Below are 115,343 nucleotides of genomic sequence, written 5' to 3' on the forward strand. Positions count from 1 at the left end.
CTGCCTCGCGCCCCAGTTAAACATTATTTGTTGGCAATGACCATGCGGCGCGCGTCCTCGGCAATGACACGCATGGGCACGCCACGTTGTTGCAATTCCTTGTAGCGGTCCAGGCTGATAATGGCCATGTCGCGCACGCCGGCGTTGGCATCGTTCGTCCATTGCGTGATGAAAGGCTCGATGTTCGGGATCGACAGTTCCGGCTGCTGTTTCAGGCCAAACGTGAATTCATCCCAGTAATCGACGAGGATCACGGGCCGCTGCAGATAATAGGTCAGCGACTGTTCGTAGATGCCGACCGAATAGAGCTTGGTATCGGCCGTCAGTTCGGCCTGGATCTGCGGCAGCATGTCGGTGCCTGCGCGGTTCTGGCCATACAGTTCGGAGCCGGCCAGGATGCAGTGCGTGGCCAGGAAGCCGGCGCCGGCGATCGTCAGCACCGTCATGTCGCGGCGCAGCTGGCGCGCATGCAGCAAGGCCAGGGCGCCGCCGGCCAGGGCGAAGAAGCCGGCCGCCATCAGCCATGGCTGGTAGCCTTTCAATGCAATCAATGCTGCCGGATCGCGCGCGCTGGCCTTGCCGAAGGCGATCGGTCCGCCGATCAGGATGGCAGCGCCCAGCACGCACAGCAGGCCGGCGGCGAACAGGCGCTGGCGGCGCGACGCCGATTCCAGGTACAGCGCCACCAGCAAGGCCAGCGCCGGGAAGATGGGCACGATATAGCCGGGCAGCTTCGAGGTCGAATAGCTGAAGAAGAAGAAAATGAAGACGGCCCAGACCAGCAGCATCAAACGGGGCTGGAAGGCGCCTTCCTGACGCTGGAAGGCGGCGGCCAGGCTTTGCGGCAGCAGGCCTATCCATGGCAGGATGCCGGGGATGAGCAGCACGAGGAAGTAATACCAGGCGCCTTCGCGCTTGTGGCCCTTCATCAGGAAGCGCTGGAAATGCTCGTGGATGAAGAAGAAATGCGGCTGCTCCGGATTGCGCAGGGCGACCAGCACGAACCACGGCGTGGCGATGGCAAAGAACACCAGCAAGCCCTTGACCAGGTGCAGACGCGTCCAGATGCGCCAGTCGCGCGCACACAGCGAATACAGCACCAGCACGGCGCCCGGCAGCACGATGCCGATCAGGCCCTTGGCCAGCACGGCCAGCGCCATGGCGGCCCAGCAGGCCAGCATCCAGTTGCGCCGCTCCGTCGCCGTGGCGTCGTCGCGCTGGGCGATCAGCAGGCTGCCCAGGGTCAGGGTCATCATGCCCGACAGGCCCATGTCCAGCGAATTGATCTGGCCGGAAGCGAGCCAGAACAGGCTCGACGCCAGCACCAGGCCCGCATACAGGCCCACGCGCGGGCCGAAGACCTTCTTGCCCGCATAGGCCGTCATGCACACGCCGATGATGCCGCACAGGCCGGTCCACAGGCGCGCCTGCCACTCGCCCAGGCCGAAGGCGGCGAAGGTCAGCGCATTCATCCACGTTTGCAGCGGCGGTTTTTCAAAGTACTTGATGCCGTTCAGGCGTGTGGTGATCCAGTCGCCCGTGACGAACATCTCGCGCGCCATCTCGGCGTAGCGGCCCTCGTCGGGCGGCACCAGGGTGCGCACGCCCAGCGCATACAGGGTGACGACGATGAAGATGCCCAGCAGGGACCACATCAGCACCCGCGACGAGTGCAGTTCGTTGACATTGATTTTCATGCAGCCTTGCCTGCGGCCGGGGCCAGGATCAGTGCCAGGGTGACTTTGCGGCCCTCGCCCATGAGGATGTTGTAGGTGCGGCAGGCAGCCTGGCTATCCATGCATTCGACGCCGATGCGGCGCATGGTCAGCGCGGCCGTCAGCTTCGGGTGCACGAAGCGCTGGCGCTCGCCCGTGCCGAGGATGACCACGTCGGGCGCATCGGCCAGGATTTGCGCGAAATGCGCCTCGTTCAATTGTTCGAAACTGTCCACTTCCCACGCGCGCGGCGGCGTTTCCGGCATGACGATCAGGCTGTAGTTGTACGGCTGGGCATTGATCTCGACGCCGTTTTCGTCATAGCCGGTGACAGTCTGGTATTGTTGGGTGCTGCTGGCGTGGAGTTTCATGGCGATATCGGGGCTGGTCGTGTCGGTTGATCGGTACGCGCGCGGCCAAACTGGGTGCCGCGGCCAAGGGCGTAAGCATGCCATAAATGACAGAAAAGAGCGACTGAAAAGCAACATCCTTTCCAATTTGCAATGTTCGGCGCCACAGTGGCGCTGCATGCTGGCGCCATGGTAATGCTGCAAGATTAAGGGAAGATGAAGATGGCGCCCGCCCGATAGTCGTCCGGCTGCGCCGGCGTGGCAGAATCGGCGTCAAATGCTGCAGTTCGCCATGTTTAATTTGATAAAATGGCCTGTTTTCGGCGAGAATGGTTGTTTTCGCCTTGCAGTCTTTCGCATCGCAGTTTCACGGGTTCATAGTTCTGGCGCGGCGGCCACGCTGCAAGCTCAAGTCTCCGCGCCGCATCACGACAGGGATTTATTTTGCGACCGATTCAGAAATCGAATAAATTGGCGGACGTCTGCTACGACATCCGCGGCCCGGTCCTGGAAAAATCCAGGCAAATGGAAGAAGAAGGCCACAAGATCACCAAGCTCAATATCGGCAATCTGGCCGTATTCGGCTTCGATCCGCCCGACGAGATCGTGCGCGACATGATGCTCAATCTGCAGAACGCGGCCGGCTATACGGATTCGAAAGGCATGTTCGCGCCGCGCAAGGCCGTCATGCACTACACGCAGGGCAAGAATATCGCCGGCGTGACCATCGATGACATTTACCTGGGCAATGGCGCTTCCGAACTGATCGTCATGTCGATGAACGCCCTGCTCAACAGTGGCGACGAAGTGCTGGTGCCGGCGCCCGATTATCCGCTGTGGACGGCCGCCGTCAGCCTGTCGGGCGGCAATCCCGTGCATTATGTGTGCGACGAGCAGAACGAGTGGTATCCCGACATCGAGGACATGCGCCGCAAGATCACGCCGCAGACCAAGGCGATCGTCGTCATCAACCCGAACAATCCGACGGGCGCGCTGTATCCGGTTTCCGTGCTGCTGCAGATCGTCGAACTGGCGCGCCAGCACCAACTGATCATTTTCGCCGACGAGATCTACGACAAGGTGCTGTACGACGAAGCCGAGCACGTGTCGATCGCCTCGCTGGCCGACGACGTGCTGTTCATTACCATGAACGGCCTGTCGAAGAATTACCGCTCCTGCGGCTACCGTTCCGGCTGGATGGTGGTTTCGGGCGAAAAGCGCCACGCCAAAGATTACATCGAGGGCCTCAACATGCTGGCCTCGATGCGGCTATGCGCCAATGCGCCGGGGCAGTTTGCCATCCAGACGGCGCTAGGCGGCTACCAGAGCATACAAGACCTGGTGGGGCCCGGCGGGCGCCTGTTGAAACAGCGCGACCTGGCGCACAAGCTGCTGACCGATATCCCCGGCGTCACCTGTGTCAAGCCGAAGGCCGCGCTGTACATGTTCCCGCGCCTGGACCCGGAGATCTACCCGATCGCCGACGACCAGCAGTTTGCCTATGAATTACTGGCCGAAGCCAAGGTCCTGATCGTGCAGGGCACGGGGTTCAACTGGATCGCGCCCGACCATTTCCGCGTCGTCTTCCTGCCCAACTCCGATGACCTGACCGAGGCGATGGGGCGCATTGCGCGCTTCCTCGAAGGCTATCGCAAGCGTCACGGCCGGGGCTGAAAGCCAGCAGCAGCAATCTCGATCAACCTGGCGCCGCCCAAGGGGGCGCCACTTATGAGCAGTCAAGCACAACTATGAAATCCATCAAGATCGGCCTGCTGGGCCTGGGCAACGTCGGTTACGGCACGTTCAGCGTCCTGAAACGCAACCAGGAAGAAATCAAGCGCCGCGCGGGCCGCGGCATTGACGTCGTCGCCGTCGCCGTGCGCGACGTGGCGCGCGCCGAAGCGCTCGTCGCCGGCGGCTGCAAGGTCGTCAATGACCCTTACCTGATCGTCAACGATCCCGAGATCGACATCGTCGTCGAACTGATCGGCGGCTACGACCTGTCGAAAACCCTGGTGATGCAGGCCATCGCCAACGGCAAGCACGTGGTGACGGCCAACAAGGCGCTGCTGGCCGTGCACGGCAACGAAATCTTCGCCGCCGCCCAGGACAAGGGCGTGATGGTGGCCTTCGAGGCGGCCGTCGCCGGCGGCATCCCCATCATCAAGGCGCTGCGCGAAGGCTTGACGGCCAACCGCATCGAATGGATCGCCGGCATCATCAACGGCACCACCAATTTCATCCTGTCCGAGATGCGCGACAAGGGTCTCGATTTCGCCACCGTGCTGAAACAGGCGCAGGAACTCGGTTACGCGGAAGCCGACCCCACCTTCGACATCGAAGGCGTCGACGCCGCGCACAAGGCCACCATCATGTCGGCCATCGCTTTCGGCATTCCGGTGCAGTTCGACAAGGCCTACGTGGAAGGCATCAGCAACCTCAATGCCGTCGACATCCGCTACGCCGAGCAGCTGGGCTACCGCATCAAGCTGCTGGGCATCACCAAGCGCGCCACCGTCAATGGCGTGGAAGGCATCGAGCTGCGCGTGCATCCGACCCTGATCCCGGCCAAGCGCCTGATCGCCAACGTGGAAGGCGCGATGAACGCGGTGCTGGTGCATGGCGACGCCGTCGGCGCCAGCCTGTATTCGGGCCGCGGCGCCGGTGCCGAGCCGACCGCCTCGTCGGTGATCGCCGACCTGGTCGACATCACGCGCCTGGCCACGGCCGACCCGGAACACCGCGTGCCGCACCTGGCGTTCCAGCCGAACGCGATGACCAACATCGAAATCCTGCCGATGTCGGAAATCACCACCAGCTACTACCTGCGCATGCATGTGGCCGACCAGCCGGGAGTGCTGGCCGACCTGACGCGCATCCTGGCCGAACGCGGCATCTCGATCGACGCCATGCTGCAAAAAGAGCCGGCCGAGGGCGAGACGCATACGGACATCATCATGCTGACGCACCAGACGCAGGAAAAGAACGTCACGGCCGCCATCGAGAAGATGGAAGCGTTGAACAGCGTGGTGGGCACGGTCACCAAGATCCGCCTGGAAAACCTCAGCTGATCGTTGTCAGCGATCCATGCAAAACGGCGCCCGCGGGCGCCGTTTTTTTATGCGTAATGTCGTCGGATTACGCCGCCGTACCGACGGGGCCCACGTCCATGCCGTCATAGCTGGCCAGCTGGTTGTCCTGCGCAAATGCCATCAGTTCGCCATTGCGCGCATGCAGGCTGTCGACGCCGTGCACTTCGGCCTTTTCCACGTGCAGCACCCACACGGGCGGTGCCGCCGGATCGTCGAGTTCCGGCTGGTACAGTTCCACGGGGCGGTAGCCCTGCAGCGCCAGCAAGGTGGCGGCCTGTTCCAGCGGCTCGGACGTCGGGTTGGTGAAGTAATAGCCCCACAGCAGCGGCTGGGACAAATCCCACGGCGCGTTCTCGGCGATATTGGCAAACAGTTCGGTTACGTCGTCTTTGGTCATCATGGCAAGGTGCCTTCTTAAAATCTCAGGGCGCGATCTTAGCATCCATGCCGCCTGCACGCCATTCGCCCATAAAAAAACCGGCTGTGCAGCCGGTTTCTTATCCGCCATTACATCGGCAGGAGATTCATTCGCGCAAGCGTGAATTAGAACTTGTAACGCAGGCCGATCGACAGCAGGTCAGCTTTCACTTTGGAGCCATCTTCGTTTGCTACTTTGCCGAAGTTTTCGTATTCCGCAACAGCCGACAGGTTTTTATTGATGTTGTAAGCAGCACCGATACCAAACAGGGCGGAAGTTTTGTTTTTCGACACGCTCTCGCTGAAATTGAGTTCGCTGACGGTGGCTTTGGTGCGGTTCTGCGATACGCCAGCCTTGGCGAACAGCGAGAACTGTTCGTTCAGTGGCAGGGTGCCGGTGGCGGCGACGTAGAATGCATGGCTTTTCACTTCCATTTTTCCGCCGTCAAATTTCTCTGTCAGTTTGCCGAAGTCGACATAGCCAGCTTCCGCGCCGAAGTTTTGCGTAAAGTCATAGCCAGCGTAAGCTTTGTAGCCGGTGTCGCTTTTTTTGATCGAATCAAATTCGTCCGATGCTTTCAATTCGGAACGGCCGACGTTAACGCCGACGTAAGCGCCTTCAGCTTGGGCGAACAATGGGAATGCCAGGGCGGCGCCAACAACTACTGCAAACAATTGCTTTTTCATATTAATCCTAGATAATTAATGCGGAGAGACTGTCTCGCCGCTTAATGGGAACCGAATTGTATAGGGATGAATATGTTTATGTAAGGCAATTATTTAAAAAATATTACAAATAATGTACTTGTTGTTTTGATGCAACATTCAATATCGAAGACATATCTGTCTGGCGCCTCATGCGGCGCCGCTGAAATGCACGCTGACTTTCAAGCCGTGCCCATTGGTCGCCGTCGCCAGTTCCAGCCTGGCGCCATGCAGGGCGGCGATGTCGCGCACGATGGCCAGGCCCAGTCCCGCGCCGCCGGGGTTGCTCTCGAGCGCCGCGCCGACGCGGTAAAACGGCGTGAACACGCGTTCGCGCTCGGCCGGCGGGATGCCGGCGCCGCTGTCTTCCACTTCCAGCACCGTTTCGTTTCCATGACCGCCCGCGCGCACGCGCAGGATCACGCTGCCGCCCTGTGGCGTGTAGCGCAGGGCGTTGTCGACCAGGTTGGCGACCAGTTCATGCAGCAGCAGCGCCTGGCCATGCACGGGCGCCTCGTCGGGCGCTTCCAGCGACAGGTCGATATTTTTGGCGACGGCGGCCATGGCCATTTCCAGTCCCACCTGCTGCGCCACGTCGCGCAGCGCGACGGTGTCCATCGCCAGATTTTCGCCGCCATGCTCGATGCGCGCCAGGGTCAGCAGGCGGTTGGCCAGCAGCACGGTCGAATCGGTGGTGACGGCGATCGAGCGCACGATGTCGCGCAGGGCGGCGATGTCCGGCGGCGCGCCCGCCTGGCGGTCGCACTCGCGCATGGCCAGTTCGGCCTGGGTTTTCAGCACCGTCAACGGCGTGCGCAGCTGGTGCGAGGCGTCGGCGATGAAGCGGCGCTGGCTGGCGATCAGCTGCTGCAGGCGCGACATGGAACCGTTCATGGCGCTCACCAGCGGACGCATTTCCTTGTGCACCAGCGCGGGATCGACGTCGGACAGGTCGGACAGGGCGCGCGTCTCGACCTCCGTTTTCAGCCGCATCAGCGGCTGCAGCACCAGGCGCACGGCAAACCACACGAGGGCGCCCATCACCAGCACCATCGCCGCCTGCCAGATCAGGGTGTCGAACAGGATCTGGTTCGACAGGCCGCGCCGCGCATCCAGCGTTTCGGCCACCTGGATCAGGGCGATGCCGCGCATCGAGTCGTCGTACACGGGCTGCAGCAGGGCGGCGATGCGGATCGGTTTGCCGTGGTAGTCGGCGTGGTAGAAGCGCACCAGTGCCGGATAATTCTGCGAACGGGGCACGTTTTTCGGCACGGGCGGCAAGTCGCCGTAGCCCGACACCAGTTCGCCGTTGATGCCCGTGACCTTGTAGTAGATGCGGCCCAGGGTATCGGTCTCGAAGCTGTCGAGCGCCACATAGGGCACTTCGGCCACGACCTTGCCGTTGACGATGGAGACGCGCTCGGCCAGCGCCCGCGTCGACGCCAGCAAGGAGCGGTCGTAGGCCATGTCGGCCGCGTCGAGCGCGTTGCGGTAGACAAAAACGGCATCGAGCAGCACCAGCATCACCAGCGGGATGAGCAGCCAGCGCAGCAGCTGGCTGCGCAGGCTGCCCAGCGGCCGGCCCTGCGCCCAGCGCCGGCGCAGGCGCTCGAACAGGGGCCGGCTGGGGGCGCGCACGGTCATTTTGAGGCGGCGGGCGCCATCGCGCTGCGCGGCTGCAGCAGGTAGCCGATGCCGCGCAGAGTGGTGATGACGGCGCCGTCGGGCGAACCGCTTTCCACGCCGTTCTCGAGTTTTTTGCGCACGCGGTGGATATACAGTTCGATGGCGTCCAGGTTGGCGTCGTCGGCCAGCGCGAAGACTTCGTCGAACAGCTTTTCCTTCGAGACGGCGCGTCCCGAGCGCGTGATCAGCGCTTCGAGCACCGCGTGTTCGCGCGGCGTCAGGGGAAAAGGGGCGCCGGCATAGCTGAACATGCGCGTGACGGTGTCGAAACTGAGGGCGCCGCAGGTGTGCACGAGCGCTTCGTTGCCCTGGCTGCGGCGCAGCAGGGCTTTCACGCGCGCTTCCAGTTCGGCCAGTTCGAACGGCTTGGCCATGTAGTCGTCCGCGCCCAGGTTCAGGCCCTGCACCTTGTCATCGAGGCCGCCGCGCGCCGTGAGTATCATGACGGGAGTCTTGCCGCGCGTGCCGCCGCGCGCGCGCAGGCGGCGCAGCACGTCCAGGCCATCCATCTTCGGCAGGGAAAGGTCGAGCAGCACCAGGGAATATTCCTGCGTATGCAGCAGGGCGTCGGCATCGGCGCCGTTGTGGGCGGTCTCCACCGTCAGGTGCGCGTCGCGCAGGGCCTTTGCCAGCCAGTGCGACAGCTCCAGATGGTCTTCCACTAATAATATGCGCATGGTCTCCGCCATTCGTTTGAATTGGTGCAGTGTAAGCCTCTCGGCACGCCGCCGACAGGGGCCGCAATGAATTTGTTGGTATTGCCTGTGGCTGGCCGGCGACACCTGTCAGTCTGAAAGCGAATTGAAAGGATCACGATCATATAGTGTGATCCTGATTCATGAAATTGATCAGGCATATCACTAATAACTATATCTAAGGGAGACACTCTACATGAAGAAAACTGCATTCTCGCTGGCCGCCATGGCGGTACTCGCCGCCGCTGGCAGCGCCCACGCCCAGTCGAACGTCACCCTGTACGGCCGCCTGGACGCCGGCATCAGCAACACCAGCAACGCCGGTCCGAACAAAAGCTCGATGACGCAAGTCAGTTCGGGTGGCATGAACACCTCGCGCTGGGGCATCCTGGGCAGCGAAGATCTGGGCGGCGGCCTGAAAGCCGTCTTCAATCTGGAAGGCGGCATCCTGGTCGACACGGGCGCGGCCGACGGCGCGCTGTTCAAGCGCCAGGCCAACGTGGGCCTGGAAGGCGCATTTGGCCGCGTCGTGCTGGGACGCTCGTTCACCACCGTGTACGACTTCGTGCTGCCATTCGATCCGATGGCCTATGCGCCGTTCTATTCGTGGGCCACCTCGGCCAACGCGACGGGTCCGAGCAAGTATGGCATGACGACGGCCTTCGACAACATGGTCAAGTACTCGGGCAAGACGGGCGACTTCAGCTACGGCGCATCGTACGGCTTCGGCGAACAGTCGACGGGCAGCTCAGACAGCGCCAAGCTGTCGACGGCCGTTACCTACAAGACGGGTCCCGTCAGCCTGCTGGCCACGTATGAACAGGTGAACGGCAATGCCATCGCCGGCGGCGCGCGCGACAAGACCACCGTGTACCACCTGGGCGCCATGTACGACGACGGCCCGTGGAAAGTGCAGGCGGCGGCGCGCGACTACAAGCTCGATCCGGCAGCAGCCGGCAAGGCCGACGTGCGCGGCACTCTGTACTGGGGCGGCGTCAGCTACAAGACCACGCCGGTCATCACCCTGACGGGCGTGGTCTACTACCAGGACGTGAAAAACGTGGCGGCGAGCCTCAATGCCGATCCGATCATGTACGTGGCGCGCGTGCGTTATGCCCTGTCCAAGCGCACGGACCTGTACGTGGCCGGCGCCTATGCCAAGGCCAAGCACAACCAGCTGGTCAGCCTGTCGCGTGACGATGCCGGTTTCGGCGACACGCAGCGCGGCCTGATCGCCGGCATCCAGCACCGCTTCTAAGGCATGACGATGCCGCGCACCGCGTTCCTGTCGCTGCTGCTGTTGTCGGCGCTGCTGCCCGCGCCGGCAACAGCCGCCGCGCCTGAAGTCGATTGCGTGGTGCCGTCCAAACCGGGCGGCGCCATGGACCTGACCTGCAAGCTGGCGCAGAAAGGGCTGCTGCAGCCCGATCCGGCGGCGGCAGCGCCGTTCGCGTCCTCGGTGCGCATCAGCTATCTGCCCGGCGGCATCGGCGCGGTGGCGTGGCGTTCGATGGGCTCGCAGCGCCGGCGTGCCGAAGCCAACACCCTGGTGGTGTTTTCGGGCGGCTCGCTGCTGAACCTGGCGCAAGGCAAGTTTGGCAACGCCAAGACGGGCGACGTGCGCTGGGTGGCGGCGCTGGGCGCCGACTACGGCATGATCGCCGTGCGTAGCGACTCGCCCTACAAGACCCTGGCCGACCTGATCGCCGCGCTCAAGCGCCACCCCGACAAGGTGCTGATCGGCGTGTCCGGCACCATCGGCAGCCAGGACTGGCTGAAGATGGCGCTGGTGGCGCGCAAGGCCGGCATCGACCCGAAAGTGCTGCGCTTCGTGGCACTGGAAGGTGGCGGCGAAATATTTACGGCGATGCAGGCCGATTACGTGCAGGTGATGTCGGGCGACACCTCGGAAGCGACCCTGAATGCGGGCGACAGCCATGCGCGCGTGCTGGCGGTGCTGTCGGAAAAGCGCCTGCCCGGCGTGCTGGCCGGCGTACCGACGGCGCGCGAGCAGGGCATCGATGTGGTGTGGCCCATCATCCGCGGCGTGTGGATGGGGCCACAGGTGCCGGAAGCGGATTACCAGCGCTGGGTGGCCAGTTTTGAACGCGCCATGGCCACGCCGCAGTTTGCCCAGTGGCGCACGCAGGCGGGCATGTATCCGTTCGCGCTGACGGGAGACAAATTGACGCAGTACGTGAACCAGGCGGTCGAACGCTATTCCAGGCAGGCCGCCGAACTGGGCCTGATGCGCTGAAGCCAATAGCAAACCATACAACAATCACAGACGGAGACAAACCATGCAAACCAAGACCATACTCGCCATCGCCCTGGCAGCCGCTTTCGCGGGTACCACCGGCGCCGCCTTCGCCCAGGTGCCGGCAGGTTATCCGGCCGACTACCAGAAGATCATCGACGCGGCCAAGAAGGAAGGCAAGGTGGTGATCTACAGCGCCACCGACAGCAAGGCCGCCGCGCCCCTGATCAAGGATTTCAGCGCGCTGTATCCGGGCATCTCGGTCGAATACAACGACATGAATTCGACGGAAGTGTACAACCGCTTCATTTCCGAAGTGGCCGCCGGCGGCAATACGGCCGACGTGATGTGGTCGTCGGCGATGGACTTGCAGATGCGCCTGGCCTCCGACGGCTACGCCCTGAAATACAAGTCGGTCGAAGCGGCGAAGATCCCCGGCTGGGCCATGTGGGACGATCAGGCCTACGGCACCACGTTCGAGCCGGCCGCCATCGTCTACAACAAGCGTTTGCTCGATCCGAAGGAAGTGCCGAAGAATCACGACGACTTCGTCAAGCTGATCGCCACGCCGAAATTCAAGGACAAGGTCACCACCTACGATATCGAAAAGTCGGGTGTCGGCTTCATGTTCATGGCGCAGGATGCGAAGGAATATCCGCAGTTCCTGGCGCTGCAAAACGCGTTCGGCACGGCCAAGGTGCGCGTGCAGTCGTCGACGGGCACCATGATGGAGCGCATCTCGTCCGGTGAAAACCTGATCGGCTACAACGTGCTCGGCTCCTACGCCCTGGTGCGCGCCAAGACCGATCCGTCGATCGGCGTGGTGCTGCCCAAGGATTACACCTTGATCCTGTCGCGCGTGCAGTTCATCAACAAGAATGCGAAGAACGTCAACGCCAGCAAGCTGTGGCTCGATTACATCCTGTCGCACCGCGGCCAGACCATCATCGCCAACGGCGCCAAGCTGTTCGCCATCCGCGCCGACGTCACGGGCGAAACGACATCGGCGGAACTGATCAAGGAAATCGGCGCGGCCAACGTCAAGCCGATTCCCGTGCATCCGATCATCCTGCAATTTCTGGGACCTGCCAAGCGCATGGCGTTCCTGAAGCAGTGGAAAGAGACCGCCGGCAAGAAGTAAAAATAGCCAATGCCGTCTTGGCCGCCCGCGAGCCTGGCTTGCGGGCGCACGCCGCACCCTTCATTCATTGGATTCATCATGCAAACTGCTATCTTGCCGCTGCCTGCACGGTCGCGCTCTCCCTTGTCGCGCCTGAACTGGCCGCGCGGCGTGGTCGTGGCGATCACGCTGGTCGCCATCTTCCTGCCGCTGTTCCTGATTTTTTACCAGAGCTTTTTGAACGCGCCGTTTTTCATGCCCGTGCGCGAATTTGGCTTTGATTCCTACCGTTTCATCTTCGATGATCCCGATTTCGCCATGGCTTTCAAGAATGGCCTGATGCTGGCCTTCGGTCTGACCGTGATCGCCGTGCCGCTGGGCGGCATGCTGGCCTTTTTGATGGTGCGCACGGACCTGCCTGGCCGCGGCTGGGTGGCCCCGATGCTGCTGGTGCCGATCTTTGTGTCGCCGATGGTGATGGGCTTCGGCTACGTCGTCTCGATGGGGCCCGTGGGCTTCTATTCGATCTGGGCCAAGGAGCTGCTCGGCTTCGTGCCGTGGAATATTTATTCCTTCACCAGCATCGTCATCATCGCCGGCCTGACGCACGTGCCGCACGTCTACCTGTACGCTTCGTCGGCCCTGAAAAGCCTGGGTTCGGACGTCGAGGAAGCGGCCCGCGTGGCCGGCGCCTCGCCGATCCAGGTGATGCTCAACGTGTCGCTGCCGATGATCATGCCGGCGCTGGCGTATGCGGGCGTGCTGGTATTTTTCCTCGGCTTCGAGGTGTTCGGCCTGGTGCTGGTGCTCGGCGATCCGGAAGGCCACCTGGTGCTGCCGACCTATCTGTACAAACTGACGAACAAGCTCGGTACGCCGTCGTATCACCTGATGGCCGCCGTCGCCGTCTGCCTGGTGATGGTGACCATGCCGCTGGTGATGATACAGCGCTGGCTGCTCAAATCCGCCAACAAATATGTGTCGATCAAGGGCAAGGGCGCGCGCAGCAAGGCCATGCCGCTGGGCCGCTGGAAGTGGCTGGCGTTCGCTTTGCTGGCGGGCTGGCTGATCTTCACCATCATCCTGCCGTTGACGGGTATCGTGCTGCGCTCCTTCGTGCAGTATTGGGGCGAGGGCGTGCACCTGGCCGACGTCTTGACCTTGCAGCATTTCCGCGACATTTTCGACCAGCCGTCGCTGGTGCGCGGCATCGTCAACACCATACTGATCGGCGTCGTCGGCGGCGCGCTGGCCGTCGGCTGCTACAGCTTCATCGCGCTGGCGATGCACCGCAAGCAGGACGGCATCACGCGCCTGCTCGACTACAGCGTGCTGGTGCCGCGCGCCGTGCCGGGCCTCTTGGCCGGCCTGTCGTTCCTGTGGGTGTTCCTGTTCGTGCCGGCCTGGCTCGACGGCATCTTGAAAGGCATGGACAACGGCGTGGCCCTGTGGCTGAGCGGCCATGTGATTCCCGTGCTGCGCGAAGTGCGCTCGACGATTTTCGCCCTGTGGCTCGCGTATTCGGTGGTGTGGATGGCCTACGGCATGCGCCTCATTTCCACGGCGCTGCTGCAGGTGGGGCCGGAACTGGAAGAGGCGGCGCGCGCCGTCGGCGCCAGCCGCGGCCAGGTGACGCGCGACGTGACCCTGCCGCTGATCAAATACGGCTTGCTGGGCGCCTGGCTGATGGTGTTCCTGATCTTCGAGCGCGAATATTCGACGGGCGTGTACCTGCTCTCGCCGGGCACGGAAGTGATCGGCGCCATGCTGGTATCGCTGTGGGCAGGTGGCTCGACCGACCTGGTGGCGGCGCTGTCCTTCATCAATATCACCCTGGTGGCCATCGGCCTGGGCATCGCGCTGCGCTTCGGCGTGAAGTTGCATAACTAATTAGAAAATGAGACCACATCATGAATGAATTGACCGTCAATGAACTGCACCTGGACTATGGCACGGGCGCTGCCGCCAACCAGATACTGAAGGGTGTCTCGATGCACCTGCAAAAAGGCGAAGTGGTCGCCCTGCTGGGGCCTTCGGGCAGCGGCAAGACCACCTTGCTGCGCGCTGTGGCGGGACTGGAAAGCCCGAAGGCGGGCACGATACAGATCGGCGAGCGCAATGTCTTCGACGGCGCGCAGCATTTCGAGATGCCGGCCGAGCACCGCAACCTGGGCCTGGTGTTCCAGTCGTACGCGCTGTGGCCGCACAAGACCGTGTTCGACAACGTCGCCTATGGCCTCAAATTGCGCAAGATGGGCAGCACGGAGATCGCCGCGCGCATCAAGGAAGTGCTGACGCAGCTGGGCCTGGGGCACCTGGGCGAACGCTATCCGCATCAGCTGTCCGGCGGCCAGCAGCAGCGCGTGGCGATCGCCCGTGCGCTGGTGTACAACCCGCCCGTGATCCTGCTCGACGAACCGCTGTCGAACCTGGACGCCAAGCTGCGCGAAGAAGCGCGCGCCTTTCTGCGCGAGCTGATCGTGCGCCTGGGGCTGTCCGCGCTGATGGTGACGCATGACCAGGGCGAGGCGATGGCCATTTCCGACCGCATCCTGCTGCTCAATAACGGCAAGATCGAGCAGCAGGGCACGCCGCAAAGCATGTATGAAACGCCCGACACCCTGTTTACGGCCGAGTTCATGGGCAGCAACAACCGCCTGCCCGGCAAGGTGGTGCAGCGCGAGGGCAGCGCCGTGCGCCTGCTGGTCGACGGCGCCTCCATGCAGGGCGTGGCGCGCGGCGCCAACGTGGGCACGGAAGTGACGACGATGATACGCGTCGAAGAGGTGAAGATCAGCGCCACGCAGGTGGACAACGCCATCGAGCTGCCGCTCCTGACCTGCATGTACCTGGGCGACCGCTGGGAATGCCTGTTCGAGCGCGGCGGCGCCGAGAACATCAGCCTGCGCGCGTATTCGCGCCACAAGCTCGACGCGGGCAAGTACTGGCTGCACATGCCGGCCGATAAGCTCTGGGTGTTTTAACGGTGCCGTGGTGGCCGCGCTGGCGCGCCTTTGCTGCCGCGCTGGCCGCCGGGCTGGCGGGCGCCGCCATCTGCCTGTGGCTGCACACGCCGCTGCCGTGGATGATCGGCCCCCTGTTTGCCACGGCCGCCTTGCGCCTGGCAGGGCGCGAACTGGTCTGCCCCGTGCGCGTGCGCGAGGCGGGCCAGTGGGCCATCGGCACGGCCCTGGGCCTGTATTTCACGGCGCCCGTGCTGGCCGTCCTCATTCTCTATATGCCGTGGATCGCCGGCGCCGTGCTGTTCGCGCTGGCGCTGGGGGTATCCGGCGCCATGCTGCTGCGGCGCCTTTCCGGCGTCGACCAGGCCACCGCCTTCTTTGCCATGGCTGTCGGCGGTGCGTCCGAAATGGCGGTGCAGAGCGAGCGCCATGGCGCCGATGTGGGCAAGGTCGCCGCCGCGCACAGCTTGCGCATGATGCTGGTGGTGGCGACCATTCCCTTCGGCGTGCGCTACTGGGGCAGCCATGGTCTGGCCGCGGGGTATGAAAGCTTCGTGCCCGGCGCCGCACTGGTCGACTATGGCGGGCTGACGCTGCTGGTCGGCATCACGGTGCTGGCGGCCCTCGCCTTCAAGCGGGGCCAGTTGCCCAATGCCTGGGTCATCGGCCCGCTGCTGGCCGCGCTGCTGCTGACGGCGTGCGGCATCCATCTGACGCGCCTGCCCGAATGGATGATACGCTCGGGCCAGCTGTTCATCGGCATCGCCCTGGGCACGCGCTTGAGTCCCGCCTTCCTGCATGCCGCTCCCCGCTACCTGGCCGGCGTTGCCCTGTGCAGTGTCCTGATGCTGCTGCTGGCGGCCGCCTTCGGGCTGGGCTTGGCGCACTGGCTGGGCATCCACCCGGGCACGGCCATCCTGGCCACTTCGCCCGGCGGCATCGCGGAAATGTCGCTGACGGCCAAGACCCTGCAGTTGGGCGTGCCCATCGTCACGGCGTTCCACGTCGCGCGCATGGTGGTGCTGGTATTGCTGACGGGGCCGCTGTTCCGCCTGCTGAAGCGTCCTTAGTTCCGCACGACGATTTCCTGCACCTGCGGTTCGCGCTGGCGCATGAAGCGCACGATGGAGTCGACGGTGACGACGTCGATCTGGCGCGTCATGCGGCGCTCGAACGGGTGATCGTCGAAGGCGATATTGGCGCGGAACATGCGCGCGCCCAGGCGCGTGGCGGCGGGGATGCTCAGCGTTTGCGGCGCGTAGCTGGCGCTGCGCAGCCAGCCTTGCGCTTCGGCGCGCGTTTCGATCTTGCCAGGCTCGTTGCTGGCGGCGGCCAGGGTTTCCAGCACCCACTGGTTCGAGTTCTGGTACTTGGTGGAAAACGGGTAGGCCAGCATATTGTAGTGCGGCTCATGCAGGCGCTTGGGCGTGTTGCTGGTCAGCAGACGCGCCAGTTGCTGCTGCGTATCCTGGCCCGGGACCAGGATCAGGGTTTCATACATGAACACGTCATCCATGAAGAAATTGCCGAGTCCCTCGTTGTACAGTGACGATTGCGCCGTGCCGCATTCATTGAGTTCATGCACCACCAGCCAGCGGCCTTTCGGGTGGTCGCGCCAGGCCAGCGCCATGTGCGAATAGCGCAAATGGTACTTCGACAGGTCCTGGCCGGCACGCGCCACCAGCGCCACCTGCGCGCCCGAGGCGTCGAGCGCCTGCAGGGTCTTTTGCGCCAGGTCCATCGATTTCACGAGGGTGGTCGCATCCGTTTGCTTTTCCTCGCACGAGCGCCCCGCATGGGCGGTGCCGGCCAGGGCCAGGCTGAGAACAATGACGGTCAGGCGTTTCATGGGGTTCACGCTTTCGAATGGTGGAGGATGGCGTTGCCGGCCGCGTTCGGCACATAGGCGATGGCCTTGCCCGACAGCATCAGCATGTGGCCCGTCGAGACGGCCACTACCTTGACGGCCGTGCCGGCCGCCAGCGACAGGCCTTGCATGGCTTTCTGGCTCAGCTTGACGGAAGCCGTGGCGGCGGACGATGCGCCCGTGGCCGCGCTTTTGAGCACGAGCACGCTGCCGTCGGCCACGTCTTCCACCTTGTCGATGACGATTTCACCGGCGGCGGCCAGCACCGACATGGAGCCGACCAGCACGATGGCCGAGGCCATGCTGGCGTTGTCGGACGCGTTGGTGGTATCGGAGTTGGCCTGGGCCAGCGGCGCCATGGTGGCGGCGCACAGCAGGGTCATGGCGAGCAACTGTTTCATGGAATTTCCGTTCTTCATGGTGGTTACACTTTGGAATGGTGCAGCAGCGCCTTGCCCAGTTCGTTCGGGATGAAGGCGATGGCCTTGCCGGAAAGAACCAGCATGTGGCCGGTGGACAGCGCCACCACATTGACCACGGTGCCGGCCGCCAGCGACAGGCCCTTGGCCGCTTGCGTGCTCATCTGGATGGATGCGCCGCCCGCTTCGGAAGCGCCTTTCAGCACGATGACGATGCCTTCGCCCACCGTTTCCACGCTGGCAACGACGACCTGGCCGGAGGCGACCAGCATCGACATGGACCCGGCGACGACGATGGCGGAACCGTCGCTGAGGTTTTGCGAGCCTTTCGACAGGTTCTCCGAGGCGGCGGCGTGGACCAGGCCAGGGGTGGCCACGGAAAGCGTCAACAGCGACAGGGACAGGCAGAGGGGCAGCAGGCGTTTCATGTGTTTCTCCTTCAAGTGTGCCAAGTGGCAACGCCATCATTGTAGACTGTGGGCAATTGGTCAATGAAAACGCTACTCGTAGCGGGCAGGCATACCGCAGGTAGCGTATTGCGCTACTTTTTTGCTGCTGGAACCGATGCTATTTTTATAAAGGAAGTGCATGCCGCAAACCCACGCCCTGATCGAGGCCTTGAAACGCTTGTTGAAAGCGCGTTCCGTCACGTATGCCGAGCTGGCCCAGCGCATCGGCGTGTCCGAAGCCAGCGTCAAGCGGATGTTTTCGCAGAAGCAATTTACCCTGCAGCGGCTGGACCAGATCCTGGTGGCCATCGGCAGCGATTTCCAGCAGCTGGCGCTGGCCGTGCAGTCAGCCCAGGCCGCGCCCACCCTGATCACGGGCCTGACGTATGCGCAGGAAAAGGAAATCATCGAAGACACCCGGCTGTTCGTGGTGGCCGTCTCCGCCCTGAACCTGCTGCCGCTGGAACAGATCGTCGCCATCTACGACATCAGCGAAGCGCAAGCCGTGAAATACCTGCTGCGTCTCGACAAGATCGGTTTTCTGGAACTGCTGCCGAATAACCGGGTCAAATTGCTGGTGGCGCGCACGTTTGCGTGGATACCGAACGGTCCCATCCACACGTATTTCAAAAAGGAAGCCTATGGCGACTACCTGAATTCGCAATTCGATGGCGAAACGGAATTGCTGCGCCTGGTGAACGTGATGCTGTCGAAGAAATCCACGGCAGCCTTGCTGGAGCGCCTGAAGCAAGTGGCGGTGGAATTTTCGCAGCAGCACCAGGAAGACGCGCGTCTGCCTGGTGACGAGCGCCTGGCCATCAGCTTCATGCTGGCGGCACGTCCCTGGATGCCGCAGACGTTCAAGGCGCTGCTGCGGCAGTGAGCCGGCGAGTACCGCGCTCAGCGGCTAATGTTCCTGCTTGTCCGTACTGCCTTGTTCCTCTTTCATTTGCGTCAGCAGGCGCCACGCAAAAAAGCCCAGTACGGCCACGCCCAGCAGAAGCGCGGCCCACAGTGCGGCCAAGCGCCACGGCGCCCCGTCCTTGCTGACGCGCGGGGGGGCTTCAGCGCCGGCGTTGGTCTGGAGCGGGCCGGCGCTGGCCGTCTTGAGCGCCAGCAATTCGTCTGCCTTGAAGCCGGGCGCCACCTGCGACAGCGGCTGCGCGACGGCGGCGGCGTTGCTGTTGCCGAATGCCAGCTGGTAGGGCGGCTTGCCGCTGGCCAGGAAGACGACAGTGGCTGGTGTCCAGCCCAGGCGCAAGGCGGGCGCATTGCCGGTGGCGAGCGGGTGTTCCGTGGATGTCTGCAGCACCCATTCGCTGGTCTGCGTCACGGGCATGGCCAAGTCGCCCGAAATCCGTTCCTTGCCATCGAGGCTGATGCGGTAAAACGTCGTGCTCAGCAGGGGATCGAAATATGCGCCTTGCGCGGGACGCGCCTGCTGGCGCAGGTGCAGCCGGTGCCGGGGAACATAGCTGTTCTGGCGATACACGCCCAGGGTCACGGGCAGCACCGTATTGGTCTGCGTCAATTGCAGGGCGATGCTGTCGGCGGGAATGGCGAGGGGCGTGGCGTAGCGCCATTCATTGTCCTGCTTGCCGGGCGCACCTTGCAGCACGACGCTGGCGCGCGGCGCGGCGATGTCCGTTTCGCTGACGGCTTGCGCCGTGATCGCGGCAAAGGCCAGCGGTTCGCCCGCTTGCCAGCTCAGGCGCGCATAACGAAACGCGCGCGGCGCAAAGGCGATGCTGTCGTTGGCCAGGGTTTGCGTGTCGCTGTTGCTGAGCCAATTCAGGGTGGTGGTACCGATGGCGTCCCATTGCTTCAGGTCGTCGCTTACTTCCAGCAGCACTTGTGCACTGTAATTGTCCGTGCGGGCCGGCGGCGTGAAGCGCAGGGCGGCGATGCGCTTGTCTTGCCCTTGCTTGCCCAGGTCGAGGATCAGCGCCTGCAGCGCCGTCGTCGCCGCTGCCGTGCCGGCGCGCGTGCTGACTGACAGCAGCCGGCCATCGTCGGCCGTGCGGATATCGATGCCTTGCAAGCCATCGCCAGTTGCCGGCGCGCCCGTCACGGGGAAGATACGGGCTGGAATGTTCGTGCGCTGCGTGGCCGATTGCGCGGGCGGCGCGCCGATGGCATAGGCCAGGCGCTTGCCGTCGGCGTCGAACAGGCGCAGGTCGGCCAGACTGGCCGAGCTGGCGTGCAGGTAGACTTCCCTGGGCAACGATAGCTGGACGATGCCCGCGCCGGCCGGCACCTGGATGGGCATGCTCCAGCGATAGTCCTGCGGCCGGTCCTGGCCGGGCGCGGCCAGCGCGGCGCCCGCCACCAGCAGGCTGCAACAGATCAATATGGGTTTCATGCGGCTCCCGGATGCGGTTCGGCCGGCGCTGTCGCGGCAGCCTTGGGAAAAGGTGCCAGGTAGCCGATCAAGACCATCAGCAAGCCGACACCCACGAAAGAGATGATGCGTTCGATGCCGCCCACGTTCGACAGGTCGATCAGGAACAGTTTCAAGACAACCAGTCCCAGCAGCACGGCGCCCATACTCCATTGCTGGCGCCGCTGCTGGCGGGCCGCATGGCGCATCAGCAGCAGGGCCGTGACACTCCACACGAGCGACAGCATCGCTTGCACGAACTGCGAGGCCAGCATGGCGTCAAAGGTGTAGGGCACGCCGAGGTAGTGAGAGACCGTGCGCAGCAGCATCAGGTTGAACCAGCCATACAGCAAGCACGCGGCCACGACGGGCAAGCGCGCTTGCCACAGGGATGGCAGCGGGATCTGGCCGGCCGGGAATAAACGGTAGCTGGCAATGGCCAGCAGCACGGCAAAGCCCGTGCTCAGGTCCAGTGGATTGAGCAGCGGCAAGTAGGGCAGCGGTGCCATGGCGCCGTCGTCAAAGACGTTCCATGCGGCGATCAGCAGCAGCGACCACAGCGCGCCCAGCGGTATCAGGGTGCGCTGGTACCAGGCGGCAATCGGCGCCACCGGCCAGGCGTTTGCTCGGCAGCGGCGGATCAGCCAGGCCAGTACCAGCATCATGGCCCAGGCCGGCAAGTAGCGGGCCCAGGCAGGGCTGACGCTGTCTTCATGCTGGGCCAGCCAGGTGCTGACGTGCATGGCGCCCACGGGCCACAGCATCAGCCATGGCGCGGCCGTGCGCAGCGTGTGCAGCAGACGCTGCGCCCGCACATCGAGTGGCCAGCCCGCTTGCGGCCAGGCCCGCAGCAGGTATTCGCCGGCCGCCAGTGCGCAGGCCAGCGCCAGCCAGCTCAAGCCCGTCGGCAGATAGTCGCGCAGGTACAGCGCCAGCAGCAGCTTGGCGCTCCACAGGCCCAGGCCGAGCCAGGCGGCCACGGTCAACCAGCGCAGTTGCGGCCAATCGAGACGCCGGGCCAGGATGGCGAACACGGGCGTCGTAACGCACACGGCGATCAGGTACAGCGCCAGCCAGTGTTCGCCCGCGTGCGGCTGCATGGTCAGGTCGCCGTCGATCAGGCGCAGCAGCCAGCTGACGAGCGGCACGAGGATGGCGGCAAACCACAGCAAGCCGCTCCAGACCAGCAGCGGGCGCGCCACTAGCGCCAGCAGTTCGTCGCCGCCGCGCGCGCGCAGCGCAAGGAAACGGGCGCTGGCAAAGGCGCCGGCGCCCAGCAGCAGGGCGCTGAGGAAGGAGCCGCCGAACAGGCTGGCCGGATGCTGGTCCCAGGCCCAGCTGGCGCGGCTGAGCATGACCATGCCGGCCAGTACCTGCACGGCCAGCAGCAGCGCGCGCGGCGCATGCCATTGCTCGCGCCGTGCCAGTGCCGCCAGCAGGGCCGCCACTGCCAGCGCGCTGATCGTCAGCAGGTTCAGTTGCGTGGCGGCGTCCGTGCGCAGCAGGATCTCGTTCCAGATACCGCCCAGCAGCCAGACCGTGGCGGCCGTCAGGAACAGCACGGACATGCTGCTCATGAACTCCGGATGCAAGGGGCTGCCATGGCGGCGGAAATTGTAGGCCATCACCAGCGCGGCGGCGGCCAGCAGCGCGCAGCCGAGCCAGATGTTGGCCTGCAGGGCCAATGCCGTATTGAGTTGCTGCATGGCGATGAGGAAGGCAATCCACGCGGCTGCCTGCACCAGCAGGCCGAAGGCCCAGGCCAGGGTCTGGCGCTGGCGCAAGCCGACCCAGACGATGCCCGCGCCTTCCAGCGCCCAGGCGGCCGACGTCCAGCGGCCATCGAGGGCGAACGGGATGGCCAGCGTGCCGAAGACGATGCCCAGCGCGAGGAAGGCTTCGGCCAGCAGTTTGAAGCCGTTCCTGCGCCACAGGGCCACGGCCAGCCCCGTGTAGGTCAAACCGGCGGCCAGGGCGGAAAACGCCAGGCCAAATTTAAAATTCCAGACCAGGCTGTATTGCAGGCCCATGGCGGCCAGCGGCGTGCCGAACACGAGCGTGCCATCCACGTAGTGCTTGAGGCGCGGCGCCTGGCGTGCGCAGTAGGCGATCGCGATGCCGATATAGAACAGCACGAACAGGATCAAAAACAGTTGCGTCGACAGGTAGTTGTCCGGGGTGTAGCGCAGCAGGCCCCAGGTGGTGGCGACGACGAAGGTAAAGCCAAAGCTCAGCACATTCAGCACGCGCCAGGCGCGTTTCAGGGCGATGGCGAAGACGCCCGCATTGAGCAGCGCGTAATAGCTGAACAGGCCGATATGGTTGCCGCTGCCCGTCGACACGAGCAAGGGTACGGCAAAGCCGCCGACGATGCCGAAGACGGCCAGCCAGACGGCGTTTTGCAGCACGGCCAGCAAACACGTGAACGCCGTCAGCACGAACAGCACGGCAAACGCCAGGCCGGCCGGGAGCAGTTCATACAGGCGGAAGGCGCCGAACGTCACCAGCATCAATATCGCCAGCGCCGTGCCTTGCAGCGGCAAGCTGATGCCGGGACGTTTTAGGCGGATGCGCCAGGCCCAGGCCAGCAGGGCGATGTCGGCCAGCGCGATGCCGGCCAGGCGCAGTTCGATGGGCAGCGTGACCTGCGCCGACACGTATTTGAGCAGGAAGCTGACGCCGAGGAAGAGGATCAGCAAGCCCAGCTTGGCGACCAGGTTGCCGGTAAACAGCCAGTTCTTCGCCTTGGCAAACAGGCCATCCGGGCGCGCGATCCAGGACGGGGTATTCGGGGCGGCGGGGACGGGTTTGGCGGGAGCCGGCGCGGCGGGTGGCACCGGCTTGGGCGTCACGGGGGCGGCTGGCGCCGGCGCGGCCTTTGCCAGCTCGACCGGCTCGATCATGGCCGCTTGGGGCACCGGCGTCGGCACGGAAACAGGCACAGGCGCCGGCACAACACTCTCTACGGCGGGCGGGGCAAGTGGTGCTTGTGCCTGGCCTTCCAGCGCTTGCAGGCGCTGCTGGATGCCGCTGACTTCCTTGCGCAGGCGCGCCGTCAGCAGCTCCAGATCGGCCACCTTTCTGCGGTATTGCAATGCCAGCACGAAGGCGGTAATCAGCAAGCCTAGGATGAACAGCGTGATCAATCCAAACATGGAGTAGCTTTCCTGGAAGGGCAGGGCGAAGGCGCCCGAAGTATGCGCACATTACCTTATTATTAAGAGACTGGCGATTTCTGTTGCGTCATGGCAAGTGCCAGGGGCGGCATCAGGAAGACATGGCCAGCATGGCGTGGCAGGTTGTTTCCCGTATTGACGCCGAGCAATATGACGACATTCAGATTGTCGCGCGCAAGATAGTGCTGTATTTTAGCAATTCCTTAATTGCCGGTTCCCCATGCCATGAGTCAAAGCAGCCAGTTTTCCTTATTGTCGCAGCGCCGTTTCGGGCCCTTCTTCTGGACCCAGTTCTTTGGCGCCTTCAACGACAATCTGTTCAAGACGGCCCTGATGGTGATCCTCGCCTACGATGCGCTGAGCTGGACCACGCTCGACCCGTCCACCATCACGAATCTGATTCCCGGCCTGTTCATCCTGCCCTACGTCGTGTTTTCGGCCACGGCGGGCCAGCTGGCAGATAAATTCGAAAAGGCGGGCCTGGCCCGTTTCGTGAAATGGATGGAGCTGGCCATCATGGCCGTGGCCGCCGCCGGCTGGATGACGCACACGCTGTGGCTGCTGGTGGCGGCCGTCGTGGGCATGGGCGTGCATTCGACCCTGTTCGGCCCCGTCAAGTATGCGTATTTGCCGCAGCAGCTCAAACCCGAGGAATTGGTCGGCGGCAATGGCCTGATCGAGATGGGGACGTTTGTCGGCATCTTATTGGGTGAAATCCTCGGCGCCGTGCTGATCGTGCACAAGCCGCTGGGCGTGGAACTGGTGGCCGGCGCGACCATCGCCGTGGCCGTCTTCGGCCTGATCGCCAGCTACCGCGTGCCGCGCACGCCCGCGCCCGAGCCGGAGCTGAAGGTGAGTTTGAACTTCGTCGCCGAATCGTTGCGCAACCTGAATTTTTCGCGCAAGAACCGCCCCGTCTTCCTGGCCATGCTGGGCAACTCCTGGTTCTGGTTTTACGGCGCCCTGATCCTGGCCCAGTTCCCCGTGTATTCGAAGGATTTCCTGCATGGCGACCACAGCGTGTTCGTGCTGCTGCTGACCGTGTTTTCCGTCGGTATCGGCACGGGCTCCCTGCTGTGCGAGCGGCTGTCGGGCCACAAGATCGAGATCGGCCTGGTGCCGTTCGGCTCCATCGGCCTGTCGCTGTTCGGCATCGACCTGTATTTCGCCAGCAATGCGTATGCGAATACGCACATCGTCGACGCGCTGGCGTTTGTGGGCCAGGCGGGCGTGCCGCGCATTTTGATCGACATCGTCATGATCGGCGTGTTCGGCGGCTTCTTCATCGTGCCCCTGTTCGCCCTGATCCAGACGCGCTGCGACCCGAAACACATTTCGCGCACGATCGCCGGCATGAATATCCTGAACGCCCTGTTCATGGTGGCGGCCGCCGGCGTGGCCATCGTGCTGCTGGGACGAGGCTTCACCATACCCCAGCTGTTCCTCGTCACGGCGATTCTGAATGCGCTGGTGGCTGCCTACATCTTCTCGCTGGTGCCGGAATTCCTCATGCGCTTCCTGGCGTGGATACTCATCCAGACCGTGCACCGGGTCAAAGTCGTCGATGGCGAGCGCATCCCCGCGGAAGGCGCGGCCGTGCTGGTTTGCAACCACGTCAGCTATGTGGATGCCATCGTCATCATGGCGGCCAGCCCGCGTCCCATCCGCTTCGTCATGGACCACCGTATCTTCAAGATGCCGCTGATGGGCTGGATTTTCCGCACGGCCAAGGCGATTCCCATCGCGCCGGCCAAGGAAGATCCTTTCCTGATGGAAAAAGCCTTCATCGATATCGCGCAAGCGCTGCATCAAGGCGAACTGGTCTGCATCTTCCCCGAAGGCAAGTTGACCCGCACGGGCCAGATCAGCGAATTCAAGGGCGGCATCGCCAAGATCGTCGAGCGCAGCAAGGTACCCGTGATTCCGCTGGCGCTGCGCGGCTTGTGGGGCCATCTGTTGAGCCATCGCAACGGCCATTTGTTCGAGCGCGCCTTCAAGGCGGGCTTGCGCTCGCGTCTGTCGCTGGCCGTGGGCATGCCCGTGGCGCCCGAGGCCGCCACGCCGGAACTGCTGCAGCAAAAGGTGCAGGAATTGCGCGGCAAGTGGAAGTAAGCGCTATGGCGTTTGCGTAGCCGTCCCTTCCTGCCGCGCCAGGTGCGCGCGCAGCAGGGCGGTGATGGCGTCGAAATCCACGGGTTTCGTCAGGTGATGGTCGAAACCGGCTTGCTCCGTGCGTGCGCGCGCTTCGCCCTGGCCCCAGCCCGTCAAGGCGATCATCAGCACGTCGCGCCCGTGCGCGCGCTGGCGGATCTGGCGCGCCGCCTCGTAGCCATCCATGTCCGGCATGCCCAGATCCATCACCACCAGTTGCGGCCATATCCTGTCGACGGCCGCCAGCGCCTGCGCGCCGCCATACGCGACCTGGGCCGCATAGCCCTCGAGCTGGAACAGGCTTTGCAGGGAATCGGCCGCGTCGCGGTTGTCGTCCACCACCAGCACTGGCACGGGCTGGCCCGCGCCGGCGGGCGTGCCGCTTCTGGCGGCGGACGGCGTGGCGGGTGCGGGACCGCCGGCGCTGGCCGGCAGGGTGACGATGAAGCGGCTGCCACGTCCGGGGCCGTCGCTGTAGGCCTCGATGCTGCCGCCATGCATTTCGGCAAATTGGCGCGCCAGGCTGAGGCCGATGCCCAGGCCGCTGGTCATCTGGCCCGCCACCGTGCGTCCCTGTTCGAACATGGAAAAGATGCGCGCGATGGCGTCCGGGTCGATGCCGATGCCATTGTCTTCGATCATCACCTGCAACTGGCCCTGCGCCAGGCGCGCCGTAATGTGGATGAGCCCGCCGTCCGGCGTGAATTTCACGGCATTCGAGACGATATTGGCAAAGACCTGCACCACCCGGGCATAGTCGGCGTGCAATGTCACGGCATGCGGCGGTAGATCGACGGTGATGCGGATGTGCCGGCTGGTGGCCGCAGGCAGGCATAGTTCGATGACATGCTCGAGCACTTGCTGTAATTCAAATTCCTTGCGCTGCAGCAGGACCTTGCCGCTGCTGATGCGCGCCACGTCGAGCAAGTCGTCCACCAGCCGCGTCAGGTGCGTCACCTGGCGTTCGATCACGTCGCTCACCTTGCCGACCTGCGCCGATGCCGGAAACAGGTGCTTGAGCAGGGTTACCGACGACTTGATGGGCGCCAGCGGATTGCGCAGTTCATGGCCGAGGCTGGCAATGAATTCGTCCTTGCGCCGCTGCGTCTCGCGCAACTGGTACTGGCGCTGGCGCGCGCGCAGCATGGCGTGCGCCGAGGTGATCAGGGTCAGGATGTGCACGGGGCGTTCCAGCAGGGTCAGGTTGCCCAAGGTGGAAATAGCTTGCCGCACTGGCAGGGAATCGAGTCCCGCGTGCGTCAGCAGGATGATGGGCAAGTCGGACCAGTCCGGCTGCTGCCGGGCATAGGCGTCGAGCACGGTGTACACGCCAGCATGCAGCGCCTCTTCCACCGTCAGCACGCCGCCGGCGCCCAGCGCCAGCTGCTCGGCCAGTTCGCCGGGCGAGCGGCAGGCGTGGCTGGCGATGGCGCTGCCCGCCAATACCGTGCCGGCCAGGGCGGCATCCTGGCCGGCAGGCGCGTAGATCAGGATGCGCAGCTCCATGGTAGTCCTAAGGGAAAGGCGTGCCGCCGATGGTGGGCAAGCCCGACAGGATGCCATGAAAGCCGGCCAGGGCCGGGCCGATGCGGATGCCCTGCGGGCTGATCTCGAAACGGCGGATGGTGCGCTCGTGCGCGCTGTCGCGTTTCTTGAAGACGGAAATGGCTTGCCGCACCTCGCCTTCCGTTTCGTAGTAGCGCAGCATGATGACGCTGTCGGCCAGGTAGCTGGCGTCGGCCGCCGTCGTCATCGAGGTGCCCAGCATGTTTTGCTGCACGCCGACGAGCAGGGTGGCCACGCCGTGCTGGCTCAGGTAATTGAGCAGTTCATGCAGGTAGGTGCTCTGGAAGCGTTCATCGGGCACGGCATGCATGTAGCCATTCAGGCTATCGATGACGATCACCCTGGCGCCCCGCTGCGCCGCGTCGACCACGGCCTGGGCGAATTCGCCCGGTGTCATCTCGGCCGGATCGATCTGCTGTGCGCTCAGCAAACCCGTGTCGAGCGCCTCCTGCAGGCGCATGCCCACGCTGTCGGCCCGGTTCACGAGCTTGCTGCGCGCTTCCTCGAACAGGAACATGGCGCACGGTTCGCCGCGCGTTGTTGCCGCGTGTACGAATTGCGCCGCCAGGGTGGACTTGCCGCTGCCGGCGGGGCCGGAAAGGAGCGTGCTCATGCCTTCTTCCAGGCCGCCGCCTATCATGGCGTCGAGTTCGGGCACGCCGCTCGACAGGCGCCGATGGCCGCCATCGCGGCGTGTGTCGGCCGCCACCAGACGGGGATAGACGACCAGGCCGTCACGGGCGATCTTGTAGTCGTGCGTGCCGCTGCGAAACGCCACGCCCCGGTATTTCACCACCCGCACGCGGCGGCGGTCATTGCCATAGTCCTGGTTTTGCAGCTCCAGCGAGATCACGCAATGGGCCACGCTACGCACTTGCAAGCCGTCGTCCAGCGCGGAGCGGTCGTCGATCAGCACGGTGGTGCAGTGCCGGCTGGCCAGGTATTGTTTCAACGCTACGACCTGGCGCCGGTAGCGCAAGGGGTTTTCCGCCAGCAGCTGCAGTTCGGACAGCGAATCGAGCACGAGGCGGGCCGGACGGTGCTTTTCGATGGCGGCCAGGATACGCTGGTTGGTCGAGGCCAGTTCGATTTCCGACGGGTGGAAGATCGTGTACTGGCGCTCGGGGTCGAGTATATCGTCGCTGGGCGCCACTTCTTCGATGGCGATGCCGGCCAGGTCCCAGCCGTGCGACAGGGCCGCGGCGCGCAGCTCGATTTCGGATTCGGCCAGGGCGATATACAGCACGGGCGTGCCCTTGCGCGCCCCTTCGGCCAGAAACTGCAGCGCCAGGGTGGTCTTGCCTGTGCCTGGCACGCCTTCGAGCAGGTACAGGCGCTCGGACAGCAGGCCGCCCGTCAGTATGGTGTCGAGACCGGGGATGCCCGTCGACAGCAGTGGCGGCGCGTCCAGGCCGCCTGCGCCATCGTCTTGCGCCGTTCCTTGCGCCTGTGCTGTCGTCATCGCGTCCTCGCTTCGCCACGCTGTGGTCAATATATTAGCGCGTCCGCCGTGGCATGTCTTTTCGATACCATTGGTAAATAATCACGCCGCCATGCCAGCGGGGGCCGGCAGTGTTGCACACTTGTTGGCAGGTTCAGCAAAGAAATCTTGACCCTGCTAAAGTATTGATTCAATCCAACTCTCCCGCTTTGCCGTTTTGCCGCCGCCGGCCTGAATTTCCGATGGATCCTGCTGGTGCGCACCTGCTGTTGTTGTCGCCATTTAATTGCATCATTAGCAACAAAAAACGCTTAAAGGTTACTTTGTTTCAATTGTAACGCTGCTTGACGATTTTAGAATGATCGTTCATTCTTTGATCTGCGTTAATAAATTTAGTCATTTCTAACGACACTAGCCAGCTTCTTTTTCAGAAAGTCCAAGATGCAACCAACCTTTTCCCTGACGTCGCCGCGTACGAGCGGCGCTATTGCCGTTCTGTGCGCCACTGTAATCATGGCCGGCTGCAGTAAAAAACAGGAAGCACCTCACGCGCAGCAAGCGCCGCAGGTGGTCGTGTTTACTGTTAATCCGGCCGCGTTGCCGATGAGCGCCGAATTGCCCGGCCGCACGAATGCCTACCAGGTCGCCGATGTGCGCCCGCAAGTGGGCGGTTTGATCCAGAAGCGCCTGTTCGTCGAGGGGAGCGATGTGAAAGCGGGCACCGCCCTGTATCAGATCGATTCCGCTACTTACCAAGCCGCCGCCAATTCGGCCAAGGCCGCCCTGTCGAAAGCCAAGGCCAACCTGCTGACGGCCGGTCCGAAAGCATCGCGCTACAAGGAGCTGGTGGCCATCGAAGGCGTCAGCCGTCAAGAGTACGATGATGCCGTCGCCGCGTTCGAGCAAGCGAAGGCAGACGTCGAGTCCGCCACTGCGGCGCTGGAATCGGCGAACATCAACCTGCGCTACAGCACCGTGACGGCGCCGATCAGCGGCCGCACCAGCCGTTCGAGCGTGACGGCCGGCGCGCTGGTGACGGCAGGCCAGGCCGAAGCGCTGACCACCGTGCAGCAACTCGACCCGATCTATGTCGACGTAACCCAGTCGAGCACCGACCTGCTGCGCCTGAAGCGCCAGATGGCCGACGGCTCGCTGAAGAAAGTGGGCGAAGGCCAGGCCAAGGTCGACTTGATCCTGCCGGACGGCAGCAAGTACGGCGCATCGGGCAAGCTGCAGTTTGCCGGCGTGACGGTCGATCCGACCACCGGCAACGTGATCTTGCGCGCGCTGTTCCCGAACCCGAAAGGCGAATTGCTGCCAGGTATGTACGTGCGTGCGCAGCTGGAAACGGGCGTGGATGAGAAAGCCATTACCGTGCCGCAAGTGGGCGTGACGCGCAACCAGAAGGGCCAGGCCACGGCCCTGATCCTGAACAAGGAAAACAAGGTCGAGCAGCGCGTGCTGACCACCAGCGGCACCGTCGGCACCAACTGGCTGGTGACGTCCGGCCTGGCCGCAGGCGACCGCGTGATCGTGGAAGGCTTGCAAAAAGTCAAGCCAGGCGCGCCGGCCGTTGCCGTGCCGGCCAAGGCCGAAGCTGCTCCTGCGCCAGCGCCCGCCGCTGCCGCTTCTGCCGCCGCATCGGCTGCCAGCGCCCACTAATTCAGGAGAATATTAATGGCCCGTTTTTTCATTGACCGCCCGATTTTTGCCTGGGTGGTCGCGATCGTCATCATGCTTGCCGGCGTGATTTCGATCCTCAGCCTGCCGATCGCGCAGTACCCGAGCATCGCTCCGCCGTCGATTTCGATCAGCGGCTCCTACCCTGGCGCCTCCGCCAAGACCGTGGAAGATGCGGTCACCCAGGTCATCGAACAAAAGATGAAGGGTATCGACGGCTTGCGCTACATGTCTTCGTCGAGCGATGCGACTGGCGGCATCAGCATCACCTTGACGTTTACCAGCGGCACCAATCCCGACATCGCCCAGGTGCAGGTACAGAACAAGCTGCAGCTGGCCACGCCACTGCTGCCGACGGCTGTCACGCAACAGGGTCTTGTCGTGTCGAAAGCCACGAAGAACTTCCTGATGGTGTTCGGCTTCATTTCCGAAAACGGCAAGATGGACCAGACCGACTTGAGCGACTATGTGGCCGCCAACGTCGTCGATCCGCTGAGCCGTGTTGCCGGCGTGGGCGATGTAACCCTGTTCGGTTCGCAGTACGCCATGCGTATCTGGCTCGACCCGGCCAAGCTGCAAAGTTTTAACCTGACCCCGGCGGACGTGATCACGGCCGTGCAGGCGCAGAATGCGGAAGTGTCGGCCGGTGAATTGGGCGGCACGCCGTCCGTCAAGGGCCAGCAGCTGAACGCGACCGTGTCGGCGCAAAGCCGTTTGCAAACGGTGGAGCAGTTCGGCGCCATCTTGCTGAAAACCACGACCAACGGTGCCATGGTGTACCTGAAGGACGTGGCCAGCATGGAACTGGGCCGCGAGAACTACAACACCGTGGCCCGCTACAACGGCCATGCGGCCACCGGCGTGGCGATCAAGCTGGCGACGGGCGCCAACGCGCTCGATACGGCCAATGCGGCGAAAGCCATGCTGGGCAACCTGAGCAAGCAATTCCCTGAAGGCATGAGCTACCAGGTGGCGTTCGACACCACTCCGTTCGTGAAACTGTCCATCGAAGAAGTGGTGAAAACCCTGGTCGAAGCCGTCATCCTGGTGTTCCTGGTGATGTATTTGTTCCTGCAAAACTTCCGCGCCACCCTGATCCCGACCATGGCCGTGCCGGTCGTGCTGCTCGGTACCTTCGGCATCCTGAATGCGTTCGGCTATTCGATCAATACGCTCACCATGTTCGCCATGGTGCTGGCCATCGGCCTGCTGGTCGACGATGCGATCGTGGTGGTGGAAAACGTCGAGCGCGTGATGAGCGAAGAGGGCTTGTCGCCGCTGGAAGCGACGCGCAAGTCCATGACGCAGATCACGGGCGCGCTGGTCGGTATCGCCATGGTGCTGTCGGCCGTGTTCGTGCCGATGGCCTTCTTCGGCGGTTCGACGGGCGTGATTTACCGCCAGTTCTCGATCACGATCGTGTCGTCGATGGTGCTGTCCGTCGTCGTCGCGCTGGTGTTTACGCCAGCCTTGTGCGCCACCCTGTTGAAACCGGTCGAGAAGGGCCATCACGCGACGAACAAGGGTTTCTTCGGCTGGTTCAACCGCAGCTTCGACCGCAGCAGCAATAAATACCAGGGCTGGGTCGGCGCCATGATCACGCACCGTTTCCGCTCGATGCTGCTGTACGTGCTGCTGCTGGCTGGCCTGGTGTTCATCTTCATGCGCCTGCCGACCTCCTTCCTGCCGGAAGAAGACCAGGGCATCCTGTTTACGCAGATTCAATTGCCGACGGGCGCCACGCAAGAGCGCACCCTGAAAGTGATCGAACAGGTCGAAGACCACTTCATGAACAGCGAGAAAGACAACGTCGCTTCCGTGTTTGCCGTCGCCGGTTTCAGCTTCGGCGGTAACGGCCAGAATACGGGTATCGCCTTCGTGCGCCTGAAAGACTGGTCGCTGCGCAAGGACGTGGCGCAAAAAGCGCCGGCCGTGGCCGGTCGCGCCATGGGCAAGTTGTTGCAGATCAAGGATGCGATGGTATTTACCTTCGCTCCGCCTGCCGTGCTGGAACTGGGTAACGCCACCGGTTTCGACATGCAGCTGCAGGATATCGGCGGTGTCGGCCATGACGCCCTGATGGCGGCGCGTAACCAGTTGCTGGGCATGGCGTCGCAAAACCCGGCCATGGTGGGCGTGCGCCCGAACGGCCAGGAAGATACGCCGCAATACAAGATCGACATCGACCAGCAGAAAGCCACCGCGCTGGGCTTGCAGATATCGGAAATCAACCGCGTGCTGAGCGTGGGCTGGGGTAGCTCGTATGTGAACGACTTCCTCGACCGTGGCCGCGTGAAGAAAGTGTTCATGCAAGGCAATGCCGAATCGCGCATGCTGCCGGAAGACTTGAACAAGTGGTTCGTGCGCAACACGGCTGGCCAGATGGTGCCGTTCTCCGCCTTTGCCACCGGCAAGTGGATTTACGCGTCGCCACGCCTGGAACGCTACAACGGCTTGCCGTCGGTCGAGATCCTCGGTACGCCGGCGCCGGGCCAGAGCACGGGCGCCGCCATGAACGCGATGGAAGAGATGGTGGCGAAGTTGCCGCCTGGCATCGGCTTCAGCTGGACCGGCGTATCGCTGGAAGAGCGCGAATCCGGTTCGCAGACGCCGCAGCTGTACGCGCTGTCGCTGCTGATCGTCTTCCTGTGTCTGGCTGCGCTGTATGAAAGCTGGTCGATTCCATTCTCCGTGCTGCTGGTCGTGCCGCTGGGCGTGATCGGCGCCGTGCTCGGCACGTGGCTGTTCGGCCTGTCGAACGACGTGTACTTCCAGGTGGGCTTGCTCACGGTGGTGGGTCTGTCGGCGAAGAACGCGATTCTGATCGTGGAATTTGCCAAGGAAATGCAGGAATCGGGCATGTCGCTGCTGGACGCGACCTTGCATGCGGTGCGTCTGCGTCTGCGTCCGATTCTGATGACCTCGATTGCCTTCGGCCTGGGCGTGTTGCCGCTGGCCATTTCCAGCGGCGCCGGTTCCGGCAGCCAGAACGCCATCGGTATCGGCGTGCTGGGCGGTATGTTGACGGCCACGTTCCTCGGTATCTTCTTCGTGCCGGTGTTCTTCGTGCTGGTGCGCGGCTTCTTCTCGAAGCCGGACGCGCCCGCCACGCCGGCGACGCCTGGTTCGCCAGCCGTCACGCTTTCCAAGGATGCACATTAATATGAAAAAATCACTACTCTCCATGGCGGCGCTGGCCTTGTTGGCCGGTTGCAGCCTGGCTCCCACGTACGAGCGTCCGGCAGCGCCGGCGCCGACGGCGTGGCCGACGGGCCCTTCCTACAAGGCCGACACGGCCGCCGCCGACGCCAAGCCGGTGGCGGACGTCGCCTGGCGCGAGTTCTTTGCCGATGCGCGCCTGCGCCAGGTACTGGAACTGGCCCTGGCCAACAACCGCGACCTGCGCGTCTCGATCCTGAACATCGAGAAGGCGCGCGCCACGTACGGCATCGAACGCGCCGCCCTGATCCCGACCCTGTCGGCCTCGGGCGGCCAGTCGGCCACGCGCATTTCGAAAAACGCCAGCCCGACGGGCGAAGCGTCCATCAACCGCCAGTACACGGCGAACCTGGGCGTATCGGCCTACGAGCTGGACTTCTTCGGCCGCGTGCGCAGCCTGTCCGACAGCGCGCTGGAGCAATACCTGGGCACGGAAGAAGCACGCCGTGCGCAGCAGATCAGCCTGGTGGCCGAAGTGGCCAGCACCTATCTGAACCTGGTGGCCGACCAGCAGCGTCTGCGCGTGGCGCAGGACACCCTGAAGAGCCAGCAGTCGTCGTATGACCTGGCCGTGCGCCGCTTCAGCGCGGGCGCCACCTCGGGCCTGGACAAGTACGATACCCAGACCAGCGTCGAGTCGGCCCGTTCCGACGTGGCTGTCTACACGAGCCAGGTGGCGCTGGACCAGAACGCGCTGGTCTTGCTGGTGGGCGGCCCCGTGCCGGCCGACCTGCTGCCGCCAGCCGAGTTCGGCACCGTGACGGCGCTGACGGACATTCCGTCCGGCGTGCCGTCGGACGTGTTGCAACGCCGTCCCGACGTGCTGGCGGCGGAGCGCACCTTGCGCGCCGCCAACGCCAACATCGGCGCGGCGCGCGCGGCTTTCTTCCCGCGCATTTCGCTGACGGCCACGGCCGGTTCGGTCAGCGACAACCTGTCGGGCCTGTTCAAGGCGGGCAGCGGCACGTGGAGTTTCTTGCCGCAGATCAGCTTGCCGATCTTCGATGGCGGCGTGAACCGCGCCAACCTCGATATCGCCAAGGTGCAGCGTGAAATCTCCGTGGCGCAATACGAAAAGGCGATCCAGGTCGCCTTCCGCGAAGTGTCCGATGCGCTGGCCCAGCGCGGCACCATCGACGAGCGCCTGCAGTCGCAGGTCTCGCTGGTCGAGGCGTCGACGAAGAGCTACACCATCCACGATGCGCGCTACAAGCAGGGCGCCGAGTCCTACCTGAACGCCCTGGTGGCCCAGCGCGCGCTGTACACGGCGCAGCAAAGCCTGATCACGGCGCGCCTGGCCAAATCGACCAACCTGGTCACCTTGTACAAGGTGCTGGGCGGCGGTTGGCAGCCTGAGCAGACGGCCGTCGCGGCGGCTGGCGGCGCCCAATAATCACGGGGACGCCGACGCCGGCCTTGCCCGCAAGGGCAGGGCCGGCGCGCTACTGGAAAAGTCATGAACCAAGTTGAAAAGAAGCATCCGGATCCCGAGCGCGCCAACACGCGGCGCAAGCAGGTGCTCGACGCGGCCGAAAGCTGCTTCAGCCGCCGCGGTTTCCACGGCGCCAGCATGGCCGAGATATCGAAGGCGGCCGGCATGAGCGCGGGCCACATCTATAATTATTTTGACAGCAAGGATGCGATCATCGCCGCCTTCGTCATGCAGAATACGGAGCGCGTCTCCAATTTGATGCAGGACCTGGCGCAGCGCGAAGACCCGCTGCAGGCCGTGATCGACAATGCGGGCGAGCATGTGCTCGAAGCGCTGGACCCGACCACGTGGATGATGCCGCTGGAAATCTTTGCCGAAGCGTCGCGCAATCCGGCGATCGCGGAAATGCTGCAATGCTCGGACCGGCGTTCGCGCCAGTTATTTCTCTCCATCATCCGGGATGCGCGCATCAAGCGCGGCTTGCCGGCCGACGAGGAGATGTTGCAGGGGCGCCTCGATGCCCTGGTGGCGCTGTATCAGGGCTTGCCCGTGCGCTTCATTCACCATCCGGACGTGAAGGTCGAACCGCTGATCGCGGGCTTTCGCATCGTCCTGACGGCGCTGCTGCTGAGCGAATAGGGCGCTTGAGCGGGACATGCAAAAAAGTTTGCGCAGATCGACATGAATCGCGCGCAAAAGCATGGCAAAAACCTAAAAGCGTCTGCTATAATTCCCACCTCGTCGGGGCGTAGCGCAGCCTGGTAGCGTACATGCATGGGGTGCATGGGGTCGGAAGTTCGAATCTTCTCGCCCCGACCATTAGATTCAAGGAGTTACAGCGCAAGCTGTATAGAAACCCAGTACTGTTTATTATACGTTTGTATAATATAGGTGCTGGGTTTTTCCGTTTACAGAAGCGGACGCTGCGTTAGAGCTGCGCCAGGCCATGATTGACTCGACAGATATGTGCAGCAAGCAAGTAACGATAGATCTTACCTACGCCAAGAATGCTTTGTTCGTTCGTCAATCCGTTGCGGTCGCTTTTGGCGTGCCAATCGATACGGAAATAACTTGGGTCTTTCTTCAAGATATGCTCTGTAATGCCAGCGAGTGTGCATTACCTGCGCGGGTGTTAGTCTGTGGCCTGCCAAGTGCTAGCGGCGCGATTGGCGATGAGATTCGAATGCTCCGCACCTTTCTCCGCGCGCTTGCGACAACGCGAAGCATCGAAGTTCAGATTGTTTTGCACGATTAAACATGTGGCGCTCTGCCTCTGCTCTGGGGCGACAGTTGCCGTACGCCGTAGGGCTGACATCGGCCAGGAACAGTCATTCGCGTTGACGTGACAATACGTGACCTTTCTCGCTTGCTAAGTCGTTATGCTCATGGGCCGCTAGCGGCCAAAGACGGACGCCGATGAGCATATTTTTCGATTCACGGAGAGTCATATCAAAACACTTGCACGCGCCATAATTTTCGCCACACAATATATAAATAGTCGAGCCGGCGACGCCTTGGACGACGATGTCGCGGTACTCGAAGAGATTTCAGCGGAGTTGAAAAAAACTTCCGTCGAGGAAAAGAAATGCCTTATCCAAACCGCAAAAGAGCTCGGACTTGAATCTTGGCTGGATGAAATGGGCATTGATTAAGTGCGTAGAAAAAGATATTGGAAAGCTGCTGTTGGGCCGGGAGCGGACGTTGAACAGGCATGCGCTGCTGCTTGCCTGCCTTTACGGGCAAGAACACAATCGTCTTCAACGATTCTGAACGCAAGTCGATTCTGCGTCGAATTTTCCCGGGCTACTTTCAGCGACGCTAACGACTGCAAGAGCAGCCGCCCGATAGAATAGAGCTTGTTTAATTCAGGGCATGCAGTCGTCCATTTCTAAGTATGGAATCAATGACAGTGATGGCAACAAAGTGGAAGAACCAGGAGGTGCGAAGCTGTAATGGCCTTCTGTGCAGCAATGGTGATCTCTACGACGTGCACGCAACCAGAATGGCCAGGGTACGTGAAAAACGGGAACTTGGCGGTTGGCTCAATGTCGCGATTCTGGCGCAAGAAGAGTTGTATGGTGGACGGTACATGGTTAAGTGCGGAGAGGCTGCGGAACACGGCTCAATCGGCGTAGTCGTTTTGGAATCGCTGCAAAATCATGAACCTGTTTGGACGTTTGTTTCGGATCAATCCAATCCATTTGATCAAATAACAATCAAGGGCGGCTTGGTGTTGGTGCTGTCAACGTCAGGCGCCGTGTTACGGTTTGGTGCGCCAATGAGGGAGGCAAGGCTTCTGCTCCCGAGTACTTCGATCCATGGTTCTAACGACGAGCGCTTGTAAAGTGAGACGCTGCGCGTCCGCTATGCTTAGGTGATGCCTTTTAAGCAGCCTCCGGCCACAAGCGGTCAGTCGTGAACAGGGAGACAGATGGGCTTCATCAACAGATGTGAAGCGTCGCTACGATTATTTGGCGACGACCTCATTCCCGAAGAGGTGTGCCGTCTATTCGGCCATTTCCCTTCGCAGGCATGGATGGTAATCCCCCCCATTTTTAGAGCGCGTTAAAAGTAGAGCTTGAGCGGCCATGGCAAGCTTCTGTTTTGGCGTGATGGCGCCAGGTCCGATGTTGGGCCGGTCGTGATTGCAAGTCCACAGCCAGCGGGTTGCCAAATCCTCGATATCCTCGAGCGTTTCAAACAAATAATGGGCCAACCAGTCGTAACGCACCGTGCGGTTATGTCGCTGAAAAATGGATTGATCAGCGCTTCCCTCCGCTATTCTCCTCAAAGCATTTGCCGACAGGCACCCGGCGGCGTGCCGATGACGCGCTTAAAAGCACGACTGAACGCGGCTTGCGATGTATAGCCAAGGCGTCGGGCGACGACGTCGATGGACACGCTTTCGTGAGTGAGCAATTGTCTCGCAAGGCGCATTCTCAATTCCGTGGCATAGCGCAGGGGCGGCACCCCGATGGTGGTTTCAAAGCGTTGGGCGAAAACAGAGCGGGAGATATGGCACTCCGCAGCCAACTGCGCAACTGTCCATTCACGACCAGGCTGGCGGTGCAGCGCCAATATGGCGCGAGCAAGGCGCGGATCACGCAAGGCGGCCAGGAGACCGGAAGCGTTTTCACAACCGCATTCAATCCAGCCGCGCACGATCATTGCTGCAGCGACCTCCGCCAGGCGAGCCAGAATGCCTGCAAAGCCAATACGGCCGGCACAGATTTCACGCTTCATTGACTCAAGAACAGGCAGCAACCCGGGATAGCCTTGCGCTTGCGTGTCAGCCACCATGACAATTGGCATCAGCTTGCCGATCCCTTGCATCCCGCCGAGATCGAATTCCATGCAGCCGTAAAAAATAACGGCACTGGGCACGGGGTGCGTACTGGGACATGTGTCTACTCCGCTAACGGATTCACCCAGGGGCGCGACATCGAACTTTTCGATGTCCTGAAACGCAATACCCGCATCCGATAGAAGCTGATGTCTCCTGCCGTGAGGCATGAACACCGCGCTACCGGCGGACAGCTTATGCAACTCACCATCATCGGTACACAGGAAGGCAGTGCCAACAGCGAGGAAGTGGAAGTAGGCGTGGCCTGGCTTGTCTTCAAAGCCTATGCCGAAAGCTGGACCGGTCTGAATACGGCGGTACTGGACTCCACGCAGGCGCATGCCTGTCAATAGTTCATTGACGAGATTAGATAATGGAAAAATTTGATTTTGCTTGCTCATTTTAGGTGTTTCGATCAAAACATCCGGACTTGCCATCATAGATCATCCTGCATTTTACCTCTAGACTTTCGACTCCGATTGTTTTAGGGATTTCAGAGATGAACAACGATGTTTTTGCTACCGAGCAAACGCCCAACGCGAACGATGTGTCTGTTCCAGAGCCAGCGACAGCGGCATGGATGGCAGTGTTTTCACTGGCCATGGGGGTTTTCGGTTTACTGACGGCGGAGTACCTGCCAGCCAGTCTGCTGACCCCGATGGCCTTCGATCTTGGCGTATCGGAGGCACTAGCTGGTCAGGCAGTGACGGTGACGGCCGTAGTGGCCATGTTCGCCGGGCTGTCGGTGCCAGTTCTCACGCGTAATTTTGACCGGCGTATCGTCTTGTTGGCTTTCACGGTGCTGATGATCGCCTCCAACTTGCTGGTGGCGTTGTCCTCAAGCTTGACAGTATTATTGGTGATGCGCATTCTTCTGGGCGTCGCGTTAGGAGGTTTCTGGAGCATGGCGGCAGCCGTGGCCATGCGTCTGGTGCCGGCAAAGCTGGTGCCGCGAGCGCTATCCATCATATTCAGTGGCATCGCCGTCGGGACGGTCGTTTCCGTACCGCTGGGCAGTTACTTAGGGGGGATATATGGCTGGCGCAGTGCATTTATAGCAGCCGCGGCTGTCGGAGGGCTGACACTTTTGTTTCAATTGTTCACGCTGCCCCGTATGGCGCCGCGCACGATGACGCGTACCACATCGGTGCTGCGATTGCTCCGTCGCCCGGGGATCGGGATCGGGATGTTGGGCTGCGTACTGGCCCATACCGGGCAATATGCATTGTTCACCTATATTCGCCCCGCTCTTGAAAGCGTTGTCCATATAGATGTAAATGGTTTGTCTCTGATGCTCCTGGGTTTTGGTGTCGCCAACTTCGTTGGCACGCTGCTGGCCGGCTGGCTAATGGAGCGTAGCCTGCGTGCCACTTTAGTGCTCATGCCTGCGCTGGTGGGCTTGGCGGCATTCGGCATGATCCTGCTGCCAGTCCAAGGAACAGGCCTGATGTTTTTGGTCGCTCTGTGGGGCCTGGCGTTCGGCGGCGTACCTGTCGCCTGGTCCAACTGGGTAGCCCGTGCTGTCCCGGATCAAGCGGAGACAGCAGGCGGCATGGTCGTCGCTGCGGTGCAATCTTCAATAGCTGCCGGCGCTGCATTGGGTGGCATTATGTTCGGCTTTGGTGGAGTGACAGGCGTTTTCATGATTGCTGGCGTTGTGATGCTGTTCGCCGCTCTCGTTATCGCTTTAAAAGTTCGCGTGGAACTGCCGCAGCACGGTGCGACCGCTGCCCCGGTGCTGCACGGTTGAACGCAAGCCACATCCGAACTGTCCGCCGTCGCCATGCGGGCATGCATCATCTGCTATGCAGTTCATCCCTCCTTTCCACCTTCCTGTGCCCCGATTTTCGTCCCCTGTCGCTGTCATCAACCTGGCAGCACGGCTTTGACCTATGATTTGCTGGCACATGCACCATGATTATGTTTTCCTTCATCCCACAACCATGAGGTGTCCATGATTCGCTATGTCCTGCCTGCCCTGTTGTTCGCCAGCGCCCTGCCGGCGCATGCCCAAGCCCCTGTCAAGGAAACGCCGCTGATCGAGCGCACCAAGCTGTTCGGCAATCCCAGCAAGTCCGGCGGCAAGCTCAGCCCCGATGGACGTTGGCTGTCGTGGATCGCGCCGCGCGATGGCGTGCTCAATGTGTGGGTGGCGCCGGCCGGCGACCTGGCGCAGGCGCGGCCGCTGACGGAAGAAAAGGTGCGTCCCATCCGCGGCAGCTTCTGGTCGCCCGATTCGACAACCCTGCTGTTCATCCAGGACAAGGGCGGCGACGAGAATTTCCTGCTGTACGGCGTGAACGTGGCGACCGGCAAGCAGGTCAATTACACGCCGTTCGAGAAGACGCGCGTGCGCATCGTCCAGATCAGCAGCAAGGTCAAGGACCGGATTCTCGTCGGCATCAATAACCGCGATGCGCGCTGGCACGACGTGTACAGCCTGGACCTGGCCAGCGGCAAGCTGACCCTGGTGCAGCAGAACGATGGCTATGGCGGCTACCTGGCCGATGAATTGCTCAATCTGCGTATGGCCAGCAAGGCGCGCGCCGATGGCGGCATGCAGTATTTTCGCCTGACGGACGGCAAGGTCGAGAGCACGCCGCTGACCGAAGTGGGCCTGGAAGACTCGCAGACGACGGCGCCGCTGGCGTTTACGGTCGACGGCAAGACCTTGTACTGGACCGATTCGCGCGGCCGCAATACCTCGGCGCTGCTGGCGCAGGACGTGGCCAGCGGCAAGACCACGGTCATGGCGCAAGACCCGCGCGCCGACATCGCCGATGCGCTGTACGACACGCGCACGGGCCGGGTGCAGGCCTATACGGTCAATTACCTGCAGCAGGAATATCTGCCGTTGGCGGACGATCTGAAAGCCGACCTGGAGTTCCTGAAGAAAAATACCCGGGGCCAGTTCACGGTGACCTCGCGCACGGATGCCGACGATAAATGGCTGGTGAGTGTCGATGCCGTCACGGCGCCCCCATCGAGCTGGCTATACGAGCGCAAGACCAAAAAGCTCACGCGGCTGTACGTGACGCGTCCGGAACTGGAAGGCGCGCCGCTGGTGCCCATGTATCCGCAGCAAATCAAGGCGCGCGACGGCCTGAACCTCGTGTCTTACCTGACCCTGCCGCAGGCGTCGAAGGCGGGCGCCGGCGGCAAGGCCACGCAGGCGGTGCCGATGGTGCTGCTGGTGCACGGCGGACCGTGGGCGCGCGACACCTATGGCTATAACGGTTACCATCAGTGGCTGGCCAACCGCGGCTATGCCGTGCTGTCGGTGAACTTCCGCGGCTCGACGGGCTTCGGCAAGCAATTCATCTCGGCCGGCGACTTGCAGTGGGGCCGCAAGATGCATGACGATTTGCTCGATGCGGTGCAATGGGCGGTGAAAAGCGGCGTGACCAGCGCCGACAAGGTGGCCATCATGGGCGGCTCCTACGGCGGCTACGCCACCCTGGCCGGCATGGCGTTCACGCCGACGACGTTTGCCTGCGGCGTCGACATCGTCGGCCCGTCGAACCTGTTTACCTTGCTGCAAACCATCCCGCCGTACTGGGAAGCGGGCAAGCAGCAGTTCTACAAACGCATGGGCGACCCGACCACGGAAGAGGGCAAGGCGCTGCTCAAGGAACGCTCGCCGCTGAACTTTGCGCAGAATATCCAGCGCCCGCTGCTGATCGGCCAGGGAGCGAACGACCCGAGAGTCAACGTGGCTGAATCGGACCAGATCGTGGCGGCCATGGCGGCGAAGAATATTCCCGTCACCTATGTGCTGTTCCCCGATGAGGGCCATGGCTTTGCCCGGCCCGTCAACAACATCGCCTTCAATGCCGTGACGGAAAACTTCCTGGGGCAATGCCTGGCGGGCCGCGCCGAGCCGATCGGCGCCACCCTGAAGGCATCTACCGCGCAGGTCAAGCATGGCGCGGAGTTTGCGCCGGGCTTGCAGGAGGCGATGCGCTAAGAGCCTGTCCCAGGGGATGTATGCATCCGCTGGGACAGGTTCTAAGTCAGCGTCAGGTGTGGTGACGCTTCCATCTCCGCCACCACCTGCTGCAAGGTATCGCCAAAGCCGCCCCGTGCCCTGGCATGGCGGCGGGCGCTGGTGGTGACGCGCGGCGCGGCGCTCCAGGCGATGTGCGCGCCGCACGCTTGCAGCGCGGCCACCATGGCCACGTCTTCGCTGCAAGCCAGTGGCGCGAAGCCGCCGGCGCGCAGGTAGGCGCTGGCGCACACGCCGAAGTTGGCGCCATGGATGTGGCGGTGGCCGTCGGCATCGGTATAGGTGCGGCTGAAGTGGGCAAGCAGCGCCCCGGCGTTGTCGCCGTGCGGCGACCAGTCGTCCACGGCCACCGTGCCGCAGACGGCATCGGCATTCAGGCCCAGCTGTGTACTCAGCCACGATGGCGAGACGCGCGTATCCGCATCCGTGAAGGCCAGCCAGCGGGCACCGCGTTGCAGCAGCTCCTGCGCGCCCGCGGCGCGCGCGCTGCCCACGTTACGCACATTGACGGCGATACAGTCGAGGCGCCAGCGCAGGTCCGTCTGCATGGCGTGCGTCAGCACGATGCGTTGCGACTGGTCGCTGCAGGCGTCGAGCACGATGACGATGCACACCGCTTCTCCGGACAGTCGGGGGCAGGTGACGGCAAGGCGCAATGCCTCCAGGCAGGCATCCAGGCACGCTTCCTCGTCATGTACGGGCACCACGACGCCGATCATGCAAAGCCCTCGCGCTGCGCCACCGAGCGCGCATCGTTCGACCAGATCCCCAGCAGGAAGTCGGTCTCTTCGTGGCGCAGCACGCGGTGCAGGCCGGGCGCATCCTCGAACGCCGCATGCACGCGCACGGTCGAGATGATGCGTTGCGCGAATGGCGCGCGCCAGTGGCACAGGGCGATGCTGCCGCCCGGCGCCAGGCTGGCGATGCAGTGTTCGACCACGCGCGCCAGCTCTTCCGGCGACAGGTAATAGGCGATCTCGCTGAGGACGATCAAGTCAAACTTGTCGGCGCCGGGCAGGATGCGCGGCCAGTCCTGCGGCAGCCGGTGCTGCGCGAGGCTGACGTTGCCGCCGCCTCCGGCGTCGAGCAGCCGCTGCTGCGTGAGCCCCAGCGCTTCGGCCGAGAGGTCGGCCGCCAGCAGGCGCTCGCAGCGCCGTGCCAGCGCCAGTGTCAGCTCGCCATTGCCGCATCCCGGTTCATATGCGTGGCGGTAGCGTTGCTGCGGCAGGCTGGCCAGCAACAGGGCGCGCTTGCGCTCCTCGTACCAGCGCTGGCGCACCAGCCACGGGTCGGCATCCTGGCGATACAGTTGTTCGAAATAGCTGCGGCGCTGGTCGTCGGGCGTGGAAATGGCGCTCATAGAAAATACACCTCCCACGCGTGCAACAGGCGCTGCAAGGCGTCGCCTGCCACGATGGCGGGGCTGCCCGTCGACGGGTCATCCTGCATCTGGCTGGCGAAGCAACGCAGGGCGGCGCGTTTGCGCTGCAGGAGGGGGGCCGGCAATGGCAGCCGGCGCGCGCGGTGCCAGGGTACGCGCGCGTCGCCCGGCACGGCCCAGTGCCAGCCCCAGACGGGCATTTCCACCAGGGTGGCGCCGCTGGCCGAGCAGGCCGAAGCGCAGGCCCAGCCGCACGCTTCATGGTCCGGGTGGCCATCCAGGCGCCAGGTGGTGAAGACGATGTCGCCGGGCCGCAGCTGCGCTGCCAATGTGGCGCTCAGCTGCGGCGTCCTGCCGGCCACGCCGCCATCGGGCAGGTGCAGGCGCAGCCACGCGGGCAGCGCCAGTCCCAGTGCCTGCAGCGCTAGCGCCGATTCCTGCGGACGCACCTGGCGCAGGCGTTCCTGCGGCCAGAGTGGCGAGCCCGGGTGGCTGGCGTCGCCGTCGGTGACGGCGACGAACAGCAGTTCGCTGCCCTGCGCCGCCAGCAGTTGCAGCAAGCCGCCACAGGCGAGGATTTCATCGTCGGGATGGGGCGCGACGATGACGGCACGCGCCCCCGGCGGCACCAGGGCGTGGGCGCTGATTGCGGGTAGGTCGTTGAGCCCCGGCCAGGATTGCCACACCTGGTCCGGCGTGCCGCAACCTTCGATGCGGCGCGTATGCGTATCGGCAAGAGTCAGCATGTCATAGCGCCCACGGATGGTCTTCGGCGCCGGCGACGATACCGCCGAGCACGGCCTGATCGCGCTCGGCATGGCTCTGGCGCAGGAACACGGGCAGGTCGGCCGCCAATCGCGCGAAACGGGCGTCGCGGCACAGGGGCCCGGCGCCCAGCGCGCGCGTGGTCAGCAGCAGGGCCAGCGTGGCGGCATCTTCCACGGCCAGGCGCAGGCGCAGGGCCAGTCCCATGGCGTCGCGCTGCGGATGGGCGTCGATTTCCGCCGCGCCTTCGCGCAGCAGGGCGCCAGCGGCGCGCAGCGCACAGTCGATCTGGCCCAGCTGCGCCAGGCGCACGGCATCGGGGGCGGCGTGCTGCGCGCGTGCGTGCAGGTGGCTGGCGATGGCGCAGGCGGCGCCGTACCAGGCGGCCGCGATGCCGGCGCCGCCATGCCAGAAGCCAGGACGGGCCAGATATGCGCCCGGCGCGCCCACGGGAAAGGCGCGCGCGGCGGAAAAGGTCACGTCGACGCTGGCGCAGGCGGCCATGCCGACGGCTTGCCAGCCCTGGTCCGTGACGTGCACGCCCGGCTGCGACAGGGCTATCGAGGCCAGGCAAGCCTGGCCGTCCTCATTCCAGCAGCTGACCAAGGCATGGCTGAGGCCATGTGCACCGGAGCACCAGGCCTTGCGTCCATCGAGCACATAGCGGCCATCGGCCGCCTGCTGCAATTGCACGCGCGCGCCCGGCATTTCCGCGCACCATACGCCCCAGCTGCTGCCAGCCGGCACGCCGGGGCCGTCGATTTCAGCCAGGATGGCCAGCGCATCGGTATGGCCCTCATACAGCTTGAGCAGGGACAGGTCGATGGCGGCGATGGCGGCCAGCATTTGCCAGCGCAGCAGGGTGGCGCCGTGGCCGGGCAGGGGCAGCTGGTCCAAGCCCGCATCGCGCAGGCGCCGCAAGCCTTCGATGGGGAGAAAGGCGCTGTCCTGCTGCTGCAGCAGGGCGCTCAGTGCAGCGTGGGACGGCAGGGGGAAAGCGTGGGACGACATGGCAAGCTCCTGTTTTTCAACAGAATAGCTTTCTATTTACGCAAAGTATGTTCGATTCTACACATACGCTCGCTAACGGACTCGAGTCTACGAGGCGGCGGGCGAGATGGCGCCGCCGCGCCAAGCTGCGGGCCGGGCGGCTCCACGGCTACTCGTGCGTTTATTTTTGGGCTATGTCACCGTCAGGTGTGGGAACGCTCCCAGTGTTGCCTTCAGTAACGTTTCTGGTGAACGGATGCGCCTGGCGTCGGGTATTCAGCGCCAGCCCAGGTAGTTCGGCAGGTAGCGCGTGGCCACGCCGTGAAACGGCCGCAGCCAGTCGCATGGTGAATATGCAGAGTCAGACAGCACCGCCAAGGGAAGATTCCGTCATTTCCCCTACTTGCCGATGACTGAGCCTATTTTTTTACATACAGCATGTCGGGCACGTAACTGCTGCCGTTATACGAGAAGGTGTAGAGGGTGTTGTCACGCAAGACGATGCCGCCTTTGATGGTTTGCGCGGGGAGTGTGCCTTCGTCGAGCAGGCAAGTGGAGCCGCCTTCATATTCGATGCACCATTGCTGTTTGCCATCTTTCTTCACGTATTGCACGCCGGGGCCCGTGACGTTGAAGCTATAGGCGGGGATGGACAGGTTCAGTTTGTCGATGCGCACGTTGCTCGCGGCCCCATTCTCCGTCAGTTTGACGAGAACGTCAGCCACGCCATCCGGTGTCGCCGTGATTTTCGCGGTCATGGTTTCCGTGCCCAGCAAGGTGCCGCTGCAGCCGGTCTTGAGATAGGTTTCGGTGGTGGAGGTCAGTTCCATCGCGCCGCTGCCGTCGGCTTTGGCTGCGACGACCATGGTCTGGCGTTCATGCTCGTCGCATGGCGCTTGCCAGGTGCCGATGTAGGGCGCCAGCGTCGAGCCGGCATTGACATTGCCTGCATCACTGCTGCCGCCGCCACCGCCGCAGCCAGCCAGCAGTGCGGTACTTGATGTCAATAATACTGCTACGATTTTTTTCATGCCCATCCTTTTATGCCGGCAAACATGCGTGCCGTAGACGCGGCAACAGTATAAAAGGATGGCTCAGGGGCAATTCTCACCGAATGTATTTGCCACTTGATTTACATCAAGGATAGCGTGCAATGACCAGGCAAGGCAGGCTTAAAACTCTTCCCAGTCATCTCCTGCCGGTGCCTTGGCCGGCGCGTGCTGTGCCGCTGGGGGCTTGGCAACGGTCAGGCGCTTGGCCGGTGATGCTGTCTTTGGCGGCGCGGCGCGTGGTGTAGCCACGGCTGCCGCCGGTGTTGCTGCCGGCGCCGTCTGGCGCACCTGCTCGCCCAGCTTGAACACGCTGACCACCTCGGCCAGATGGCTGGCCTGGTCTTGCAGGCTTTCGGCGGCCGCCGCCGCTTCCTCGACCAGGGCCGCGTTCTGCTGCGTCACGCCATCCATCTGCGCCAGCGCCTGGTTGACCTGGGCGATGCCGTCGCTTTGTTCGTTGGTGGCGACGCTGATGTCGGCCATGATGGCGGTCACCTTGCGCACGCTGTCGACCACCTGTTCCATGGTGGCGCCCGCTTCATCGACGAGCTTGCTGCCGGCCGCGACCTTGCCCACCGAATCGTCGATCAGCAGCTTGATTTCCTTGGCCGCGGCCGCCGAGCGTTGCGCCAGGTTGCGCACTTCCGTGGCGACGACGGCGAAACCGCGGCCCTGTTCGCCCGCGCGCGCTGCTTCCACGGCCGCATTCAGGGCCAGGATATTCGTCTGGAAGGCGATGCCGTCGATCACGCTGATGATGTCGACGATCTTGTTCGACGAGTCGTTGATCGAGGTCATCGTTTCGATGACCTTGCCGACCACTTCGCCGCTCTTCTGTGCCACGCTCGATGCGGAAGCGGCCAGTTGATTCGCCTGGCGCGCATGGTCGGCGTTTTCCTTGACGGTGCCCGTCAGTTCTTCCACCGAAGCGGCCGTTTCCTCGAGCGAACTGGCTTGCTGCTCCGTGCGGGCCGACAGGTCGTTATTGCCTTGCGCAATTTCCGCGCTGGCGCGGGCCACGTTGTCGGCGCTGGCTTGCACTTGCAGCAGCACGGCGTGGATCTTTTCCACGAAGGCGTTGAAACCCTTGCCGATGACGGCCAGCTCGTCGGTCCCCTTGACTTCCAGCTTGACGCGCAGGTCGGCGTCGCCGCTCGACAGGTCCGTCATGGTGCGGCCCAGGGTGCGCAGGGGGCGCGTCAGCTGGTTGACGACGAGGATCAAAATACCGGCCGTGGCCGCCGCGCACAGCAGGGCGACGATCAGTGTGTAGATCATCAGGTCGCGCGCCGAGGCGATGGCCACGCTTTTCGGGAAGTTCAGTTCCACGCTCCAGGGCGCGATATCGGGGTGGATCTGCAGCGGCTGCAGCAAATGGATATAGCCCTGGCCGTCTTCATATTCGTACGGCTGGCCCTGGCGCACTTTTTCCAGGCCGGCCGCAGGCACGTCGTCGGCCTTCTTGCCCAGACGCTCAGGCACGGGATGGCTCGCGTACAGGCCGCCGTTCGAGATCAGGGCCAGCTTGCCGCCCTCGATCACTTTCAGGTCGGCCAGGATTTTCGCCAGGCGCGTGAGCATGAAGTCGGCGCTGGCCACGCCCTTGAAGCTGCCGTCGATCATGATGGGGGCCACCAGCGAGGCCATCAGCACATTCTTGCCGTCGACGGGGTAGATGTACGGTTCCGTAAAGTAAGTCTTGCCCGTGCGCTTGGGCACGTCATACCAGTCGTTGGCGCCCGGTTTCGGGTCGAAGACGATGGGTTCGACTTGCAGCTTGCCGCCGGCGCCCCGCGTCCAGTAGGGCATGAAGCGGCCGCTGGCGTCGTAGTACGGCTTCTGGTTGGCGAAATCCGCATCCTTGCCGTCGAGCGCGTTCGGCTCCCACGTCACGGCCGCGCCCAGCAAGTCTTCCGAGCTGGTCAGGGTGGCCTTGGTCATTTCATTGATCTGCTCGCGCTGCAGGGGCAGGCTGGCGCTCTTGGTGCCGCGCATGGCGCCGGCCAGGCTGGAAACGCTGGACAGGTTGCTGGCGATGCGCGCCTGCAGCGCGCCGGCCACTTCGCGCGCCGACGTGCGCGCCAGGTCCAGCGCGGCCGCTTCCGCGCTGGCGCTGCTCTTGTAGCCGATCACCGCCGCCGTGACGCCGAGGCTGAGGACGGCGAGCGCGGTGGCGGCGACGCAGATTTTACTGTTCAGTGAGAGTTGCATGATGCTGTTCCTTGATGGGGAGGGGTATCGGTGCCATGGGCGTCGCGGGCGGCGCGCCTAGAACGTCTTGCTGATGGCCACGACCAGCGTGGCCGCGGCCGGGTTCGACGTGTCGAACTGGCCGGCCGCATTCGGGATGCCCAAGGTGTAATGGTCGTAGGCGTCGGTGGCGCCCCAGGCGCGCGTCACGGCCGCGCTGGCGCTCCAGCCGCCGTCGAAGGCCCTGGTGACGCCCACCTTGGCGTCACGCCAGTTCCAGATGGCATTGCCCGTGCCCGCCACCCGGCCATTGCCGGCGTGCAGGTTCAAGGTCCAGGCATTGCCCAGGTCGACATTCGCGCCCACGTCCAGGTAGCCCGTGCCGCGCGCATGCGTGATGCCGAAGAAGTCCGGCGTGACGGTATGGTTGTACTTGGCGTACAGCATCTTGTAGCTGAGGCCCAGCGACAGTTCGCCATAGTCATACTTGACGCCTGTGGCGCGGTAGACGGCGCCCGGATACTTGTAGTAATACGCGAGCACGCTGTAGCCCAGTTCGCCCACCGTGCCGCTGTAGCCGCCGTACAGATCCCATTCGACCGTGGCGTCTTGAATGTAGCGGTCGCTGACGGTGGAAGCCCAGGTGCCGAGCGACCAGCCGCTCGGGTGCGCGTAGTCGGCCCCCGCCTGCAGCGCCGGCTTGCCCCAGGTCTGGCGAAAGCCGCGCGAAATGTATTGGGAAGTGAGGCTGACATTGGCGCTGAAGGTGGCGGCAGGGCTGTCCGTGCTTTGCGCCTGCACGGGCAGGGCGGCCAGCAGGAAGAGGCAGCCGAGCAAGGATGTTCCAGGAAAATGGTGATGCGATGGCATGGCAGTCAGCTCCGTATTTGCTGGCAGCGGCCGTCCAGGCACGTTGCCCTGATGGTTGCAATAAAAATGCGGAATGGACTTTTGTGGAGGCAAGGCGGACCCTGCCTGCAGGCTCGCATGAACGGGCAGATATTCTCGCCAAACTTAACTGAAAGGATAGGGGTTGGGACTAGTGGAAGTCAACAAAGTTGCGCTACGGAAAACGTAAGTTGTTGTTTCCCGGCACTTTTTCATGCGCTTGTTACATGCGCTTGTTACATTCGCGGCCCGCCACGGCTGGCTGCCTCCTGCAGGCTGGCCAGCAAGCCGGGCAGGGCCGCGTGCAAGGCAGACAGGTCGCCCGCCGGCAGGTCGGCCTGCGTTTCCACCTGGCCCGAAGGCTGGCCCCAGACGACCTGTGCGCTGAGCCGGGCGCCCGACTCGAGTCCCGTGACGCTGACCAGCAGGGCGACTTCCTCCGGGGCATCGTCGGGCACGTCCTCGAGCAGGCAGGAAATGCCGAAATGATAATCGTGGAAGACGCTGGCCGTGCCGCTGGAAAACGCGAATACGGAGGCGAGCGCCCTTGGCGCGGCGGCCGCGAGTGCGGGCAGGGCGGCGCGGAACAGGGGCAGCAAGTCGTTTTCCAGCTGAAGCACCAGCGGGTGGGTGTGGACGAGGACGGTCATGGCAGGAGGAAGTCAATGGCGGCGCGCGATGTTAGCAGCTTTCGCCGCCGCTGTGGCCATGGACTGTGGTCCTACCAGTGGCGTCAGTCGTCATCGCTGGTGACGCGCGTGCGCACGAAATCGATGTGGCTTTGCATGGCCGTGCGCGCCTCCTCGGGCTGGCTGGAGCAGATGGCCTCGCACAGCGTGCGGTGCTGTGACAGCAGCTGCAGCGAGGTGGCCTCGTCCTGCTGGCGCAAGCCCGTGCCGTTGATGGTGATGTGTTCGCGCAGCATGCCGATGATGCTGGTGTGCAAGTGCAAGAACATGGTGTTGTGCGACGCCTGCGCGATGACTTCATGCAGGCGCGCGTCGGCCTGCGCCTCGCCGTGCTTGTCGTCGCTGGCGCGTGCCTGCTCCAGTTCGGCCAGCAGCGCCATGATCTGCGCGCGCTCGTCGCCGTTGGCCCGCTGCGCCGCGAAATAGGCCGTCGCCCCTTCCAGCACGCGACGAAATTCCAGGATGTCGTCGCGCAGGGCGGGGTGGTCGGCCACCAACTGGCTCCACGGCGACGCCATGCCGGTGCGCAATTGATCCGTCACGAACACACCGGCGCCGCGCCGGCTGCGCACGAGGCCGCGCGCCGCCAGCCGCTGCACCGCTTCGCGCACGGTGTTGCGCGAGACTCCATATTGCAGCGCCAGCAGGCGTTCGGCCGGCAATTGCGCGCCCGCCGGCAAGCTGCCGTCCAGCAGGGCCGTCTCCAGCCTGCGCATCACCATCTCGACCCTGCCCCGTGTTTGCATGCCTGTCGCCATCGATGTCTTCCGGTGTTGTTTTAAAGTGGTCCGAGCAATTTGAAGTGGCTTGCGGAAGCTGGAATTATGCGTGAACCGGTCATTCTTAACAACACACAGCGGCGCCGCAGCAACACACAGAGCGCCGGGGAGACACACTCATGCAGCCAGACCCGCGCCAGCCGCGCCACTATCCGCCATCACCACACGAGGTGTACCTGTTCGCCACCTGCCTGGTCGACCTGTTCGTGCCGCAGGCGGGGCTCGACGCGGTGCGCCTGCTGGAACGGGAAGGCTTGCTGGTGCACTATCCGCGCGGCCAGAGCTGTTGCGGCCAGCCCGCCTACAGCAGCGGCAATCCGGAACAGGCGCGTGCCGTGGCGCGCGCCCAGCTCGACCTGTTTGCGCAGCCGTGGCCCGTGATCGTGCCGTCCGGCTCCTGCGCCGGCATGATGCGCCACCATTGGCCGCAGCTGTTCCAGGACGACCCGGTGGCCGGTCCCAAGGCGCTGGAACTGGCCGAGCGCGTGTACGAACTGAGCGAGTTTCTTGTCTGCGTGCTGCAGCTTGACCTGGCGGGCCTGGCCCTGGCCGGCGCCGGGCAGGCCGATGAAAACGTGGTGCTGCATACCTCGTGCGGGGCGCGCCGCGAAATGGGTACGCGCACCCACGGCGTGGCGCTGCTCGACGCCTTGCCCGGCGTGACGCGCACCGAGCACCAGCGCGAATCGGAATGCTGCGGTTTCGGCGGCACGTTTTCGCTAAAACATCCGGACATTTCCGGCGCCATGGTCAGCGACAAGATCGCCTCGGCCTGCGCCACGGGCTGCGACCGGCTCGTCTCGGCCGACTGCGGCTGCCTGCTCAATATCGGCCACGCCGCCCAGCACCAGGGCGCGCCGCTGCCCGTCGAGCACCTGGCCAGCTTTTTGTGGCGCCGCACGGGAGGCGCGCCATGAGTACGGCATTGACTGCCCGCGAACGCATGCTGGGGCGTTTGCGCGCCGCCGCGCCCTCGGCGCCCGAAGCGGTGGATACCATCGATACGGCCATCGACAATCACTACCAGGCCCGTCGCGCTGCCGCGCCGCTGCCGGCACGGCACAGGATAGCCGCCATGCAGGCAGCCTTGCGCGCTGCGCACGCGGAAGTCGACTGCGTGAGCGCGGATGCCTGGCCGGCCTTGCTGGCGCAGCGCCTCGGTGAACACGGTGTGCACCGTTTGCTGCTCGATACCGGCAGCGCCGAAGGGCAGGCCTTGCGCGCCGCCTTGCCGCAGGGCGTGTCAGCGCTGTCTTTTGACCGTCCGCTGGCGCAGTGGAAGGGCGAATTGTTCGACACGGTCGACGCGGGGTTGACCGTCGCGCGCTCCGGCATCGCCGCCACGGGCACCCTGGTCATCGCGCCCGATGCGGCCACGCCGCGCACGGTGTCCTTGGCGCCGCCCTTGCACATCTGCCTCGTGTATGCGAGCAGCCTGCACGTGGACTTGCACGCGGCGGCGCGCGCCGAACGCTGGGCGGACGGCATGCCGGCCAACCTGGTGCTGGTGTCGGGACCCTCGAAAACGTCGGATATCCAGCAAACCCTCGCGTATGGCGCGCACGGCCCGCGCTGGCTGTGGGTATTGATCATCGACGACTTGCCAGCCCATGAAGGAGGCCAGCCATGAGCGCCAAGCCCCTGCAATTCGTCAAGCCGGCCGACTTTCATGCGCGCGCCCGCGCCGCGCTGGACGACCCGAAGCTGCGCCAGAGCTTTCGCGGCGCCATGGATTTTTTACAGGACAAGCGCAGCGCCCAATTTCCCGACGGCGACGAGCTGGAACGCCTGCGCGACATCGGCGAAGCCGTGCGCCGGCACGCGCTGGCGCGCCTGCCCGATTTGCTGGTGCAGCTGGAGGAGCGGCTGACAGCGGCCGGCGTGCAGGTGCACTGGGCCGAGGATGGCGAGCAGGCCAACGCCATCATCCACGCCATCGCACAGCGCAATCAGGCGACGCGCTTCATCAAGGGCAAGTCGATGGCCAGCGAGGAAGTCGAGCTCAATCACTACCTGGAAGCGCGCGGCATGCGCTGCCTGGAGTCGGACATGGGCGAGTACATCGTCCAGCTGGCAGGCGAAAAGCCGTCGCACATCGTCATGCCGGCCATCCACAAGACCAAGGCCGACATCGCCGGCCTGTTCGCCGAGCACATTCCCGATGCGCCCTACACGGAAGACGTCGACAGCCTGATTCAGACGGGGCGGCGCGCCCTGCGCCAGGCTTTCGTCGAGGCGGACATCGGCCTGTCGGGCGTGAACTTCGCGGCGGCCGACACGGGCACCCTGTGGCTGGTGGAAAACGAGGGCAATGGCCGGCTGACGACGTCCGTGCCGGAGATCCACATCGCCATCATGGGCATGGAAAAGGTGGTCGCCAGGCTCGAACACATCGTGCCGCTGGCGAGCCTGCTGACGCGTTCGGCGACGGGGCAGGCCATCACCACGTATTTCAACCTGATTTCCGGCCCGCGCCGCGCTGGTGAGCAGGATGGTCCGCGCGAAGTGCACCTGGTGCTGCTCGATAACGGTCGCAGCCAGGCCTATGCCGACGAGCAGCTGCGCGCCACCCTGCAATGCATCCGCTGCGGCGCCTGCATGAACCACTGTCCCGTTTACACGCGCATCGGCGGTCACGCCTACGGCACCACGTATCCGGGGCCGATCGGCAAGATCATCTCGCCCCACTTGCTGGGACTCGCCGCGACGGCGGACCTGGCCACCGCGTCGAGCCTGTGCGGCGCCTGCGGTGAAGTGTGCCCCGTGCGCATCCCGATTCCGCAGCTGCTGGTGCGCCTGCGCACGGAGGCGAACCGCAATCCGAACGAGGAAGTCAGCCATCCGCTGCGCGGGCAGGGGGCCAAGTTCAGCCGCGGCGAAAGCCTGATCTGGCGCTTCTGGAGCGGCGCCTTCGCGCGTCCCGCCAGCTACCGCCTGTTCCGCTGGGCCGCCACTCGGCTGCGGATGCTGACGCCGCGCGCGCAGCTGGGCTGGACGCAGCACCGCAAGCCGTTGACGCCGGCGCCGCGCAGCCTGGCCGACCTGCTCAACGCACGGGGGCAGGAAGAATAGCGACGCCCCGCCATACCGCAAAAAACACGCTGCACACAATTACATCAAAAGCCGTTTTTTCATTCAACCCGCATCCACCGGAGGAGACCCGACATGCAAACCTGGACCCAACTTTATACACCGCTCGGCAGCTTGTGGCTGTCGTCGCTGGCGGCAGCCGTGCCCATTATTTTCTTCTTCATCGCCCTGGCGGCGCTGCGCATCAAGGGCCACGTGGCGGCCGCCGTCACCCTGGCGCTGGCGCTGGCGGTGGCCATCTTCGCGTACGGCATGCCCGTGCCGCAGGCGCTGGCTGCGGCCGGTTACGGTTTTGCGTATGGCTTGTGGCCCATCGCCTGGATCATCGTCACGGCTGTCTTCCTGTATAAAATCGTCGTGAAGACGGGGCAGATCGAGATCATCCGCGCCTCCGTGCTGTCGGTGACGGACGACCAGCGCCTGCAGGTGCTCTTGATCGGCTTTGCCTTCGGCGCCTTCCTGGAAGGGGCGGCCGGTTTCGGCGCGCCCGTGGCCATCACTTCGGCCTTGCTGGTGGGCCTGGGCTTCAATCCGCTGTATGCGGCGGGCCTGTGCCTGATCGCCAATACGGCGCCCGTGGCCTTCGGCGCCATGGGTATTCCCATCATCGTGGCGGGCCAGGTGACGGGCATCGACCCCTTCCTGATCGGCGCCATGGCGGGCCGCCAGTTGCCGTTGCTGTCGCTGCTGGTGCCGTTCTGGCTGGTCTTCATGATGGATGGCTTGCGCGGCGTGCGCGAAGTATGGCCGGCCGCCCTGGTGACGGGTTTGAGTTTTGCAGTGACCCAGTATTTCACGTCGAACCATATCGGCCCTGAACTGCCGGACATTACCTCGGCCCTCGTCAGCCTGGTGTCGCTGACCCTGTTCCTGAAGGTGTGGCAGCCGAAGAATGCGAAAGTGGCCCACGCCGTCGGCGGCGGCACGGCCGCGCTGTCCGGTTTTGGCGGCGCGGGCGGTGCTGTGGACCTGCGCGGCGGCGGCAACCGCGCCGCTTCCCCTTACACGACGGCGCAGACCATGCGTGCCTGGGCGCCGTTCGGCCTGTTGACGGCCATCGTCACCGTGTGGAGCCTGCCCGGCTTCAAGGCCCTGTTTGCCGCCGGCGGTGCCTTGTCTGGCCTGGTCATCAAGATTCACGTGCCCTATCTCGATAAACTGGTGATGAAGACGATGCCCATCGTGGCGGAACCGAAAGCGTATGACGCCGTGTTCAAGCTCGATATGCTGTCGGCCGTGGGCACGGCGATCTTGCTGACGGCCGTATTGTCGATGCTGATGCTGCGCATGAAGCCGCGCGATGGCGTCAAGGCGTTCGTGGAAACCGTGGTGGAATTGCGCCGTCCCGTGCTGTCGATCGGCCTGGTGCTGGCGTTTGCCTTCGTTGCCAATTACTCGGGCATGTCGTCCACGCTGGCCCTGCTGCTGGCCGGCAGCGGCGCCGCCTTCCCGTTCTTCTCGCCATTCCTGGGCTGGCTGGGCGTCTTCCTGACGGGTTCCGACACGTCGTCGAACGCCTTGTTCTGCTCGCTGCAAAACACGACGGCGCACCAGATCGGCGTGTCCGACACCTTGATGGTGGCGGCCAATACGACGGGCGGCGTGACGGCGAAGATGATCTCGCCCCAGTCGATCGCCGTCGCCTGCGCGGCAACGGGGCTGGTGGGCAAGGAATCGGATCTGTTCCGCTTCACCTTGAAGCACAGCCTGTTGTTTGCCGTGATCATCGGCATCATCACCATGCTGCAAGCGTATGTGTTCACCGGCATGATCCCGCATTGAGCGGTCCGTAGAAGTACGTAGTAAAACTAGATGAATTGATAGTAAAACGTGCAGACGGTCATGAAAATGACCTGATGCGCTGCAACATATCGAGGATGGCCCGGCGCAATGCCGGGTCTGCGGCGATGCCGTCCGCATCGAGTCCCGACCCCAGCAGGGGCAGGCTGATGCAGGCCTCGTCGATCAGGCGCGCCGACATGGTGCGCACCGTTTCGCGCAGTGCCGCCTGCGCGTGCGTGGCGCGCGGCGAGGCGTTCAGCAGCACCAGCGGCTTGTCGATGAACGATTCATTTCCCACCATCCAATCCAGCGCATTCTTCATGGGCCCGCTCACGCCGTGCGCATACTCGGGGCTGGCCAGCATCAGCACGTCGGCCGCCAGGATGGCGTCGCGCAGACCCGTCACGGCGGGCAGGCTGTCGGCGTCGAGGTCAGGATTGAACAGCGGCAGTTCACCGAGTCCCGGATGGATGCGGATGTCGAATGACGGCGGGGCAAGCCGGGCAATGGCGCGCAGCAGGGCGGTGTTCAGCGAGGCGGCGCGCAGGCTGCCGGCGATGGCGAGGATGGTAATGGGCGTTTGCATCCCGCCTGTATAGCCCATCCTGTGCTCAAGCGCAAGGCGAGCAGGATGGCGCTATCGATGTTGCAACAGCCGATGACGGGCTGTGACGAGTGGCTGGGTATTACGGCACTCTTAACGGCTCAGACCGCTCATCCAGCTTGGCTGCGGGTTGGCACGGGCCAGTTCGCGCATGCGGTATTCCAGATCGTAACGGTCGGTCGATTCGGCCAGGTAGGCTTCTTCGTAAGCGCGCTCGCGGCGGTCGCTGCTTTGGTTCAGCCAGGCACCGACGCGTTTTGCGGCGTGGACCAGGGTGGCGACGATATTGCTGTTTTGCGTGGTGTGGTAAGTAAATGCGGTAGACATGGCAGACTCCTTATGTGGCGTGCCGCGTTGTGCTGCACTGCAATATAAGTATAGCGACTCCAAGTTATAAGGCTACTTTTGATTTCAAATGTCAGCTATTCAATTTTGAAATAACAGCCGGGAAAGCTGCGCAATACGGGGCTTTAAGGCATAATGCGGGCGCAGTATCGTAGTTTTACTACAAGACTGTTTTGCCCCGAATGTTGTTTTCAGACGCAGCCCGCAGGCGTGCCGCGCCCACAAGACATCATTCTGGCGAGAAACGGTCGGCCGTGCGCCTGCCGCGCGCAAGAAGCGCCAAGCCTGCCCCATTTCGTTGATGGCAGTCATGGCCCACGCTGATATCTGCGTGGCGCTTGCGCGTCCTGGTGCTGCCCGGGTGGAAACGCTTCCATGCCTGGCAAGATCAACTTGGAATTGAAAAATGGAGAAGGTATGGAATACGTAAAGCAAGGCCAGGGCGTCCAGTCCGCGCAGGCCGGCACGCAAAACAATACAGGCGCCCTGATCATTGTCACGGTCCTGTTTTTCATGTGGGGACTGCTGACCTCGCTTAATGATGTGCTGATTCCCCATCTGCGCTCGATCTACACCTTGACCTATGTCCAGGCGATGCTGGTGCAGTTCTGCTTCTTTGGCGCCTACGCCATCGTTTCGCTGCCCGCCGGCATGCTGATCAAGAAAATCGGCTACCAGCGCGGCGTCGTCGCCGGCCTGCTGATCGCCGCCGCCGGCTGCGCCATGTTCTACCCGGCCTCGACCGGCAGCTATGCGCTGTTCCTGTTGTCCTTCTTCATCCTGGCGGCCGGCATCACCGTGCTGCAGGTGGCCGCCAACCCGTACGTGACGGAACTGGGCGACCCGCAGACGGCGTCGAGCCGATTGACCCTGACGCAGGCGTTCAATGCGCTGGGCACCACCGTGGCGCCTGCGCTGGGCGGCATGCTGATTTTGTCCGGCACCGTGCTGACGGTGCAGCAGTTCGACCTGCTGCCGGCGGCCGAGCAACTGGCCTACCGCGCCAAGGAAGCCGCTTCCGTGCAAGGCCCGTACCTGGTACTGGCTGCCACCCTGGTGATCCTGGCCGTGCTGTTCGCGCTGGCCAAACTGCCGAAGATTTCGCATGCCGACGATGCGGCCGCCCTGGCGCAGGACGGCAACAAGGTCTCGATCTGGTCGCACCGCCACCTGGTGCTGGGCGCGCTGGCCATCTTCCTGTACGTGGGCGGTGAAGTGAGCATCGGCAGCTTCCTGATCAACTTCCTGGGCGAGAGCCACATCGCGGGCCTCAGCCACGCAGACGCCGCCTATTTCGTCAGCTATTACTGGGGTGGCGCCATGCTGGGCCGCTTCGTCGGCTTTGCCGTGATGCGCTATGTCAGCCCGGGCAAGACTCTGGCCTTCAACGCCGCCGTCGTCATCGCGCTGATCCTCGTCGCCGTGTTCTCCAGCGGTCACACGGCCATGTGGGCATTGATCGCCGTCGGCCTGTTCAACTCCATCATGTTCCCGACCATCTTCAGCATGGCCTTGAACAAGCTGGGCGCGCAAACGGGGCAAGGTTCGGGCATCCTGTGCATGGCCATCGTCGGCGGCGCCATCGTGCCGTTCATCCAGGGCTTCCTGGCCGACCACATCAACCTGCAGCTGTCGTTCCTCGTGCCGGCCCTGTGCTACACGTTTATTTTGTACTTCGGCTGGAAGTACGCGAGCATGTACAGCGACGACGCCAAGTAAGCAAGGTAGCGTTATCAATATAAAGGGTGGCCTCGGCCACCCTTTATTACGTCAGTGCGCGAACTGCGTGCCCAGCACGTCCTGGCACACCTCGAGCCAGGCGCGCGCCGCGTGCGACAGATAGCGCCCGCTCCAGACGTGCGCCACCTGCCACGCCACCTCCGGCTCGACGATGCGCACCGCCTCCAACGGTTCGCCGGCCAGGCGGTGGATGAACGGCTCGGGCAGCAGGGCCACGCCCAGTCCCGCCGAGGCCATCGCCACCAGCCAGTCCCACTGGCCGCTCTGCGCGGCGATGGTTGGCGCGAAGCCCGCCTGCGCGAAATGCTGGCGCAGGCTGCGCGTGAGCGCGAAATCATCCTTGAGTAAGACCAGCGGCAGCTCGGCCAGCGCCTTGAAGGGCAGCGTCGTGCGGTTTTTCTGGAACGTGCCCGGCTCGGCCAAGGCCCAGATCGGGTAGCTGGCCACTTCCACGGCCACGAGGTCGAGTTCCGGGTCGGCCGGCAGCACCGTCATGCCGATTTCCAGTTCGCCGGCCGCCACCTTGCGTTCGATCTGCTGGCCCGTGTCTTCCTGCAGGGTCAGGCTGATGTGCGGATGGCGCGCGCGGAAGGCTTTTAATACAGGGGTAAACAGCACATTGATCATGGGCGGGATGCCCACCGTCAGGCTGCCGCGCTGCAAGGCCTGGGTATCGCGCACTTCCAGGGTCAGCTGGCGCATGTTTGCCAGCATTTCCTGGCCGTGCTGGTAGACGATGCGGCCCGTGTCCGTCAGGGTCAGCTTGCGCCCGTCGCGCACCAGCAGCTGCGCGCCCACTTCATCTTCCAGCTGGCGCACCATCTTGCTGATGGTCGACTGGGTCAGGTGCAGCGATTCGGCCGCCTGCGTAAAGCTCGACAGGCGCACGGTTTCGACGAAATAGCGCAGGGAACGGATATCCAAGAGGGTGCTCGGCAGTGGCGCGACATGAAAATATCGACTGGATGTGGCGAAATTAATTCATGCCATGCATGTAAGCGGGATTTTATACTGAAACCACTTATGGGGTTGGTGTATGACAGCCATCCAGTTTGAGAATATTAAGAATATCAGGAGCATCACGATGTACGAGGACCGTATCCGCCACCCAGGCTTGCTCAGCAAAATCATGAGCGCCGATGAGGCAGCCAAATTGTTCCACAGCGGCATGCGTGTAGGCATGAGCGGCTTTACCCGTGCCGGCGACGCCAAGGCCTTGCCGCGCGCCCTGGCCGAGCGTGCCCTGCAAGACCCCTTGAGCCTGACCCTGATCACGGGCGCTTCGCTGGGCAATGGCAGCGACGGCCTGATGGCCGAAGCGGGCGTGCTGGCGCGCCGCATGCCGTTCCAGGTCGACCCGGTCTTGCGCGGCAAGATCAACAAGGGCGAAGTCATGTTCATCGACCAGCATCTGTCGGAAACGGCTGAGCAGCTGCGCTCGGGCAACCTGGCTGCCGTCGACATCGCCGTCATCGAAGCGACGGCCATCACGGCGGCCGGCGCCATCATCCCGACCATGTCGGTGGGCAACTCCGCCGCCTTCGCCCAGCAGGCGAAGCAAGTCATCATCGAAATCAACCTGTCCACGCCGCTGGCGCTGGAAGGCTTGCACGACATCTATATTCCGCATACCTTGCCGGGCCGGGAACCGATTCCCCTCACGCGTGTCGACCAGCGCCTGGGCAGCACAGCCATCGCCATCGACCCGGCCCGCATCGCCGCCATCGTCATCACGGACAGCCCCGACAGCCCGTCGAACGCCTTGCCGCCCGACGCGGAAACGCAGGCGATCGCCGGCCATGTGATTGCCTTCCTCGAAGGCGAAGTGGCGGCCGGGCGCATGGGGCCGGAATTGCTGCCGCTGCAGGCGGGTATCGGCACCATCGCCAACGCCGTGCTGCACGGCCTGATCGGTTCGCCCTTCCAGAACATGACGATGTATTCGGAAGTGCTGCAGGACAGCGCCATCGAACTGCTCGATTCGGGCCAGCTGGCGTTCGCCTCGGCTTCGTCGATCACCCTGTCGGCCGCCGTGCACCAGAAGTTGATGGACAATATCGACCATTACCGCTCGAAAATCGTGCTGCGCCCGCAAGAGATCAGCAACCATCCGGAAATCGTGCGCCGCCTGGGCATCATCGCCCTGAATACGGCGCTGGAGTTCGATATCTATGGCAACGTCAATTCCACGCACGTGTGCGGCACGCACATGATGAACGGCATCGGCGGCTCGGGCGACTTCGCGCGCAACGGGCAAGTGTCGATGTTTGTGTCGAAATCGGCGGCCAAGGGCGGGCGCATTTCCAGCGTCGTGCCGATGGTCTCGCATGTCGACCATACGGAGCATGACGTCGACGTGCTGGTGACGGAGTGGGGCTATGCGGACTTGCGCGGCCTGGCGCCGCGCGAACGGGCGCCCTTGATCATCGAGCGCTGCACGCATCCCGCTTACCGCGATCAATTGCGCGCGTATTACGACGCGGCATGCCAGCGCGGTGGCCATACGCCGCACATCCTGGAACAGGCGCTGTCGTGGCATACGCGCTATCAGGAAACGCAGAGCATGCTGGCAGCGCAGTAGTTTGCGTCAGCGTAAACACAGGGCAGGGCGGTGCGGCACCGCGCCTGCCTTTTTCACAATTCAATACATATGCAGCGCCTTGGCGCCCAGGCCCAGCAGGGCAAACGTGGTGGTGGCCTGGATGCCCATGAACCACAGGAAGTGAGTGTGCATGTGTTTGCGGATGTCGCCCAGTTCCGTGCGCAAGGCGTGGCAGTCGCCGCGCAGGTCGCCGCGAAATTGCGTCAGGTCGGCCCGCAGCAGCTGCGACTCGTCGCGCAATTCCGCACGCACGTTGTCCAGGCCTTCGCCAAGACGCTGTTCCAGGGTCTTGAACCATAGCCGGTCATGTTCCCGGTCCGTTTCCAGTTTTGTCAGGCGCGCTTCCATGCGTACAGCATTGTTCGCGCTTTGCTGTTTGTCAAGCCGGTCCGTGGCATAGGCTTCGTTCATCTCGCACTCCTTCGCGCGAGCCGCGCTGCACCAGCGCAGGCGGCGTCACCCCACTGTCCGCCTTTTCCGTCCGGGCGGTTTGCGCTGGGTCAAACGTCACGAGGACGGTGCAAAGCGCAGGCGGATGCCTGCCGTGACGACAGCGAGCAGGTCGTCGATATGTGCGTTCATTTCCAGGTGCGGCGTCCATGGGTCGCCCGCATCCATGACGATGCGCAGGGAAACGAGGCCGTGCAGAGACTGCCAAAAGATTTGCGTCATCGTGTGCAGCGCCGGCTCGTCCTGGCGTACCTGACCCGTTTGCGCCAGTTCGCCGAACAGGTGCAGCGCGTAGGCATACGGGTCTTGCTCGATATTGCCGTGTTCCACTTCGACGGCGTCGACTTCCGCGTGCGGACGCAGCTCCATGAAGATCAGCGAATACTCGTCCGGATGCTGGAAGCCGTACTCGATGTAGGCGCGGCCGACCAGGCTGATGCGTTCCCATGGGTCCATGCTGTTGGCGCAGGCGGTGCGCATGGCGCGTACCAGTTCCAGCAAATCCTTGTCCATGGCCTGGGCGATCAGGGTGGCCTTGTCGCGGAACAGGGCGTACACGACGGTGGTGGAAAATCCTGCCGCCTCGGCCACCTTGCGGATGGAGACGGCGCGCGCGCCACCCTTTTTGATGAGGTCTTTGACGACGTCGATGATGTGTTCGCGCCGCGCCTGCGCCTCGCGCAACTTTCTTTCCTGAATATTGGTCAACTTCTTGTCCACGACTCTTTCCTGGCGACTCTATGAAAGCAGGAATTATAGGGGCGCGATGGCCCGCTAATGTGTCTGGCATTGTTACAATTCAGTTTTTTGTCCGGTGGATGCGACAGTAGACCGATTTTTCGCGCTTTTGACCCCCGCTTTTCCATCGATGCCCCGGAATGGTGCACGAATCGGCCGGCCAGGCTTTGCGAACGGGGACAAAGGGCGGAAAATAGAGGGATAGCTTACACTGCGTTTAGCGCAACGGCGGCCGCCCGCGAGGCGACGCCGGCACACTTACATTCGGACGGGATCATTACATGACCATTAAAATCAGCCAGAACTTCGACTCGGGCGCCATCGACGTGGTGAGCGCCACCAGCGCCGGCGCTATCGACCTGAACTTGCGCAAGGATAGCCACGCCGACATCCACCAGTGGTTCCACTTCCGCCTGCAGGGCGCGCGCGGCCAGGCATGCACGATGCGCTTCCTGAACGCGGGCCAGGCCACCTATCCGGCCGGCTATGAAGACTACCAGGCCGTGGCCAGCTACGACAGCGAAAACTGGTTCCGCGTGCCGACGACGTTCGACGGCCAGGTCATGACGATCTCGCACACGCCGGAACTTGACAGCGTGTACTACGCCTACTTCGAACCGTACTCGTGGGAACGCCATTTGCGCCTGCTGGGCGAAGTGGCCGAGCATCCGCTGGCGCGCGTATCGGACCTGGGCAGCACGGTCGATGGCCGCGACATGAACATGGTTACCATCGGCAATCCGCAGGCGCAAAAGAAAATCTGGGTCATCGCGCGCCAGCATCCGGGCGAATCGATGGCCGAATGGTTCGTCGAAGGCTTGATCGACTCGCTGCTCGACGACGCCAACCCGATCGCACGCAAACTCTTGCAGCGCGCCGTGTTCCACATCGTGCCGAACATGAACCCGGACGGCTCGATTCGCGGCAACCTGCGCACGAATGCGGCTGGCGCCAACCTGAACCGCGAATGGATGACGCCATCGCTGGAATCCAGCCCGGAAGTGCTGTGCGTGAAAAACAAGATCCACGAAACGGGCGTCGACATGTTCTTCGATATCCACGGCGATGAGGCGCTGCCGTACAACTTTGTGGCCGGCAACGAAATGCTGGAAAACTTCACACCGGCGCAAGCGGCGCACCAGAAAGCCTTCATCGAGCGCTACAAGCAGGCCAGCCCCGACTTCCAGGACAAGTTCGGCTATGCGGCCAGCAAGTACAAGTCGGACATGCTGACCCTGGCGTCGAAATACATCGGCCACCACTTCGGCTGTCTGGCGCTGACGCTGGAAATGCCGTTCAAGGAAAATGCCGACTTGCCGGACCCAAGCGTGGGCTGGAACGGCGCGCGCAGCGCGGCCCTGGGCGCGGCCATGCTGCAGCCTATCCTGCTGTCGCTCGATTGAGCGGCCTTGATCATGGGCGTCGAGATCGAGCGTAAATTCCTGCTGGCCGGCGACGCCTGGCGCGGCCTGGGGCAGGCGGTACTGCTGCGCCAGGGCTACCTGTCGTCCGCGCGCGAGCGCGTGGTGCGCGTGCGCATCGAGGGCGAACAGGCGATGCTGACCATCAAGGGCGCCAACGTGGGCACGACGCGCGGCGAGTGGGAGTATCCGATCCCGCTGGCCGACGCCGTCGAACTGCTCGACGGCCTGTGCGAACAGCCGCTGATCGAAAAGTACCGCCACCGCATCGAACACGCGGGCATGGTATGGGAAGTCGACGAGTTCCTGGGCGTCAATGCGGGCTTGCTCGTGGCCGAGATCGAACTGGCCTCGGAAGACCAGCCCTTCGAGAAGCCGGAATGGATAGGCGCGGAAGTGTCGGGCGATGCGCGCTACTACAATGCCAACCTGATCCGCCACCCGTTCTCGCAGTGGTGATAGTGTTTTAAATGACGTTGAAATGAAAAAGGCGGAACCGGGGTTCCGCCTTTTTTATGCGCCTGACCCATCCTGGAATAAGTTGACACTTTTTCGTTACAGAGAAGGAGTGTCCGATGGAACAAGGGTTTCGACGCAGTCAGCGAGATTACAGCCTGGCTTTTAAATTGAGCGTTGTCGAGCAGGTTGAAAAAGGCGAGATGACGTACAAGCAGGCGCAAACGCGCTACGGAATACAGGGTCGGTCGACAGTTTTGGTATGGTGTCGCAAACACGGCCTGCAGGATTGGACGCATCCCAGGGGCCGAAGCCAACGGAGAGCGACCATGACAGACACACCAGCCAGGCCACTGACGCCAGAGCAGCGCATCAAGGAGCTGGAGCGTCAGCTCAAGGAAGAAAAACAGAAATCCGCGCTGTTCGAGGCGGTTCTCGACGTTCTGCGTGACGAATACGGGGTGCCGGTAAAAAAGCCTTTGGGCAGGTCATCGCGCGCAAGCAAGTCGAAGGATTAAGCGTCGAACGGGCCTGCCGCTGTGTCGGCATCAGCCGCCAAGCGTATTACCAGCGCCGTCAGCGCGAGCGACATTGCCTGGACAGGGCGCAAACTGTCGTCAAGCTGGTGCAGCCGATACGCCTGCGCCAGCCACGCATCGGCACGCGCAAGCTGCACAGCATGCTCGGTGCAGCCTTTTCCGGTGCAAAAATCAAATTGGGACGCGATGGACTCTTTGATATCTTGCGCCAGGAGCGGCTGCTGGTGCAACCACAGCGGGCCTATCATAAGACCACGAATAGCCATCACCGCTTCCGGCGCCATCCCAATTTACTCAGGGAGGGGCCGGGACAAGTGCTCGCCACGCGGCCGGAGCAGGTGTGGGTAGCCGATATCACGTATCTCCCGACCGCCGGAAAATTCGTCTATCTGAGCTTGGTAACGGATGCGTATTCGCGCAAGATCGTGGGCTATCACGTGCACGCAAGCCTGCAAACCGAAGAGGTCAGCGAGGCCTTGAAGATGGCCCTGCGAGCACGACAGCGCAAGACGCCGCTGATCCATCATTCAGACAGGGGCATCCAGTACTGCTCGACTTACTATCAAGAAATTCATCGTCGTCATGGACTGACTTGCTCCATGACCGACGGCTACGACTGCTATCAGAATGCGCTGGCCGAACGTATCAACGGCATTCTGAAAGGCGAGTTCTTGCTGAATCGACCTGCAGACCTGAAACAGGCGAGCAAAATGGTGGCGCAATCGGTGCGGATATACAACCAGGAACGACCACATACGGCCTTGAAGTACAAAACGCCCGATGCGGTGCATCGGGCGTTTGTGCAGCAATAAATACTGTCAACCTATTTTAGGACTGGACAGCCAATACTGTTGTCGGATTACGCCGTTCCGGCTAATCCGACCTACGGCCTGCCTTTCAACCATTGCATCGACACCTATTGCATCGACACCTCTTCAAACCGTAGTCGGATTACGCCGTTCCGGCTAATCTGACCTACGGCCTATGCCGGCATTGTAGGTCGGATTAGCGCTGCGCGCGTAATCCGACAAGCCCGCATCAATGGAAATGCTCGGTACCCTGCGGCGTATCTTCCGGCATTTCCGCATGCGCCAGCTCGCCGACCGGGTCGGCAAACAGGGGGGCGCCGCAGTCGTCGCAATACTCTCCGACAAAACGTTCCGCGTGGCGCTTGATCTGCGTCACGCCGGCGGCGTTCAGGTGTTCGATGATTTCATCGACGGGCGTCTTTTGCTTGTCCAGCGCGGCGATGCCGACCTGGATCAGGCCTTCGATCGGCGTGCCATCCTCGTCTTCCTGGCCGTACAGGGGCCAGACGATGCCGTAGATGACGTCCGGCGCCTGGCGCAGGGTGAAGGCGATGCGGTACTCGTCGACCTGGCCGTCGGCCGCCTCTTCGCCGAAGCCGGCGATCACGGCGCGCAGTTCCGACGGTTCGATGGCCAGCGTGTGCGTCAGGTAGTGCACGGCGGCGCGCACGGACACGGGACGTATCAGCTTGTCCGCTTCGCGGCAGGCCACGTAGTACGCTTCCGGCAGCAGCAATTCCAGGCCGCAGCCGGGCAGCAGGCGGGCGATGGTCGGCGTCGCCTGCGTGCGCCATTGTTCCAGGGCGGCGCTGCGCTCGGCGATGAAGTCGAGCTGGCTCGAAGGCGTCTGCCAGCGGAACAGCGGTGCGCCGGCAGGCGCCACCACGGCCACCAGCAGGTAGCGCGTATCGGCCAGGAAGGGTGCCGTTTCCGCTTCTTTGCTGGAGGGCTTGACGGCCGTGCCCTTCAGGGCGGCCAGGGCCAGCTTTTGCGTCTTGGCATAGGTCTCGACGTGGCTGCGCGGCAACTGATCGATCGAGTACAGGGTTGGCGCCATGGCCATCTTCGTGCCATCGGCCAGCAGGTGGGCGGCGAAATGTGCGGACAGCACGCCGTGCGCGTCGCCGGCCATGGGGCCGGAGGCGATGGAAAAGCGCGTCCACGCAAGGATGGGCACGGCGACGAGCAGGGCGTCGTAGCGCACGTCTTCATGCGTGACGACGGTCGATTCGCTGATGGCTTCAACGCAGTCCATCAGCACGTCGTAGGCGTTCAAGTCTTCCTTGAACAGGCTGCCCAGGGTGTTGTCGATGGTGTCCTGGTGGCCGGTTTTGAGTAATTTCTGGAGCTGCGTATCCAGGCTGTGTTCCCAGGACCGCTCTTCGAGACGGCTGGCTGCCTGTACGATCGCCTGGGCAAAGGTGACCAGGCGCTGGCTGTCGGCAGTCAGTTTATGGGATGAATCTTTGGAAGGACGACGCATAGCGGGATAAGAGTCTCGGAAAGTGAAAAAAATGGATCAGTCAAACAATGATAAACCCTTATAACCGTATTGTAGAGGATTCAGCCGCACGCAATACGTAAGCTGTCCTTAGATCATGCCAATAGTCGAAATTTCAAGTCGGAACGGGGCGCAGGGGCGAAAAAAAGCGCCGGTTGAAACCGGCGCTTTGATCTTACCTCACAGCTGGGCTGCTTACTCTGCCAGCAGTTGACGCAGCACGAATGGCAGGATACCGCCATGCTTGTAGTAATCGACTTCGATCGGCGTATCGATGCGCAGCAGGACTTTGACTTCCTGGCTGCTGCCGTCGGCGCGGTGGATCACCAGGGTAGCCAGTTGCTGTGGCTTGATTTCGCCTTCGAGGCCTTTCAGGTCGAAGGTTTCATTGCCGGTGATGCCCAGCGTCTGCACGCTGTCGTCGCCGATGAATTGCAGCGGCAGCACGCCCATGCCCACCAGGTTCGAGCGGTGGATGCGCTCGAACGAACGGGTGATCACGGCTTTCACGCCCAGCAGCTGGGTGCCCTTGGCTGCCCAGTCGCGCGACGAGCCCGTACCGTACTCTTCGCCGCCGAAGACCATGGTTGGCGTGCCTTCAGCAACATATTTCATCGCTGCGTCGTAGATCGACATTTCTTCACCGGAAGGCTGGTGGATCGTGATGCCGCCTTCGACCGCCGAACCGTCCGCCTTGGCAGGGATCATGCGGTTTTTGATACGCACGTTGGCGAACGTGCCGCGCATCATGATTTCATGGTTGCCGCGGCGCGAGCCGTAGGAGTTGAAGTCCGCTTTCAGGACGCCGTTTTCCTTCAGCCATTTGCCTGCAGGACCGTTTTCCTGGATCGAGCCGGCTGGCGAGATGTGGTCGGTGGTGATGGAATCGCCGAACACGCCCAGTGCGCGCGCGCCTTCGATGCCGGTGGCCACAGCCGCTGGTGTCATCGAGAAGTTGTCGAAGAACGGCGGTTCCGCGATGTAGGTCGATTTCGGCCAGTTGTAGACTTGACCGGACACGGTGGTGACTTTTTCCCACAGCTTGCCTGGCGCGCCCTTGACGTCGGCGTAGTTGTCCTTGAATACCTTGGCGTTCATGGCGAACTTCATCATGGCCGACACTTCAGCCGAGGTCGGCCAGATGTCGCCCAGGTAGACGTCCTTGCCGCCCTTGCCCTTGCCGACAGGTTCCGTCATCAGGTCGCGCGTCATGTTGCCGGCGATGGCGTAAGCGACGACCAGCGGTGGCGAAGCGAGGAAGTTCGAGCGGATGTTCGGGTGGATACGCGCTTCGAAGTTGCGGTTGCCCGACAGCACGGCCGACGCGACGATGTCGTGCGTGGCAATCGCTGCGTTCAGCTCGGGCGTCAGGTCGCCCGCATTGCCGATACAGGTGGTGCAGCCGTAGGCGGTCACGCCGAAGCCCAGTTTTTCCAGGTAGGGCAGCAGGCCGGCGGCCGTCAGGTACTCGGTCACGACGCGCGAGCCGGGAGCCAGCGATGTCTTGATGTGCGGCGCGACCTTCAGGCCGGCTTCCACGGCTTTCTTGGCCAGCAGGCCGGCAGCCAGCATCACGCTCGGGTTCGAGGTGTTGGTGCACGAGGTGATCGCGGCGATCAGCACGTCACCGTTCGACACTTTCACGCCGTTCGTCGTTTCGTACACGGCAGCCAGGTCGGCCGGGTTCTTGTTGAAGCCGTTTTCGGTCGTCGGCTTGGCGAACAGCTCGGCGAAGTTGGCCTTGACGTTGCCGATTTCGATACGGTCTTGCGGGCGTTTCGGGCCGGCCAGCGACGGAGCGACCGATGCCAGGTTCAGTTCCACCACGCGGGTGTAGTCGATGTCGCCCGCTTTTGGCACGCCGAACAGGTTCTGCGCCTTGAAGTAGCCTTCGAACGCGGCGATTTCAGCCTTGCTGCGGCCGGTGCCCTTGAAGTAGTCGATGGTCGCTTCGTCGACGGGGAAGAAGCCCATGGTCGCGCCGTATTCCGGTGCCATGTTGGCGATCGTCGCGCGGTCCGTCAGGGTCAAGGACTCAGTGCCTTCGCCGAAGAATTCGACGAACTTGCCGACGACTTTCTCTTTGCGCAGCAATTCGGTAATCGTCAGTACCAGATCGGTGGCGGTGCAGCCTTCGCGCAGCGCGCCGGACAGGTTTACGCCGATGACGTCCGGCGTCAGGAAGTAGACCGGCTGGCCCAGCATGCCGGCTTCCGCCTCGATGCCGCCCACGCCCCAGCCGACTACGCCGATGCCGTTGATCATGGTGGTGTGCGAGTCGGTGCCGACCAGGGTGTCAGGGTAGTACACGTCGCCGGCTTTCTTGCCTGCGTGGTGCACGCCGCGCGCCAGGTATTCCAGGTTGACCTGGTGGACGATGCCGAAGCCCGGCGGCACGACGCCGAAGGTGTCGAATGCCTGCATGCCCCATTTCATGAACTGGTAACGCTCGTTGTTACGCGAGAATTCCAGTTTCATGTTCAGGTCCAGCGCTTTCTTTTCGCGGTAGTGATCGATGGTGACCGAGTGGTCGACCACCAGGTCGACCGGCACCAGCGGTTCGATCTTCTTGGCGTTGATGCCCATCTTGGCGGCCACGTTGCGCATCGCTGCCAGGTCGGCCAGCAGCGGTACGCCGGTGAAGTCTTGCAGCACGACGCGCGCCACTACGAACGGGATCTCGTCGGTGCGCTCGGCGGTCGGGCCCCAGCTCGCCAATTGCTTGACGTGTTCTTCGGTGACTTTTTTGCCGTCGCAGTTGCGCAATACCGATTCGAGCACGATGCGAATCGACACTGGCAGGCGGGAGACATTGATGCCCAGGCTTTTTTCCAGCGCAGGCAGGGAATACAGCTTGCCCTTCTTGCTGTCCGAAATATTAAAGTCCTTGAGCGTGTTCAGAGTGTTGCGGGACATGACCTCTCCTTGTTGGGTATCGTCTTATTGATTATTCAAATTACAAAACATGACTGAGCCCCCGAAGAGGCCCTTGCTACGCACATCAGCCGCCGGTCGCCGGCAGCACGCCCAGCGATGGCGCGGCTTCCACCACTGCCGCCGGCTTGGCTTGCTCCGCATCCTTGCATTCATTGGCCAGCTGGCGGCCCTGCTTGGAGTCGAGCAGCATGCCTTTGGCCGGGATGCCGATCCACACGAGACCATACAGACGGTTCTCGAAGCGGTTGGCGCCGGTGGTGGTGCCAACGCGGCTCAGGCGGTGCAGGCGCTTCTTCCAGCGCAGGGCGATGTGTTTGTCGTCAGTAGCATTGGTGTAGATGGTAATTTTATTACCAAGTTCACAATTGAAATCGGTGGAGGCCGAGCCTGCCGTGTTCGGTTCATCGGCTTCTTCCTTGTCGGCGACCGACATGGCGAGCGGATGGGCTTCCTTGGCGGCAGCTTTTGCCTTGGCGGCCTTGGCCTTTGGCTTGGCCTTGACGGCCTTGGGATTTGCCTCTGCCGTGGCGGCGAAGCTGGCTGGCGCCAGCGTGAGGGTCATGGCGCCCAGCGCGACGCTGCAGGCAATTGCTAATTTGGAGAGGGACATCGTGTAATTCCTGTCAGTTTTCAGTGGTGCTGGAAGAGGGGGTGTTGAGTAATGCAGCAGCCGCCTCGGGCAGGCCGAGGCCCGCCAGTTTGGCGCGTTGCAAAACGGTCCAATAATATCGGTAGCTGGCGCGGTCGTGCAAGCGGCCATTTTGCGCAATCGGCCCCCAGTTGGCGCGCAGCGCTTCGTTGAGGATGTTGCTGGCCTCGTTGACTTCGGACAGGCGCGGCGTAAAGGCCTTGATGATGGGCTTGATCTGGTCCGGGTGGATGCTCCACATGCGCGTGTAGCCGAACTCGGCTGTCGCGCGCTGGGCGTCGTTGGCCACCACGGCCGAATCGCGCACGTCCGTCGTCACGTTATGCGACGCCACCTTGCCGTGCGCGTGGCAGGCGGCCGCCACTTCGAGCTTGGCGCGCACCACCAGCGGGTGCGTGAACTGGCCCGGCGTGCGCATGGCGGCGGCGGGAATGGCGCCGTAGTGGGCCGAGACGAAATCCATGATGCCGAAGGACAGGCATTCGACCTGGGGCAGGGCGGCGATCGCATAGGCGTCGCGCAGCGCGCCGTGCGTCTCGATCAGGATGTGCACGGGCAGGTTGTCGCGGCCGGCGCGGCGCGCGTGCAGGTTGATCAGGTCGATGGCCAGCATGGCGTCCTGCACGCCGGCCACCTTGGGCACGGCGATGTAGGCCAGGCGGGATGCGGCCGTGCAGATGATTTCCACGTCGCGCGCGAAAAACGGGCTGTCGACGTCGTGCACGCGCACGCCGATGCGGTTGAACTGGTTGTCGTCGCTGGCCAGCAGGCCGGCGATCATCAGGGCGTGGGATTCTTCATTGCCGGCGCTGGCGCCGTCTTCGCAGTCAAATGTGATGTCGAACAGGGGACCAAGCTCTTGTTGCAAAGCAATCGATTTACGCATCAGCTTTTCAGAGCCGGCGTAGTGGTCGCAAGCGGCGAGCAACAGCGGCTGGCGTTTGCCTTGGAATAAAACCTCGGAAGGGTGCATGCTTAAGGCATTTCTGCAGGTAAAGACTACTTGATAAAACAGCCGCGCCGCGAATCTCGCGGGGCGGCCTTCGTGGCGGGCGGCACGTTTGCGCCGCGCCGCCAGAACTGGACTTAGGCCAGCAGGTGTTTCACGCCTTCGCGCTCTTCGGTCAGTTCTTTCAGGGTCAGGTTGATGCGCTCTTGCGAGAATGCATCGATTTCCAGACCTTGAACGATCGTGTACTCACCGTTGTCGGTGGTGACCGGGAAGCCGAACACGGTGCCTTCCGGGATGCCATACGAGCCATCCGAAGGAACGCCCATGGTGGTCCACTTGCCGTTCGTGCCCAGCATCCAGTCATGGATGTGGTCGATGGCGGCGTTCGCTGCCGACGCTGCCGACGACAGGCCGCGCGCTTCGATGATGGCCGCGCCGCGCTTGCCGACGGTTGGCAGGAACACGTTGGCGTTCCATTCCTGGTCGTTGATCAGGTCTTTCACAGCCTTGCCGTTGACGGTGGCGAAGCGGTAGTCGGCGTACATCGTTGGCGAGTGGTTGCCCCACACGGTCAGCTTTTCGATGTCTTTCACGGCGGTGCCGGTCTTGGCAGCGACTTGCGACAGCGCGCGGTTGTGGTCCAGGCGCAGCATGGCGGTGAAGTTTTTCGCCGGCAGCGATGGCGCCGATTTCATGGCGATGTAGGCGTTGGTGTTGGCAGGGTTGCCGACCACCAGCACTTTGACGTTGCGCGAAGCGACGGCGTCGAGCGCCTTGCCTTGCACCGTGAAGATCTGCGCGTTCGCTTCCAGCAGGTCCTTGCGTTCCATGCCTGGGCCGCGTGGACGCGCGCCAACCAGTACGGCCACGTCGACATCCTTGAAGGCGGTCAGCGGATCGGAGTGGGCGGTCATTTCCGTCAGCAGCGGGAAGGCGCAGTCGTCGATTTCCATCATCACGCCCTTGAGCGCCTTCTGGGCTTTTTCGTCCGGGATTTCAAGCAGTTGCAAGATGACAGGCTGGTCTTTGCCGAGCATGTCGCCATTGGCGATGCGGAACAACAGGGCGTAGCCGATCTGGCCGGCGGCGCCGGTCACTGCAACACGCATTGGGGTTTTAGCCATGATGAATCTCCAAAAATGGGAAAGAAAACGGGCTTGAAGCTGGGCTTACGCTTATCCGGAAAAACTATAATGATACCAAAACCGGCCCGCGCCACCGAATTGCTGGTGTACGCTGCCGTCACGCTCGTGCTGCACGAAGCCAGAGTGGCTGGCCGACAACATAAAACGCGGGCTCACATGTTTTATCGAGGGCAGTTTAGGCCTCCGATCTCTATCTGTCAATCATATCTTATGTCTTATATAAGACAGATAACCGCGTCTGTTTTACTGGACGCGGGCAGTGATTTGTGTTGAAATGTCGGACTATGAATTCCGCCTCGTCCAATCTGACCAACAATGCCACTGCTGCAAGCGGGGCGGTCAGTCCGACCGCGGGCACCCCGGCCACGCCCGTCCCCGCGGCGGCCAGTACGCCAGTCACCGTGACGGCCGCCAGCAATACCACTGCTTCCGCCGTGCCTGCAGTCACTGCTTCGCCCACCTTCAGTCCCCTGTACCAGCAGATCAAGGCGCTCATCACGCAAAGCCTGCAATCGGGCGAATGGAAACCGGGCGAGCTCATTCCCAGCGAGGTCGAGCTGGCCGGCCGCTTCAAGGTCAGCCAGGGCACGGTGCGCAAGGCCATCGATGAACTGGCCGCCGAGAATCTCGTCATGCGCCGCCAGGGCAAGGGCACTTTCGTTTCCACCCACCATGAGGCGCGCGCGCATTTCCGCTTCCTGCGCCTGGTGCCGGACGAAGGCGTGCCGCATTATCCCGAAAGCAAATTCATCGAAGTCAAGCGCGTGCGCGCGCCGGCCGACGTGGCGCGCCTGATGGACCTGAAGTCCGGCGACGCCGTCATCTTCATCAAGCGCGTCCAGTATTTCGACGGCGTGCCGACCATCGTCGAAGAGCTGTGGCTGCCCGGCCTGATCTTCAAGGGTCTGACGGCCGAGCGCCTGGTGGAATACAAGGGGCCCATGTACGGCCTGTTCGAAACGGAATTCGGCACGCGCATGATACGCGCGTCCGAGCAGATCCGCGCCGTGTGCGCCGACGCGGGCGCCGCGCAACTGTTGAATATCGACCTCGGCACGCCCTTGCTCAGTTCCGAGCGCGTGTCGTTTACCTACGGCGACAAGCCGGTCGAACTGCGCCGGGGCTTGTACCTGACCAGTCGCCACCATTATCAGAATGAACTCAGCTGAAGCTGCGGGGCGCCTGCGGGTGTCCGCACAAGCGGCAAGGCTGAAGTGCATCGCTTGCAAGATGCCTGTCGCAAGGCGGGCTACGGAGACAACGGAAAGCGCAGCGACAACATGGCCCGCCCCCGGCGGGCCGTGTTTTGCCAGCGATTCTGTAATTAAATTACGTGAACTACGGAAAGTAGCGCGGTATTTTGTAGTAAAAAACCATTTTGGTTATATGTAACAATAGATATTGGTATGGGTTGCGAAAATCGGCGAAAATCGCGGCTTCAATATTTAGTTGAAATTCAAAGGGGAGGTTTTTGTTATGTCTGAAGCCGTAAGAGAAGTACCAAAAAAAGAACGGCCGCAATTCCGTAACATTCATGTTACCGAATTGTCGAACTACCGCATGGCTGTCGGCGCCATCGTCTCGATCCTGCATCGCATCAGCGGTTTCATCATTTTCGCCTTGCTGCCATGCATACTGTACATGCTGGAACTGAGCCTGCGTTCCGAAATGTCCTATGCCTACTTCCAGGGCATCGCCTCGCACTGGTTCGTCAAGCTGATCACCCTGGGTCTGGTCTGGGCCTTCCTGCACCACTTCTGCGCCGGTATCCGTCACCTGTTCATGGATGTGCACGTTGCCATCGAAAAAGATTCGGCCCGCAAGACCGCGTCGTCCGTGCTGGTCGTGAGCCTGGTGTTGACGGCTTTGGTCGCTTTGAAACTGTTTGGAGTATTTTAAACATGGCAGACAATAATATCGGACCGAAACGCCTCGTCGTCGGTGCCCATTACGGCTTGCGCGACTGGCTGGCGCAACGCGTCACCGCCATCGTCATGGTGGCTTATGTGGCCATCCTGCTTATTTCTTTCCTGACCGGCAGCAACTTCAGCTATGAAGGCTGGGCCGGTCTGTTCGCACAGCAGTGGTTTAAATTGTTCAGCCTGGTGACCTTCGTCGCCCTGTTCTACCACGCATGGGTCGGCGTACGCGACATCTGGATGGACTACGTGAAAAGCGCTGGCCTCCGTCTGACCCTGCAAATTGCCACCATGCTGTGGTTGATCGCTTGTGCCGGCTGGACGGTACAGATACTCTGGAGTGTGTAATCGTGGCAGCATATAAATCTGCAATCCCTACCCGCCGCTTTGATGCGGTCATCGTTGGCGCCGGCGGTTCCGGCATGCGCGCGTCGTTGCAGCTGGCTGAAGCCGGTCTGAACGTCGCAGTTCTGTCGAAAGTCTTCCCGACCCGCTCGCACACCGTGGCAGCGCAGGGCGGTATCGGCGCGTCGCTCGGCAACATGGCCGAAGACAACTGGTTCTGGCACATGTTCGACACCGTCAAGGGCGGCGACTATCTGGGCGACCAGGATGCCATCGAATTCATGTGCCGCGAAGCACCGAAGGTCGTGTACGAACTTGAACACTTCGGCATGCCATTCGACCGCAACCCTGACGGCACCATCTATCAGCGTCCGTTCGGCGGCCACACGGCCCACTTCGGCGAAAAGCCGGTGCAGCGCGCTTGCGCGGCAGCCGACCGTACCGGCCACGCCCTGTTGCACACGCTGTACCAGCGCAACGTGCGCGCCCGTACGCACTTCTTCGTCGAATGGATGGCACTTGACCTGATCCGTGACGCCGAAGGCGACGTGATCGGTGTTGTCGCGCTGGAAATGGAAACCGGCGAATGCATGATCCTGGAAGCAAAGACGACGGTCATGGCAACGGGCGGCGCAGGCCGCATCTTCGCCGCGTCGACGAATGCGTTCATTAATACCGGCGACGGCATGGGCATGGCGGCGCGCGCCGGCCTGCCGCTGCAGGACATGGAATTCTGGCAGTTCCACCCGACCGGCGTGGCCGGCGCGGGCGTATTGATCACCGAAGGCGTGCGCGGCGAAGGCGGCATCCTGATCAATAGCGAAGGCGAACGCTTCATGGAGCGCTATGCGCCGACCCTGAAGGATCTGGCGCCGCGCGACTTCGTCTCGCGCTCGATGGACCAGGAAATCAAGGAAGGCCGCGGCTGCGGTCCGAACAAGGACCACGTGATGCTGGACCTGCGTCATATCGGCGCCGACACCATCGCCAAGCGCCTGCCGTCGATCCTGGAAATCGGCCACAAGTTCGCCAACGTCGACGCCACCAAGGAACCGATTCCTGTCGTGCCGACGATTCACTACCAGATGGGCGGCATCCCGACGAACATCCACGGCCAGGTCGTCACCCCGACCGGTCCGGACAATTCGGCCAAGGTCGTCAACGGCCTGTACGCGATCGGCGAATGCGCCTGCGTCTCCGTGCACGGCGCCAACCGCCTGGGCACGAACTCGCTGCTCGACCTGGTGGTCTTCGGCCGCGCGGCCGGCAACCACATCGTCAACAGCGGCCTGAAAGCCAAGGAAAACAAGCCTTTGCCAGCCGACGCTGCCGATTTCGCCATGGGCCGCCTGGCGCGCCTGGAAAACTCGACCGGCACGGAAACCGTGCAGGGCGTGGCCAACGACATCCGCGCAACGATGCAGAAGTACTGCGGCGTGTTCCGTACCGACGAGATGCTGAACAAGGGCGTCGAAGAAATCATGAAGCTCGACGAGCGCCGCAAGCACGTCTCCTTCAAGGATAAATCGATGGTCTTCAACACGGCCCGCGTGGAAGCGCTGGAGCTGGACAACCTGATCGAAACGGCGAAAGCGACCATCGTTTCGGCAGCGGCCCGCAAGGAATCGCGCGGCGCGCACGCCCAGGACGACCATCCGCAACGCGACGACGAGAACTGGATGAAGCACACTCTGTGGTATTCGGAAGGCAACCGACTGGAATACAAGCCGGTCGTGACCAAGCCGCTGACGGTTGATACCTTCAAACCGAAACCACGTACTTTCTAAGGCTATACCATGGCACGCACTCTTAAATTCAAAATCTACCGCTACGATCCTGACCAGGATGCCAAGCCGTACATGCAAGACCTGACGGTCGAACTGAAAGACACCGACAAGATGCTGCTCGACGCACTGCAGCGCATCAAGGCGGACGTCGACGACTCGCTGGCCCTGCGCCGCTCGTGCCGCGAAGGCGTGTGCGGTTCGGACGCGATGAACATCAACGGCAAGAACGGCCTGGCATGCACCACCAACCTGAACGAACTGTCGGAGCCTATCGTGCTGCGTCCGTTGCCAGGCTTGCCGGTCATCCGCGACCTGATCGTCGACATGACGCAATTTTTCAAGCAGTACGATTCGATCAAGCCGTTCCTGATCAACGATTCGATCCCGCCTGAAAAAGAGCGCCTGCAGTCGCCGGAACAGCGCGAAGAACTCGATGGCCTGTACGAGTGCATCCTGTGCGCATGCTGCTCCACGTCGTGCCCGTCGTTCTGGTGGAATCCGGACAAGTTCGTCGGCCCGGCCGGCCTGCTGCAAGCCTACCGCTTCATCGCCGATTCGCGCGACGAAGCCACCGGTGCGCGTCTGGACAACCTGGAAGACCCGTACCGCCTGTTCCGCTGCCATTCGATCATGAACTGCGTCGACGTCTGCCCGAAAGGCTTGAACCCGAACAAGGCGATCGGCAAGATCAAGGAATTGATGGTCCGCCGCGCGATCTGATCCTCCTGATCGCGTCCGCCGGGCGCCGTTTGCGGGAAGAGGGTATCCTCTCTTGCCTGCAGGCGGCGTCTGCAAAGCAGCACCGTGCCGCAAGGCACACGTAAAGTGGTAAACCAAATGACAGAATCAATTTTGTCCTCGCATCAGGCCGACCCGGCCAACCGCGCCCGCCTGCGCTGGCGTTCACGCCGTGGCCTGCTGGAAAACGACATTATCCTGACCCGTTTTCTCGATGCGTATGAAACCGAATTGACCGATGAAGAAGTTGACGCGCTGACGCGTTTGCTGGATTTGTCGGACAATGCGTTAATGGATCTGGTACTGGCCCGTAAAGAGCCGGAAGGCGAAGTCGATCTGCCGCATGTGCGCGCACTGCTGCAACGACTGCGCATTGCCTAGACGCCTGGGCGATATATTGCAAACGGTGCGAGTGGCGCGCTGTAGCACTGCCGAATGCGGTGCGAATTGCAGCCAGAATTTTTGATTTTAATTTCGACTCACTCCCGAGAAGGAAGAGCCCATGAATATCTCTGACACAAAAGCTACCCTGTCGTTCTCCGATGGCAGCCCATCGCTTGAATTTCCAATCTACAAAGGCACAGTTGGCCCGGACGTCATCGACATCCGCAAACTGTACGCCGGTAGCGGCAAGTTCACCTACGACCCAGGCTTTATGTCGACGGCCGCCTGCAACTCGTCGATCACCTACATCGACGGCGACAAGGGCGAGCTGCTGTACCGTGGTTACCCGATCGAACAGTTGGCCGTCAACGCCGACTTCATGGAATCGTGCTACCTGCTGCTGAACGGCGAACTGCCGAACGCGGCGCAGAAGGCCAAGTTCGTCGACACCGTCACCAAGCACACGATGGTGCACGAACAGATGCAATTCTTCTTCCGCGGCTTCCGCCGCGACGCGCATCCGATGTCGGTCCTGGTGGGCACCGTCGGCGCGCTGGCATCGTTCTACCATGACTCGCTGGATATCAACGACCCGCGTCACCGCGAAGTGTCGGCCATCCGCCTGATCGCCAAGATGCCAACCCTGGTCGCCATGACCTACAAGTACTCGGTCGGCCAGCCGTTCGTGTACCCACGCAACGACCTGTCGTACAGCGCCAACTTCATGCACATGATGTTCGCCAACCCGTGCGAAGAGTACAAGGTCAACGACGTGCTGGTGCGCGCCCTGGACCGCATCCTGATCCTGCATGCAGACCACGAGCAAAACGCATCGACTTCGACCGTCCGTCTGGCCGGTTCGTCGGGCGCCAACCCGTTCGCCTGTATCGCTGCCGGTATCGCCTGCCTGTGGGGCCCTGCCCACGGCGGCGCCAACGAAGCGGCACTGAACATGCTGAAAGAAATCGGCACCGTCGAGAACATCCCTGCCTTCATCGCGCAAGTCAAGGACAAGAACTCGGGCGTCAAGCTGATGGGCTTTGGCCACCGCGTGTACAAGAACTTCGATCCACGCGCCAAGCTGATGCGTGAAACCTGCTACGAAGTGCTGCAAGAACTGGGTCTGCAAGACGATCCGCTGTTCAAGCTGGCGATGGAGCTGGAAAAGATTGCACTGAACGACGAATACTTCGTGTCGCGGAAACTGTACCCGAACGTCGACTTCTACTCGGGCATCGTGCAATCGGCGCTGGGCATCCCTGTGTCGCTGTTCACCGGTATCTTCGCTATGGCCCGTACGATCGGCTGGATCGCCCAGTGGAACGAAATGATCGCCGACCCAGAGCAAAAGATCGGCCGTCCGCGCCAGCTGTTCGTCGGTTCGACCACGCGTGAAGTGCTGCCACTGGACAAGCGTTAATCCAGAGCGGTATCGAGCAAACAAAAAAACGGGCTTCGGCCCGTTTTTTTATGCGCGTGTTCGACGCAAGCCGGGGCCGCCGGGCTGTTATGCTCGTACTCTGATCAACAGGAAGCACAACGCGATGAATGAAGAAACCTGCGCCCCCGGCGGCGTGGCCCTCGGCGATACTGCATTTGGCTATACCTTGTCGCTGATCGGCGGGAAATACAAGATGCTGATCCTGTACGCGCTGGCGGAAAACAAGGTGCTGCGGCATAACGAACTCAAGCGCCATCTGGGCGGCATCGCCTTCAAGACCCTCAGCGTCGTGCTCAAGGAGCTGGAAGCGGACGCGCTGATCGTCCGCAAGGAGTATCCGCAAGTGCCGCCCAAGGTGGAATACTCGCTCTCCAGCAAGGGGGACTCGCTGATCCCTGTGCTGCATACCCTCTGCGAGTGGGGCGAGCGGCACCAGCCAGTCTGATGCGGATGCGCATGGCAAGGCGCTTTTTCACAGTCAGGTAACTTACTTTTTGTATGGTATGAGCAGTTAATGTGCGTACTTGCGAAAAGTACCCAGCATGGCTATGCTGTTTCTGCCCTTGGAGGCGCGCGGCCACGTGCGGCGCGTCATGGGGCAGGGCATCGGCTTGCCTGCTTTCCTGAGAAGGCGGGGCCGGTGCGTCCCTCTCATTTTCAGGAAAGCAGCATGATGAAAACCCTTGTGATCGTCTTCCATCCGTCCATCGCCACGTCGGTGGCCAACAAGCGCTGGCTGCAGGAATTGGCGCGGTATCCCGACCGCTATACCATCCACGACGTGCACCAGGCTTATCCGGACGGGCACATCGATGTGGCGCGCGAGCAGGCGCTGGTGGAATCGCACGCCCATGTGGTCTTGCAGTTCCCTGTGTACTGGTTCAACTGCCCGCCCTTGCTCAAGCAGTGGCTCGATGAGGTGCTGGCGTATGGCTGGGCCTACGGCTCGGGCGGCGACGCCTTCAGGGGCCGCAAGGTGGCGCTGGGCGTGACGGCAGGTATCCGCGAGGAAGACTTCACGCCGCAAGGCAAGTGGCACGTCACCCTGGCGCAGCTGCTGGCGCCGTTCGATGTCACCCTGGCGTATATCGGCGCCGACAACCGCCGCTTCTTTGCCTTCTATGGCGCGGAAGACGGGCCGAAGGAAACGGGCTATGCCGAGCGGCTGGCGCGCAGCGCGCAAGAGTATGAGCGCTTCCTGACCGCGTTGTAGAGCCGGCCGGAGCGGCCTCAGTTCAAGGCCGCTTCCAGCTGGCGCAGCGCGACCTGTCTTCCTTCCAGCTGCAGGCTGGTGCCCTCATAGGGCTGGGGCATGACGATGCAGCGCGGCGCGTTGTGCTTGAGGATGCCGCCCCAGTGGGCGACCCTGGCGCCGGCCTGGCGGCGGATCGCCTCGACCGTGGCGCCGCTGGCGAGGATGCGGGCTTGCGGAAAGGCTTGGCGCAGCACGCCCAGGCCGAAATACGCTTGCGGTTCGGCCGCGCTGATATAGATGGTGATCAAGCGCTTGCCGCTGGCGGCGATGGTGTGCGCTAACTGCGCCGCATCGTCGCGCAGGAACTGGGCATTGACGAGGATGGCGTCGGCCACGCCGCTCAGCAGCAGCGAAGTGGACGGTGCGCGGCCCAGTACATCCAGCTGGAAAGTTTCCAAGGTACGGGAGGGAAGGGCGGCGCGTGCAAACATATTATTCTTTCTGCATTAGGTGCTCATGTCGCATATTATCCTTTCGACCAGGCGCGACAAATAGGGTAGATTGCAATACTTAGTTGCATGGATCGGATGAATCAAGGGAGTAGCGCATGGACCGTATCACCGCCGCACAAGTATTCGTCGCCATCGCCGAGCGGGGCAGCATGGTGGCCGCCAGCGAGGCGCTCGACATGTCGCGCGCCATGGTGACGCGCTACCTGGCCGAGATGGAAGAGTGGGCGGGGGCGCGCCTGTTGCATCGCACCACGCGCCGCCTGAGCCTGACGGATGCGGGCGAGGCTACCCTGGCGCGCTGCCGGCAGATGCTGGACGTGGCCGGCGCCATGGCCGTCACGTCGCCCGAGGGTCTCGACACGCCGCACGGCTTGCTGCGCATCACCTGCTCGCAATCCTTGGCGCAGACGGCGCTCGCTGGCGCAGTGACCGCTTACCTGCGGCGCTACCCGCGCGCCGCCGTCGACCTGCAGATGGAGAACCGGGCCGTCAACCTGGTGGAACAGCGCATCGACCTGGCCATCCGCATCACGAACGCGCTCGAACCGAACCTGATCGCGCGCCAGCTAGCCAGCTGCGCGTCGGTGGTGTGCGCCGCACCATCGTACCTGGCGGCGCACGGCACGCCGCGCCGGGCGGAAGACCTGGCCCTGCACAACTGTCTGACGTACACGTATTTCGGCAAGAGCCTGTGGCAATTTACGCATGACGGGGAAGCGCTCACTGTCCCCGTCAGCGGCCGCCTGTCGGCGAATGAGTCGCTGGTCCTGCTGGTGGCCACGGTGGCGGGGGCGGGCATCGCCATGCAGCCGCGCTATTCGGCCGCGCCGCTGATCGCCAGCGGACAGCTGGTGGAACTGCTGCCCGCTTACGTGCCGCAGGATATGGGCATCTATGGTGTCTACACTTCGCGCCAGCACATGTCGCCGCTGCTGCGCACCATGCTCGACTTTCTGGTCGAGTGGTTTGCCGGCGATCCTGATTGGCTGGCGGCCATCGCGGCGGGGCCGTTGCCGGGCAGACCAGTTGGGCGCAAGCGGCACGCCGGCAGGGCCGCCGATGTGCCGTAAGCACAACAGTGACAGGCTTGCAAGCCCGGGAAAATCAACAACACAGCTTACATTTGCTTGCCAAATAAAATTCAACTTGCAGTTGTTGCGTTACAATACCGCGTGCTATTCTAAATGACGGTATGCAGAATGCTGGTGCAATAAAAAAGCCCTTCCCCACAACTTGATGTGCAATCCGCTAACCGGTCAGGCCGTGTCGCGGAAGGTTAGATTAACCCGCTAATTCCTCGCGAAGCGCGAAGAAAGGTGAGCAATATATGCAGCAATTAACGACCAACTCCTACCTGTTCGGTGGGAATGCTCCGTACGTGGAAGACCTGTACGAGGCGTATCTGAACAATCCAGGCTCGGTACCCGATAACTGGCGTTCCTACTTCGACGCAATGCAGCACGTGCCTGCCGTCGATGGCACCAACAAGCCTGACGTGGCACATGCCTCCGTCGTCGCCTCGTTCGCCGAGCGCGCAAAAGCAGGTCCGATCCGCACAGTGACCGCTTCCTTCGATGCTGAAATGGGCCGCAAGCGCGTCGCCGCCACGCAGCTGATCGCCGCTTACCGCTACCTCGGTTCGCACTGGGCCAACCTGGATCCGCTGCAACGCCAGGAACGTCCGATGATCCCTGAGCTCGAGCCGAGCTTCTACGGTTTCACCGACGCGGACATGGACACCGTGTTCAACATCAGCAATACCTATTTTGGCCCCGAGACCGCCACCCTGCGCGATCTGCTCAACTATCTGCGCGATACTTATACGCGTTCGATCGGCGCCGAATTCATGTACATCTCCGATCCGGCCGAAAAGCGCTGGCTGCAAGAGAAACTGGAATCGATCCGCTCCACCCCGAATTTCACCCCAGAGAAGAAAATCCACATCCTCGACCGCCTCACCGCGGCTGAAGGCCTGGAACGCTATCTGCACACCCGCTACGTGGGCCAGAAGCGCTTCTCCCTGGAAGGCGGCGAAACCTTCATCGCCTCGATGGATGAGACCATCCAGCGCGCCGGCGAAAAAGGCGTGCAGGAAATCGTGATCGGCATGGCCCACCGCGGCCGCCTGAACGTGCTGGTGAACACCCTGGGCAAGGCGCCGCAGGAACTGTTCGAAGAATTCGAAGGCAAGCATGGCGACGACCTGCCAGCCGGCGACGTGAAATACCATCAAGGCTTCTCGTCGGACATCTCCACCGCAGGCGGCCCGGTCCACCTGTCGCTGGCGTTCAACCCGTCGCACCTGGAAATCGTCAACCCTGTGGTCGAAGGTTCCGTCAAGGCCCGCATGGACCGCCGCGGCGACGCGCAGGGCGCGCAAGTGCTGCCTATCCTGGTGCACGGCGATGCTGCTTTCGCCGGCCAGGGCGTGGTCATGGAAACGCTGAATCTGGCGCAAACCCGCGGCTACCATACCGGCGGCACGGTGCATATCGTGATCAACAACCAGATCGGTTTCACCACCTCGGACCCGCGCGATGCACGCTCGACCCTGTACTGCTCGGACGTCGTCAAGATGATCGAAGCACCGGTCCTGCACATCAATGCCGATGATCCGGAAGCGGTGGTACTGGCGACGCAGATCGCGCTCGACTACCGCATGGAATTCAAGAAGGACATCGTCCTCGACATCATCTGCTACCGCAAGCTTGGCCACAACGAGCAAGATACGCCGGCACTGACGCAGCCGCTGATGTACAAGAAGATCGGCCAGCATCCAGGCACCCGCAAGCTGTACGCGGACAAGCTGGTGGCGCAAGGCGTGATCCCTGCCGATGGCGGCGACAAGATGGTGGCCGCGTTCCGCGACGCCATGGACGCCGGCAAGCACACCGTCGATCCGGTCATCTCGAACTTCAAGAACAAGTATGCCGTCGACTGGCTGCCGTTCCTGAACAAGAAATGGACCGATTCGGCCGACACCGCCGTGCCGATGACGGAACTGAAACGCCTGGCCACCCGCATCACCACCGTGCCGGAAGACTTCAAGGTCCACTCGCTGGTGGAAAAAGTGCTGGGCGACCGTGCCACCATGGGCCGCGGCGAAATGAACCTGGACTGGGGCATGGGCGAACACCTGGCCTACGCATCGCTGGTATCGTCCGGCTACGCCATCCGTCTGACGGGCCAGGATGCCGGCCGCGGCACCTTCGTGCACCGCCACGCCGTGCTGCATGACCAGAACCGCGAGCGTTGGGATGCAGGTACCTACATTCCGCTGCAAAACGTGTCGGACAACCAGGCGCCGTTCACCGTCATCGACTCGGTGCTGTCCGAAGAAGCCGTACTGGCCTTCGAATACGGCTACTCGACCGCTGAACCGAACACCCTGACGATCTGGGAAGCCCAGTTCGGCGACTTCGCCAACGGCGCGCAAGTGGTGATCGACCAATTCATCAGCTCCGGCGAAGTGAAGTGGGGCCGCGCTTCGGGCCTGGTCATGATGCTGCCGCACGGTTACGAAGGCCAGGGTCCTGAGCACTCGTCCGCGCGTCCCGAGCGTTTCCTGCAGCTGTGCGCAGACAACAACATGCAAGTGGTGCAGCCGACGACGGCTTCGCAGATCTTCCATTTGCTGCGCCGCCAGATGGTGCGCCAGTTCCGCAAGCCGCTGGTCATCCTGACGCCGAAGTCGCTGCTGCGCAACAAGGATGCCGGTTCGCCGCTGACCGACCTGGCCAAGGGCGGTTTCCAGACCGTCATCGGCGAAGTCGACGACAAAATCGACGCCAAGAAAGTCAAGCGCGTGGTCGCCTGCTCGGGCAAGGTCTACTACGACCTGGTCAACGCACGCAAGACCCGTGGCCAGACCGACACGGCCATCGTGCGCCTGGAACAGCTGTATCCGTTCCCGCACAAGTCGTTCGCTGCTGAACTGAAGAAGTTCCCGAACCTGGTCGAAGTCGTCTGGGCACAGGACGAGCCGCAAAACCAGGGCGCCTGGTTCCAGATCCAGCACAACATCTTCGAAGGCCTGGAATCGGGTCAGCGTCTGGCCTACGCCGGCCGTCCTGCTTCGGCGTCGCCTGCTGTCGGTTACTATGACAAGCACTACGCCCAGCAAAAAGACCTGCTGGAAACGGCATTCTCGAAGCTGAAAGGTTTTATCCTGACCAAGTAAGTGGCTCGATAAGGGGCGCCATGCGAGTGCATGGCGCCTGCTCGCATACATCATGACGGAGCGCCGCCCTTGCTACGCAGGGGCGGCGCCGCAATAACAAAATAAACGGAGTTTTACATGGCACAAATCGAAGTCAAAGTTCCCCAGTTGTCGGAATCGGTTGCAGAAGCGACCCTGCTGGCATGGCACAAGAAAGTCGGCGAAGCAGTCGCGCGCGACGAAAACATGATCGACATCGAAACCGATAAAGTAGTGCTGGAACTGCCGGCGCCGGCCGCTGGCGTGATCGTGCAAATCATCAAGGATAACGGCGCCACCGTCGTTGCCGGCGAAGTCATCGCCATCATCGATACCGACGGCTCGGCCAAGGTCAGCCCGATGGAAGTCTCCGCCGTGCCTGCGCCAGCCCTGGCTGCCGCCGCGCAAGATACCGCCAGCGCTTCGGCGCCAGCTGCTGCGACCAAAGGCGATGTCGCCATGCCTGCCGCCGCCAAGATCCTGTCCGAAAAAGGCCTGTCCGCCGGCGACGTCGCCGGTTCGGGCAAAGACGGCCGCGTGACCAAGGGCGACGCCCTGGCCGCTTCCGCCAAGCCAGCTGTCGCGCCGCTGGCGCCAGCCGCTGCCAAGCCGGCGCTGCAACAAGTTGCCACGCCGTCGGCCGCCAATCTGGGCGACCGCCCTGAAGAGCGCGTGCCGATGAGCCGCCTGCGCGCACGTATCGCCGAGCGCCTGCTGCAATCGCAATCGACGAATGCCATCCTGACCACGTTCAACGAAGTGAACATGCAGCCGGTCATCGACCTGCGCAACAAGTACAAGGACAAGTTCGAGAAAGAGCACGGCGTCAAGCTGGGCTTCATGTCCTTCTTCGTCAAGGCCGCCGTCGCTGCCCTGAAAAAGTACCCGATCATCAACGCTTCCGTTGACGGCAACGACATCGTTTACCACGGCTACTTCGACATCGGTATCGCCGTCGGTTCGCCGCGCGGCCTGGTCGTGCCTATCATCCGCAACGCGGACCAGCTGTCGATCGCCGACATCGAGAAAAAAATCGGTGAATTCGGCGCGAAAGCCAAGGAAGGCAAGCTGACCCTGGACGACCTGACGGGCGGTACGTTCTCGATCTCGAACGGCGGCACCTTCGGCTCCATGCTGTCGACTCCGATCATCAACCCGCCGCAATCGGCCATCCTGGGCGTGCATGCGACCAAGGACCGCGCCGTCGTCGAAAACGGCCAGATCGTGGTGCGTCCGATGAACTACCTGGCCATGTCCTACGACCACCGCATCATCGACGGCCGCGAAGCCGTCCTGGGCCTGGTGGCGATGAAAGAAGCGCTGGAAGATCCTGCACGCCTGCTGCTGGACCTGTAAGCACTGTAGTCCCCCGGCGTAGCCGCCGGGGCAATGTAGCTGATACCCCTTGCCAGAAGACGCAGCTGGCTGATCTCAATGAAAGAGGATTCCTATGAACATCTCTGAAGAAATCAAGCGTCTGCACGAGTTGCACCTGGCGGGCGCCCTGAGCGACGCGGAATTCGCGCAAGCGAAAGCCAAGCTCCTGAGCAATATCAACCTGGACAAGCCGGACAGCACGTCCGGCGCCGGTGCCGCTGCCGGCCCGGCGAACGACCTGGTGCAGGAATTCAACCGCCTGCGCCGTTCGCGCGACGACCGCTGGCTTGGCGGCGTCTGCGGCGGCCTGGGCCGCGCTTCCGGCATGGAAGCGTGGATCTGGCGCCTCGTCTTCGTCCTGTTTACATTGACCTTCGGCTTCGGCGTGGTGATTTACCTTCTATTGTGGATTTTCGTACCAGACGAAGAGATTGGAATAACAAAACATGAGTACTAAACAATTTGACGTAGTTGTCATCGGTGCGGGCCCTGGCGGCTACATCGCCGCCATCCGCGCAGCGCAGCTGGGCTTTTCCGTCGCTTGCGTCGACGAGTGGTCGAACGCCAAGGGCGGCGCCGCTCCTGGCGGTACCTGCACCAACGTCGGCTGCATCCCGTCGAAAGCGCTGCTGCAATCGTCCGAGCATTTCGAACACGCGGGCCACAGCTTCGCCGAGCACGGCATCGACGTCGCCGGCCTGAAGCTGAACCTGGGCCAGATGCTCAAGCGCAAGGACACCGTCGTCAAGCAGAACAACGACGGCATCCTGTACCTGTTCAAGAAGAACAAGATCGCCTTCTTCCACGGCCGCGCCGCTTTCGCTGCCGCCGCCGCTGGCGCGTATGACATCAGCGTGACGGGCGAAGCCAACGAAACCTTGTCGGCCAAGCACGTGGTCATCGCCACGGGTTCGAACGCGCGCGAACTGCCGGGCGCACCATTCGACGAGAAACTGATCCTGTCGAACACGGGCGCACTGGCCATCGACGCCGTACCCGCCAAGCTGGGCGTCATCGGCGCCGGCGTGATCGGCCTGGAAATGGGCAGCGTCTGGCGCCGCCTGGGTTCCGACGTCACCGTGCTCGAAGGCCTGCCGGTCTTCCTGGGCGCCGTGGACGAGCAGATCGCCAAGGAAGCGTCTAAGCTGTTTACCAAGCAAGGCTTGAAGATCAACCTCGGTTGCAAGATCGGTACGATCACGCCAGGCAAGAAAGACGTCACCGTGGAATTCGTGGACGCCAAGGGCGAAGCGCAAAAAGCCGTGTTCGACAAGCTGATCATCTCGATCGGCCGCACGCCGAACACGAACGGCCTGGGCGCCGACAAGGTCGGCCTGCAGCTGGACGAGCGCGGCTTCATCGCCGTCGACGGCGACTGCAAGACCAACCTGCCGAACGTATGGGCAGTGGGCGACGTCGTGCGCGGCCCGATGCTGGCGCACAAGGCCGAAGAAGAAGGCGTTGCCGTGGCCGAGCGTATCGCCGGCCAGCATGGCCACACCAACTTCAACACGATTCCTTGGGTAATCTACACCTCGCCGGAAATCGCGTGGGTCGGCAAGACCGAGCAAACCCTGAAGGCTGAAGGCATCGCCTACAAGGCCGGCACCTTCCCGTTCATGGCCAACGGCCGTGCGCGTGCGCTGGGCGACACCTCGGGCATGGTGAAATTCCTGGCCGATGCGACCACCGATGAAATCCTCGGCGTGCACATCGTCGGCCCGATGGCGTCCGAACTGATTTCCGAAGCCGTCGTGGCGATGGAATTCAAGGCCTCGGCCGAAGACATCGCGCGCATCTGCCACGCGCACCCATCGCTGTCCGAAGCGACCAAGGAAGCGGCACTGGCGGTTGACAAGCGTACCTTGAACTTCTAATTGTAGTTAGTCCAGCAGGGGCGCTCGCGGATTTTTTCCGCCGGCGCCCTTGTGCGTTAAAGCGAATCCCATGAACGTAGAAGAGTTTTACCAGCACGCGTTGCAGAAGCGTGATTTCAAGGCCGACGCCGCCCAACGGCGCGCGGTCGACCGCCTGCAGCTGTGCTATGACGAGTGGGTGGCCTACAAGGGCCAGCGCTCGAGCACCTTCAAGCGCCTGCTGAATCGTCCCGCCGTGCCGAAGGGCGTGTACATGTGGGGCGGGGTGGGGCGCGGCAAATCGTTCTTGATGGACAGTTTTTACTCGGTCGTGCCCCTGGTGCGCAAGACGCGATTGCACTTCCACGAATTCATGCGCGGCGTGCACCAGCAGCTCGATGAATTGAAAGGCGTGGCCGATCCGCTCGACGAGGTGGCCAAGCGCATCGCCAAGAAATACCGCCTCATCTGTTTCGATGAATTCCACGTCTCGGACATCGCCGACGCGATGATCCTGTACAACCTGCTGTCGGCCCTGTTCGCCAATGGCGTGTCCTTCATCATGACCTCGAATTACGACCCCGACCTGCTGTATCCGGACGGCCTGCACCGCGACCGCATGCTGCCGACCATCGCGCTGCTCAAGGACAAGCTCGACGTGATCAACGTCGACGCCGGCGTCGATTACCGCGGCCGCGCGCTGGAGCAGGTGGAGAGTTACTACACGCCGCTGGGCGCGGACACGGACCGGGCCCTGCGCGACGCCTACACGCGCATCGCCGAGACGGCCGACGAAGATGCGCGCATCCGCATCGAAAGCCGCGAAATCCACTGCCTGCGCCGCGCCGGCGGCATCATCTGGTTCGATTTCGCCACTCTGTGCGGCGGGCCCCGCTCGCAAAATGACTACCTGGAGATCGCCAGCCGCTTCCATACGGTGATATTGTCCGGCATACCGGCCATGTCGGCGGCGCAGTCGTCCGAGGCGCGCCGCTTCACCTGGCTGATCGACGTGTTTTATGACCAGAAGGTCAAGCTGATCATGTCGGCCGAAGTGCCGCCTGATGAGCTGTACACGAACGGCATGCTGGCCAACGAGTTTCACCGCACCGTTTCGCGTATCATCGAGATGCAATCGCGCGAATACATGGAAAAAGAACAGCGCGGCGCGGCCGACGCGATCGTTTGAGGCAGGGATAAGGAACATGATGGCAAATACACTATACAAGCTGGGTGCGGCGCTGGGCCTGGTTCTGGCGTTGTCCGCCTGCGCGCACAAGGGTACCGCGGCATTGGATGAGGTCGGCGCACCGCAGGTGCCCGCCACCTTGTCCGTGGAAGAGGCGGACGCCAAGCTGAAGCAGTCGGCCAGCGAGCGCGAAGCGGCGGAAAACGAGTTTGCCGCGCGCGAAATCGAGTGCTACAACAAGTTTTTCGTGAATAATTGCCTCGACAAGGCCAAGGAAAAGCGCCGTGTGATCCTCGTGCGCCTGCGCGCCATCGACGCGGAAGCGAATTATTTCAAGCGCGCCGAGTCCGTGCGCCTGCGCGATATCGACCTGGCCAGGACGCAGGAAAGCGCGCGCCTCGATGCCGAGCAGCGGGCCGCGGCCGTGCCCAAGCCCGTGAAAGTGGTCACGCCCGATCCGGCGCCGCCCAAGCCGCAAGGCAAGAGCGTTGCCGAGCGCGAGGCTGAGCAAGCGGCGAAAGTGGCGAAACAAGCCGCCGACGATGCGGCCGAGGCGCCGCGCCGCGCCGCCCGCGAAGCAGCCTATGCAAAGAAACAGGCTGACGCCGTGGCGCGCCAGAAACGCGTGGCCCAGCGCCTGGCCGAGCGCCAGGCTGAAGCCGATGCCAAGGCCGCCAAGGCAGCTGCCGCTGCCAGCGCGCCGGCGGCTGCCGTGCCTGTGCCGCCGGTCAAATAACACCGCCGCGCAGGGGCACGCCGGAAATGGCGTGCCCTAACGCGCGCGGCAGGTTAAACTATGCACCATGGCTGCCTGCGCGCGCCGCGCCGGTTTCCCAACACTGTTACCAACACTGCCTGGAACGCAACACATGAGCGATGCACAGCAAATAGAGCGGCGCCTGATTGAACTCAACGTGGAGCACCGCGACCTCGATGCCGTCATCGAGTTGCTGATACTCGATGGCCACCATGATGAGCTGCAGCTGCGCCGCCTGAAAAAGCGCAAATTGCAATTGAAGGATCACATCACCTTGCTGAAAATGCAGTTGGTGCCCGACGTTCCCGCCTGAGGGGCGCCAGTAGCGTCCAGTCCAGCCTTCACTTAAGTATATTTTGACCGATCACAATTTATTGCCAGTAAACCCGGATGGCCAGCCGACCGATCTGCAAGCCAGTCCGCCGGCCGAACCACAGGCGGCGCCTGGCAAGCACGATGCCGACATCGAGCGCCTGTTTGGCGCCGGCGGCCCGCTCGGTCCGGCCGTGGGCAGCTACAAGCCGCGCCGTTCGCAAACGGACATGGCCAAGGCCATCGCCAGCGCCATCGACAGCCAGACGACCCTGATCGCCGAGGCGGGCACGGGCACCGGCAAGACCTTCGCCTACCTGGTACCGGCCCTGATGTGGGGCGGCAAGACTATTGTTTCCACCGGCACCAAGAACTTGCAGGATCAATTGTTCCTGCGCGATATCCCCACCGTACGCGCCGCGCTGCAGGCGCCCGTCTCCGTCGCCCTGCTGAAGGGTCGCTCGAACTACGTCTGCCACTATCACCTGGAACGCACGCTGCAGAACGGGCGCATGACCTCGCGCGACGACGTGGGCCATCTGCGCGAAATTTCGCGCTTCATCAAGATGACCAGCTCCGGCGACAAGGCCGAACTGACCAAGGTGCCGGAAAACGCCATGATCTGGAACCTGGTGACGTCCACGCGCGACACCTGCATGGGTGCCGAGTGCCAGTATTACCAGGATTGCTTCGTCATGAAGGCCCGCAAGGAAGCGCAGCAGGCCGACGTGGTGGTGGTCAACCACCATTTGTTCTTTGCCGACGTGGCCCTGAAAGACACGGGCGTGGCGGAATTGCTGCCTTCGGCCAATACCATCATCTTCGATGAGGCGCACCAGCTGCCCGATACGGCAACCTTGTTCTTCGGTAACACAGTGTCGACCTCGCAAATCCTGGAACTGTGCCGCGACGTGCTGGCCGAGGGGCTCGCGCACGCGCGCGGCATCGACTGGGCCAAGACCGTCACCGTGGTGGAAAAGGCGGCGCGCGACCTGCGTTTGACGTTCCCGCAGGATATCGTGCGCCTGTCCCTGCCGCAGATCGCCCCGTCGAGCGACTTTTTCCCCGCGCTCGACACCCTCAAAGATGAGCTTGACGGCATGGTGGCCGTGCTGGAAACGCAGGCGGAACGGGCGGAGACGCTGGAGCAGTGCCGTGTGCGCGGCGTCGAACTGGCGCAGCAGCTGAGCGGCTGGAAGTTTGATCCGAAGGCGAAAGTGGCGGCCGGCGAAGAAGCCGTGTTCTGGGTGGAAGCGTTTTCCAGCTCTTTGCAGTTGCATAAAACGCCATTGTCGATCGCGCCGATCTTCAACAACCAGCGCGAAGGCACGCCGCGCAGCTGGATTTTCACGTCGGCCACCCTGGCCGTGAAGAACGATTTCAAGCATTTTTCCGAACAGATGGGCTTGACGGGCGAACCGTCGCATACGTGGCCGAGTCCGTTCGACTATGGCCAGCAAGGCTTGCTGTTCGTGCCGCAAAACCTGCCGCAACCGAACGCGCTGGGCTACACGGATGCCGTCATCGACTGCGCCCTGCCCATCATCGAGGCGGCGGGCGGGCGCACCTTCTTCCTGTGCACTACCTTGCGCGCCGTCAAGCGGGCCGCCGAGCGCCTGGCCGACGAATTCAAGCAGCGCGGCCTGAACTTTCCCCTGTTCGTGCAGGGAGAAAGGGGCCGCACGGAATTGCTCGATCAGTTCCGCGCGGCCGGCAATGGCGTGCTGATCGGTAGCCAGAGCTTCTGGGAAGGCGTCGACGTGCGCGGCGATGCCTTGTCCCTGGTGATCATCGACAAGCTGCCGTTCGCGCCGCCGGACGACCCGGTGCTGGCCGCGCGCATCGAAGTGATGGAAAAGCAGGGCAAGAATGGCTTCATGCACCACTCGCTGCCGGAAGCCATCATCAACCTGAAGCAGGGCGCGGGCCGGCTGATCCGCGACGAGGGCGACCGGGGCGTGCTGATGATCTGCGATCCGCGCCTCATCTCCAAGCCATACGGCAAGCGCATCTGGCAAAGCCTGCCGCCGTTCAAGCGCACGCGTGACACGGCTGAAGTGGTGGAGTTCTTTCGCAACCTGCCCGCCAAGGACGCCTAGCCTTGCTTGCCGGCGCCATCCGCGCGCCGGCTTATTTCCCTTTGTTATCAAGCGAGTAGCGTTTTTCGCGCGCTGCGTGCCTGCGCGCCCGGCATGCCAGAAAGCGGCGCGATCACGCCATTTTCTGGCATTGTGACGCGTGTCCAGGACGCCAGACACATCTTTGTGCCAGCGCAAACAGTCTTGTTGCCGGGCAGTCTACAGTGAGCTCATGCCTTGCAGGATGAGGCGCGGCGATGGCAGGGCCGCACGGGGAACAGGGGGATGCCATGGAGATCCGCTACGGCTGTTTCTTGAGTTATGCACACGGCCAATATGCGTTCATGAACAAGTTCAAGAATGACCTCATCGAGGCGCTGGCGTGCTATCTGGAGCCGCACCTCGACCGCGAGGAAGTCCTGTTCATCGACAGCGAGCAACTGGGCGGCGGCGACGATATCGACCAGCGCGTGGCGCGCGCCATGTGCCAGAGCGTCTGCATGATCGTGCTGTACACGCCGAAATATGAAGCGCATGGCTATACGCGGCGCGAATTTGCCGCCATGCAGCTGATCGAGCAGGAGCGGCGCGCCTGGTATGAACTGCCCAGCCACCTGATCATCCCCATCATCATGACGCGCCATCCGGACGGCTTGCCGCCGCAAATCACGGAGTCGGGGCTGTACGTCGATTTTTCCGGCTACACGCTGGCCAGCGGCGACCTGAAGTCGAATCCGCAATACCTGCCCGACATCGAACGCATCGTGCAGCGCATCGCCACGCATTACCACTTGCTCAAGCGGTCAACACCGGCCGGTCACGATTGCAGCCGTTTCGTGTTGCCCGATATTCCACCGGAATGGCGCGCCATTCCTCCTCCCCACTTTCCACGTTAATCACGTAAAAGGTCCCGTCATGGAATGCCAACGCCTCTCCCTGCCACCTTTGAGCGCCCCTGGCGAAGTCGTCACCTTCTATTCCTACAAGGGCGGTACCGGCCGCACCATGGCCCTGTCGAACATCGCCGTACTGCTGGCGCGCCGTGAAAACGCCAGCGTGCCCGTGCTGATGCTGGACTGGGACATGGAGGCGCCGGGCCTGCACCATTATTTCGAACAGCACGAGGAGCGGCCCGGCGTGCTCGAATTCTTCGAGGCCTGCCGCCAGCAGATCGAGCGCATCAGCCTGGAAACGGCGGGCGCGCGCGCCAGCGGGCAGGGCGCCGGCCGCGAGGATGCGGCGCTGGCCCAGCGCGTGCTCGACGCCATCGACTGGCAGCAGTACGTGGTGCGCGTCGATCAGGGCAGTCCCCTGTACCTGATGCGCGCGGGGCGCTTCGACGCCAGCTACAGCGAACGTCTGGCGCAGATGCGCTGGGATCAGCTGTTCGACAGCTGCCCGGCCCTGTTCCGCTGCTTTGCCGATACCCTGGCCCAGCATTTCCGCTACGTGCTCGTCGATTCGCGCACGGGGCGCACGGACAGCGCCGGCATCTGCACCACCTTGCTGCCGAAAAAGCTGGTGGTGGTCTTCACGCCGAACCGGCAAAGCCTGGAAGGCGTCGACGCGCTCGTCACGCGGGCCATCGAGTACCGGCGCAGCCATGAAGATGAACAGCGCCCGCTGCTCGTGTACCCCTTGCCGTCGCGCATAGAAATGGGCGACGGGGCGCAGCGTGCCGAGTGGCGCCGCGGCGACGCGCACAAGGGCATCGCCGGCTTCCAGCCCATGTTCGAGCGCCTGCTGCGCACGTCCTACGGCTTGCCGCAGATCGCCCTCGACAGCTATTTCGACGAAGTCCAGCTGCAGCAGACGAAAACCTTTGCCTATGGCGAGCAGCTGGCCGTGCGCATCGACCAGGGCGGCGACCGCTTTTCCCTCACGCGCACCTTCGAAGCCTTTTTGCACTGGCTGACGGGCGGCTACTTTCCCTGGCAATCGAGCCGCGAAATCGCCTTGCTGGGCGCCATCAGCGAAGCGCGCCAGGCCTTGCAGCTGGAACCGGGCCGCGCCGTGGCCCTGCCGCTGGCGCGCGACCTGGCCCGCCTGGGCGAGCTGTACCGCAAGGATGGCCGCAGCGCGCAGGCGCTCGACGCCTTCCGCCAGAGCGTCGAGATCCGCGTGCGCCTGCTGGGCGAGGAGCATCCCGACAGCCTGGCGTGCAAGAGCGGCATGGCGCGCCTGCTGCGCCAACTGGGCAAGCTCGATGAAGCGCGCTTCCTGGAAGAAGACGTGCTCGACGTGCGCGAGCGCGTGCTGGGCAGCGAGCATCCCGATACCCTGGCCGCCCGGGCTTGCCTGGCGAAAACCCTGTTGCTGCAGGGCGAGCTGGCGGCGGCGCTGCTGCTGCAGGATACGGTGCTGGCCACCTATGTGCGCCAGCTGGGCGGCGAGCATCCGCTGACCCTGGATGCGATGGATGGCCGCGCCGCCACCTTGCTGCGCATGGGCAGGCTGGCGCAGGCGCGGCAATTGCTGGGCACGGTGGTGGCGGCGCGCGAGCGCCTGTTTGGCGCCGAGCATGGCGATACCTTGCGCAGCAAGCTGGCCCTGGCGCAGGCGCTGGGACGCGAAGGCGACCTGGAGGGCGCGCGGCGCCTGCTCGCCGCCGTGCTGCGGGTGCAGGAGCGGCGCCTGGGCGGCGACCATGCGGCCACGCTGTCCACGCGCGACTTGCTGGCAGATATCGTGGCCGGGCAGGGCGACTGGGCCGGCGCGCGCCAGCTGCACGAAGACCAGGTGGCCGCGCGCGAGCGCACGCGCGGGCTCGACCATCCGGAGACCCTGATGAGCCAGCGCAAGCTGGCCGAGGCGCTGCTGCGGCGCGGTGAACTCGATGCGGCGCGCAGCGTGCAGGAGCAGGTACTGGAAGTGCATGCGCGCCTGCTGGGCGAAGACCACCTCGATACCTTGCACAGCAAGAAGCAACTGGCTGGCACCCTCCAGCAGCAGGGCGACAGCGAGGCGGCGCGCCTGCTGGAAGATGCCGTGCTCAGCGGCAGCGACCGGCTCTTGAATGCGCCCGTCACGGGGCATGCGGACAGCGTGCTCGACGGTGCGCGGCATTTGCAGGAAACCATCCTGGCCGGCCGCGCCAACGAACAGGATGCGGCCGAGCCGGATACCCTGGCCAGCATGATCTCGATGTTGCAAGGCATGATCGAACGGGAACAGTATGCGCAGGCGGGCGAACTGGCCGAACATTTGAAGTCCTGCCTGCTGCGCCCGGGCGTGCCGGGCAAGCTGCGCAGGCGCGGCATGGCGCAGCTGAAAAGAATGTACAAATTGCAAGGCGACCTGAATGCCTTGCTGGCCTTGCAGGAAGATGAAGTGCAGGCGCTGGAAGGGGCGTTGTCGGAAGCGCGCATCGAGCAGCGCTGATGCGGCGCGCCATGTCCGCGCGGCAGCACAAATAATGCTGTCTATCGGCGTGCGGCATGCGCAGTGTGGGCATCGCTTCGGGTAAAATCCCGTTATGAGAATCCTTATCAGTAACGACGACGGCTACCTGGCGCCTGGCCTGGCGGCCCTGGCCGACGCGCTCGCGCCCATTGCCGACATCGTGGTGGTGGCGCCCGACAGCAACCGTTCGGGCGCGTCCAATTCGCTGTCGCTGGACCGGCCCCTGTCCGTGCACAAGGCCGCCAACGGCTTTTATTTTGTCAACGGCACGCCCACCGATTGCGTGCACGTGGCGCTGACGGGCATGCTCATCGAGCGCCCCGACCTGGTGGTGTCCGGTATCAACAACGGCCCCAACATGGGCGACGACACCCTGTACTCGGGCACCGTGGCGGCGGCCACGGAAGGCTATCTGTTCGGCATTCCCGCCATCGCCTTTTCCCAGTCGCAGTTCGGCTGGGCCAATCTGGACGCGGCTGCCCGCGTGGCGCGGGAAATCGTCGAGCGCCAGTTCGACGCCCTGCAGAAACCGTATTTGCTGAACGTGAATATTCCTGCCATTCCTTACGAGCAATTGCAAGGCATGGCGGCCACGCGCCTGGGCAAGCGCCATTCGGCCGAGCCCGTCATCCGCGCGCTCGACCCGCGTGGCCGTGAAATCTTCTGGATCGGCCCCGCCGGCGCGGCCAAGGAAGGCGGTCCGGGCACGGACTTCCATGCTGTTGAACATGGACAAGTATCGATCACGCCGCTGCAGATCGACCTGACCCATACCACCCAACTCGATGCACTGGCGAAAGGCCTGGCATGACCGCTCACTATGACTGACAAGCCGCGTACCTTCCCCCTTTCCCTCGATTCGCTGGCCGGCAAGCCCGCCAGGCAGGGCGGGGGGCAGTCGCTGGCCCAGTCCAGGATCGCCACGCCGCAGACGGCCACGCAGAATGCGGCGCAAAACGCGGCGCGCGGCGTGGCGCAGCCGTATGGCGCGCACGCGGCCATCGCGCCATCGCGCGCGCAAGCCATCGCCAATGAGCGGGCGCAGCCGGCCGTGGTGTCGCCGCCGCGGCAAAACCCGCTCGTCTCGGAGGCCGTGCGCCGGGCCATGGTGGCCCGCGTGGCGAAGCAGGGCGTCAAGGACCAGCTGGTGCTCGACGCCCTGCAAGCCGTGCCGCGCCACCTGTTCATGGACGAGGCGCTGGCGTCGCAAGCCTACATCGACGCCTCCTTGCCCATCGGCCACCACCAGACCATCTCGCAGCCGTATATCGTCGCGCGCATGATCGAGGTGATGCGCCAGGGCGGCAGCTTGCAGCGCGTGCTGGAAATCGGTACGGGTTGCGGCTACCAGGCGGCGGTGCTGTCGCTGGTGGCGAAGGAGGTGTATTCGATCGAGCGCATCCGGCCCTTGCACGAGCTGGCGAAGGCCAATCTGCGCCCGCTGCGCGTGTCAAATCTGCGCTTGCAGTACGGAGATGGTATGCTTGGCCTGCCGCAGGCGGCGCCCTTCGACGGGATCATCCTTGCCGCAGCCGGCCTGGAAGTCCCGCAAGCCTTGCTGGAACAGCTGGCGCCCGGCGGGCGTCTGGTTGCGCCGGTGGGGGCTAAATTGCAACACTTACAACTCATTACCCGGGTGGGGAAAATGGAATGGACCAGCCAAACCCTGGAAGATTGCCATTTCGTGCCTTTGCGCCCGGGCACCATATGATCCCCGGATCAGCTAGCAAGCAGGACATATAATTACATGCGAATGATTAAGAAAAGTAACCTACTTCTATGTAGCATCACCTTGGCCGCGCTGTTGAGCGGTTGCGGCACGACGGGCGTCCAGGCACCCGTCGTTGAGCGCCATCCATCGAGCAGCAGTGCCGCCGCCAGCGATCCGCGCGACCGCGACCCGGCCTATTACACGGTCAAGCGCGGCGATACCCTGTTGCGCATCGCTCTCGAGCACGGCCAGAATTACCGCGACCTGGTGGCCTGGAACGACTTGAGCAACCCGAACGACATCAAGGTCGACCAGGTATTGCGCGTGCTGCCGCCGACTGGCGACACGGGCGGCGCGCAGACGTCGGCCGTCGTGATGCCGCCGTCGACGGAAATCAAGCCGGCCGCGCCTGCCGTGCCGAAGAAAACGGGCCCGCGCGGCGAGAAGCGCGCGTATTCCGACGCCACCCTGGCCGAGCTGCGCGCCGATGGCGGCTCCGGCGACGCCAAGCCGGCGCCCGCGCCGGCGGCAACTGTCGCCGCCGCACCGGCCGCCGCCGCTGCAGCCCCTGCCGCATCGGCGCCTGGCGACGACAGGATCAGCTGGATGTGGCCTTCCGAAGGCAAGGTCATCGGCACTTTTGACGAAGGCAAGAACAAGGGCGTCGATATCGCCGGCAAGGCGGGCCAGCAAGTGGTGGCCGCAGGCGCGGGAAAAGTCATGTATGCCGGGAGCGGAATCCGTGGTTATGGTAATCTTGTCATCGTGAAGCACAGTAATAGTTTATTGTCGGCATATGCGCATAACCGCAGCATCCTGGTGAAGGAAGGGCAGAACGTCAACAAAGGCCAGGCCATCGCTGAAATGGGCGACTCCGATGCCGACCGCGTGAAGCTGCACTTTGAAATCCGCCAGCAGGGCAAGCCTGTCGACCCTTCGAAATTCCTGCCTAACCGTTAGGTAAAGCAATGACACACGCGCCGCACGATCAGCTGGACGATGACCCGGAACTGCCGGAAGACGGGGCAGACGAAGTCGTGACGGACGATGCCGGCGAGCTCGACGGCATTGACGCCGTCGACGCGGGCGAGGGCGGCGAGGTGGCCAGCGTCAGCGTGGTGGTCGAAAGTGTCGATGAACTGAAAAAGGTGCTGGCGGCCGAGCTGTCGACCGATACCACGCAGCACTATCTGAACCAGATCGGCACGCGGCCGCTGCTGACGGCGGCGCAAGAAGTGCATTACGCCACCCTGGCCAAGCAGGGCAATTTCGAAGCCCGGCAAACCATGATCGAGCACAACCTGCGCCTCGTTGTGTCGATCGCCAAGCATTACATCAACCGCGGCGTGGTCCTGCTCGACATGATCGAGGAGGGCAACATCGGCCTGATGCGCGCCATCGACAAGTTCGAGCCCGAGCGCGGTTTCCGTTTCTCTACCTACGCCACCTGGTGGATACGCCAGAGCATCGAGCGCGCCATCATGAACCAGGCGCGCACGGTGCGCCTGCCCGTGCACATGGTGCGCGAACTGAATCAAATCTTGCGCGGCAAATATCATCTGGAAGCCCAGCACCACGACGGCAAGGATGCCACCGCTGAAGATATCGCTCACCTCGTGGGCCGTCCCGTGGAAGAGGTGCAGGATATCCTGGCCCTGTCCGAGCATGCCACATCGCTCGACGCGCCGCTCGACAACGATCCACAGTCGTCGCTGATGGACATGTTGCCCGGCGCCAGCGAAGACAGCCCCGACGCGCGCGCGGAACACCATGAAATGACGGTGCTGGTGCGCGACTGGCTGACCAAGCTGCCCGACAAGCAGCGCGTCGTCATCATGCGCCGTTTCGGCCTCGACAACGACGATCCGGCCACCCTGGAAACCCTGGCCGAGGAAATGGGCGTGACGCGCGAGCGCGTGCGCCAGATCCAGCAGGAAGCCTTGATTAAACTCAAACGGGCCATGGCGGCGCGCGGCGTCGTACGCGACTCGCTGCTGTAGCGTGTCCGATAAAACGCACATGGCGGCGTTGCAATGCCTCGCCGTACTGGCGTACTGTCTTCGGCAATGCGCCTTGCCCTGTACATTTTCTCAGGCACGCTAAATCGGCGCAACTGTGCTGCGGACTTAAGCTAGTCGGCATCTGCTATCATACGCCCCGCTCGCGGCGCCTGACCTTTCCCCCCATTGTTTGCAAGTTCCAGCGCGGCCCTGCGTCCTGGCCCACTCTTACCTATTGATCGCTATGCAAGAAAATATCATCGAAATCAAATCGCTCGACATGGACGCCCGTGGCGTTGGCCATATTGAGAACGAAGACGGCTCGCCGGGCAAGGTCGTGTTTGTCGAAGGCGCGCTGCCGGGCGAGCGCGTCAGCTTTGTGACGTTCAAGAAGAAGAAAAACTGGGAAATGGCCCGCATGACGGCGCTGCACCGCGAATCGTCCATGCGCGTCACGCCCAAGTGCAAGCATTTCGACAATTGCGGCGGCTGCTCGATGCAGCACCTGGAACCGTCGGCGCAGGTGGCGATCAAGCAGCGCGTGCTGGAAGACAACCTGTGGCATATCGGCAAGGTACGTCCGCAAAGCATCATGCGCCCCATGTATGGTCCGACCTGGGGCTACCGCTACCGCGCGCGCCTGTCCGTGCGCCACGTCAAGAAGAAAGATGCCGTGCTGGTGGGCTTCCATGAAAAGAAATCGGCGTTTGTTGCCGACATGGATAGCTGCGAAATCTTGCCGCCGCACATCTCGGCCATGCTGCTGCCGCTGCGCGGCTTGATTGCGTCGCTGTCGATCTTCGACCAGATGCCGCAGATCGAGCTGGCTGTCGGCGAAGACGTGACCGCCATGGTCTTGCGCATCATGGCGCCGCTGACGGCGGACGATGAAACGAAATTGAAGGCCTTTGCCGACGAGTACGGCGTGCAATGGTGGCTGCAGGTGAAAGGCCCGGAAACGGCCGTGCCGTTCTATCCGCTCGACAAGCAATTGCACTACCTGCTGCCGGAATTCGGCGTCAAGATGCCGTTCAAGCCCGTCGATTTCACGCAAGTGAACCACCACATCAACCGCGTGCTGGTATCGAAAGCCCTGCGTTTGCTGGAAGTGCAGCCGACCGACCGCGTGGCCGACCTGTTCTGCGGCCTCGGTAATTTCACCTTGCCGCTGGCCACGCAGGGCAGCGCAGTGGTCGGTATTGAAGGCAGCACCACCCTGACGGAGCGGGCGCTGGAAAACGCGCTGGCCAATGGTCTGGCGGAAAAAACCTCGTTCTCGACGCGTAACTTGTTCGAAGTGACGACGGACGACCTGATCGCGCTGGGCCGTTTTGATCGCATCCTCGTCGACCCGCCTCGCGACGGCGCCATGGCCCTGTGCCAGGCGCTGGTCGGCCTGTCGCAAGTGCGTCCGGACCTGCTGCCCAAGCGCATCGTGTATGTGTCGTGCAGCCCGTCGACCCTGGCGCGCGACGCCGGCATCCTGGCGCTGGAAGCGGGTTATGTATTGAGCAAGGCGGGCGTGGTGAACATGTTCCCGCACACGTCCCACGTGGAATCCATGGCAGTGTTTGATTTGCCTCAATAATTCTGCCTGGCTCGGCGGGTGGCTTTGCAGGCACCCGCCGCTGCCGTATTCAACGGCGTAGCAAGCAACAGCAATACCACTTACAGCGTATTAAAAAACTGGTCTGTCTTTTCCCGATCCAGCGTCTTTTTTCATCCTCCCTCTGCCGTTTTTTCATTGTCCAGTAGGACAACACGCCGTTCGCATAAGCCGCTGCGCTTTCTGCGCAAAGTGGTATTGCCCACTTCGAGGCCACTTCAAAACCACTTGACCGCCTATTTTTTCAGCAGCATGCTGTTCTTGCAACTGCAAAAAAACAAAATCACAGGGTAGCTTTTTATCGAAGCAGAGTGGTATTTCCGCAAACCTGAACAGGAGACAGCGTGGAAAATTTAATACTCAAAAAAACGATCAGGAACATGATGGTATGTCTGGCCAGCGGTGGCGTGCTGGCGGCATGCGGCGGTGGCGGCGATGCCAGCGCGCCGGCTGGCTCGCAATTGCTGGCGGCCAGCACGGTGGTCGCCTGCGTGCCGTGGCAAGAGGGCGGCACGTACAACGCGGGCACGGTGGTCACTTACCTGGGCGCCAATTACACGGCCCTGGTGACGCAGACCGACCACGTGGGCTCGGGCTGGAACCCCGTTTCCACGCCTAGCCTGTGGAGCGCGGGCGGCACGTGCGATGGCGGAACTACGCCAACTCCTACGCCGACCCCGACACCGACTCCCACACCAACCCCGACGCCCACCCCGACGCCGAATCCAACCCCGACCCCCACTCCAACGCCTACCCCGACGCCAACCGGCGGCACCTGCGCACTGGCGTGGGTGGCCGGCACGGCTTACAGCGCGGGCGCCACCGTCAGCTATGCGGGCACGAATTACCGCGCCAACTACTGGACGCAGGGCGACAACCCGTCGACCAGCAGCGGCGCCGCCGGCACGGGCAAACCATGGACCAGCCTGGAGATCTGCAGCACCACGCCGACCCCGACGCCAACCCCGACACCGACACCGACTCCAACGCCAACCCCGACACCGACACCGACACCGACACCGACGCCAACGCCGACGCCAACGCCAACGCCAACCGGCCGCGAAGTCGGTTCCTATTTCGCCCAATGGGGCGTATATGGCCGCGACTATGAGGTGGCGAACGTGCATTCCAGTGGTGTGGCCGACAAGCTGACCTTCATCAACTATGCCTTCGGCAATATCTATCCGAAAAACGGCGGCTACGAATGCGGCATGATCACCAAGACGGAGCCGGGCGCGACGAATCCGAATTCGCCGGACGCTGGCACGGGCGGCGATGCCGAGGCCGACTACATCCGCACGCCGAAGCGCACCGTCGATGGCCAGGCCATTCCCTGGGACGCTCCATTGTCGGGCAACTTCCTGCAGCTGAAAAAGTTGAAGGCGGCGCACCCGAACCTCAAGTTGTTCATTTCCCTGGGCGGCTGGAGCTGGTCGAAGAACTTCTCCGTCGGTTCGGCCACCGATGCGCTGCGCAAGCAGATGGTGCGCTCGTGTATCGATATCTACATCAAGGGCAACCTGCCGGTGCAGGGCGGTCGCGGCGGCGTGGGTGCGGCGGCCAACATCTTTGACGGCATCGACATCGACTGGGAATACCCGGTCGGCGGCGGCCAGCCGTACAACACGGTCAGCCCCAACGACAAGCGCAACTTCACCTTGCTGATGGCGGAATTCCGCAGCCAGCTCGATGCGCTCGGCGCCGCCAACGGCAAGCGCTACCTGTTGACGGCCGCTGTCGGTGCCGGCAAGGACAAGATCGACAACACGGAACCGGCCCTGTACTCGCAGTACATGGACTGGATCAACCTGATGACGTACGACTTCCACGGCGGCTGGGAAAACAGCACCAACTTCAACGCCCAGCTGTTTGCCGACCCTGCCGATCCGTCGACAGGCATGGCGCGCGAATACGTGGGCGACAAGGCGGTGCAGTACATGATTGCCGCCGGCGTGCCGCGTGACAAGCTGCTGCTGGGCATACCGTTCTATGGCCGCGGCTGGACGGGCGTGGCGCCGGGACCGAACGGCGATGGCCTGTACCAGGCGGCCACGGGCACGGCGCCGGGCACCTACGAGTCGGGCATCGAGGACTATAAAATCCTCGTCGCCAAGTCCGGCACGCGCTACTACCATCCCGTGACCAAGCAGCTGTACCTGTACACGGGGGCGGGCGGCCAGTGGTGGAGCTATGACGATCCGACCGTCATCGGCACCAAGGTGAAATACGTGAAGGACCAGGGCTTGCGCGGCGCGTTCTCGTGGGAACTCGATGGCGACGCGAATGGCGTGCTGGCGACCGAGGTGTGGAAGGTACGCTAACCGTGTGCTAGCGTCGCAGGATGCGGCCGGGCGGCATTGCTGCCCGGCCGCTTGTTCACATAAAAAAAGAGGAGACGGGTGATGGCGGCAGTATCGACATTGGGAGTCAAACATCAGGAACAGGAACTGAGCCGCGAGTGGCGCAGCTGGATCGCGGAAAACCTCATGCTGGGCAGCCACCCGTCGGCGCTGATACCGGTGCTGCAAAAGGCCGGCATCACGGAAACCCTGGCGCGCCGCGAAGTGGAGCTGGCGCTGCACAGTCCCTACCTGGCCGGCGCCGTGCGCCTGTCGAACCGCCTGGCCAAGCGCGACTGGGTGATCGATATCCAGCGCAAGCTGAACCAGCTGCGCCCGCCCGAGATTCCCCGCCGCGACAAGCTGTCCGCGCAGGAATTCCTCGACGAATACTATTCGACCAACCAGCCCGTCATCATCACGGGCATGATGGATGACTGGCCCGCCCTGGCCAAGTGGAGCCCGGCCTACTTCCGCGACCATTTTGCGCAGCGTGAAGTGGAAGTGCAGTTCGGCCGCGAAGCGGATGCCCAGTATGAAATGAACAGCGTGGCGCACAAGCGCAAGATGGCGTTCGGCGAGTACGCGAGCCTGGTCGAGGGCAGCGGCGCGACCAATGATTTCTATATGACGGCGAATAACAATTCGCAGAACCGGCAAGCCTTGCGCGAGCTGTGGGACGACATCGGCCAGCTGCCCGAGTACCTGGAGCAGAGTGGCGGCCCGACGGGTTTTTTATGGTTCGGCCCGGCCGGCACGGTGACGCCGTTCCACCACGACCTGACGAACAACTTCATGGCGCAAGTCAAAGGGCGCAAGCGGTTGCGCATCATGGCCGCCTGCGAGGTGGCGCGCGTGTACAACCAGCGCCACTGTTTTACACCCGTCGACGGACGCGCCATCGACCTGCGGCGCTATCCGCTGATGGCCGACGTGCAGGTGCGCGAATGCGTGCTGGCGCCGGGCGAGATCCTGTTTTTGCCCGTCGGCTGCTGGCATTTCGTCGAAGCGCTCGACGTATCGATGACGGTGGCGTTTACCAACTTCAAATGGGATAACGATTTTTACAGCAAGTATCCGCCGAATCACGACTTTTGATCGTCGCGCGGATTGCCGCGAACGCGCAGGGAACAGCCGCCGAACGGGCGGCTTTTTTCATTGTACGGTGCGCTTCTTGTATAAGATATTTCCATAAAATAATTGATTGAAATCATTTTGCAGCAATTATTTTGATATGAATCGCCATGATGTTTCATTATCCAGCTGGTGATGGCGGGCGGATAATTTGATGGCTGGCGCGGCGCCGGGCCTCTGAGCGGGCTTGCCGGTGCGCACCGGCACCGACAACCATCTGGAGGCGGCAGGGCATGAACACGCAGCAAATGACACAGTTACAGCAAGCACCGGCAAGTAGTACGGAACTCCAGCTCGACACGCGGCTGACCCGCGAAGCGGCCGAGCTGCTGGCCCGCGCCGATATCCACCTGAATGGCCGCGCCGCCTGGGACATGCAGCTGCGCAAACCGGGCGTGCCCGAGCGGGCTTTTGCCAGCGGCAACCTGGGCCTGGGCGAAGCGTACATGGATGGCGACTGGGATGCGCAGCAGCTCGACGAATTCTTTTGCCATCTGCTGCGCGCCAGGGTGGCCGACGATGTGCGCCCCATGCGCCTGGCTTTCCACGCGCTGTACGCGCGCCTGTTCAACCTGCAGACGGAGCGACGCGCGTGGATGGTGGGCAAGGAGCACTACGACCTGGGCAACGCCTTCTATGCGGCCATGCTCGATCCGCGCATGACCTATACCTGCGGCTACTGGAAGGACGCCGGCAGCCTGGCCGAGGCGCAGGAGGCCAAGCTCGATCTGGTCTGCCGCAAGCTGCGCCTGAAACCGGGCATGCGCGTGCTCGACATCGGCTGCGGCTGGGGCAGTTTCATGCGCTATGCGGCGGAAAAATACCAGGTGCAATGCGTGGGCGTGACGATTTCGCAAGAGCAGGTCGCCTACGCGCGCGGCATGCCTGGCGGAGAAAACCTGGACTTCCGCCTGCAGGATTACCGCGACACCGATGAAAAATTCGACCGCATCGTCAGCATCGGCATGTTCGAGCATGTGGGGCACAAGAATCACCGCACCTTCATGCAAGTGGCGCACCGCTGCCTGGAAGACGACGGCCTGTTCCTGCTGCACACGATCGGCAAGAACAAGCGCGATTCCGCATGCGATCCGTGGATCGACAAGTACATCTTCCCGAATGGCGACTTGCCCTCCATCGGCCAGATCGGCGACGCCATCGATGATTTATTTATCGCCGAGGACTTGCACAACTTCGGCGCCGACTATGACAAGACCCTGATGGCCTGGCATGCGAACTTTGAGCAGGCGTGGCCGCAGTTTGCGGCCCAGCTGGGCGAGCGCTTCCACCGCATGTGGTCATATTATTTGCTTTCCTGCGCGGGCGCCTTCCGCGCGCGCGACCTGCAGCTGTGGCAATGGGTCTTGTCGAAGCAGGGCGTGCTCGGTGGCTATGATCGCGTCAGCTGATATCATGGCTTGATGGACATCAATCAGGCGCGTACCTTCCTCGAAGTGGCTTCCTGCGGCAGCTTCATCATGGCGGCCGAGCGCATGCACGTGACGCAGACGGCCGTCAGCGCCCGCATCCGCACCCTGGAGCAGCAGCTGGGGCGCCAGCTGTTCGTGCGCAACAAGGCGGGCGCGCGCCTGACGCCGGCCGGCGAGCGCTTCATGCGCCATGCGGCCACCATGGTGCAGGTGTGGGAGCGGGCGCGCCACCAGGTGGCCTTGCCGCCGGGGCGCGACGACGCCGTCAGCATCGGCTGCGAACTGAGCCTGTGGCAGCCGCTGCTCGGCGACTGGCTGATACGCATGAGCCGCGATTGTCCCGAAATCGCCTTGCGCGCTGAAGTCGACAGTCCCGCGCGCCTGCTCGACGCCGTGCACGACGGCTCGCTGGACCTCGCCGTGCTGTACAACCCGCCGCAGCGCCCGGGTCTGGCCGGCGAATTGCTGGCCGAGGAAAAGCTGGTGATGGTGACCACGCGCGCCGACGGGCAGATGCAGGCCGATACCTATGTGTACGTCGACTGGGGACCCAGCTTCGCGGCCAACCACCAGGCGGCGTATCCTGAACTGAGCAGCCCGCCCGTGTCGATCTCGCTGGGCCCGCTGGCCCTCGTGTACCTGCTGGAAGTGGGCGGCGCCAGCTACTTTCGTATCGGCAGCGCGCAGCCGTATCTCGATGGGGGCTTGCTGTACCGCGTGCGCGACGCGCCCGAATTCTCGCATTCCGCCTACGCCGTGTATGCTGCCCAGCGCGACAACCCGACCCTGGACCGCGCCCGCGCCTGCTTGCTCGAGGTGGCGGAGAAGATCAAGTAATTTGAACGGACGTAAAAAAGCCGACCCGCGGGTCGGCTTTTGTTTTCATGTCCTCGCGCATAAGCGCAGCGCATAAAACGTTCAGGGCAAGGCGCGGTGCCGAAGGGCAGTACGACTGGTACGGCGAGGCACTGCAACGCCGCCCTGGGCGTTTTTGCGTTAGCGCTTAGTCGCGGCTGCCGCCAGCGAAGCCCAGAAGGGAGAGCAGGCTGGTGAAGATGTTGTACACGTCCAGGTAGATGCGCAGGGTGGCCGAGATGTAGTTGGTCTCGCCGCCGTTGATGATTTGCTGCACGTCATACAGGATGTAGGCCGAGAAGATGGCGATGGCGACCATGGAGATCACGATCGACAGTGCCGACAGGCCCAGGAAGATGTTCGCCACCGATGCCAGGATCAGCACGATCACGCCGGCGAACAGCCATTTGCCCATGGCCGAGAAATCGCGCTTCGAGACCGTGGCAATCGTCGCCATCACGGCCAGGATGGTGGCCGTGCCGCCGAATGCCGTCATGATCAGCATGCCGCCGTTCGAGTAGCCGAGCGTGCGCGTCAGGATAGGCGTGAGCATCAGGCCCATGAAGAAGGTAAAGCCCAGCAGGACGGCGACGCCGAGGCCCGAGTTCTTGGTTTTCTCGATCGCGTACATGAAGCCGAATGCGACGGCCATGAAGATGATGAAGCCCATGCCGCCGGTCAGCATCGGCAAATGCATCTGCACGCCGATGAAGGCGCCCAGCACGGTCGGTATCATGGACAGTGCCAGCAGCCAGTAAGTGTTGCGCAAGACCTGGTGGCGGACTTGCTGCATGCCCCCCGACAGGTCAAAGGTGCGTTGCATGTTCTGATTCATAGTGCCTCCGTGTTGTCAATTCAAATTACTGCTTTACCCAAGGATAGCATGGGGGCCGGAATTTGCCAAAAAAGCAGCTTAAGATTTCATTAAACAGGGACAGGGCGGCAAGATGCCCCTGCCTGTCTGGGTGATATGGGGTGGAGTATGGTAAAATCAAAGGTTGATTGAGTTATCAATTTACCGTTTTAAACCTTACTTTTATTGGAGTTTTCACACATGGCAATCGAACGCACCCTGTCGATCATCAAACCAGACGCAGTTGCAAAAAACGTAATCGGTCAAATCTACACCCGTTTTGAAAACGCTGGCCTGAAAATCGTTGCAGCACGCATGACCCAACTGTCGCGCGAACAAGCTGAAGGCTTCTACGCAGCGCACAAAGAGCGCGGTTTCTTCAAGGATCTGGTCGACTTCATGGTTTCCGGTCCAGTCATGATCCAGGCCCTGGAAGGCGAAAACGCCGTTCTGGCCCACCGTGACCTGATGGGCGCGACCGATCCGAAGAAAGCAGAAAAAGGCACGATCCGCGCCGATTTCGCCGATTCGATCGACGCTAACGCCGTACACGGTTCCGACGCTGTCGAAGCTGCTAAAGTGGAAATCGCTTACTTCTTCCCAGAACTGAAGGCTTAATTGCCTTAGATAACGTTATTTCCTGGCGTTATCTGTGAAATAACTTATCACCCCCTGTTCCCGCTGCGCTGTGGTGCTTTGCCCCTGATGCGCGCGGGGACGGATTTTTAGAATAGACAAGATCATGAATACGACGACTCTCACCAACTTGCTGGACCTTGATCCCGCGCAACTCATCGCCTACTGCGCCGAGCTGGGAGAGAAACCGTTTCGTGCGAAACAATTGCAACGTTGGATACACCAGTTCGGCGCCTCCGACTTCGATGCCATGACGGACCTGGCCAAGTCGCTGCGCGACAAGCTGGCTACGCGCGCCGAAGTGCGCGCCCCGGCCATCATCAGCGACCACACGTCGACGGACGGCACGCGCAAGTGGCTGGTCGACGTGGGCAATGGCAATGCCGTGGAAACCGTGTTCATTCCGGAAGAAAACCGCGGCACCCTGTGCATCTCGACCCAGGCCGGCTGCGCCGTGAACTGCCGTTTCTGCTCGACTGGCAAGCAAGGTTTCAACCGCAACCTGAGCGTCGGCGAAATCATCGGCCAGCTGTGGATGGCGGAATTTGAATTGCGCCGCACCAAGGGCATCGAACCGGGCCCGAAAGGCGAGCGCCAGATCACCAACGTGGTGATGATGGGCATGGGCGAGCCCCTGCTGAACTTTGAGCCGACCGTCACCGCCCTGAAATTGATGCTTGACGACAACGCCTACGGCCTGTCGCGCCGCCGCGTGACCCTGTCGACGTCGGGCGTGGTGCCGATGATGGACAAGCTGTCGCAGGAAGTGCCGGTGGCCCTGGCCGTCTCGCTGCACGCCTCGAACGATGCCTTGCGCGACGGGCTGATTCCACTGAACAAGAAATACCCGCTGAAGGAATTGATGGCGGCCTGCAAGCGCTACCTGGAATTCGCCCCGCGCGATTTCATCACCTTCGAATACTGCATGCTCGACGGCGTCAACGACAGCGACGAGCACGCGCGCGAACTGCTGGCGCTGGTGCAAGACCGCGAGTTCGGCGTGAACTGCAAGTTCAACCTGATTCCGTTCAACCCGTTCCCCGAGTCGGGTCTGTTCCGCTCGAAAAACCCGCGCATCAAGGCTTTCGCCCAGGTGCTGATGGATGGCGGCATCATCACCACCGTGCGCAAGACGCGCGGCGATGATATCGATGCGGCCTGCGGCCAGCTGGCCGGCGAAGTCAAGGACCGCACCCGGGTGCAGGAACGCATGGAAAAGATGACTGAGTATCAACAGAAATTTGGCGCCAATTTCGGCAAGATCGTGGAGATCCGCTCCTGATGAGGGAAGGCATGGCTTACCAACGCTCGCTTGCTGTGGCCGCTGTTTGCCTGGCTGTGCTGCTGGTCGGCTGTGCTTCCACCGCAGACAAGGAGCAAGCTGCATCTGTCGAGCAGCGCGCCGCCTTGCGCTTGCAGTTGGCCAGCGCCTATTATATGCAGGACCAGTTTGAGGTGGCGTTGGCCGAAGCAGAGCAGGCGGTGCAGCTGGTGCCGGACAATGTCCAGGCGCACGGCATGCGGGCCTTGATTCTTGCCGCCCTGCGCCAACCTGGGGCTGCTGAAAAAGATTTTCTTTACGCATTGCGCCTCGCGCCCCACAATCCCGAGTTGAGCAATAATTATGGCCAGTTTCTGTGCCAGACCGGGCGCGCGGCGCAGTCGCTGGCGTATTTCGATGCCGCATTGCAAGATGCCGCCTATGGCACGCCTGAACTGGCGCTGCATAATGCGGCGGCGTGCAGCCTGGTCATGAAAGATTACCCGCGCGCCGCTGACTACTGGCTCAAGGCGGAGCGCATCGCACCTGGCGCGGCAATCACGTATGCCGGCCTGGTGCGCGTGTATTACCAACAGCAAGACTACCGGCAAGCGGCTCGTTACCTTGAGCGGCTCGGTAAAGTAGCGACAATGGAGAGCCAGACGGCCGATGTGCTGTGGCTCGGGATCAAGGTGCAGCATAAGCTCGGGGATGCGGGTGCGGAAGCTGGCCTGGGGGCGCATTTGCGCAACCACCATTCCGGCTCCCCCGAATATGCTGCTTATCAAAATGGGGCGTTTGATGAGTGAGACAGGGATACCAATGAATTCAGAGTGGGCAGAAACGCCTCAGCAGCAGCCCCAGGGCAATCTTGCGTTGGCAGGCGCACAGTTGAAGGCGCAGCGCGAAGCGCTGGGCTGGCCCGTGGAGCAGGTGGCCGACCAGCTCAAGCTGGCGCCGCGCCAGGTGATCGCGCTGGAAGAGGGCGACATGGCGGCCTTGCCGAACGTGGCCGTGGTGCGCGGTTTCGTGCGCGCCTACGCCAAGGTGGTGCGTCTCGACGCGGCGCCGCTGGTGGCCATGATCGAAGTCCATCCGGCGCCGGCGCAAGACCCGGCTGCGCCCGCGCGGCGCGAGATTTCCGCCACGTTCTCGGAATCGCGCTTCCCGTCGATGACGCAGCGTTCGTCGAACCAGACGCCAATCTGGATCGCCGGCGCCGTGGCCGTCGTCGTGGCGGCCGCCTTTGGCGCCTATAAACTCGGCTACGTGCCGGCCAGCCTGCTGTCCGCGCAGGCCGGGAAGGAAACCGCGCATGCGGAAGTGGGCCCGGTGGAAACGACCCTGATCAAGCCGGGCCAGGACTTGACGCCCGTGCAGACGCCGTCCGTGCCCCTGATTTCCGTGCCGCCGCCGCCAGGCAACGATACGCAGACGGGCGCACCTGCCGCTGCCGCCGCTTCGGCGCCGGCCGCCGCCGCAGTGCCGCCAGCCGCCGTGCCAGCTCCGGCGACAGCGACGACGGCTGCCGTCACGCCGCCCGCCGCTGCCGCTGTCCCTGCCGTGGGCGCGAATGCGCTGGTGCTGAAGGTGGAGCAGGATTCCTGGGTCGAGATCCGCCGTCCCGGCGCTTCTCCGCTGATTTCGCGCATGGTCAAGGCGGGCAGCACGGAAACGTTCGATATCACGGGACCGGCCACTCTGGTGGTGGGCAAGCCGGGTGTCGTGCAGGCAACCTTGCGCGGCGCCAAGCTGGATCTGCCGACCGTGGCCGGCGGCACGATCTCGCGTGTCAGCATCAAATAATTGCAGTAATCGTTCAAGCAAACTCAGAAGATAATATTATGGCTACCTCGAAAACAGCGATCGGCTCCGGCCCATCCGGCCGCCGCGACAGCCGCAAGGTGCTGATCGCGCACGGCCAGCGCCAGATCTGGGTGGGCGGCGACGCCCCCGTGGTGGTGCAGTCGATGACGAACACGGATACGGCCGATGCCATCGGCACGGCGATCCAGATCAAGGAACTGGCGCGTGCCGGTTCGGAACTGGTGCGCCTGACGGTGGACCGTCCGGAAGCGGCTGCGGCCGTGCCCTACATCCGCGAGCAGCTCGACAAGATGGACATCGACGTGCCGCTGGTGGGCGATTTTCACTACAACGGCCATACCCTGCTCAACGACTACCCCGATTGCGCGCGCGCGCTGTCGAAGTACCGCATCAATCCGGGCAACGTGGGCAAGGGCGCCAAGCGCGACACGCAATTTGCGCAAATGATCGAGGTGGCTTGCAAGTATGACAAGCCGGTGCGCATCGGCGTGAACTGGGGCAGCCTGGACCAGGCCTTGCTGGCGCGCATCATGGATGAAAATGCGGGCCGTGCCGATCCATGGCCGGCGCAAGCCGTGATGTACGAGGCGCTGGTGACGTCGGCGATTGAAAACGCCGTGCGCGCCGAAGAGCTGGGTCTGGGCCGCGACAAGATCATCCTGTCGTGCAAAGTTTCTGGTGTGCAAGATCTGATCGCCGTGTACCGCGAACTGGCGCAGCGCTGCGACTATCCGCTGCACCTGGGCCTGACGGAAGCGGGCATGGGCAGCAAGGGCATCGTCGCTTCGACGGCGGCCCTGGCCGTGCTGCTGCAAGAGGGCATCGGCGACACCATCCGCATTTCGCTCACGCCGGAACCGGGCGGCGACCGCACGCGCGAAGTGATCGTCGGCCAGGAAATTTTGCAAACCATGGGCTTGCGCAAGTTCGCGCCCATGGTGATCGCCTGTCCCGGCTGCGGGCGCACGACGTCGACCACCTTCCAGGAACTGGCCGACAACATCCAGACGTATCTGCGCGAGCAGATGCCGGAGTGGAAGAAATCGTATCCGGGCGTGGAAGCGATGAACGTGGCCGTCATGGGCTGCATCGTCAACGGTCCCGGCGAATCGAAGCATGCGAACATCGGCATCAGCCTGCCCGGCACGGGCGAGTCGCCAGCCGCCCCCGTGTTTGTCGACGGCGAAAAAGTCGTCACCCTGCGTGGCGAACGCATCGTCGAGGAATTCCAGGACATCGTCCTCAATTATGTTAAAAGCCATTACGGCGCAGCAGCGTAGGTCGGATTAGCGCTACGCGCGTAATCCGGCAATCAAGTTAAAGCAAAGAAGAACACTATGTCCGAAAATAAAAAGCTCGATAAAATCACCGCCGTCAAAGGCATGAACGATATCCTGCCCGCCGACGCCCCACTGTGGGAATTGTTTGAAAACACGGCCCAGTCCGTTCTGCAAAGCTACGGCTTCCAGCAGATCCGCACGCCGATCGTGGAAGAGACGAAATTGTTCGCGCGCGCCATCGGCGCCGTGACCGATATCGTGGAAAAGGAAATGTATTCGTTCACCGATTCGATGAACGGCGACAACCTGACCCTGCGCCCGGAAGGCACGGCCGGCGTGGTGCGCGCCGTGGTCGAGCACAACCTCGTCTACGAAGGTCCGAAACGCCTGTGGTACAAGGGCCAGATGTTCCGTCACGAACGCCCGCAGAAAGGCCGCTACCGCCAGTTCCACCAGTTCGGCGTGGAAGCCATCGGTTTCACGGGTCCGGATATCGACGCCGAGATCATCATGCTGTCGCGCCGCCTGTGGGACGACCTGGGCCTGGAAGGCATCCGCCTGGAACTGAACTCGATCGGCGACGCGGCCGAGCGCCTGCGCCACCGCGCCGACCTGATCGCCTACCTGGAAAGCCACAGCGAGCTGCTCGACGAAGAAGCCAAGCGCCGCCTGCACAGCAATCCGCTGCGCATCCTCGATACCAAGAACCCTGCCATGCAGGACCTGGTCAATGGCGCGCCGAAGCTGCTCGATTACCTGGGCGAGGAATCGCTGGCCCATTTCCACGGCGTGCAGAAGATCTTGAACCACAACAATATCCCGTTCACCATCAACCCACGCCTGGTGCGCGGCCTCGATTACTACAATCGCACGGTGTTCGAGTGGGTCAGCGACAAGCTGGGCGCGCAAGGCACGGTCTGCGCCGGCGGCCGCTATGACGGCATGGTGGAAATGTTTGGCGGCAAATCGACGCCCGCCGTCGGTTTCGGCATGGGCGTCGAACGCCTGGTGCTGCTGATGAAGGATGCGGCCGAGCCGGAAGCGCCGGCCCAGTGCGACGTCTACCTGGTGCACCAGGGCGAGCAGGCAGGCTTGCAAGCGTTCGTGCTGGCCGAGCGGATTCGCGATGCGGGCCTGGACGTTGTGCTACATTGCGCAGCGAGCAACGGCGGCGGCAGCTTCAAGACGCAAATGAAAAAGGCCGATGCCAGCGGCGCGGCGTTTGCCGTGATCCTGGGCGACGATGAAATCGCCAACAATGTCGCGACGGTGAAAGCCATGCGCGAAGCCGATGCGGGCGCGCAGCAGAGCACGGTGCCGTTCGACGATGTCGTCGATTACGTGGTGGACCAGATCATCGGCGACCACGATTGCGGCCACGACCACGGTCCTGGCGGCCACGTGCATCACCACCATTAATTTGCAGCAAGACCGTACTACCCTCGATCAACTACTCATTCAAACTGACGACCCATGGCATACGATCACGAAGAACAAGAACAACTGGCAACCCTCAAGGCCTGGTGGCAGCGCAATGGCAATCTGACCTCCTGGGTCCTGATCGTGGCGCTGGCCGGCTACAGCGGCTGGGCTGGCTGGCAGTACTACCAGCGCACGCAGGCCGCGCAAGCGGGCCAGCTGTACGACGAACTGCAGAACGCCATCGCCGCCAAGGACACGGCCAAGGTGATGCGCGCGACCAGCGACATGCAATCGCGTTTCAGCGGTACGGCATATGCACAGATGAGCGCCCTGGCCGCGGCCAAGGTGGCGTTCGACGCGAACGACCTGAAAACGGCCAAGACCCAGCTGCACTGGGTGGCCGAGCACGGTACGGAAGAGTACAAGGCCATCGCCAAGCTGCGTCTGGCCGGCGTCCTGCTGGACGAAAAAGCCTACGATGAAGCGCTGAAGGTGCTGGCGACGGCCACCGTGGCGCAATTTGCCGGTGCCGTGGCCGACCGCAAGGGCGACATCCTGGTGGCGCAAAACAAGCTGGCCGATGCCCGCACGGCCTACCTGGCCGCGATAGCCGCGACGGACAAGAACAATCCTGGCCGTCAACTGATCCAGGTCAAACTGGAAGCGATCGGCGGCACGGTACCGGAAGACAAGGCCAAGGCTGACAAGGCCGCCGCCTGACAGGAACACTGATGGTGGTGCGGCCGCGCGGCGTTGTGCGCCGCCTGCCTTGCCCTTACAAGTACAAGAAAAAGGTTGGATAACACTTATGCGTGTCACTGAAAAGCTGGTAGCTGCAAGTCTGTTGGCCCTGATGGCCGGTTGCTCGTCCTGGAA

General features: G+C 62.9%; 101 protein-coding genes, 1 tRNA gene and 1 pseudogene (1 of these 103 only partly in view). 66 read left to right on the forward strand and 37 right to left on the reverse strand.

Going from position 1 to position 115,343, the window contains the following annotated elements; genetic code table 11:
* Positions 1-23: 23 nt before the first annotated feature.
* Positions 24-1,697: a glycosyltransferase family 39 protein gene (locus tag OX462_RS07670; RefSeq protein ID WP_070311123.1), complete on the reverse strand. Its 1,674-nt coding sequence runs from the start codon at positions 1,695-1,697 to the stop codon at positions 24-26.
* Positions 1,694-2,086: an Mth938-like domain-containing protein gene (locus OX462_RS07675; protein WP_070311121.1), complete on the reverse strand. Its 393-nt coding sequence runs from the start codon at positions 2,084-2,086 to the stop codon at positions 1,694-1,696. The genes OX462_RS07670 and OX462_RS07675 overlap by 4 nt, the downstream gene beginning before the upstream one ends.
* A 423-nt stretch (positions 2,087-2,509) precedes the next feature.
* Here OX462_RS07675 and OX462_RS07680 point away from each other — a divergent pair, with 423 nt between their 5' ends.
* The gene (locus tag OX462_RS07680) at positions 2,510-3,739 is read left to right on the forward strand and encodes a pyridoxal phosphate-dependent aminotransferase (RefSeq protein ID WP_034750427.1); all 1,230 of its coding nucleotides are present in this window, start codon (positions 2,510-2,512) and stop codon (positions 3,737-3,739) included.
* 74 nt (positions 3,740-3,813) lie between these two features.
* A complete protein-coding gene (locus OX462_RS07685; protein ID WP_070311119.1) occupies positions 3,814-5,136 on the forward strand; it encodes a homoserine dehydrogenase in 1,323 nt (440 codons plus the stop codon).
* A 67-nt stretch (positions 5,137-5,203) separates the two neighbouring features.
* Here OX462_RS07685 and OX462_RS07690 read toward each other — a convergent pair whose 3' ends face one another.
* From OX462_RS07690 to OX462_RS07705, 4 genes are all read right to left on the reverse strand, one after another.
* Entirely contained in the window at positions 5,204-5,557 is a 354-nt protein-coding gene (locus OX462_RS07690) for a ribonuclease E inhibitor RraB (RefSeq protein WP_083293510.1), read from the reverse strand.
* A gap of 143 nt (positions 5,558-5,700) precedes the next feature.
* On the reverse strand, positions 5,701-6,261 hold the full coding sequence (locus OX462_RS07695; RefSeq protein WP_070290554.1) for an outer membrane beta-barrel protein: 561 nt from the start codon (positions 6,259-6,261) through the stop codon (positions 5,701-5,703).
* Between the two features lie 168 nt (positions 6,262-6,429).
* A complete protein-coding gene (locus OX462_RS07700; RefSeq protein WP_409028123.1) occupies positions 6,430-7,923 on the reverse strand; it encodes a sensor histidine kinase N-terminal domain-containing protein in 1,494 nt (497 codons plus the stop codon).
* Positions 7,920-8,642, reverse strand: a complete 723-nt coding sequence (locus tag OX462_RS07705; RefSeq protein WP_070219206.1) for a response regulator — start codon at positions 8,640-8,642, stop codon at positions 7,920-7,922. Before OX462_RS07705 ends, OX462_RS07700 begins: the two co-directional genes overlap by 4 nt.
* Positions 8,643-8,856: 214 nt before the next feature.
* Between OX462_RS07705 and OX462_RS07710 the strand changes: the two genes are divergently transcribed.
* The 6 genes from OX462_RS07710 to OX462_RS07735 all read left to right on the forward strand — a co-directional run bounded on the left by OX462_RS07710 (position 8,857) and on the right by OX462_RS07735 (position 16,070).
* Positions 8,857-9,918 (forward strand): porin, encoded by a 1,062-nt coding sequence (locus tag OX462_RS07710; RefSeq protein WP_121670159.1) that lies wholly within the window; start codon positions 8,857-8,859, stop codon positions 9,916-9,918.
* A 3-nt stretch (positions 9,919-9,921) separates the two neighbouring features.
* Complete coding sequence (locus tag OX462_RS07715) at positions 9,922-10,917, forward strand: Bug family tripartite tricarboxylate transporter substrate binding protein (RefSeq protein ID WP_070219146.1); 996 nt, start codon at positions 9,922-9,924, stop codon at positions 10,915-10,917.
* A gap of 43 nt (positions 10,918-10,960) precedes the next feature.
* On the forward strand, positions 10,961-12,058 hold the full coding sequence (locus OX462_RS07720) for an ABC transporter substrate-binding protein (protein ID WP_070219147.1): 1,098 nt from the start codon (positions 10,961-10,963) through the stop codon (positions 12,056-12,058).
* Positions 12,059-12,136: 78 nt separating this feature from the next.
* On the forward strand, positions 12,137-13,927 hold the full coding sequence (locus OX462_RS07725; RefSeq protein ID WP_070219148.1) for an ABC transporter permease: 1,791 nt from the start codon (positions 12,137-12,139) through the stop codon (positions 13,925-13,927).
* A gap of 20 nt (positions 13,928-13,947) precedes the next feature.
* Positions 13,948-15,021 (forward strand): ABC transporter ATP-binding protein, encoded by a 1,074-nt coding sequence (locus OX462_RS07730; RefSeq protein ID WP_070311109.1) that lies wholly within the window; start codon positions 13,948-13,950, stop codon positions 15,019-15,021.
* Between the two features lie 2 nt (positions 15,022-15,023).
* Positions 15,024-16,070: an AbrB family protein gene (locus OX462_RS07735; protein WP_409028124.1), complete on the forward strand. Its 1,047-nt coding sequence runs from the start codon at positions 15,024-15,026 to the stop codon at positions 16,068-16,070.
* Here OX462_RS07735 and OX462_RS07740 read toward each other — a convergent pair.
* Genes OX462_RS07740 through OX462_RS07750 form a run of 3 tightly spaced genes read right to left on the reverse strand, consistent with a single transcriptional unit; the run spans position 16,067 to position 17,714 of the window.
* Entirely contained in the window at positions 16,067-16,849 is a 783-nt protein-coding gene (locus OX462_RS07740; RefSeq protein ID WP_409028125.1) for a DUF2145 domain-containing protein, read from the reverse strand. The genes OX462_RS07735 and OX462_RS07740 overlap by 4 nt on opposite strands.
* 5 nt (positions 16,850-16,854) lie before the next feature.
* Positions 16,855-17,268: a hypothetical protein gene (locus tag OX462_RS07745; protein ID WP_070311105.1), complete on the reverse strand. Its 414-nt coding sequence runs from the start codon at positions 17,266-17,268 to the stop codon at positions 16,855-16,857.
* Positions 17,269-17,291: 23 nt separating this feature from the next.
* Positions 17,292-17,714: a hypothetical protein gene (locus tag OX462_RS07750; protein ID WP_070311103.1), complete on the reverse strand. Its 423-nt coding sequence runs from the start codon at positions 17,712-17,714 to the stop codon at positions 17,292-17,294.
* Between the two features lie 160 nt (positions 17,715-17,874).
* Here OX462_RS07750 and OX462_RS07755 point away from each other — a divergent pair, with 160 nt between their 5' ends.
* Positions 17,875-18,618 (forward strand): helix-turn-helix domain-containing protein, encoded by a 744-nt coding sequence (locus OX462_RS07755; RefSeq protein ID WP_070219154.1) that lies wholly within the window; start codon positions 17,875-17,877, stop codon positions 18,616-18,618.
* Between the two features lie 24 nt (positions 18,619-18,642).
* Here OX462_RS07755 and OX462_RS07760 read toward each other — a convergent pair whose 3' ends face one another.
* Positions 18,643-20,097 (reverse strand): DUF3999 family protein, encoded by a 1,455-nt coding sequence (locus OX462_RS07760; protein ID WP_409028126.1) that lies wholly within the window; start codon positions 20,095-20,097, stop codon positions 18,643-18,645.
* A complete protein-coding gene (locus tag OX462_RS07765) occupies positions 20,094-23,270 on the reverse strand; it encodes a DUF2339 domain-containing protein (protein ID WP_409028127.1) in 3,177 nt (1,058 codons plus the stop codon). The genes OX462_RS07760 and OX462_RS07765 overlap by 4 nt, the downstream gene beginning before the upstream one ends.
* A 246-nt stretch (positions 23,271-23,516) precedes the next feature.
* Between OX462_RS07765 and OX462_RS07770 the strand changes: the two genes are divergently transcribed.
* The gene (locus OX462_RS07770) at positions 23,517-25,403 is read left to right on the forward strand and encodes an MFS transporter (RefSeq protein WP_409028128.1); all 1,887 of its coding nucleotides are present in this window, start codon (positions 23,517-23,519) and stop codon (positions 25,401-25,403) included.
* Positions 25,404-25,406: 3 nt separating this feature from the next.
* Here OX462_RS07770 and OX462_RS07775 read toward each other — a convergent pair whose 3' ends face one another.
* Entirely contained in the window at positions 25,407-26,948 is a 1,542-nt protein-coding gene (locus OX462_RS07775) for a hybrid sensor histidine kinase/response regulator (RefSeq protein ID WP_409028129.1), read from the reverse strand.
* 7 nt (positions 26,949-26,955) lie between these two features.
* A complete protein-coding gene (locus OX462_RS07780) occupies positions 26,956-28,470 on the reverse strand; it encodes a DUF7125 family protein (protein WP_409028130.1) in 1,515 nt (504 codons plus the stop codon).
* A gap of 420 nt (positions 28,471-28,890) precedes the next feature.
* On the opposite strand from OX462_RS07780, the gene OX462_RS07785 reads away from it, so the two are divergent.
* The 8 genes from OX462_RS07785 (at position 28,891) to OX462_RS07820 (ending at position 37,124) form a co-directional block, all read left to right on the forward strand.
* A complete protein-coding gene (locus OX462_RS07785) occupies positions 28,891-30,111 on the forward strand; it encodes an efflux RND transporter periplasmic adaptor subunit (RefSeq protein WP_070290565.1) in 1,221 nt (406 codons plus the stop codon).
* Between the two features lie 15 nt (positions 30,112-30,126).
* Entirely contained in the window at positions 30,127-33,291 is a 3,165-nt protein-coding gene (locus OX462_RS07790) for an efflux RND transporter permease subunit (protein ID WP_070219160.1), read from the forward strand.
* A 1-nt stretch (position 33,292) separates the two neighbouring features.
* Complete coding sequence (adeC, locus tag OX462_RS07795; RefSeq protein WP_409028131.1) at positions 33,293-34,741, forward strand: AdeC/AdeK/OprM family multidrug efflux complex outer membrane factor; 1,449 nt, start codon at positions 33,293-33,295, stop codon at positions 34,739-34,741.
* A gap of 63 nt (positions 34,742-34,804) precedes the next feature.
* The gene (locus tag OX462_RS07800) at positions 34,805-35,419 is read left to right on the forward strand and encodes a TetR/AcrR family transcriptional regulator (protein ID WP_070219162.1); all 615 of its coding nucleotides are present in this window, start codon (positions 34,805-34,807) and stop codon (positions 35,417-35,419) included.
* 103 nt (positions 35,420-35,522) lie between these two features.
* Positions 35,523-35,599 (forward strand) — tRNA-Pro (locus OX462_RS07805).
* 127 nt (positions 35,600-35,726) lie between these two features.
* Positions 35,727-36,035 carry a hypothetical protein gene (locus OX462_RS07810; protein WP_409028132.1) on the forward strand — a complete coding sequence of 103 codons (309 nt, stop codon included), beginning with the start codon at positions 35,727-35,729 and terminating at the stop codon, positions 36,033-36,035.
* A gap of 259 nt (positions 36,036-36,294) precedes the next feature.
* On the forward strand, positions 36,295-36,432 hold the full coding sequence (locus OX462_RS07815; RefSeq protein ID WP_162995750.1) for a hypothetical protein: 138 nt from the start codon (positions 36,295-36,297) through the stop codon (positions 36,430-36,432).
* Between the two features lie 251 nt (positions 36,433-36,683).
* Complete coding sequence (locus tag OX462_RS07820; RefSeq protein WP_409028133.1) at positions 36,684-37,124, forward strand: hypothetical protein; 441 nt, start codon at positions 36,684-36,686, stop codon at positions 37,122-37,124.
* Positions 37,125-37,567: 443 nt separating this feature from the next.
* Here OX462_RS07820 and OX462_RS07825 read toward each other — a convergent pair whose 3' ends face one another.
* Positions 37,568-38,563, reverse strand: coding sequence for an AraC family transcriptional regulator (locus tag OX462_RS07825; RefSeq protein ID WP_409028134.1), 996 nt, complete (start codon positions 38,561-38,563; stop codon positions 37,568-37,570).
* A gap of 59 nt (positions 38,564-38,622) precedes the next feature.
* Here OX462_RS07825 and OX462_RS07830 point away from each other — a divergent pair, with 59 nt between their 5' ends.
* Positions 38,623-39,873: an MFS transporter gene (locus tag OX462_RS07830; protein ID WP_070290570.1), complete on the forward strand. Its 1,251-nt coding sequence runs from the start codon at positions 38,623-38,625 to the stop codon at positions 39,871-39,873.
* A gap of 204 nt (positions 39,874-40,077) precedes the next feature.
* The gene (locus tag OX462_RS07835; protein ID WP_409028135.1) at positions 40,078-42,090 is read left to right on the forward strand and encodes a S9 family peptidase; all 2,013 of its coding nucleotides are present in this window, start codon (positions 40,078-40,080) and stop codon (positions 42,088-42,090) included.
* A 41-nt stretch (positions 42,091-42,131) separates the two neighbouring features.
* On the opposite strand, the gene OX462_RS07840 is transcribed toward OX462_RS07835, so the two are convergent.
* The 10 genes and pseudogenes from OX462_RS07840 to OX462_RS07885 form a co-directional block, all read right to left on the reverse strand.
* Positions 42,132-42,848 (reverse strand): glycosyltransferase family 2 protein, encoded by a 717-nt coding sequence (locus OX462_RS07840; protein WP_409028136.1) that lies wholly within the window; start codon positions 42,846-42,848, stop codon positions 42,132-42,134.
* A complete protein-coding gene (locus OX462_RS07845) occupies positions 42,845-43,489 on the reverse strand; it encodes a class I SAM-dependent DNA methyltransferase (RefSeq protein ID WP_070219170.1) in 645 nt (214 codons plus the stop codon). The genes OX462_RS07840 and OX462_RS07845 overlap by 4 nt, the downstream gene beginning before the upstream one ends.
* Positions 43,486-44,256: a PIG-L deacetylase family protein gene (locus tag OX462_RS07850; RefSeq protein ID WP_409028137.1), complete on the reverse strand. Its 771-nt coding sequence runs from the start codon at positions 44,254-44,256 to the stop codon at positions 43,486-43,488. Before OX462_RS07850 ends, OX462_RS07845 begins: the two co-directional genes overlap by 4 nt.
* Before the next feature lies 1 nt (position 44,257).
* Positions 44,258-45,286 carry an acyl-CoA dehydrogenase family protein gene (locus tag OX462_RS07855; RefSeq protein ID WP_409028138.1) on the reverse strand — a complete coding sequence of 343 codons (1,029 nt, stop codon included), beginning with the start codon at positions 45,284-45,286 and terminating at the stop codon, positions 44,258-44,260.
* A gap of 171 nt (positions 45,287-45,457) precedes the next feature.
* Positions 45,458-45,604: pseudogene (locus OX462_RS07860) on the reverse strand (IS1595 family transposase); the annotation flags it as partial.
* 80 nt (positions 45,605-45,684) lie between these two features.
* Positions 45,685-46,296, reverse strand: a complete 612-nt coding sequence (locus OX462_RS07865; protein WP_409028139.1) for a hypothetical protein — start codon at positions 46,294-46,296, stop codon at positions 45,685-45,687.
* A gap of 141 nt (positions 46,297-46,437) precedes the next feature.
* Positions 46,438-48,528 carry a methyl-accepting chemotaxis protein gene (locus OX462_RS07870; protein ID WP_409028140.1) on the reverse strand — a complete coding sequence of 697 codons (2,091 nt, stop codon included), beginning with the start codon at positions 48,526-48,528 and terminating at the stop codon, positions 46,438-46,440.
* Positions 48,529-48,585: 57 nt separating this feature from the next.
* The gene (locus tag OX462_RS07875; protein WP_099410091.1) at positions 48,586-49,344 is read right to left on the reverse strand and encodes a TorF family putative porin; all 759 of its coding nucleotides are present in this window, start codon (positions 49,342-49,344) and stop codon (positions 48,586-48,588) included.
* Between the two features lie 287 nt (positions 49,345-49,631).
* Complete coding sequence (locus OX462_RS07880) at positions 49,632-50,045, reverse strand: hypothetical protein (RefSeq protein WP_099410092.1); 414 nt, start codon at positions 50,043-50,045, stop codon at positions 49,632-49,634.
* An 83-nt stretch (positions 50,046-50,128) separates the two neighbouring features.
* Positions 50,129-50,830, reverse strand: coding sequence for a FadR/GntR family transcriptional regulator (locus OX462_RS07885; RefSeq protein WP_257218057.1), 702 nt, complete (start codon positions 50,828-50,830; stop codon positions 50,129-50,131).
* A 152-nt stretch (positions 50,831-50,982) separates the two neighbouring features.
* Here OX462_RS07885 and OX462_RS07890 point away from each other — a divergent pair, with 152 nt between their 5' ends.
* The 4 genes from OX462_RS07890 to OX462_RS07905 all read left to right on the forward strand — a co-directional run bounded on the left by OX462_RS07890 (position 50,983) and on the right by OX462_RS07905 (position 55,735).
* Complete coding sequence (locus OX462_RS07890) at positions 50,983-51,780, forward strand: (Fe-S)-binding protein (RefSeq protein WP_409028141.1); 798 nt, start codon at positions 50,983-50,985, stop codon at positions 51,778-51,780.
* A complete protein-coding gene (locus OX462_RS07895; RefSeq protein ID WP_409028142.1) occupies positions 51,777-52,493 on the forward strand; it encodes a LutC/YkgG family protein in 717 nt (238 codons plus the stop codon). Before OX462_RS07890 ends, OX462_RS07895 begins: the two co-directional genes overlap by 4 nt.
* The gene (locus OX462_RS07900) at positions 52,490-53,935 is read left to right on the forward strand and encodes a LutB/LldF family L-lactate oxidation iron-sulfur protein (RefSeq protein ID WP_409028143.1); all 1,446 of its coding nucleotides are present in this window, start codon (positions 52,490-52,492) and stop codon (positions 53,933-53,935) included. The genes OX462_RS07895 and OX462_RS07900 overlap by 4 nt, the downstream gene beginning before the upstream one ends.
* 93 nt (positions 53,936-54,028) lie before the next feature.
* On the forward strand, positions 54,029-55,735 hold the full coding sequence (locus OX462_RS07905) for a lactate permease LctP family transporter (protein WP_409028144.1): 1,707 nt from the start codon (positions 54,029-54,031) through the stop codon (positions 55,733-55,735).
* Between the two features lie 58 nt (positions 55,736-55,793).
* Here OX462_RS07905 and OX462_RS07910 read toward each other — a convergent pair whose 3' ends face one another.
* The 3 genes from OX462_RS07910 to OX462_RS07920 all read right to left on the reverse strand — a co-directional run bounded on the left by OX462_RS07910 (position 55,794) and on the right by OX462_RS07920 (position 56,996).
* Positions 55,794-56,321, reverse strand: a complete 528-nt coding sequence (locus OX462_RS07910; protein ID WP_409028145.1) for an NADPH-dependent FMN reductase — start codon at positions 56,319-56,321, stop codon at positions 55,794-55,796.
* Between the two features lie 111 nt (positions 56,322-56,432).
* The gene (locus OX462_RS07915; protein WP_080698581.1) at positions 56,433-56,666 is read right to left on the reverse strand and encodes a DUF3563 family protein; all 234 of its coding nucleotides are present in this window, start codon (positions 56,664-56,666) and stop codon (positions 56,433-56,435) included.
* A 99-nt stretch (positions 56,667-56,765) separates the two neighbouring features.
* On the reverse strand, positions 56,766-56,996 hold the full coding sequence (locus OX462_RS07920) for a hypothetical protein (protein ID WP_139143068.1): 231 nt from the start codon (positions 56,994-56,996) through the stop codon (positions 56,766-56,768).
* A gap of 105 nt (positions 56,997-57,101) precedes the next feature.
* On the opposite strand from OX462_RS07920, the gene fucP reads away from it, so the two are divergent.
* Positions 57,102-58,403 (forward strand): L-fucose:H+ symporter permease, encoded by a 1,302-nt coding sequence (gene fucP, locus OX462_RS07925; RefSeq protein ID WP_070290605.1) that lies wholly within the window; start codon positions 57,102-57,104, stop codon positions 58,401-58,403.
* A 51-nt stretch (positions 58,404-58,454) separates the two neighbouring features.
* On the opposite strand, the gene OX462_RS07930 is transcribed toward fucP, so the two are convergent.
* A complete protein-coding gene (locus tag OX462_RS07930) occupies positions 58,455-59,348 on the reverse strand; it encodes a LysR substrate-binding domain-containing protein (RefSeq protein ID WP_409028146.1) in 894 nt (297 codons plus the stop codon).
* Between the two features lie 160 nt (positions 59,349-59,508).
* Between OX462_RS07930 and OX462_RS07935 the strand changes: the two genes are divergently transcribed.
* Complete coding sequence (locus OX462_RS07935; protein ID WP_070219210.1) at positions 59,509-61,005, forward strand: succinyl-CoA:acetate CoA-transferase ScpC; 1,497 nt, start codon at positions 59,509-59,511, stop codon at positions 61,003-61,005.
* 60 nt (positions 61,006-61,065) lie between these two features.
* Here OX462_RS07935 and OX462_RS07940 read toward each other — a convergent pair whose 3' ends face one another.
* Positions 61,066-61,437, reverse strand: coding sequence for a hypothetical protein (locus OX462_RS07940; RefSeq protein WP_070219183.1), 372 nt, complete (start codon positions 61,435-61,437; stop codon positions 61,066-61,068).
* A gap of 96 nt (positions 61,438-61,533) precedes the next feature.
* Positions 61,534-62,196 carry a TetR/AcrR family transcriptional regulator gene (locus OX462_RS07945; RefSeq protein WP_121670135.1) on the reverse strand — a complete coding sequence of 221 codons (663 nt, stop codon included), beginning with the start codon at positions 62,194-62,196 and terminating at the stop codon, positions 61,534-61,536.
* 299 nt (positions 62,197-62,495) lie between these two features.
* Here OX462_RS07945 and OX462_RS07950 point away from each other — a divergent pair, with 299 nt between their 5' ends.
* The 3 genes from OX462_RS07950 to OX462_RS07960 all read left to right on the forward strand — a co-directional run bounded on the left by OX462_RS07950 (position 62,496) and on the right by OX462_RS07960 (position 65,442).
* Positions 62,496-63,617, forward strand: coding sequence for a M14 family metallopeptidase (locus OX462_RS07950; RefSeq protein ID WP_409028147.1), 1,122 nt, complete (start codon positions 62,496-62,498; stop codon positions 63,615-63,617).
* Positions 63,618-63,629: 12 nt separating this feature from the next.
* Complete coding sequence (locus OX462_RS07955) at positions 63,630-64,094, forward strand: CYTH domain-containing protein (RefSeq protein ID WP_409028148.1); 465 nt, start codon at positions 63,630-63,632, stop codon at positions 64,092-64,094.
* A 116-nt stretch (positions 64,095-64,210) separates the two neighbouring features.
* Positions 64,211-65,442 (forward strand): IS3 family transposase gene (locus OX462_RS07960; protein WP_254670581.1). Its coding sequence is split into 2 segments (ribosomal slippage): positions 64,211-64,576 and positions 64,579-65,442, totalling 1,230 coding nucleotides; the frame shifts between segments, so codons are not numbered across the junction.
* A 226-nt stretch (positions 65,443-65,668) separates the two neighbouring features.
* On the opposite strand, the gene OX462_RS07965 is transcribed toward OX462_RS07960, so the two are convergent.
* The 5 genes from OX462_RS07965 to OX462_RS07985 all read right to left on the reverse strand — a co-directional run bounded on the left by OX462_RS07965 (position 65,669) and on the right by OX462_RS07985 (position 72,602).
* The gene (locus tag OX462_RS07965; RefSeq protein WP_070219186.1) at positions 65,669-66,922 is read right to left on the reverse strand and encodes a DUF2863 family protein; all 1,254 of its coding nucleotides are present in this window, start codon (positions 66,920-66,922) and stop codon (positions 65,669-65,671) included.
* A 213-nt stretch (positions 66,923-67,135) separates the two neighbouring features.
* Positions 67,136-69,856: an aconitate hydratase AcnA gene (gene acnA / locus OX462_RS07970; protein ID WP_070310013.1), complete on the reverse strand. Its 2,721-nt coding sequence runs from the start codon at positions 69,854-69,856 to the stop codon at positions 67,136-67,138.
* 85 nt (positions 69,857-69,941) lie between these two features.
* Positions 69,942-70,487, reverse strand: a complete 546-nt coding sequence (locus tag OX462_RS07975) for a hypothetical protein (RefSeq protein ID WP_070219188.1) — start codon at positions 70,485-70,487, stop codon at positions 69,942-69,944.
* A gap of 13 nt (positions 70,488-70,500) precedes the next feature.
* Positions 70,501-71,499 carry an HpcH/HpaI aldolase/citrate lyase family protein gene (locus OX462_RS07980; RefSeq protein ID WP_099410103.1) on the reverse strand — a complete coding sequence of 333 codons (999 nt, stop codon included), beginning with the start codon at positions 71,497-71,499 and terminating at the stop codon, positions 70,501-70,503.
* Positions 71,500-71,612: 113 nt separating this feature from the next.
* On the reverse strand, positions 71,613-72,602 hold the full coding sequence (locus OX462_RS07985) for a malate dehydrogenase (protein ID WP_070219190.1): 990 nt from the start codon (positions 72,600-72,602) through the stop codon (positions 71,613-71,615).
* Positions 72,603-72,907: 305 nt separating this feature from the next.
* On the opposite strand from OX462_RS07985, the gene OX462_RS07990 reads away from it, so the two are divergent.
* The 9 genes from OX462_RS07990 (at position 72,908) to OX462_RS08030 (ending at position 80,450) form a co-directional block, all read left to right on the forward strand.
* Positions 72,908-73,792 (forward strand): GntR family transcriptional regulator, encoded by an 885-nt coding sequence (locus tag OX462_RS07990; RefSeq protein WP_083286946.1) that lies wholly within the window; start codon positions 72,908-72,910, stop codon positions 73,790-73,792.
* 307 nt (positions 73,793-74,099) lie between these two features.
* Positions 74,100-74,522 (forward strand): succinate dehydrogenase, cytochrome b556 subunit, encoded by a 423-nt coding sequence (gene sdhC, locus OX462_RS07995; protein ID WP_034752080.1) that lies wholly within the window; start codon positions 74,100-74,102, stop codon positions 74,520-74,522.
* 2 nt (positions 74,523-74,524) lie between these two features.
* Positions 74,525-74,890 (forward strand): succinate dehydrogenase, hydrophobic membrane anchor protein, encoded by a 366-nt coding sequence (sdhD, locus tag OX462_RS08000; protein ID WP_034752078.1) that lies wholly within the window; start codon positions 74,525-74,527, stop codon positions 74,888-74,890.
* 2 nt (positions 74,891-74,892) lie between these two features.
* On the forward strand, positions 74,893-76,674 hold the full coding sequence (sdhA, locus tag OX462_RS08005) for a succinate dehydrogenase flavoprotein subunit (RefSeq protein WP_070219191.1): 1,782 nt from the start codon (positions 74,893-74,895) through the stop codon (positions 76,672-76,674).
* A 9-nt stretch (positions 76,675-76,683) separates the two neighbouring features.
* Entirely contained in the window at positions 76,684-77,394 is a 711-nt protein-coding gene (locus tag OX462_RS08010) for a succinate dehydrogenase iron-sulfur subunit (protein ID WP_034752075.1), read from the forward strand.
* 117 nt (positions 77,395-77,511) lie between these two features.
* Positions 77,512-77,793: an FAD assembly factor SdhE gene (locus OX462_RS08015; protein ID WP_034752073.1), complete on the forward strand. Its 282-nt coding sequence runs from the start codon at positions 77,512-77,514 to the stop codon at positions 77,791-77,793.
* 121 nt (positions 77,794-77,914) lie between these two features.
* A complete protein-coding gene (gene gltA, locus OX462_RS08020; RefSeq protein ID WP_034752071.1) occupies positions 77,915-79,216 on the forward strand; it encodes a citrate synthase in 1,302 nt (433 codons plus the stop codon).
* Positions 79,217-79,340: 124 nt separating this feature from the next.
* Positions 79,341-79,682, forward strand: a complete 342-nt coding sequence (locus OX462_RS08025) for a winged helix-turn-helix transcriptional regulator (RefSeq protein WP_099410105.1) — start codon at positions 79,341-79,343, stop codon at positions 79,680-79,682.
* 225 nt (positions 79,683-79,907) lie between these two features.
* Positions 79,908-80,450 carry an NAD(P)H-dependent oxidoreductase gene (locus OX462_RS08030; RefSeq protein ID WP_409028149.1) on the forward strand — a complete coding sequence of 181 codons (543 nt, stop codon included), beginning with the start codon at positions 79,908-79,910 and terminating at the stop codon, positions 80,448-80,450.
* 17 nt (positions 80,451-80,467) lie between these two features.
* On the opposite strand, the gene OX462_RS08035 is transcribed toward OX462_RS08030, so the two are convergent.
* Positions 80,468-80,923, reverse strand: coding sequence for an MBL fold metallo-hydrolase (locus OX462_RS08035; protein ID WP_099410107.1), 456 nt, complete (start codon positions 80,921-80,923; stop codon positions 80,468-80,470).
* Positions 80,924-81,039: 116 nt separating this feature from the next.
* On the opposite strand from OX462_RS08035, the gene OX462_RS08040 reads away from it, so the two are divergent.
* From OX462_RS08040 to OX462_RS08135, 20 genes are all read left to right on the forward strand, one after another.
* Positions 81,040-82,014 carry a LysR family transcriptional regulator gene (locus OX462_RS08040; RefSeq protein WP_099410108.1) on the forward strand — a complete coding sequence of 325 codons (975 nt, stop codon included), beginning with the start codon at positions 81,040-81,042 and terminating at the stop codon, positions 82,012-82,014.
* Between the two features lie 257 nt (positions 82,015-82,271).
* Entirely contained in the window at positions 82,272-85,124 is a 2,853-nt protein-coding gene (locus tag OX462_RS08045) for a 2-oxoglutarate dehydrogenase E1 component (protein WP_046685725.1), read from the forward strand.
* 117 nt (positions 85,125-85,241) lie between these two features.
* Positions 85,242-86,498: a 2-oxoglutarate dehydrogenase complex dihydrolipoyllysine-residue succinyltransferase gene (gene odhB / locus OX462_RS08050; RefSeq protein WP_070219196.1), complete on the forward strand. Its 1,257-nt coding sequence runs from the start codon at positions 85,242-85,244 to the stop codon at positions 86,496-86,498.
* A gap of 94 nt (positions 86,499-86,592) precedes the next feature.
* Positions 86,593-86,976: a PspC domain-containing protein gene (locus OX462_RS08055; protein ID WP_070219197.1), complete on the forward strand. Its 384-nt coding sequence runs from the start codon at positions 86,593-86,595 to the stop codon at positions 86,974-86,976.
* Positions 86,966-88,396 carry a dihydrolipoyl dehydrogenase gene (lpdA, locus tag OX462_RS08060; RefSeq protein ID WP_230504986.1) on the forward strand — a complete coding sequence of 477 codons (1,431 nt, stop codon included), beginning with the start codon at positions 86,966-86,968 and terminating at the stop codon, positions 88,394-88,396. Before OX462_RS08055 ends, lpdA begins: the two co-directional genes overlap by 11 nt.
* 70 nt (positions 88,397-88,466) lie before the next feature.
* Positions 88,467-89,564, forward strand: a complete 1,098-nt coding sequence (gene zapE, locus OX462_RS08065; RefSeq protein WP_070290592.1) for a cell division protein ZapE — start codon at positions 88,467-88,469, stop codon at positions 89,562-89,564.
* A 16-nt stretch (positions 89,565-89,580) separates the two neighbouring features.
* Positions 89,581-90,300, forward strand: coding sequence for a hypothetical protein (locus tag OX462_RS08070; protein WP_409028150.1), 720 nt, complete (start codon positions 89,581-89,583; stop codon positions 90,298-90,300).
* Positions 90,301-90,433: 133 nt separating this feature from the next.
* Positions 90,434-90,634, forward strand: a complete 201-nt coding sequence (locus tag OX462_RS08075; RefSeq protein ID WP_034752051.1) for a YdcH family protein — start codon at positions 90,434-90,436, stop codon at positions 90,632-90,634.
* A gap of 43 nt (positions 90,635-90,677) precedes the next feature.
* Positions 90,678-92,732: a DNA repair helicase YoaA gene (locus OX462_RS08080; RefSeq protein WP_409028151.1), complete on the forward strand. Its 2,055-nt coding sequence runs from the start codon at positions 90,678-90,680 to the stop codon at positions 92,730-92,732.
* Positions 92,733-93,001: 269 nt separating this feature from the next.
* Positions 93,002-93,607, forward strand: a complete 606-nt coding sequence (locus tag OX462_RS08085; protein WP_070290594.1) for a toll/interleukin-1 receptor domain-containing protein — start codon at positions 93,002-93,004, stop codon at positions 93,605-93,607.
* Positions 93,608-93,626: 19 nt separating this feature from the next.
* A complete protein-coding gene (locus OX462_RS08090) occupies positions 93,627-96,092 on the forward strand; it encodes a tetratricopeptide repeat protein (RefSeq protein WP_180279062.1) in 2,466 nt (821 codons plus the stop codon).
* Positions 96,093-96,186: 94 nt separating this feature from the next.
* A complete protein-coding gene (gene surE, locus OX462_RS08095; protein WP_070290596.1) occupies positions 96,187-96,924 on the forward strand; it encodes a 5'/3'-nucleotidase SurE in 738 nt (245 codons plus the stop codon).
* 9 nt (positions 96,925-96,933) lie between these two features.
* Positions 96,934-97,824: a protein-L-isoaspartate(D-aspartate) O-methyltransferase gene (locus OX462_RS08100; protein WP_099410111.1), complete on the forward strand. Its 891-nt coding sequence runs from the start codon at positions 96,934-96,936 to the stop codon at positions 97,822-97,824.
* Positions 97,825-97,866: 42 nt separating this feature from the next.
* Positions 97,867-98,784 (forward strand): peptidoglycan DD-metalloendopeptidase family protein, encoded by a 918-nt coding sequence (locus OX462_RS08105; RefSeq protein ID WP_409028733.1) that lies wholly within the window; start codon positions 97,867-97,869, stop codon positions 98,782-98,784.
* Between the two features lie 8 nt (positions 98,785-98,792).
* On the forward strand, positions 98,793-99,824 hold the full coding sequence (gene rpoS, locus OX462_RS08110) for an RNA polymerase sigma factor RpoS (protein WP_070223369.1): 1,032 nt from the start codon (positions 98,793-98,795) through the stop codon (positions 99,822-99,824).
* A 244-nt stretch (positions 99,825-100,068) separates the two neighbouring features.
* On the forward strand, positions 100,069-101,412 hold the full coding sequence (gene rlmD / locus OX462_RS08115) for a 23S rRNA (uracil(1939)-C(5))-methyltransferase RlmD (protein WP_070290599.1): 1,344 nt from the start codon (positions 100,069-100,071) through the stop codon (positions 101,410-101,412).
* Between the two features lie 398 nt (positions 101,413-101,810).
* On the forward strand, positions 101,811-103,751 hold the full coding sequence (locus OX462_RS08120) for a glycosyl hydrolase family 18 protein (protein ID WP_409028152.1): 1,941 nt from the start codon (positions 101,811-101,813) through the stop codon (positions 103,749-103,751).
* Between the two features lie 81 nt (positions 103,752-103,832).
* Positions 103,833-104,867, forward strand: a complete 1,035-nt coding sequence (locus tag OX462_RS08125; protein ID WP_409028153.1) for a cupin-like domain-containing protein — start codon at positions 103,833-103,835, stop codon at positions 104,865-104,867.
* A 284-nt stretch (positions 104,868-105,151) separates the two neighbouring features.
* Positions 105,152-106,312, forward strand: a complete 1,161-nt coding sequence (gene cfa, locus OX462_RS08130; RefSeq protein ID WP_409028734.1) for a cyclopropane fatty acyl phospholipid synthase — start codon at positions 105,152-105,154, stop codon at positions 106,310-106,312.
* A 12-nt stretch (positions 106,313-106,324) separates the two neighbouring features.
* Complete coding sequence (locus tag OX462_RS08135; protein WP_409028154.1) at positions 106,325-107,170, forward strand: LysR family transcriptional regulator; 846 nt, start codon at positions 106,325-106,327, stop codon at positions 107,168-107,170.
* A 166-nt stretch (positions 107,171-107,336) separates the two neighbouring features.
* Here OX462_RS08135 and OX462_RS08140 read toward each other — a convergent pair whose 3' ends face one another.
* Positions 107,337-108,023 carry a Bax inhibitor-1/YccA family protein gene (locus OX462_RS08140; RefSeq protein ID WP_034752039.1) on the reverse strand — a complete coding sequence of 229 codons (687 nt, stop codon included), beginning with the start codon at positions 108,021-108,023 and terminating at the stop codon, positions 107,337-107,339.
* 219 nt (positions 108,024-108,242) lie between these two features.
* On the opposite strand from OX462_RS08140, the gene ndk reads away from it, so the two are divergent.
* From ndk to bamB, 8 genes are all read left to right on the forward strand, one after another.
* Positions 108,243-108,659, forward strand: a complete 417-nt coding sequence (gene ndk, locus OX462_RS08145) for a nucleoside-diphosphate kinase (RefSeq protein ID WP_070223377.1) — start codon at positions 108,243-108,245, stop codon at positions 108,657-108,659.
* 124 nt (positions 108,660-108,783) lie between these two features.
* Complete coding sequence (gene rlmN / locus OX462_RS08150) at positions 108,784-109,959, forward strand: dual-specificity RNA methyltransferase RlmN (protein WP_034752035.1); 1,176 nt, start codon at positions 108,784-108,786, stop codon at positions 109,957-109,959.
* 11 nt (positions 109,960-109,970) lie between these two features.
* Positions 109,971-110,747, forward strand: a complete 777-nt coding sequence (gene pilW / locus OX462_RS08155) for a type IV pilus biogenesis/stability protein PilW (protein ID WP_409028155.1) — start codon at positions 109,971-109,973, stop codon at positions 110,745-110,747.
* A gap of 67 nt (positions 110,748-110,814) precedes the next feature.
* Entirely contained in the window at positions 110,815-111,744 is a 930-nt protein-coding gene (locus OX462_RS08160; protein WP_409028156.1) for a helix-turn-helix domain-containing protein, read from the forward strand.
* 38 nt (positions 111,745-111,782) lie between these two features.
* The gene (ispG, locus tag OX462_RS08165; RefSeq protein ID WP_121670116.1) at positions 111,783-113,045 is read left to right on the forward strand and encodes a flavodoxin-dependent (E)-4-hydroxy-3-methylbut-2-enyl-diphosphate synthase; all 1,263 of its coding nucleotides are present in this window, start codon (positions 111,783-111,785) and stop codon (positions 113,043-113,045) included.
* A 57-nt stretch (positions 113,046-113,102) separates the two neighbouring features.
* Positions 113,103-114,464: a histidine--tRNA ligase gene (gene hisS / locus OX462_RS08170; protein WP_070221912.1), complete on the forward strand. Its 1,362-nt coding sequence runs from the start codon at positions 113,103-113,105 to the stop codon at positions 114,462-114,464.
* Positions 114,465-114,518: 54 nt separating this feature from the next.
* Positions 114,519-115,187 carry a YfgM family protein gene (locus tag OX462_RS08175; RefSeq protein WP_099411647.1) on the forward strand — a complete coding sequence of 223 codons (669 nt, stop codon included), beginning with the start codon at positions 114,519-114,521 and terminating at the stop codon, positions 115,185-115,187.
* An 88-nt stretch (positions 115,188-115,275) separates the two neighbouring features.
* Positions 115,276-115,343: the start of an outer membrane protein assembly factor BamB gene (gene bamB / locus OX462_RS08180; RefSeq protein WP_070221914.1), read on the forward strand. The gene runs 1,078 nt beyond the window's last position; only the first 68 of its 1,146 coding nucleotides appear in the window; its start codon is at positions 115,276-115,278; its stop codon lies beyond the right edge, outside the window.

Origin of the sequence: Janthinobacterium aestuarii, from assembly GCF_046113285.1 — a bacterium.
Classification (GTDB): domain Bacteria; phylum Pseudomonadota; class Gammaproteobacteria; order Burkholderiales; family Burkholderiaceae_D; genus Janthinobacterium.

Coding starts and splice junctions, on each gene's coding strand:
- OX462_RS07865 (WP_409028139.1), bottom strand. CDS start 46,296: ATGAAAAAAATCGTAGCAGTATTATTGACATCAAGTACCGCACTGCTG.
- OX462_RS07950 (WP_409028147.1), top strand. CDS start 62,496: ATGACCATTAAAATCAGCCAGAACTTCGACTCGGGCGCCATCGACGTG.
- OX462_RS07720 (WP_070219147.1), top strand. CDS start 10,961: ATGCAAACCAAGACCATACTCGCCATCGCCCTGGCAGCCGCTTTCGCG.
- OX462_RS07980 (WP_099410103.1), bottom strand. CDS start 71,499: ATGCACCCTTCCGAGGTTTTATTCCAAGGCAAACGCCAGCCGCTGTTG.
- rlmD (WP_070290599.1), top strand. CDS start 100,069: ATGCAAGAAAATATCATCGAAATCAAATCGCTCGACATGGACGCCCGT.
- OX462_RS07840 (WP_409028136.1), bottom strand. CDS start 42,848: ATGATCGGCGTCGTGGTGCCCGTACATGACGAGGAAGCGTGCCTGGAT.
- OX462_RS07940 (WP_070219183.1), bottom strand. CDS start 61,437: ATGAACGAAGCCTATGCCACGGACCGGCTTGACAAACAGCAAAGCGCG.
- hisS (WP_070221912.1), top strand. CDS start 113,103: ATGTCCGAAAATAAAAAGCTCGATAAAATCACCGCCGTCAAAGGCATG.
- OX462_RS08090 (WP_180279062.1), top strand. CDS start 93,627: ATGGAATGCCAACGCCTCTCCCTGCCACCTTTGAGCGCCCCTGGCGAA.
- OX462_RS07695 (WP_070290554.1), bottom strand. CDS start 6,261: ATGAAAAAGCAATTGTTTGCAGTAGTTGTTGGCGCCGCCCTGGCATTC.
- OX462_RS07880 (WP_099410092.1), bottom strand. CDS start 50,045: ATGACCGTCCTCGTCCACACCCACCCGCTGGTGCTTCAGCTGGAAAAC.
- OX462_RS07725 (WP_070219148.1), top strand. CDS start 12,137: ATGCAAACTGCTATCTTGCCGCTGCCTGCACGGTCGCGCTCTCCCTTG.
- OX462_RS07835 (WP_409028135.1), top strand. CDS start 40,078: ATGATTCGCTATGTCCTGCCTGCCCTGTTGTTCGCCAGCGCCCTGCCG.
- OX462_RS07910 (WP_409028145.1), bottom strand. CDS start 56,321: ATGCAAACGCCCATTACCATCCTCGCCATCGCCGGCAGCCTGCGCGCC.
- OX462_RS07790 (WP_070219160.1), top strand. CDS start 30,127: ATGGCCCGTTTTTTCATTGACCGCCCGATTTTTGCCTGGGTGGTCGCG.
- OX462_RS07670 (WP_070311123.1), bottom strand. CDS start 1,697: ATGAAAATCAATGTCAACGAACTGCACTCGTCGCGGGTGCTGATGTGG.
- OX462_RS07740 (WP_409028125.1), bottom strand. CDS start 16,849: ATGAAACGCCTGACCGTCATTGTTCTCAGCCTGGCCCTGGCCGGCACC.
- OX462_RS08015 (WP_034752073.1), top strand. CDS start 77,512: ATGACAGAATCAATTTTGTCCTCGCATCAGGCCGACCCGGCCAACCGC.
- OX462_RS07900 (WP_409028143.1), top strand. CDS start 52,490: ATGAGCGCCAAGCCCCTGCAATTCGTCAAGCCGGCCGACTTTCATGCG.
- OX462_RS08135 (WP_409028154.1), top strand. CDS start 106,325: ATGGACATCAATCAGGCGCGTACCTTCCTCGAAGTGGCTTCCTGCGGC.
- OX462_RS07785 (WP_070290565.1), top strand. CDS start 28,891: ATGCAACCAACCTTTTCCCTGACGTCGCCGCGTACGAGCGGCGCTATT.
- OX462_RS07780 (WP_409028130.1), bottom strand. CDS start 28,470: ATGACGACAGCACAGGCGCAAGGAACGGCGCAAGACGATGGCGCAGGC.
- OX462_RS08035 (WP_099410107.1), bottom strand. CDS start 80,923: ATGTTTGCACGCGCCGCCCTTCCCTCCCGTACCTTGGAAACTTTCCAG.
- OX462_RS07845 (WP_070219170.1), bottom strand. CDS start 43,489: ATGAGCGCCATTTCCACGCCCGACGACCAGCGCCGCAGCTATTTCGAA.
- OX462_RS07765 (WP_409028127.1), bottom strand. CDS start 23,270: ATGTTTGGATTGATCACGCTGTTCATCCTAGGCTTGCTGATTACCGCC.
- OX462_RS07890 (WP_409028141.1), top strand. CDS start 50,983: ATGCAGCCAGACCCGCGCCAGCCGCGCCACTATCCGCCATCACCACAC.
- OX462_RS07870 (WP_409028140.1), bottom strand. CDS start 48,528: ATGCAACTCTCACTGAACAGTAAAATCTGCGTCGCCGCCACCGCGCTC.
- cfa (WP_409028734.1), top strand. CDS start 105,152: ATGACACAGTTACAGCAAGCACCGGCAAGTAGTACGGAACTCCAGCTC.
- OX462_RS08120 (WP_409028152.1), top strand. CDS start 101,811: ATGATGGTATGTCTGGCCAGCGGTGGCGTGCTGGCGGCATGCGGCGGT.
- ndk (WP_070223377.1), top strand. CDS start 108,243: ATGGCAATCGAACGCACCCTGTCGATCATCAAACCAGACGCAGTTGCA.
- OX462_RS07965 (WP_070219186.1), bottom strand. CDS start 66,922: ATGCGTCGTCCTTCCAAAGATTCATCCCATAAACTGACTGCCGACAGC.
- surE (WP_070290596.1), top strand. CDS start 96,187: ATGAGAATCCTTATCAGTAACGACGACGGCTACCTGGCGCCTGGCCTG.
- OX462_RS07715 (WP_070219146.1), top strand. CDS start 9,922: ATGACGATGCCGCGCACCGCGTTCCTGTCGCTGCTGCTGTTGTCGGCG.
- sdhC (WP_034752080.1), top strand. CDS start 74,100: ATGTCTGAAGCCGTAAGAGAAGTACCAAAAAAAGAACGGCCGCAATTC.
- OX462_RS07675 (WP_070311121.1), bottom strand. CDS start 2,086: ATGAAACTCCACGCCAGCAGCACCCAACAATACCAGACTGTCACCGGC.
- OX462_RS07775 (WP_409028129.1), bottom strand. CDS start 26,948: ATGGAGCTGCGCATCCTGATCTACGCGCCTGCCGGCCAGGATGCCGCC.
- OX462_RS08140 (WP_034752039.1), bottom strand. CDS start 108,023: ATGAATCAGAACATGCAACGCACCTTTGACCTGTCGGGGGGCATGCAG.
- OX462_RS08010 (WP_034752075.1), top strand. CDS start 76,684: ATGGCACGCACTCTTAAATTCAAAATCTACCGCTACGATCCTGACCAG.
- OX462_RS07985 (WP_070219190.1), bottom strand. CDS start 72,602: ATGGCTAAAACCCCAATGCGTGTTGCAGTGACCGGCGCCGCCGGCCAG.
- OX462_RS08070 (WP_409028150.1), top strand. CDS start 89,581: ATGATGGCAAATACACTATACAAGCTGGGTGCGGCGCTGGGCCTGGTT.
- OX462_RS08025 (WP_099410105.1), top strand. CDS start 79,341: ATGAATGAAGAAACCTGCGCCCCCGGCGGCGTGGCCCTCGGCGATACT.
- OX462_RS08055 (WP_070219197.1), top strand. CDS start 86,593: ATGAACATCTCTGAAGAAATCAAGCGTCTGCACGAGTTGCACCTGGCG.
- OX462_RS07855 (WP_409028138.1), bottom strand. CDS start 45,286: ATGTCGTCCCACGCTTTCCCCCTGCCGTCCCACGCTGCACTGAGCGCC.
- OX462_RS07685 (WP_070311119.1), top strand. CDS start 3,814: ATGAAATCCATCAAGATCGGCCTGCTGGGCCTGGGCAACGTCGGTTAC.
- rpoS (WP_070223369.1), top strand. CDS start 98,793: ATGACACACGCGCCGCACGATCAGCTGGACGATGACCCGGAACTGCCG.
- OX462_RS07895 (WP_409028142.1), top strand. CDS start 51,777: ATGAGTACGGCATTGACTGCCCGCGAACGCATGCTGGGGCGTTTGCGC.
- OX462_RS07690 (WP_083293510.1), bottom strand. CDS start 5,557: ATGATGACCAAAGACGACGTAACCGAACTGTTTGCCAATATCGCCGAG.
- OX462_RS07990 (WP_083286946.1), top strand. CDS start 72,908: ATGAATTCCGCCTCGTCCAATCTGACCAACAATGCCACTGCTGCAAGC.
- OX462_RS08100 (WP_099410111.1), top strand. CDS start 96,934: ATGACTGACAAGCCGCGTACCTTCCCCCTTTCCCTCGATTCGCTGGCC.
- OX462_RS07750 (WP_070311103.1), bottom strand. CDS start 17,714: ATGAAACGCCTGCTGCCCCTCTGCCTGTCCCTGTCGCTGTTGACGCTT.
- OX462_RS07705 (WP_070219206.1), bottom strand. CDS start 8,642: ATGCGCATATTATTAGTGGAAGACCATCTGGAGCTGTCGCACTGGCTG.
- OX462_RS08175 (WP_099411647.1), top strand. CDS start 114,519: ATGGCATACGATCACGAAGAACAAGAACAACTGGCAACCCTCAAGGCC.
- OX462_RS08075 (WP_034752051.1), top strand. CDS start 90,434: ATGAGCGATGCACAGCAAATAGAGCGGCGCCTGATTGAACTCAACGTG.
- ispG (WP_121670116.1), top strand. CDS start 111,783: ATGGCTACCTCGAAAACAGCGATCGGCTCCGGCCCATCCGGCCGCCGC.
- OX462_RS07955 (WP_409028148.1), top strand. CDS start 63,630: ATGGGCGTCGAGATCGAGCGTAAATTCCTGCTGGCCGGCGACGCCTGG.
- rlmN (WP_034752035.1), top strand. CDS start 108,784: ATGAATACGACGACTCTCACCAACTTGCTGGACCTTGATCCCGCGCAA.
- odhB (WP_070219196.1), top strand. CDS start 85,242: ATGGCACAAATCGAAGTCAAAGTTCCCCAGTTGTCGGAATCGGTTGCA.
- OX462_RS07975 (WP_070219188.1), bottom strand. CDS start 70,487: ATGTCCCTCTCCAAATTAGCAATTGCCTGCAGCGTCGCGCTGGGCGCC.
- adeC (WP_409028131.1), top strand. CDS start 33,293: ATGAAAAAATCACTACTCTCCATGGCGGCGCTGGCCTTGTTGGCCGGT.
- OX462_RS07905 (WP_409028144.1), top strand. CDS start 54,029: ATGCAAACCTGGACCCAACTTTATACACCGCTCGGCAGCTTGTGGCTG.
- OX462_RS07830 (WP_070290570.1), top strand. CDS start 38,623: ATGAACAACGATGTTTTTGCTACCGAGCAAACGCCCAACGCGAACGAT.
- OX462_RS08085 (WP_070290594.1), top strand. CDS start 93,002: ATGGAGATCCGCTACGGCTGTTTCTTGAGTTATGCACACGGCCAATAT.
- OX462_RS07825 (WP_409028134.1), bottom strand. CDS start 38,563: ATGATGGCAAGTCCGGATGTTTTGATCGAAACACCTAAAATGAGCAAG.
- OX462_RS07885 (WP_257218057.1), bottom strand. CDS start 50,830: ATGCAAACACGGGGCAGGGTCGAGATGGTGATGCGCAGGCTGGAGACG.
- fucP (WP_070290605.1), top strand. CDS start 57,102: ATGGAATACGTAAAGCAAGGCCAGGGCGTCCAGTCCGCGCAGGCCGGC.
- sdhD (WP_034752078.1), top strand. CDS start 74,525: ATGGCAGACAATAATATCGGACCGAAACGCCTCGTCGTCGGTGCCCAT.
- OX462_RS08040 (WP_099410108.1), top strand. CDS start 81,040: ATGGACCGTATCACCGCCGCACAAGTATTCGTCGCCATCGCCGAGCGG.
- gltA (WP_034752071.1), top strand. CDS start 77,915: ATGAATATCTCTGACACAAAAGCTACCCTGTCGTTCTCCGATGGCAGC.
- OX462_RS07850 (WP_409028137.1), bottom strand. CDS start 44,256: ATGCTGACTCTTGCCGATACGCATACGCGCCGCATCGAAGGTTGCGGC.
- OX462_RS07700 (WP_409028123.1), bottom strand. CDS start 7,923: ATGACCGTGCGCGCCCCCAGCCGGCCCCTGTTCGAGCGCCTGCGCCGG.
- OX462_RS07915 (WP_080698581.1), bottom strand. CDS start 56,666: ATGTCTACCGCATTTACTTACCACACCACGCAAAACAGCAATATCGTC.
- OX462_RS08030 (WP_409028149.1), top strand. CDS start 79,908: ATGATGAAAACCCTTGTGATCGTCTTCCATCCGTCCATCGCCACGTCG.
- pilW (WP_409028155.1), top strand. CDS start 109,971: ATGGCTTACCAACGCTCGCTTGCTGTGGCCGCTGTTTGCCTGGCTGTG.
- OX462_RS07935 (WP_070219210.1), top strand. CDS start 59,509: ATGTACGAGGACCGTATCCGCCACCCAGGCTTGCTCAGCAAAATCATG.
- OX462_RS07920 (WP_139143068.1), bottom strand. CDS start 56,996: ATGACTGCCATCAACGAAATGGGGCAGGCTTGGCGCTTCTTGCGCGCG.
- OX462_RS07755 (WP_070219154.1), top strand. CDS start 17,875: ATGCCGCAAACCCACGCCCTGATCGAGGCCTTGAAACGCTTGTTGAAA.
- OX462_RS08105 (WP_409028733.1), top strand. CDS start 97,867: ATGATTAAGAAAAGTAACCTACTTCTATGTAGCATCACCTTGGCCGCG.
- lpdA (WP_230504986.1), top strand. CDS start 86,966: ATGAGTACTAAACAATTTGACGTAGTTGTCATCGGTGCGGGCCCTGGC.
- OX462_RS07760 (WP_409028126.1), bottom strand. CDS start 20,097: ATGAAACCCATATTGATCTGTTGCAGCCTGCTGGTGGCGGGCGCCGCG.
- OX462_RS07770 (WP_409028128.1), top strand. CDS start 23,517: ATGAGTCAAAGCAGCCAGTTTTCCTTATTGTCGCAGCGCCGTTTCGGG.
- OX462_RS07730 (WP_070311109.1), top strand. CDS start 13,948: ATGAATGAATTGACCGTCAATGAACTGCACCTGGACTATGGCACGGGC.
- acnA (WP_070310013.1), bottom strand. CDS start 69,856: ATGTCCCGCAACACTCTGAACACGCTCAAGGACTTTAATATTTCGGAC.
- OX462_RS07810 (WP_409028132.1), top strand. CDS start 35,727: ATGATTGACTCGACAGATATGTGCAGCAAGCAAGTAACGATAGATCTT.
- zapE (WP_070290592.1), top strand. CDS start 88,467: ATGAACGTAGAAGAGTTTTACCAGCACGCGTTGCAGAAGCGTGATTTC.
- OX462_RS08045 (WP_046685725.1), top strand. CDS start 82,272: ATGCAGCAATTAACGACCAACTCCTACCTGTTCGGTGGGAATGCTCCG.
- OX462_RS07820 (WP_409028133.1), top strand. CDS start 36,684: ATGACAGTGATGGCAACAAAGTGGAAGAACCAGGAGGTGCGAAGCTGT.
- OX462_RS07800 (WP_070219162.1), top strand. CDS start 34,805: ATGAACCAAGTTGAAAAGAAGCATCCGGATCCCGAGCGCGCCAACACG.
- OX462_RS08125 (WP_409028153.1), top strand. CDS start 103,833: ATGGCGGCAGTATCGACATTGGGAGTCAAACATCAGGAACAGGAACTG.
- OX462_RS07710 (WP_121670159.1), top strand. CDS start 8,857: ATGAAGAAAACTGCATTCTCGCTGGCCGCCATGGCGGTACTCGCCGCC.
- OX462_RS07745 (WP_070311105.1), bottom strand. CDS start 17,268: ATGAAACAGTTGCTCGCCATGACCCTGCTGTGCGCCGCCACCATGGCG.